This is a genomic window from Janibacter sp. FSL W8-0316, from assembly GCF_038004165.1.
Lineage (GTDB): Bacteria > Actinomycetota > Actinomycetes > Actinomycetales > Dermatophilaceae > Janibacter > Janibacter indicus.
In genome coordinates this window covers 2,872,678-2,982,788 of the sequence record NZ_JBBOQX010000001.1, presented here as the reverse complement: position 1 = coordinate 2,982,788, position 110,111 = coordinate 2,872,678, and the positions used below count along the sequence as shown (strand labels likewise).

109 protein-coding genes, 3 pseudogenes and 1 riboswitch (2 of these 113 only partly in view) are annotated in these 110,111 nt (G+C 71.9%); of the genes and pseudogenes, 44 read left to right on the top strand and 68 right to left on the bottom strand.

Going from position 1 to position 110,111, the window contains the following annotated elements; translation table 11 throughout:
- Together NYE39_RS14720 and NYE39_RS14715 are read right to left on the bottom strand one after the other, a co-directional pair.
- Positions 1-660, bottom strand: partial view of a branched-chain amino acid ABC transporter permease gene (locus NYE39_RS14720; protein ID WP_341013105.1) — the 5' portion only. 246 nt of this gene lie to the left of the window's left edge; only the first 660 of its 906 coding nucleotides appear in the window; its start codon is at positions 658-660; its stop codon lies off the left edge, out of view.
- Positions 661-691: 31 nt separating this feature from the next.
- Positions 692-1,873 (bottom strand): ABC transporter substrate-binding protein, encoded by a 1,182-nt coding sequence (locus tag NYE39_RS14715; protein WP_341013104.1) that lies wholly within the window; start codon positions 1,871-1,873, stop codon positions 692-694.
- A 270-nt stretch (positions 1,874-2,143) separates the two neighbouring features.
- Between NYE39_RS14715 and NYE39_RS14710 the strand changes: the two genes are divergently transcribed.
- Positions 2,144-3,010 (top strand): PaaX family transcriptional regulator, encoded by an 867-nt coding sequence (locus NYE39_RS14710; protein ID WP_341013103.1) that lies wholly within the window; start codon positions 2,144-2,146, stop codon positions 3,008-3,010.
- A 107-nt stretch (positions 3,011-3,117) separates the two neighbouring features.
- Here the strand turns inward: NYE39_RS14710 and NYE39_RS14705 are convergent.
- The 8 genes and pseudogenes from NYE39_RS14705 to NYE39_RS14670 all read right to left on the bottom strand — a co-directional run.
- Positions 3,118-4,011, bottom strand: a pseudogene (locus NYE39_RS14705) (IS30 family transposase); the annotation flags it as partial.
- Between the two features lie 45 nt (positions 4,012-4,056).
- The gene (locus tag NYE39_RS14700; protein WP_445667061.1) at positions 4,057-5,412 is read right to left on the bottom strand and encodes an IS256 family transposase; all 1,356 of its coding nucleotides are present in this window, start codon (positions 5,410-5,412) and stop codon (positions 4,057-4,059) included.
- 36 nt (positions 5,413-5,448) lie between these two features.
- Positions 5,449-5,589 carry a helix-turn-helix domain-containing protein gene (locus NYE39_RS14695; protein ID WP_341013102.1) on the bottom strand — a complete coding sequence of 47 codons (141 nt, stop codon included), beginning with the start codon at positions 5,587-5,589 and terminating at the stop codon, positions 5,449-5,451.
- A gap of 479 nt (positions 5,590-6,068) precedes the next feature.
- Complete coding sequence (gene boxB / locus NYE39_RS14690; protein WP_341013101.1) at positions 6,069-9,209, bottom strand: benzoyl-CoA 2,3-epoxidase subunit BoxB; 3,141 nt, start codon at positions 9,207-9,209, stop codon at positions 6,069-6,071.
- A pseudogene (locus tag NYE39_RS14685) lies at positions 9,206-9,400 on the bottom strand (3-hydroxyacyl-CoA dehydrogenase family protein); the annotation flags it as partial. The pseudogene NYE39_RS14685 and the gene boxB, both read right to left, overlap by 4 nt.
- 54 nt (positions 9,401-9,454) lie before the next feature.
- Positions 9,455-10,552: an IS30 family transposase gene (locus tag NYE39_RS14680; protein ID WP_445667088.1), complete on the bottom strand. Its 1,098-nt coding sequence runs from the start codon at positions 10,550-10,552 to the stop codon at positions 9,455-9,457.
- A gap of 259 nt (positions 10,553-10,811) precedes the next feature.
- Positions 10,812-11,576, bottom strand: a complete 765-nt coding sequence (locus NYE39_RS14675; RefSeq protein WP_341013100.1) for a 3-hydroxyacyl-CoA dehydrogenase family protein — start codon at positions 11,574-11,576, stop codon at positions 10,812-10,814.
- Positions 11,573-12,283, bottom strand: coding sequence for an SDR family NAD(P)-dependent oxidoreductase (locus NYE39_RS14670; RefSeq protein ID WP_341013099.1), 711 nt, complete (start codon positions 12,281-12,283; stop codon positions 11,573-11,575). Before NYE39_RS14670 ends, NYE39_RS14675 begins: the two co-directional genes overlap by 4 nt.
- A 264-nt stretch (positions 12,284-12,547) precedes the next feature.
- Between NYE39_RS14670 and NYE39_RS14665 the strand changes: the two genes are divergently transcribed.
- From NYE39_RS14665 to NYE39_RS14635, 7 genes are all read left to right on the top strand, one after another.
- Complete coding sequence (locus tag NYE39_RS14665; protein WP_341013098.1) at positions 12,548-12,850, top strand: YciI family protein; 303 nt, start codon at positions 12,548-12,550, stop codon at positions 12,848-12,850.
- Positions 12,825-13,226, top strand: coding sequence for a hypothetical protein (locus tag NYE39_RS14660; RefSeq protein ID WP_341013097.1), 402 nt, complete (start codon positions 12,825-12,827; stop codon positions 13,224-13,226). The genes NYE39_RS14665 and NYE39_RS14660 overlap by 26 nt, the downstream gene beginning before the upstream one ends.
- Positions 13,227-13,341: 115 nt before the next feature.
- Positions 13,342-13,689 (top strand): hypothetical protein, encoded by a 348-nt coding sequence (locus NYE39_RS14655; RefSeq protein WP_341013096.1) that lies wholly within the window; start codon positions 13,342-13,344, stop codon positions 13,687-13,689.
- Between the two features lie 56 nt (positions 13,690-13,745).
- Positions 13,746-15,248, top strand: a complete 1,503-nt coding sequence (locus NYE39_RS14650; protein ID WP_341013095.1) for an aminopeptidase P family protein — start codon at positions 13,746-13,748, stop codon at positions 15,246-15,248.
- Positions 15,249-15,476: 228 nt separating this feature from the next.
- Positions 15,477-16,529 carry a MaoC family dehydratase gene (locus NYE39_RS14645; RefSeq protein WP_341013094.1) on the top strand — a complete coding sequence of 351 codons (1,053 nt, stop codon included), beginning with the start codon at positions 15,477-15,479 and terminating at the stop codon, positions 16,527-16,529.
- A gap of 15 nt (positions 16,530-16,544) precedes the next feature.
- The gene (locus NYE39_RS14640; protein ID WP_341013093.1) at positions 16,545-17,924 is read left to right on the top strand and encodes a DUF2079 domain-containing protein; all 1,380 of its coding nucleotides are present in this window, start codon (positions 16,545-16,547) and stop codon (positions 17,922-17,924) included.
- A gap of 82 nt (positions 17,925-18,006) precedes the next feature.
- Positions 18,007-18,879 carry a crotonase/enoyl-CoA hydratase family protein gene (locus tag NYE39_RS14635; protein WP_341013092.1) on the top strand — a complete coding sequence of 291 codons (873 nt, stop codon included), beginning with the start codon at positions 18,007-18,009 and terminating at the stop codon, positions 18,877-18,879.
- Between the two features lie 19 nt (positions 18,880-18,898).
- Here the strand turns inward: NYE39_RS14635 and NYE39_RS14630 are convergent, their stop codons facing one another.
- From NYE39_RS14630 to NYE39_RS14600, 7 genes are all read right to left on the bottom strand, one after another.
- Positions 18,899-19,099 (bottom strand): hypothetical protein, encoded by a 201-nt coding sequence (locus NYE39_RS14630; RefSeq protein ID WP_341013091.1) that lies wholly within the window; start codon positions 19,097-19,099, stop codon positions 18,899-18,901.
- 449 nt (positions 19,100-19,548) lie between these two features.
- Positions 19,549-20,304, bottom strand: coding sequence for a PIG-L deacetylase family protein (locus NYE39_RS14625; RefSeq protein WP_341013089.1), 756 nt, complete (start codon positions 20,302-20,304; stop codon positions 19,549-19,551).
- A 45-nt stretch (positions 20,305-20,349) separates the two neighbouring features.
- On the bottom strand, positions 20,350-20,937 hold the full coding sequence (locus tag NYE39_RS14620; protein WP_341013088.1) for a general stress protein: 588 nt from the start codon (positions 20,935-20,937) through the stop codon (positions 20,350-20,352).
- Between the two features lie 140 nt (positions 20,938-21,077).
- Positions 21,078-22,280, bottom strand: coding sequence for an acyl-CoA dehydrogenase family protein (locus NYE39_RS14615; protein WP_341013087.1), 1,203 nt, complete (start codon positions 22,278-22,280; stop codon positions 21,078-21,080).
- A 232-nt stretch (positions 22,281-22,512) separates the two neighbouring features.
- Positions 22,513-23,217, bottom strand: a complete 705-nt coding sequence (locus NYE39_RS14610) for a L,D-transpeptidase family protein (RefSeq protein ID WP_084450099.1) — start codon at positions 23,215-23,217, stop codon at positions 22,513-22,515.
- A 181-nt stretch (positions 23,218-23,398) separates the two neighbouring features.
- A complete protein-coding gene (locus NYE39_RS14605) occupies positions 23,399-24,268 on the bottom strand; it encodes an HpcH/HpaI aldolase/citrate lyase family protein (RefSeq protein ID WP_341013085.1) in 870 nt (289 codons plus the stop codon).
- Between the two features lie 3 nt (positions 24,269-24,271).
- Positions 24,272-25,342: an HpcH/HpaI aldolase/citrate lyase family protein gene (locus NYE39_RS14600; RefSeq protein ID WP_341013084.1), complete on the bottom strand. Its 1,071-nt coding sequence runs from the start codon at positions 25,340-25,342 to the stop codon at positions 24,272-24,274.
- Positions 25,343-25,456: 114 nt separating this feature from the next.
- Between NYE39_RS14600 and NYE39_RS14595 the strand changes: the two genes are divergently transcribed.
- The 4 genes from NYE39_RS14595 (at position 25,457) to NYE39_RS14580 (ending at position 29,086) form a co-directional block, all read left to right on the top strand.
- Entirely contained in the window at positions 25,457-25,969 is a 513-nt protein-coding gene (locus NYE39_RS14595; RefSeq protein WP_341013083.1) for a hypothetical protein, read from the top strand.
- Positions 25,970-26,005: 36 nt separating this feature from the next.
- Complete coding sequence (locus tag NYE39_RS14590) at positions 26,006-27,280, top strand: magnesium transporter MgtE N-terminal domain-containing protein (RefSeq protein ID WP_192911527.1); 1,275 nt, start codon at positions 26,006-26,008, stop codon at positions 27,278-27,280.
- The gene (locus tag NYE39_RS14585; protein WP_192911526.1) at positions 27,273-27,830 is read left to right on the top strand and encodes a DUF1003 domain-containing protein; all 558 of its coding nucleotides are present in this window, start codon (positions 27,273-27,275) and stop codon (positions 27,828-27,830) included. The genes NYE39_RS14590 and NYE39_RS14585 overlap by 8 nt, the downstream gene beginning before the upstream one ends.
- 110 nt (positions 27,831-27,940) lie before the next feature.
- On the top strand, positions 27,941-29,086 hold the full coding sequence (locus tag NYE39_RS14580; protein WP_072623879.1) for an Mrp/NBP35 family ATP-binding protein: 1,146 nt from the start codon (positions 27,941-27,943) through the stop codon (positions 29,084-29,086).
- 114 nt (positions 29,087-29,200) lie between these two features.
- On the opposite strand, the gene NYE39_RS14575 is transcribed toward NYE39_RS14580, so the two are convergent.
- Genes NYE39_RS14575 through sigE form a run of 3 tightly spaced genes read right to left on the bottom strand, consistent with a single transcriptional unit; the run spans position 29,201 to position 31,602 of the window.
- Complete coding sequence (locus tag NYE39_RS14575; RefSeq protein WP_341013082.1) at positions 29,201-29,584, bottom strand: hypothetical protein; 384 nt, start codon at positions 29,582-29,584, stop codon at positions 29,201-29,203.
- A gap of 2 nt (positions 29,585-29,586) precedes the next feature.
- A complete protein-coding gene (locus NYE39_RS14570; protein WP_341013081.1) occupies positions 29,587-30,939 on the bottom strand; it encodes a S1C family serine protease in 1,353 nt (450 codons plus the stop codon).
- 36 nt (positions 30,940-30,975) lie between these two features.
- Positions 30,976-31,602, bottom strand: a complete 627-nt coding sequence (gene sigE / locus NYE39_RS14565; RefSeq protein WP_192911523.1) for an RNA polymerase sigma factor SigE — start codon at positions 31,600-31,602, stop codon at positions 30,976-30,978.
- A gap of 68 nt (positions 31,603-31,670) precedes the next feature.
- Between sigE and NYE39_RS14560 the strand changes: the two genes are divergently transcribed.
- Entirely contained in the window at positions 31,671-32,303 is a 633-nt protein-coding gene (locus NYE39_RS14560; protein WP_072623875.1) for an O-methyltransferase, read from the top strand.
- 21 nt (positions 32,304-32,324) lie between these two features.
- Here NYE39_RS14560 and NYE39_RS14555 read toward each other — a convergent pair whose 3' ends face one another.
- The 6 genes from NYE39_RS14555 to dapE form a co-directional block, all read right to left on the bottom strand.
- Entirely contained in the window at positions 32,325-32,717 is a 393-nt protein-coding gene (locus tag NYE39_RS14555; RefSeq protein ID WP_226282982.1) for a hypothetical protein, read from the bottom strand.
- Positions 32,718-32,832: 115 nt separating this feature from the next.
- Positions 32,833-33,009, bottom strand: coding sequence for a DUF3117 domain-containing protein (locus NYE39_RS14550; RefSeq protein ID WP_007923758.1), 177 nt, complete (start codon positions 33,007-33,009; stop codon positions 32,833-32,835).
- Between the two features lie 114 nt (positions 33,010-33,123).
- Positions 33,124-34,362, bottom strand: a complete 1,239-nt coding sequence (locus NYE39_RS14545) for a hypothetical protein (RefSeq protein ID WP_341013080.1) — start codon at positions 34,360-34,362, stop codon at positions 33,124-33,126.
- Positions 34,340-34,639 (bottom strand): DivIVA domain-containing protein, encoded by a 300-nt coding sequence (locus tag NYE39_RS14540; RefSeq protein WP_223277767.1) that lies wholly within the window; start codon positions 34,637-34,639, stop codon positions 34,340-34,342. Before NYE39_RS14540 ends, NYE39_RS14545 begins: the two co-directional genes overlap by 23 nt.
- A 2-nt stretch (positions 34,640-34,641) precedes the next feature.
- A complete protein-coding gene (locus NYE39_RS14535; RefSeq protein ID WP_072623871.1) occupies positions 34,642-35,424 on the bottom strand; it encodes an LOG family protein in 783 nt (260 codons plus the stop codon).
- A 10-nt stretch (positions 35,425-35,434) separates the two neighbouring features.
- On the bottom strand, positions 35,435-36,511 hold the full coding sequence (gene dapE, locus NYE39_RS14530; protein WP_192911522.1) for a succinyl-diaminopimelate desuccinylase: 1,077 nt from the start codon (positions 36,509-36,511) through the stop codon (positions 35,435-35,437).
- A 116-nt stretch (positions 36,512-36,627) separates the two neighbouring features.
- Between dapE and dapD the strand changes: the two genes are divergently transcribed.
- Both dapD and NYE39_RS14520 read left to right on the top strand, forming a co-directional pair.
- Positions 36,628-37,560, top strand: a complete 933-nt coding sequence (dapD, locus tag NYE39_RS14525) for a 2,3,4,5-tetrahydropyridine-2,6-dicarboxylate N-succinyltransferase (protein WP_341013079.1) — start codon at positions 36,628-36,630, stop codon at positions 37,558-37,560.
- Between the two features lies 1 nt (position 37,561).
- A complete protein-coding gene (locus tag NYE39_RS14520; RefSeq protein ID WP_341013078.1) occupies positions 37,562-38,437 on the top strand; it encodes a hypothetical protein in 876 nt (291 codons plus the stop codon).
- Between the two features lie 99 nt (positions 38,438-38,536).
- On the opposite strand, the gene NYE39_RS14515 is transcribed toward NYE39_RS14520, so the two are convergent.
- The 3 genes from NYE39_RS14515 to fdxA all read right to left on the bottom strand — a co-directional run bounded on the left by NYE39_RS14515 (position 38,537) and on the right by fdxA (position 41,410).
- Positions 38,537-39,820: a citrate synthase gene (locus NYE39_RS14515; RefSeq protein ID WP_072626108.1), complete on the bottom strand. Its 1,284-nt coding sequence runs from the start codon at positions 39,818-39,820 to the stop codon at positions 38,537-38,539.
- A 94-nt stretch (positions 39,821-39,914) separates the two neighbouring features.
- The gene (dapC, locus tag NYE39_RS14510; RefSeq protein ID WP_341013077.1) at positions 39,915-41,087 is read right to left on the bottom strand and encodes a succinyldiaminopimelate transaminase; all 1,173 of its coding nucleotides are present in this window, start codon (positions 41,085-41,087) and stop codon (positions 39,915-39,917) included.
- Positions 41,084-41,410, bottom strand: coding sequence for a ferredoxin (gene fdxA, locus NYE39_RS14505; protein ID WP_072626107.1), 327 nt, complete (start codon positions 41,408-41,410; stop codon positions 41,084-41,086). The genes dapC and fdxA overlap by 4 nt, the downstream gene beginning before the upstream one ends.
- A 22-nt stretch (positions 41,411-41,432) precedes the next feature.
- On the opposite strand from fdxA, the gene NYE39_RS14500 reads away from it, so the two are divergent.
- Positions 41,433-42,440, top strand: a complete 1,008-nt coding sequence (locus NYE39_RS14500) for a GNAT family N-acetyltransferase (RefSeq protein ID WP_341013076.1) — start codon at positions 41,433-41,435, stop codon at positions 42,438-42,440.
- Here NYE39_RS14500 and NYE39_RS14495 read toward each other — a convergent pair.
- Complete coding sequence (locus NYE39_RS14495; protein ID WP_341013075.1) at positions 42,416-42,970, bottom strand: 4'-phosphopantetheinyl transferase family protein; 555 nt, start codon at positions 42,968-42,970, stop codon at positions 42,416-42,418. The two genes, NYE39_RS14500 and NYE39_RS14495, sit on opposite strands and share 25 nt — an antisense overlap.
- A gap of 61 nt (positions 42,971-43,031) precedes the next feature.
- Between NYE39_RS14495 and NYE39_RS14490 the strand changes: the two genes are divergently transcribed.
- From NYE39_RS14490 to NYE39_RS14475, 4 genes are read left to right on the top strand one after another with little or no spacing between them, the layout of a single operon-like run.
- Positions 43,032-45,608 (top strand): AMP-binding protein, encoded by a 2,577-nt coding sequence (locus NYE39_RS14490; RefSeq protein ID WP_341013074.1) that lies wholly within the window; start codon positions 43,032-43,034, stop codon positions 45,606-45,608.
- 21 nt (positions 45,609-45,629) lie between these two features.
- Positions 45,630-46,649: an iron ABC transporter substrate-binding protein gene (locus tag NYE39_RS14485; RefSeq protein WP_341013073.1), complete on the top strand. Its 1,020-nt coding sequence runs from the start codon at positions 45,630-45,632 to the stop codon at positions 46,647-46,649.
- A 10-nt stretch (positions 46,650-46,659) separates the two neighbouring features.
- Positions 46,660-48,162, top strand: a complete 1,503-nt coding sequence (locus NYE39_RS14480) for an ABC transporter permease (RefSeq protein ID WP_341013072.1) — start codon at positions 46,660-46,662, stop codon at positions 48,160-48,162.
- Positions 48,159-49,205 carry an ABC transporter ATP-binding protein gene (locus NYE39_RS14475; protein WP_185221630.1) on the top strand — a complete coding sequence of 349 codons (1,047 nt, stop codon included), beginning with the start codon at positions 48,159-48,161 and terminating at the stop codon, positions 49,203-49,205. Before NYE39_RS14480 ends, NYE39_RS14475 begins: the two co-directional genes overlap by 4 nt.
- A 6-nt stretch (positions 49,206-49,211) precedes the next feature.
- On the opposite strand, the gene NYE39_RS14470 is transcribed toward NYE39_RS14475, so the two are convergent.
- From NYE39_RS14470 to typA, 6 genes are read right to left on the bottom strand one after another with little or no spacing between them, the layout of a single operon-like run.
- Entirely contained in the window at positions 49,212-50,960 is a 1,749-nt protein-coding gene (locus tag NYE39_RS14470; RefSeq protein WP_341013071.1) for a VanW family protein, read from the bottom strand.
- 4 nt (positions 50,961-50,964) lie between these two features.
- Positions 50,965-51,453 (bottom strand): flavin reductase family protein, encoded by a 489-nt coding sequence (locus NYE39_RS14465; protein ID WP_223277764.1) that lies wholly within the window; start codon positions 51,451-51,453, stop codon positions 50,965-50,967.
- Positions 51,450-52,361: an N-acetyl-1-D-myo-inositol-2-amino-2-deoxy-alpha-D-glucopyranoside deacetylase gene (mshB, locus tag NYE39_RS14460; protein WP_185221628.1), complete on the bottom strand. Its 912-nt coding sequence runs from the start codon at positions 52,359-52,361 to the stop codon at positions 51,450-51,452. The genes NYE39_RS14465 and mshB overlap by 4 nt, the downstream gene beginning before the upstream one ends.
- On the bottom strand, positions 52,358-53,986 hold the full coding sequence (locus NYE39_RS14455) for an ABC transporter substrate-binding protein (RefSeq protein WP_341013070.1): 1,629 nt from the start codon (positions 53,984-53,986) through the stop codon (positions 52,358-52,360). Before NYE39_RS14455 ends, mshB begins: the two co-directional genes overlap by 4 nt.
- Entirely contained in the window at positions 53,983-54,117 is a 135-nt protein-coding gene (locus NYE39_RS14450) for a hypothetical protein (protein ID WP_341013069.1), read from the bottom strand. Before NYE39_RS14450 ends, NYE39_RS14455 begins: the two co-directional genes overlap by 4 nt.
- A gap of 13 nt (positions 54,118-54,130) precedes the next feature.
- On the bottom strand, positions 54,131-56,026 hold the full coding sequence (gene typA, locus NYE39_RS14445) for a translational GTPase TypA (RefSeq protein WP_341013068.1): 1,896 nt from the start codon (positions 56,024-56,026) through the stop codon (positions 54,131-54,133).
- 270 nt (positions 56,027-56,296) lie between these two features.
- On the opposite strand from typA, the gene NYE39_RS14440 reads away from it, so the two are divergent.
- From NYE39_RS14440 to NYE39_RS14420, 5 genes are all read left to right on the top strand, one after another.
- Positions 56,297-57,952 carry an ABC transporter substrate-binding protein gene (locus tag NYE39_RS14440; protein ID WP_192911513.1) on the top strand — a complete coding sequence of 552 codons (1,656 nt, stop codon included), beginning with the start codon at positions 56,297-56,299 and terminating at the stop codon, positions 57,950-57,952.
- Between the two features lie 89 nt (positions 57,953-58,041).
- Entirely contained in the window at positions 58,042-59,046 is a 1,005-nt protein-coding gene (locus tag NYE39_RS14435) for an ABC transporter permease (protein ID WP_072623853.1), read from the top strand.
- Entirely contained in the window at positions 59,043-60,032 is a 990-nt protein-coding gene (locus NYE39_RS14430; protein WP_192911512.1) for an ABC transporter permease, read from the top strand. The genes NYE39_RS14435 and NYE39_RS14430 overlap by 4 nt, the downstream gene beginning before the upstream one ends.
- Before the next feature lie 5 nt (positions 60,033-60,037).
- Positions 60,038-61,093, top strand: coding sequence for an ABC transporter ATP-binding protein (locus NYE39_RS14425; protein ID WP_192911511.1), 1,056 nt, complete (start codon positions 60,038-60,040; stop codon positions 61,091-61,093).
- Positions 61,090-62,244 (top strand): ABC transporter ATP-binding protein, encoded by a 1,155-nt coding sequence (locus NYE39_RS14420; RefSeq protein ID WP_341013067.1) that lies wholly within the window; start codon positions 61,090-61,092, stop codon positions 62,242-62,244. Before NYE39_RS14425 ends, NYE39_RS14420 begins: the two co-directional genes overlap by 4 nt.
- 74 nt (positions 62,245-62,318) lie before the next feature.
- Here the strand turns inward: NYE39_RS14420 and NYE39_RS14415 are convergent, their stop codons facing one another.
- The 6 genes from NYE39_RS14415 to malQ form a co-directional block, all read right to left on the bottom strand.
- Positions 62,319-63,458 carry an ABC transporter ATP-binding protein gene (locus NYE39_RS14415; protein WP_341013066.1) on the bottom strand — a complete coding sequence of 380 codons (1,140 nt, stop codon included), beginning with the start codon at positions 63,456-63,458 and terminating at the stop codon, positions 62,319-62,321.
- On the bottom strand, positions 63,451-64,458 hold the full coding sequence (locus NYE39_RS14410; protein ID WP_341013065.1) for an ABC transporter ATP-binding protein: 1,008 nt from the start codon (positions 64,456-64,458) through the stop codon (positions 63,451-63,453). The genes NYE39_RS14415 and NYE39_RS14410 overlap by 8 nt, the downstream gene beginning before the upstream one ends.
- Before the next feature lie 19 nt (positions 64,459-64,477).
- Positions 64,478-65,482 carry an ABC transporter permease gene (locus NYE39_RS14405; protein WP_341013064.1) on the bottom strand — a complete coding sequence of 335 codons (1,005 nt, stop codon included), beginning with the start codon at positions 65,480-65,482 and terminating at the stop codon, positions 64,478-64,480.
- Positions 65,475-66,404 carry an ABC transporter permease gene (locus NYE39_RS14400; protein WP_341013063.1) on the bottom strand — a complete coding sequence of 310 codons (930 nt, stop codon included), beginning with the start codon at positions 66,402-66,404 and terminating at the stop codon, positions 65,475-65,477. The genes NYE39_RS14405 and NYE39_RS14400 overlap by 8 nt, the downstream gene beginning before the upstream one ends.
- Positions 66,405-66,581: 177 nt before the next feature.
- The gene (locus NYE39_RS14395) at positions 66,582-68,213 is read right to left on the bottom strand and encodes a peptide ABC transporter substrate-binding protein (RefSeq protein WP_341013062.1); all 1,632 of its coding nucleotides are present in this window, start codon (positions 68,211-68,213) and stop codon (positions 66,582-66,584) included.
- A 310-nt stretch (positions 68,214-68,523) separates the two neighbouring features.
- The gene (gene malQ / locus NYE39_RS14390; RefSeq protein WP_341013061.1) at positions 68,524-70,638 is read right to left on the bottom strand and encodes a 4-alpha-glucanotransferase; all 2,115 of its coding nucleotides are present in this window, start codon (positions 70,636-70,638) and stop codon (positions 68,524-68,526) included.
- A gap of 64 nt (positions 70,639-70,702) precedes the next feature.
- On the opposite strand from malQ, the gene NYE39_RS14385 reads away from it, so the two are divergent.
- Together NYE39_RS14385 and NYE39_RS14380 are read left to right on the top strand one after the other, a co-directional pair.
- Complete coding sequence (locus NYE39_RS14385) at positions 70,703-71,623, top strand: pirin family protein (RefSeq protein WP_341013060.1); 921 nt, start codon at positions 70,703-70,705, stop codon at positions 71,621-71,623.
- Positions 71,624-71,625: 2 nt separating this feature from the next.
- On the top strand, positions 71,626-72,321 hold the full coding sequence (locus tag NYE39_RS14380) for an alpha/beta fold hydrolase (RefSeq protein WP_341013059.1): 696 nt from the start codon (positions 71,626-71,628) through the stop codon (positions 72,319-72,321).
- A 30-nt stretch (positions 72,322-72,351) separates the two neighbouring features.
- On the opposite strand, the gene NYE39_RS14375 is transcribed toward NYE39_RS14380, so the two are convergent.
- Positions 72,352-73,266 (bottom strand): universal stress protein, encoded by a 915-nt coding sequence (locus NYE39_RS14375; RefSeq protein ID WP_341013058.1) that lies wholly within the window; start codon positions 73,264-73,266, stop codon positions 72,352-72,354.
- Between the two features lie 42 nt (positions 73,267-73,308).
- Complete coding sequence (locus tag NYE39_RS14370) at positions 73,309-73,761, bottom strand: deoxycytidylate deaminase (RefSeq protein WP_072623842.1); 453 nt, start codon at positions 73,759-73,761, stop codon at positions 73,309-73,311.
- 44 nt (positions 73,762-73,805) lie between these two features.
- Between NYE39_RS14370 and NYE39_RS14365 the strand changes: the two genes are divergently transcribed.
- A complete protein-coding gene (locus tag NYE39_RS14365) occupies positions 73,806-75,029 on the top strand; it encodes an MFS transporter (RefSeq protein ID WP_341013057.1) in 1,224 nt (407 codons plus the stop codon).
- Here the strand turns inward: NYE39_RS14365 and NYE39_RS14360 are convergent.
- From NYE39_RS14360 to thiC, 4 genes are all read right to left on the bottom strand, one after another.
- On the bottom strand, positions 75,010-75,660 hold the full coding sequence (locus NYE39_RS14360) for a thiamine phosphate synthase (protein WP_341013056.1): 651 nt from the start codon (positions 75,658-75,660) through the stop codon (positions 75,010-75,012). The genes NYE39_RS14365 and NYE39_RS14360 overlap by 20 nt on opposite strands.
- Entirely contained in the window at positions 75,651-76,463 is an 813-nt protein-coding gene (locus tag NYE39_RS14355; RefSeq protein WP_341013055.1) for a hydroxyethylthiazole kinase, read from the bottom strand. Before NYE39_RS14355 ends, NYE39_RS14360 begins: the two co-directional genes overlap by 10 nt.
- Positions 76,460-77,836 carry an MFS transporter gene (locus NYE39_RS14350; protein WP_341013054.1) on the bottom strand — a complete coding sequence of 459 codons (1,377 nt, stop codon included), beginning with the start codon at positions 77,834-77,836 and terminating at the stop codon, positions 76,460-76,462. The genes NYE39_RS14355 and NYE39_RS14350 overlap by 4 nt, the downstream gene beginning before the upstream one ends.
- A complete protein-coding gene (gene thiC, locus NYE39_RS14345; protein ID WP_192911502.1) occupies positions 77,833-79,584 on the bottom strand; it encodes a phosphomethylpyrimidine synthase ThiC in 1,752 nt (583 codons plus the stop codon). The genes NYE39_RS14350 and thiC overlap by 4 nt, the downstream gene beginning before the upstream one ends.
- Positions 79,582-79,689: riboswitch (TPP riboswitch) on the bottom strand. It overlaps the preceding gene by 3 nt.
- A 29-nt stretch (positions 79,690-79,718) precedes the next feature.
- Here thiC and thiD point away from each other — a divergent pair.
- The 3 genes from thiD (at position 79,719) to NYE39_RS14330 (ending at position 81,904) form a co-directional block, all read left to right on the top strand.
- Positions 79,719-80,558, top strand: a complete 840-nt coding sequence (gene thiD, locus NYE39_RS14340; RefSeq protein ID WP_341013053.1) for a bifunctional hydroxymethylpyrimidine kinase/phosphomethylpyrimidine kinase — start codon at positions 79,719-79,721, stop codon at positions 80,556-80,558.
- A 34-nt stretch (positions 80,559-80,592) separates the two neighbouring features.
- Positions 80,593-81,357 carry a helix-turn-helix transcriptional regulator gene (locus NYE39_RS14335; RefSeq protein WP_341013052.1) on the top strand — a complete coding sequence of 255 codons (765 nt, stop codon included), beginning with the start codon at positions 80,593-80,595 and terminating at the stop codon, positions 81,355-81,357.
- 106 nt (positions 81,358-81,463) lie between these two features.
- Positions 81,464-81,904, top strand: coding sequence for a hypothetical protein (locus NYE39_RS14330; RefSeq protein ID WP_341013051.1), 441 nt, complete (start codon positions 81,464-81,466; stop codon positions 81,902-81,904).
- Between the two features lie 17 nt (positions 81,905-81,921).
- Here NYE39_RS14330 and NYE39_RS14325 read toward each other — a convergent pair whose 3' ends face one another.
- On the bottom strand, positions 81,922-82,449 hold the full coding sequence (locus tag NYE39_RS14325) for a DinB family protein (RefSeq protein ID WP_192911500.1): 528 nt from the start codon (positions 82,447-82,449) through the stop codon (positions 81,922-81,924).
- Positions 82,450-82,471: 22 nt separating this feature from the next.
- On the opposite strand from NYE39_RS14325, the gene NYE39_RS14320 reads away from it, so the two are divergent.
- Positions 82,472-82,810: a DMT family transporter gene (locus NYE39_RS14320; RefSeq protein WP_192911499.1), complete on the top strand. Its 339-nt coding sequence runs from the start codon at positions 82,472-82,474 to the stop codon at positions 82,808-82,810.
- Positions 82,807-83,130 carry a DMT family transporter gene (locus tag NYE39_RS14315; RefSeq protein WP_192911498.1) on the top strand — a complete coding sequence of 108 codons (324 nt, stop codon included), beginning with the start codon at positions 82,807-82,809 and terminating at the stop codon, positions 83,128-83,130. The genes NYE39_RS14320 and NYE39_RS14315 overlap by 4 nt, the downstream gene beginning before the upstream one ends.
- Positions 83,131-83,158: 28 nt before the next feature.
- On the opposite strand, the gene NYE39_RS14310 is transcribed toward NYE39_RS14315, so the two are convergent.
- From NYE39_RS14310 to NYE39_RS14295, 4 genes are read right to left on the bottom strand one after another with little or no spacing between them, the layout of a single operon-like run.
- Positions 83,159-83,599: an SRPBCC family protein gene (locus tag NYE39_RS14310; RefSeq protein ID WP_192911497.1), complete on the bottom strand. Its 441-nt coding sequence runs from the start codon at positions 83,597-83,599 to the stop codon at positions 83,159-83,161.
- Positions 83,600-83,649: 50 nt separating this feature from the next.
- A complete protein-coding gene (locus NYE39_RS14305; RefSeq protein ID WP_192911496.1) occupies positions 83,650-84,024 on the bottom strand; it encodes a hypothetical protein in 375 nt (124 codons plus the stop codon).
- 9 nt (positions 84,025-84,033) lie between these two features.
- A complete protein-coding gene (locus NYE39_RS14300) occupies positions 84,034-84,957 on the bottom strand; it encodes an NADP-dependent oxidoreductase (protein WP_341013050.1) in 924 nt (307 codons plus the stop codon).
- Positions 84,958-84,999: 42 nt separating this feature from the next.
- The gene (locus NYE39_RS14295; RefSeq protein WP_341013049.1) at positions 85,000-86,766 is read right to left on the bottom strand and encodes a GNAT family N-acetyltransferase; all 1,767 of its coding nucleotides are present in this window, start codon (positions 86,764-86,766) and stop codon (positions 85,000-85,002) included.
- Positions 86,767-86,819: 53 nt separating this feature from the next.
- Here NYE39_RS14295 and NYE39_RS14290 point away from each other — a divergent pair, with 53 nt between their 5' ends.
- Entirely contained in the window at positions 86,820-87,602 is a 783-nt protein-coding gene (locus NYE39_RS14290; protein ID WP_341013048.1) for an alpha/beta fold hydrolase, read from the top strand.
- A complete protein-coding gene (locus NYE39_RS14285; protein WP_341013047.1) occupies positions 87,599-88,213 on the top strand; it encodes a hypothetical protein in 615 nt (204 codons plus the stop codon). Before NYE39_RS14290 ends, NYE39_RS14285 begins: the two co-directional genes overlap by 4 nt.
- Here NYE39_RS14285 and NYE39_RS14280 read toward each other — a convergent pair.
- Positions 88,200-89,288, bottom strand: coding sequence for a PQQ-dependent sugar dehydrogenase (locus NYE39_RS14280; protein WP_341013046.1), 1,089 nt, complete (start codon positions 89,286-89,288; stop codon positions 88,200-88,202). The two genes, NYE39_RS14285 and NYE39_RS14280, sit on opposite strands and share 14 nt — an antisense overlap.
- A gap of 34 nt (positions 89,289-89,322) precedes the next feature.
- Between NYE39_RS14280 and NYE39_RS14275 the strand changes: the two genes are divergently transcribed.
- Genes NYE39_RS14275 through NYE39_RS14265 form a run of 3 tightly spaced genes read left to right on the top strand, consistent with a single transcriptional unit; the run spans position 89,323 to position 91,105 of the window.
- On the top strand, positions 89,323-89,448 hold the full coding sequence (locus tag NYE39_RS14275; protein WP_341013045.1) for a hypothetical protein: 126 nt from the start codon (positions 89,323-89,325) through the stop codon (positions 89,446-89,448).
- Positions 89,448-90,635 (top strand): hypothetical protein, encoded by a 1,188-nt coding sequence (locus tag NYE39_RS14270; RefSeq protein WP_341013044.1) that lies wholly within the window; start codon positions 89,448-89,450, stop codon positions 90,633-90,635. Before NYE39_RS14275 ends, NYE39_RS14270 begins: the two co-directional genes overlap by 1 nt.
- Before the next feature lie 32 nt (positions 90,636-90,667).
- Positions 90,668-91,105 (top strand): VOC family protein, encoded by a 438-nt coding sequence (locus NYE39_RS14265; RefSeq protein ID WP_341013043.1) that lies wholly within the window; start codon positions 90,668-90,670, stop codon positions 91,103-91,105.
- Between the two features lie 14 nt (positions 91,106-91,119).
- Here the strand turns inward: NYE39_RS14265 and NYE39_RS14260 are convergent, their stop codons facing one another.
- The 5 genes from NYE39_RS14260 to NYE39_RS14240 all read right to left on the bottom strand — a co-directional run bounded on the left by NYE39_RS14260 (position 91,120) and on the right by NYE39_RS14240 (position 94,872).
- Entirely contained in the window at positions 91,120-91,476 is a 357-nt protein-coding gene (locus NYE39_RS14260) for a DUF488 domain-containing protein (protein WP_341013042.1), read from the bottom strand.
- The gene (locus NYE39_RS14255) at positions 91,473-92,504 is read right to left on the bottom strand and encodes a tellurite resistance/C4-dicarboxylate transporter family protein (RefSeq protein WP_341013041.1); all 1,032 of its coding nucleotides are present in this window, start codon (positions 92,502-92,504) and stop codon (positions 91,473-91,475) included. The genes NYE39_RS14260 and NYE39_RS14255 overlap by 4 nt, the downstream gene beginning before the upstream one ends.
- Before the next feature lie 162 nt (positions 92,505-92,666).
- Positions 92,667-93,335, bottom strand: coding sequence for a hypothetical protein (locus NYE39_RS14250; protein WP_341013040.1), 669 nt, complete (start codon positions 93,333-93,335; stop codon positions 92,667-92,669).
- Positions 93,332-94,036 (bottom strand): hypothetical protein, encoded by a 705-nt coding sequence (locus tag NYE39_RS14245; protein WP_341013039.1) that lies wholly within the window; start codon positions 94,034-94,036, stop codon positions 93,332-93,334. Before NYE39_RS14245 ends, NYE39_RS14250 begins: the two co-directional genes overlap by 4 nt.
- On the bottom strand, positions 94,033-94,872 hold the full coding sequence (locus tag NYE39_RS14240) for a hypothetical protein (RefSeq protein WP_341013038.1): 840 nt from the start codon (positions 94,870-94,872) through the stop codon (positions 94,033-94,035). The genes NYE39_RS14245 and NYE39_RS14240 overlap by 4 nt, the downstream gene beginning before the upstream one ends.
- An 89-nt stretch (positions 94,873-94,961) precedes the next feature.
- On the opposite strand from NYE39_RS14240, the gene NYE39_RS14235 reads away from it, so the two are divergent.
- Positions 94,962-95,564, top strand: a complete 603-nt coding sequence (locus NYE39_RS14235) for a histone deacetylase (protein WP_341013037.1) — start codon at positions 94,962-94,964, stop codon at positions 95,562-95,564.
- Between the two features lie 35 nt (positions 95,565-95,599).
- On the opposite strand, the gene ychF is transcribed toward NYE39_RS14235, so the two are convergent.
- The 4 genes from ychF to NYE39_RS14215 all read right to left on the bottom strand — a co-directional run bounded on the left by ychF (position 95,600) and on the right by NYE39_RS14215 (position 98,168).
- Positions 95,600-96,685, bottom strand: coding sequence for a redox-regulated ATPase YchF (gene ychF / locus NYE39_RS14230; protein WP_341013036.1), 1,086 nt, complete (start codon positions 96,683-96,685; stop codon positions 95,600-95,602).
- A 12-nt stretch (positions 96,686-96,697) separates the two neighbouring features.
- The gene (locus NYE39_RS14225; protein WP_341013035.1) at positions 96,698-97,009 is read right to left on the bottom strand and encodes a hypothetical protein; all 312 of its coding nucleotides are present in this window, start codon (positions 97,007-97,009) and stop codon (positions 96,698-96,700) included.
- Positions 97,006-97,560 carry an NUDIX hydrolase gene (locus NYE39_RS14220; protein ID WP_341013034.1) on the bottom strand — a complete coding sequence of 185 codons (555 nt, stop codon included), beginning with the start codon at positions 97,558-97,560 and terminating at the stop codon, positions 97,006-97,008. The genes NYE39_RS14225 and NYE39_RS14220 overlap by 4 nt, the downstream gene beginning before the upstream one ends.
- Positions 97,561-97,628: 68 nt before the next feature.
- Positions 97,629-98,168, bottom strand: a complete 540-nt coding sequence (locus tag NYE39_RS14215; RefSeq protein ID WP_341013033.1) for a DinB family protein — start codon at positions 98,166-98,168, stop codon at positions 97,629-97,631.
- A gap of 116 nt (positions 98,169-98,284) precedes the next feature.
- On the opposite strand from NYE39_RS14215, the gene NYE39_RS14210 reads away from it, so the two are divergent.
- Genes NYE39_RS14210 through NYE39_RS14200 form a run of 3 tightly spaced genes read left to right on the top strand, consistent with a single transcriptional unit; the run spans position 98,285 to position 102,044 of the window.
- Positions 98,285-100,114, top strand: a complete 1,830-nt coding sequence (locus NYE39_RS14210; protein ID WP_341013435.1) for an HNH endonuclease signature motif containing protein — start codon at positions 98,285-98,287, stop codon at positions 100,112-100,114.
- Between the two features lie 53 nt (positions 100,115-100,167).
- Positions 100,168-101,478 (top strand): DNA recombination protein RmuC, encoded by a 1,311-nt coding sequence (locus tag NYE39_RS14205; protein ID WP_341013032.1) that lies wholly within the window; start codon positions 100,168-100,170, stop codon positions 101,476-101,478.
- Positions 101,475-102,044 (top strand): mycothiol transferase, encoded by a 570-nt coding sequence (locus NYE39_RS14200; protein ID WP_341013031.1) that lies wholly within the window; start codon positions 101,475-101,477, stop codon positions 102,042-102,044. The genes NYE39_RS14205 and NYE39_RS14200 overlap by 4 nt, the downstream gene beginning before the upstream one ends.
- A 45-nt stretch (positions 102,045-102,089) precedes the next feature.
- Here NYE39_RS14200 and hutI read toward each other — a convergent pair whose 3' ends face one another.
- From hutI to hutH, 4 genes and pseudogenes are all read right to left on the bottom strand, one after another.
- A complete protein-coding gene (gene hutI, locus NYE39_RS14195; RefSeq protein WP_341013030.1) occupies positions 102,090-103,250 on the bottom strand; it encodes an imidazolonepropionase in 1,161 nt (386 codons plus the stop codon).
- A 2-nt stretch (positions 103,251-103,252) separates the two neighbouring features.
- A complete protein-coding gene (gene hutG, locus NYE39_RS14190; protein ID WP_341013433.1) occupies positions 103,253-104,182 on the bottom strand; it encodes a formimidoylglutamase in 930 nt (309 codons plus the stop codon).
- Positions 104,183-104,184: 2 nt separating this feature from the next.
- Positions 104,185-105,879, bottom strand: a pseudogene (gene hutU / locus NYE39_RS14185) (urocanate hydratase).
- Between the two features lie 71 nt (positions 105,880-105,950).
- Complete coding sequence (gene hutH / locus NYE39_RS14180) at positions 105,951-107,504, bottom strand: histidine ammonia-lyase (protein ID WP_341013029.1); 1,554 nt, start codon at positions 107,502-107,504, stop codon at positions 105,951-105,953.
- 145 nt (positions 107,505-107,649) lie between these two features.
- Between hutH and NYE39_RS14175 the strand changes: the two genes are divergently transcribed.
- On the top strand, positions 107,650-108,390 hold the full coding sequence (locus NYE39_RS14175) for an IclR family transcriptional regulator (protein ID WP_341013028.1): 741 nt from the start codon (positions 107,650-107,652) through the stop codon (positions 108,388-108,390).
- A 52-nt stretch (positions 108,391-108,442) separates the two neighbouring features.
- On the opposite strand, the gene NYE39_RS14170 is transcribed toward NYE39_RS14175, so the two are convergent.
- Positions 108,443-109,495, bottom strand: a complete 1,053-nt coding sequence (locus NYE39_RS14170) for a 4-hydroxy-3-methylbut-2-enyl diphosphate reductase (protein ID WP_341013027.1) — start codon at positions 109,493-109,495, stop codon at positions 108,443-108,445.
- Positions 109,496-109,574: 79 nt separating this feature from the next.
- Here NYE39_RS14170 and xseA point away from each other — a divergent pair, with 79 nt between their 5' ends.
- On the top strand, positions 109,575-110,111 hold the 5' end (the start) of the coding sequence (gene xseA / locus NYE39_RS14165) for an exodeoxyribonuclease VII large subunit (protein ID WP_341013026.1). Its footprint extends 696 nt past the window's final position; 537 of the gene's 1,233 nt are visible here — the first part of the coding sequence; it begins with the start codon at positions 109,575-109,577; the stop codon falls past the right edge of the window.

Below are 110,111 nucleotides of genomic sequence, written 5' to 3'. Positions count from 1 at the left end.
CCCGCCGATGACGCCGCCGGCCGCGGCGAGCGCGGCGCCGGCGGCGAAGACCCCGGTGACGAGGCGCTTGGTGTCGACCCCGAGGGCGGAGACCATCTGCGGATCGACGACCGAGGCGCGCACGAGCGAGCCCACGCGGGTGCGCTCGATGACGTAGAGCGCCCCGACCGCCAGGAGACCGCCGACGACGATGACGACCAGTCGGTACAGGGGGTAGGACTGGCCGAGGATCGTCACGCTGCCGTTGAGCCCGGTCGGTGCCGGGATCGAGCGCACGTCGTTGCCGAAGCGCATCGAGATCAGGTCGCTCACGACGAGGGCGATGCCCAGCGTGAGGAGCGCCTGGTCGAGGTGCCCCCGGCGGGCCACCGGTCGGACCATCGCCGACAACCCCCATCCCCCGAGCCCCCCGACGAGGGCGGCCAGGACGACCGCCCCCGCGAAGGCGAGCAGCGTCAGCGTCGACCCACCCCCGAGCAGGGCGACGGCGATGTAGGCGCCGACGAGGTAGATCGCTCCGTGGGCGAGGTTGAGCACGTCCATGACGCCGAAGACGAGCGAGAGGCCGAGGGCGATGACGAAGAGCAGGACGCCGGTGGCGAGCCCGTCGATCATCGTCACGCCGTTGTCGGTGATGAAGCTGGCCGGCAGTGCGTTCACGAGGTTCTCCTGGCAGTCGGGGTGGGCCGGGTCAGCTCGTCGGCTTCGTCAGGTCGCCCTCGACGACGTTGCTCCACGCGCCGTCCTTCTGCTCGACCTTGCGCAGGTAGTACGTCTGGTCGGGGCCCTGCTCGTCGGAGAAGGACCACGGCCCGCGCGGGCTGTCGATCTCGCCGGCGGCCTTCAGGCCCTCGACGATCTGGTCGCCCCCGGTGCCCTCCTCCAGCGCCTTGTCGAGGACGGCGCCGGCGTCGTAGGCCTGCACCGAGTAGACGGTCGGCTTGCCGTCGTTCTTCGCCGAGTAGTCCTTGACGAAGGCGGCGTTGGTCTCGTTGTCGAGCTCGGAGGAGTAGTGCAGGGAGGTGAAGATCCCGTCGGCGGACTTGCCCTGGGCCGTGAGGGCGCCGCCCTCGGTGAGGAACCCGGTGCCGTAGAAGGGGATGTCCTTGTGCAGGCCGAGCTGGTCGTACTGCTTGACGAAGGTGACGGCCTCGGACCCGGCGTAGAAGGCGAAGACCGCCTTGGGCTTGGCGTTGCGCACCTTCTGCAGGTAGGGCTGGAAGTTCGTCGTCTTGCCGAAGGGGGTCATCTGCGTCCCGGCGATCTTGCCGCCGGCCTTCTCGAAGGAGCTCTTGAACCCGGCGAGGAACTCCTTGCCGGCGGCGTAGTCGGGGCCGACGAGGTAGACCTTGCCGTCGCCGACCTCCTCGGCGACCTTCTCGCCGATGGCCGCGCCGACCTCGCCGTTGGCGAAGCTCGTGCGCCACACGTAGGGCGAGGACTCCTTGCCGGTGATGTCGTCGGCGCCGGCATTGCCGATGATGAGCGGCTTCTTGGCCTCGGCGAAGGTGTCGACCAGGCCGAGGGCGGTGGCCGAGTTGACGACGCCGACGACCGCGTCGACGGACTCGTCCTGGGCGAGCTTGGTGCCGGCCGGGACTCCGTCCTCGGGGCCGCCGCCCTCGTCGACGACGGTGAGCTCGACCTTCTTGCCGCCGAGCTGGTTGTCGTGCTGGTCGAGGTAGAGGCGGAACCCGGCCTCCATGTCCTTGCCGAGCGGGGCGTAGACGCCGGACTGGGGGACGAGCAGGGCGATCTTCACCGAGTCGTCGTCACCGCCGCCACCTCCCCCGTCGGAGAGTGCCGAGCCGCCGCAGGCGGTGAGGGCGAGGGTGAGAGTGAGGGCCAGGGGAAGGGAGCGGGTGGCGCGCATCGGGTCTCCAGGGGTGGTCTCGTCGTTGAGGTCACGACGGGATCGCTGGGCACCGACCCCGTCGTCGGTTACCTGAGGATGACGGTCAATCCTTCTACAGTCAATAGCCGTGTCGAAACTGATTCGTCGTATATTTGCCCCATGGCCACCGGGCCCCTCCACGGGTGCGTCACGGCACACGCGCGGCCCCGTCACCGCGTCCTTGCGCGACAGCCGCGCACATCGGTGCCACCCTGACGTGCAGACGACACATGAGGAGCAGAGCCAGCGATGACGACGAAGGCCGACACCCCCCGCGCGACACCGGCCGCCGCCGAGCGCCCCACCGCCGCGAGCGCACGGGCGCTGCTGCTCACCGTGCTCGGCGAGTTCGCCCACCCCCGCGACGGGTCGGCGTGGACCGGCACCCTCGTCTCCGCGCTCGGCGCCCTCGGGGTCGAGGAGAAGTCGGCGCGCCAGACGATCGCCCGCACCGCGAGCCAGGGCCTCATCGAGTCCGAGCGGCACGGCCGGCGGGTGCGGTGGCAGACGACCCCCGAGGGGCGCGCCCTCCTCGCCGAGGGCACCGAACGCATCTACTCCTTCCTGCGCAGCCCGCACACGTGGGACGGCGAGTGGCTCGTCGTCGCGGCGGCCGTCCCGGAGTCGCAGCGCGCCGTCCGGCACAAGCTGCGCACCCGCCTCACCTGGCTCGGCCTGGGCTGCCCGACCCCGGGCATGTGGATCATCCCGGACGCCCACAAGGAGGCCGAGGTGCAGGCGACCCTGGCCGACCTCGACCTCGCCGACCGCGCCTTCGCCTGGGTCGGCCGCCGCGCGGCCGGCACCGACCCAGCCTCGCTCATCGACGCCGCCTGGGACCTCGCCGACGTACGCGCGGGCTACCGGGACTTCACGACCGAGTTCGCGCAGCGCTCCGTGGACATTGACGCGCAGGCCTTCGTCGCCCAGGTCGAGCTCATCCAGGCCTGGCGGCGCTTCCCCTTCGTCGACCCCGACCTGCCCGCCGAGCTGCTGCCGCCGGACTGGCCCGGGCCGCAGGCGGCGACGCTCTTCCACACCCTCCGCGACCGCTGGCACCGCCGTGCGCAGCGCGAGTGGGAGCGCCTGGAGCAGGCGGCCGGCGAGCGCACCTGACCCGCCCCCCGGAGCGCACGACCCGGGCCACGACGAAGGGGGGTGACCCGGACCGCGGGCGGATTCATGGGGTGTTCGCAACACCGTGTGGATTTCGGCCTGGGTGGTTAGGCCTCCTGGAGTAGATCACGAAGACGCTCGGCTGGGGTTGCCCAGTCGAGCGTCTTTCGTGGTCTGGCGTTGAGTTCTTGGGCGACGTACTCCAGCTCTGCGTGGCCGTGGACGCTCAGGTCGGTGCCTTTGGGGAAGTACTGGCGCAGCAGCCCGTTGGTGTTCTCGTTCGAGCCGCGCTGCCAGGGCGATGCCGGGTCGCAGAAGTAGACCGGCATGTCGGTCGCGGTGGTGAACGAGGCGTGCGCGGCCATCTCGGATCCTTGGTCCCAGGTCAGCGACCCGCGCAGGTGCTGCGGCAGGCGATGCATCGCGGCGACGAGCCGGTCACGCACGGTGATCGCGTCGTGGGTATCGGGCAGGTGCAGCAGCATCACGTACCGGGTCGAGCGCTCCACGAGCGTCCCGATCGCTGAGCCGTTGTTCTTGCCGGTGATCAGATCGCCTTCCCAGTGGCCCGGGACGGCGCGGTCCTCGACCGCGGCGGGCCGGTCGCTGATCATGATCATCTCGTCGACGAACCGCGGCCGCCGCACCCCGTGGGCTTGGGGTTTGCGGCGGGTGCGGCCGGTGCGCAGAGCGGTCTGGACCTCGCGTTTGAGGCCGCCGCGGGCCTGGAAGTACAGGGCCTGGTAGATCGTTTCGTGGCTCACGCGCATGCTCTCGTCGTCGGGGTGGTCGACCTTGAGCCTGTTGCTGATCTGCTCCGGTGACAACTTCCGTGACAACCCGTCCACGACGTACTCGCGTAGCGCTCCCGGCCGCGCCAGCTTTGATGCCTTCGGCCGGGCCCGGGTATCCGCGGCGTCACGATGCGCCCGGTGGGGCGCGTACCGGCCCTGCTCATCGCGGTGGGCGGCGACCTCACGTGTGACCGTCGAGGTCGGCCGGCGAGCTTGTCAAGTTGTCTGTGTAAGTGACTGGGTCTCGGTGGGTTACAGGTAGGTGTTGATGCGGTCGGGATAGATCAGGGCGAGTTCGCCGAGGGCTGCTTTCCAGCCTTGGATGACGGAGCCTTCGACGAGCTTGCCGGGTGCCTTGCGGGGAGTGCCTCTGGGGGTGCCGGCTTCTTTGGCGCGCTCACGGGCTCGCTTGTCCTCGATGGTGCGGATGGCCAGCCACAGCAGCTTGATCGCGGCGGTGTCGCTGGGGAAGTGGCCGCGGTTCTTGATGATCTTGCGTAGCTGGTAGTTCAGCGACTCGATCGAGTTGGTCGTGTAGATGACCTTCCTCAAGGCGGGACCGAAGGCCAGGAATGGCGTGAACCGCTCCCACGCGTTCTCCCAGGAGGCCACGGCGGCGGGGTACTTCTTACCCAGGTTCGAGTCGGCGAACGTGGTCAGCGCCATCAACGCCGCGTCCTCGTTCGCGGCGGTATAGATCGGGCGCAGCATCGCCGCGACGGCCTTACGGTCGGTGTAGGACACGAACCGCATCGAGGCGCGGATCAGGTGGACCACGCACGTTTGGACCATCGCCTGGGTCCAGGTCGCCTCGATGGCCTCGGGGAAGCCGGTCAGCCCGTCGCAGCAGACGATCAGCACGTCCTTGACGCCGCGGTTGGCCAGTTCCGCGCACACCGACGCCCAGAACTTCGCGCCCTCGGCGGCTTGGACCCAGATGCCCAGGACGTGCTTGACGCCATCCATGTCCACGCCGACAGCGATGTGCGCGGCGCGGTTGCTCACGTGAGCGCCGTCGCGGATCTTCACCACCAGAGCGTCGAGGTAGATCACCGGGTAGAACGCCTCCAGCGGGCGGGTCTGCCAGGCGGTGACCTCCTCGGCGACGGCGTCGGTGACATTGCTGATCGTCTCGTGGGACAGCTCGGTGCCCAACGTCGCGGCCAGGTGGTGCTGGATGTCGCGGATCGTCATCCCGCCCGCGTACAGCGAGATGATCATGTCTTCCAGCCCACCCAAACGCCGAGCGCCCTTGGGCACCAACGCCGACGCGAACGTGGAGTTGCGATCCCGCGGCTGGTCCAGACCGATGTCACCGACCTCGGTGCCCAAATTCTTGGGGGTGCTGCCGTTGCGTGAGTTCCCCGAGCCGTGCCCTCCCGGGTCGCCCTTCTCGTAGCCCAGGTGGTCGGTCAGCTCAGCCTGCATCCCACGCTCGAGGACAGCCTTGATCATCTCGGGCAAGAAACCGCCCTCACCCGTCAGCGACAGGCCACGCTCATCCGTCGCGGCCATCAACTTGTCGAGCATCTCGTCATCGAACAGCTCACGACGCAACCGACGAGCCTCCGGCTCCTCACGCTGCGCGTCATCCTTCGGCTTGGTCATAGCCATAGTCAATCTCCTTCAGATAGGAGACCCCACTTACACAGACCATCTGACACGCCCCGGCCGGCCCAGCCGGGCAGCGATCGAACGCATCGACTCCCGGTTGATCAGCCCGTCGGCGATCACCAGACGATCCTGCAATGACAGCAACCTGCCCGTACCCACGACCTCGATCATGGGCCTGTTCCTAGCCGCTCGCTTGGCCGGCGGGCCCGTGACGCGCCCATCGGGATAGATCGTGCGGCCATGACTCTTACGCACGCCCCGCATCCAATACCGGCCCGTGTCGAGCGTGACCCCAACCCGACGAGCGGCCACGGCGTTGTGGACCCCGGAAGCGATCAGCTCGTCAAACTCGGCCCGCTGACGCGGCTTGCCCAACGGCATCGGCTCGGCCTGCACCAACCCCGCCCGAACCAGATGCCGACGAGCTGTGGAGTGAGCACATCCAGCCGCCCTGGCTGCGGCACCAATCGATCTTTCCCGTTCGAAGGCAGCCACCATCACAGCAACTACCTCCGCAGAGACCTCAACACGACGCCGCTTTTCGCTCGAAATGACCATGGTCCTCGCAACTCCTCAGATCGAGGTGTTGCGAGGACCATGTGAACCGAAGGCGGTCCGGGTCACCCCCCTTCGTCCTGCCGGGTGGCGGGTCAGGCCATGCCCTCCTCGCGCAGCCCCTCCTCGTAGAGGTGGACGTAGTCGTACTCGACGGGCTGGCCGTTGATGCCCGTCGGGGGCTCGGCGATCCAGCCGGCGAACTTGCCGTACTCGTACTCGGGGACCATGAGCTCGGCGACGCGGGCCCGGTCCTGCTCGCTCGGCAGCCACTCGTCCTTGCGGGCCTCCCACGTCGCGTCGTCGAGGACCTCGCCCTGGGGGCTCACGTGGTGCCCGGAGTAGACGCCGACCTGGCGGTGGAATCCCTCGTGCGGCAGGTAGAGACGCTCCTCCACGCCGGCGTCCTCGAGCGCCTGGTTCCACCGGTTGACGCCGTTGGCGCAGTCGGCGACGTACTCGTCGCGCAGGTCGAGGTTGAGCGCGGAGATCATCGGGACCTTCTTGGTCCGGATCTGCCCGTCCTCGACGTAGCTCATCTCGCGCTCGTCGTCGAGGAGCGTGTGGTCGTCCTTGCGCCGGGTCTCCTGCCAGCGGCCCTTGAGCCCGGAGGAGTAGTAGTTGCCGGCATTGGTCGACTGCTCCGAGCCGAAGAGGTCCATCGAGACGGAGAACTGGAAGTTCAGGTACTTCTGGATGACGTCGAGCGGGATGACGCCGTCCTCGAAGGTCGCGTCGGCCCCCTTCTCCTGCATGACCTGCGCGGTGCGCTCGACGGCGCGCTGCACGCCGGTCGTGCCGACGAACATGTGGTGCGCCTCCTCCTTGAGCATGAACTCGCAGGTGCGGGCCAGCGGGTCGAAGCCGCTCTCCTTGAGGGTGCCGAGCTGGTACTTGCCGTCGCGGTCGGTGAAGTACGTGAACATGAAGAACTGCAGCCAGTCGGTCGTCTCCTCGTTGAAGGCGCCGAGGATGCGGGGGTTGTCGTAGTCGCCGGAGTTGCGCTTGAGCAGCTGCTCGGCCTCCTCGCGCCCCTCACGACCGAAGTAGGCGTGGAGCAGGTAGACCATCGCCCAGAGGTGACGGCCCTCCTCGACGTTGACCTGGAAGAGGTTGCGCATGTCGTAGATCGACGGCGCCGTGTTGGCGAGGATCCGCTGCTGCTCGACCGAGGCCGGCTCGGTGTCGCCCTGGACGACGATGAGCCGCATGAGGTCGGCCCGGTACTCGCCGGGGACCTCCTGCCAGGCCGGCTCGCCCTGGTGCTTGCCGAAGTTGATCTTGCGGTCGGGGTCGCCCTCGGCGAGGAAGATGCCCCAGCGGTACTCCTCCATCGGCACGTGGTCGAAGTGCGCCCAGCCGTCGCGGCCCACGGCGACGGCCGTGCGGAGGTAGACGTCCTGGGTGGGCAGCTGCGGGCCGAGGTTCTTCCACCAGTCGAGGAACTTCGGCTGCCAGCCCTCGAGCGCGCGCTGCAGGCGGCGGTCGTCGCTGAGGTTGACGTTGTTGGGGATGCGCTGGCTGTAGTCGATCGGGCTCGTCGGGCCGTCGGGGTCCGGGGCGGAACCGATGCGGTCGTCGGTGGTCGTCATGGTTTCTCCTTGGGTCGCGTCCGTGCGAGGTCCTGTCATATGTTCTACACCCTGCACGGCGTCACGACAAGACTTTGTGGAATATAAGTCGGCGAGGGAGGCGAGTCGATCGAGGACTGCGGGACCGCCCTGCACCGCGGTGCGCTGCAGGTGGGCGTGGACGGCGCGCAGGCCGCCCTCCTCCTGGCCGCCACCGGCGCGGCCGGGACCGCCGTGGACGAGCTGCGGCATCGGCGTGCCGTGCCCGGTCGACTCGGGGGCGCTGTCGCGGTCGAGCACGAGCACCCGGCCGTGGAAGGGCGCCGCCCCGGCGACGACCCGGTCGACGAAGTCGCCGTCGGCCGAGACGACGGAGCCGGCGAGGCTCCCCTCACCCCGGGCGAGCAGCTCGACCGCGTGGTCGGGGTCGCGGTAGCCCATGAGCGCGCTCACCGGGCCGAAGGCCTCGACCTCGTGCGGCTCGGCGCGGTCGGCGTCGTCGACCCGCACGAGGAGCGGCGAGAGAAAGGCGCCGCGCTCGGCGTCGGCACCGACGACGTCGACGTGGTCGAGGTCGCCGTGGACGACCCGGCCCGCGGCGGCGATGCGTCGAGCGGCGTCGCGCACGTCGTCGCGCTGCTCGGTGCCGACGAGCGCGCCCATGCGCACCCCCTCGGCGCCGGGGGCGCCGATGGTCACGCCGGCGAGACGCTCGGAGACGGCCTCGGCCACCGCGTCGACACGGTCCGCGGGCACGAGGGCGCGGCGGATCGCCGTGCACTTCTGCCCCGCCTTGACGGTCATCTCTGTGACGAGCGCCCCCACGAAGAGGTCGAACTCCGGCTCCCCCGGCGCCGCGTCGGGCCCGAGGACGGAGGCGTTGAGGCTGTCGGCCTCGGCGTTGAAGTGCACCGAGCGGCGGGTGACCGCCGGGTCGCCGCGCAGCGCGGCGGCGGTGTCGGCCGACCCGGTGAAGCCGATGTGGTCCTGGCCGCCGAGCTCGTCGAGCAGCCCGGGGATCGAGCCGGCGACGACCTGGAGTGCGCCATCGGGCAGGGCCCCCGAGTCGATCATCATGCGCACCGCCTCGACGGCGATGTAGGCCGTCGGGGTCGCGGGCTTGACGATCGTCGGCAGGCCGGCGAGGAGCGCGGGCGCGAGCTTCTCGAGCATGCCCCAGACGGGGAAGTTGAAGGCGTTGATCTGCAGCGAGACGCCGTGCGGGCTGCTCAGCACGTGCCGCCCGCCGAAGACACCCTCCTTGCCGAGCTGGATGAACTCGTCCTCGACGACCACCCGGGCGTCGGGCAGGCCCTTGCGCCCGAGCGAGGCGTAGACGAAGGCGGTGCCGGTCCCGCCGTCGACGTCGACGGCTGCGTCACGAGCGGTGCACCCGGCCCGGGCGGACAGCTCGTAGAGCCGGTCCTTGCCCTCGTGGACGGCGGTCGCGGCGGCCTTGAGCGCGGCGGCCCGCTCGTGGAAGGTCATGGCGCGAAGGGCGGGACCTCCCTTCGTCCGGGCGTGCACCACGGCGGCGCCGAGGTCGAGACCGTCGCTCGACACCCGGGTCACGACCTCGCCGGTCACGGCGTCGCGGACCTCGCGGCCCTCCCCGGTGCCGGCGCTCCAGCGGCCGGCGACATAGCTCTGCAGGATCTCGCTCATGCGGCGCTCTCCTTGGTCCAGTCGTAGAAGCCGCGTCCGGTCTTGCGGCCGTGGTGGCCCTGCTCGACGAGGTCGACGAGCAGCTGTGGTGGGGCGAATCGGGGGCCGAGCTCGCGCTCGAGGTAGCGGGCGATACCCAGGCGCACGTCGAGCCCGACGAGGTCGGTGAGGCGAAGGGGGCCCATGGGGTGCCCAGGCGGATTCATGGGGTGTTCGCAACACCGTGTGGATTTCGGCCTGGGTGGTTAGGCCTCTTGGAGTAGATCACGAAGACGCTCGGCTGGGGTTGCCCAGTCGAGCGTCTTTCGTGGTCTGGCGTTGAGTTCTTGGGCGACGTACTCCAGCTCTTCGTGGCCGTGGACGCTCAGGTCGGTGCCTTTGGGGAAGTACTGGCGCAGCAGCCCGTTGGTGTTCTCGTTCGTGCCGCGCTGCCAGGGCGATGCCGGGTCGCAGAAGTAGACCGGCATGTCGGTCGCGGTGGTGAACGAGGCGTGGGCAGCCATCTCGGATCCTTGGTCCCAGGTCAGCGACCCGCGCAGGTGCTGCGGCAGGCGATGCATCGCGGCGACGAGCTGGTCACGCACGGTGATCGCGTCGTGGGTATCGGGCAGGTGCAGCAGCATCACGTACCGGGTCGAGCGTTCCACGAGCGTCCCGATCGCTGAGCCGTTGTTCTTGCCGGTGATCAGATCGCCTTCCCAGTGGCCCGGGACGGCGCGGTCCTCGACCGCGGCGGGCCGGTCGCTGATCATGATCATCTCGTCGACGAACCGCGGCCGCCGCACCCCGTGGGCTTGGGGTTTGCGGCGGGTGCGGCCGGTGCGCAGAGCGGTCTGGACCTCGCGTTTGAGGCCGCCGCGGGCCTGGAAGTACAGGGCCTGGTAGATCGTTTCGTGGCTCACGCGCATGCTCTCGTCGTCGGGGTGGTCGACCTTGAGCCTGTTGCTGATCTGCTCCGGTGACAACTTCCGTGACAACCCGTCCACGACGTACTCGCGTAGCGCTCCCGGCCGCGCCAGCTTTGATGCCTTCGGCCGGGCCCGGGTATCCGCGGCGTCACGATGCGCCCGGTGGGGCGCGTACCGGCCCTGCTCATCGCGGTGCGCGGCGACCTCACGTGTGACCGTCGAGGTCGGCCGGCCCAGCCGGGCAGCGATCGAACGCATCGACTCCCGGTTGATCAGCCCGTCGGCGATCACCAGACGATCCTGCAATGACAGCAACCTGCCCGTACCCACGACCTCGATCATGGGCCTGTTCCTAGCCGCTCGCTTGGCCGGCGGGCCCGTGACGCGCCCATCCGGGTAGATCGTGCGGCCATGACTCTTACGCACGCCCCGCATCCAATACCGGCCCGTGTCGAGCGTGACCCCAACCCGACGAGCGGCCACGGCGTTGTGGACCCCGGACGCGATCAGCTCGTCAAACTCGGCCCGCTGACGCGGCTTGCCCAACGGCATCGGCTCGGCCTGCACCAACCCCGCCCGAACCAGATGCCGACGAGCTGTGGAGTGAGCACATCCAGCCGCCCTGGCTGCGGCACCAATCGATCCTTCCCGTTCGAAGGCAGCCACCATCACAGCAACTACCTCCGCAGAGACCTCAACACGACGCCGCTTTTCGCTCGAAATGACCATGGTCCTCGCAACTCCTCAGATCGAGGTGTTGCGAGGACCATGTGAACCGAAGCCCATAGCCGAGCGACATCGCGGCGTCGATGTCCTCCGCCGACGCGACACCGGCCTCGAGCATCCGGATCGCCTCGAGGCCGAGCGCGACGCCGAGCCGGCTGCTCGCGAACCCCGGTGAGTCGGCGACGACGACCGGCGTCTTGCCCAGCCCGTCGCGCACCCAGGTGACGGCCCGCTCGCGCCACGCCTCGTCGGTGGCCGAGGCGATGACGATCTCGACGAGCTTGCTCGCCGGCACGGGGTTGAAGAAGTGCAGGCCGAGCAGCCGCTCCGGCCGGCGCAGCGAGGTGGCGAGCGCGTCGAGCGAGATGCTCGAGGTGTTGGTCGCCAGGGCGGCGTCGTCGCCGATGACCGCCTCGACCCGGGCGAGGGTGTCGCGCTTGAGCTGCTCGTCCTCTGGGACCGCCTCGACGGCGAGGCCGCAGCCGGCGAGGTCGGCGGCGTCGGTCGTCGTCGTGAGGCGTGCCATCGGCTCGGCGGCGTCGGCGACCTTGCCCCGCTCGACGCTCTTGTCGCACGAGCGGCGCACCCGCTCGGCCGCCGCCTGCGCGGCCGCGGTGTCCCGCTCGAGGAGGACGACCTCGCTGCCGGCGAGGAGCAGGGCGTGGACGATGCCCGCACCCATCTGCCCGCCGCCGACGACTCCGGTGCGGCCGGGGATCTGTCCGTCGGTCATGCCAGGCCTCCCGTGGCGTCGACGACGTCGCCGGTGACCCAGGCGGCGTCGGGTGAGACGAGCAGCGCGACGACGCCGGCGATGTCCTCGGGGGTGCCGAGGCGGCGCATCGCATTGCTCGCGGCCATCGCGTCGATGGCCTTGTCGCTCGTGATCGAGCGCATGTACTTCGTGTCGGTGGCGCCGGGGCGCACGACGTTGACCGTGACGCCGCGCCGGGCGACCTCCTTGGCCGCGACCCGGCTGGCCGCCTCGAGCCCGGCCTTGGCCGCGGCGTACGTGCTCTGCCGGGCCGGGGCGACGCGGGCGGCGGCGCTGGAGACCATGACGACGCGGCCGCCGTCGGCCACGCGCCTGGTCGCCTCGCGCAGGACGAGCAGCGCGGAGACGAGGTTGAGCGAGAGCGAGTCGTGGATCTGCTCGCTCGTCAGCTCGGTGATGCGGGGGTAGTCCCAGCCGCCGACGCAGTCGACGACCACGGCCAGCTCGCCGCGCTCCAGCGCCGCGTCGAAGGCCGCCACCACCCCCTCCTCGGTCGTCGCGTCGGCCGCGACGGCGCGCACCCGGTCACCGAGCTCGGCGACGAGCGCCTCGGCGCGATCGGGGTGTCCGTGGTGGGTGATCGTCACGTCGTGGTCGGCCGCGAGGCGGCGGGTCACGGCGGCGCCGATCCCTCCGGCGCCACCCAGCACCAGGGCAGTGGTCATCGTCGACTCCCTTCGTCGAGACCAACATGCCACAGTTCTGTGTCGTAACGCTAGTTCTTGTGTAGAACATGACGAAAGGGTGGCCTCCCTCTTCGTCGTCGGGAGGAGAAAGTTTCCGCCGGGCTGCCGATCCGGCCGGGCCACGATCGTCACCAGGGTGCAGCGTTCGACACGCGACCGCGTCGAAGGAGAGGATCGACCATGCGCTACACACTCGTTATCATCGCCCCCGAGCCCGCGTAAGGGCAGGTCTCCCAGGAGGCCATGGCCGAGATGCAGGGCCTCATGGGCGACTACGCCGCAGCGCTGCACTCGGCCGGCGTGCTCGTCGCCGCCGAGATGCTGCGTCCCGCCGACACGACCACGACGGTGACCCGGCGGCACGGCTCGGTCGAGATCCAGGACGGGCCCTTCGCCGACACCAAGGAGGCGCTCGCCGGCGTCGTCGTCCTCGACGTGCCCGACCTGGCCTGGGCGGAGCGCCACCCCGTTACCTCGTACGGCACGGTCGAGGTCCGGCCGAGCGCCGTCTCCTTCGTCGATGGCACCTGGGTCCCCGCGGGCTGACGTGGCGGAGCGGGCGGCCGAGGACGCCCTCGGCGACGCCCTGGAACACGCGCTGCGCCGCTGGCCGCAGGACGGCATCCCCGACCGGCAGGAGGCCTTGCTCCTCACGGTCGCCCGCAACCGGCAGCGGGACCGGTGGCGCTCCGCCTCCCACCGGACCTCCGTCGAGCTCGAGCCCGACCGCCACTCACCCGCCCTACTCGAGGACGTCGACCCCGACGCCCTGCCCGACCACCGTCTCGCCCTGATGGCCGCCTGCGCGCACCCCGCGATCGACCCGGGAGTGCGCACCCCGCTCATGCTCGGCGTCGTGGCCCTCTCCGCCTCGCGGCTGCCCGCCCGGGGAGGCCGGGACGGCTTCGTCCCTCCTCGCTGAGCAGGACCCCCGGCTGTGGGACCCGGACCTCATCGCGCGCGGCGAGGAGCACCTGCGGGCCGGTCACGCGCTCGGCGAGGTCGGCCGCTCCCAGGTCGAGGCCGCGATCCAGGCCGTGCTCTGCGCACGCCGGCGCACCGGCCGCGCGGACTGGTCCGCGCTGCGTCGGCTCCACGAGGTGCTCCTGGCCGTCGCGCCCACGCGAGGCGCACGGGTCTCGCACGCGGTCGTCACGGCCGAGGACGCGGGCCCGCAGGCCGGTCTCGACCTGCTCGACGCCCTCGAGCCGGTGCGGCCGGCCTTCCAGCCGGAGTGGGCCGCCCGAGGGCACCTCCTCGCGCTGCTGGGACGCGCGGACGAGGCGCGCACGGCGTGGCAGCGGGCGATCAGCCTCACGACGGCACCCGCCCAGCGCCGCCACCTCGAGGAGCAGGTGGCGGCGCTGGCTGACCCGTGCAGGTGAAGGGCCCTCCCTTCGCCCGCCTGAGACGCCGATCCACGAAATGAGACGATGGGCCGATGAGTGAGGAGCAGCAGCAGGCAGACAACCGCAAGCGACCGACGACCGACGAGTTCCGGGCCTTCGTCGCCGAGGACTGGGCCCCGCGGTCGGGCGAGCGCCCGACGCTCACTGAGGCGGCCGAGCGGGCCGCCGAGCGCCGCGCCGCTGTCTCCGCCGCCCACGAGGGCGAGCGCCTCGTCATCCCCGCCGGCGGGCTCAAGGTCCGCAGCAACGACTGCGACTACGTCTTCCGCCCGCACTCCGCCTTCGCCCACCTCACCGGTCTCGGCGCCGACCGCGAGCCCGACGCGGTCCTCGTCATGGAGCCCCTCGGCGGCCCCGACGAGCAGGCCGGCCACGAGGCGAGCCTCTACTTCCGCCCCCTCGCACCGCGCGACTCCGAGGAGTTCTTCGGCGACGCCCGATACGGCGAGTTCTGGGTCGGCGCCCGCCCGTCGATCGAGGACGTCGAGGCCGAGCTCGGCCTCACCGGGCGCCACGTCGACCAGCTCGAGGACGCCGTCGGCAAGGACGCCGGGCAGGTCACCGTCCGTCTGGTCCGTGACGCCGACCGCGACCTCACCGCGCGCCTCGACACCGTCCGCGCGCAGGCCGGCGCCGACGCCGAGTCGCTCGCCGAGACCGATGCCGCGCTCGCCCACGACCTGTCGTACCTGCGGATGGTCAAGGACGACTGGGAGCTCGACCAGATGCAGCAGGCCGTCGACGCGACACGCGTCGGATTCGAAGCCGTCATCCGCGAGCTGCCCGGCCTGCCAGAGCGGGGCCGCGGCGAGCGCTGGGTCGAGGGCACCTTCGGCCTGCACGCCCGCCACCAGGGCAATGGCGTCGGCTACGACTCGATCTGCGCCTCCGGCGACCACGCCAACACGCTGCATTGGATCAAGAACGACGGCGAGGTCAAGGACGGCGACCTCATCCTCCTCGACGCCGGGGTCGAGCTCGACTCGCTCTTCACCGCCGACATCACGCGCACGCTGCCGGTGAGCGGCACCTTCTCCCCCACCCAGCGCGAGGTCCACGAGGCCGTCGCTGCTGCCCAGGCCGCCGGCATCGCCGCGGTCAAGCCGGGCAACAAGTTCTCCGACGTCCACGCCGCCGCGATCCGCGTCGTCGCCGAGCACCTGCACGCGTGGGGCCTGCTGCCCGAGGGCGTCTCGGTCGAGGACACCCTCGACACCGAGCACGGCCAGTACCACCGCCGCTGGATGGTGCACGGCACGAGCCACCACCTCGGCATCGACGTGCACGACTGCGCCCTCGCCACCCGCGAGGAGTACATGGACGCCGAGCTGCAGCCGGGCATGGTCCTCACCGTCGAGCCGGGCATCTACTTCAAGGCCGACGACCTCAAGGTGCCCGAGCGATTCCGCGGCATCGGCGTGCGCCTCGAGGACGACGTCGTCGTCACCGAGGACGGCTGCCGCAACCTCTCCGGCGACTGGCCGCACACCGCCGACGAGGTCGAGGCCTGGATCGCCGACGTCCAGGGGCGCTGACCTCCCTTCGTCTCCCACGCGGGCGGTGGCCGAGAAGTCCTGAGATGGCCGGGAAACCCGGAGTTGACCGAGCAATTGCGCGGCCAGGTCCGGCGATCTCGGCCAGTCGCGCGCTTCCCGGCCAGGTGGCCGGGTGTGGCCGGGTCAACAGCCGGACGGCCTGACCACCACGGGGGCGAAGGGGGAAGATGGCCGCGTCCCCCTTCGCCCACCGAAAGGCACGTGCGCATGTCGACCAAGACGGTCCCCGGCAACTACTTCGAGGACTTCGCGATCGGGCAGGAGATCCGGCACGCGACGCCGCGCACGGTGACCGAGGGCGACATCGCGCTCTACACCGGGCTCTACGGCTCGCGCTTCGCGGCGACGAGCGCGGCGACCTTCGCCGAGTCGATGGGCTTCGAGCGGATGCCGGTCGACTCCCTGCTCGCCTTCCACCTCGTCTTCGGCAAGTCGGTGCCCGACATCAGCCTCAACGCCGTGGCCAACCTCGGCTACGCGGGCGGTCGCTTCGGTGCGCCGCTGCACGTCGGTGACACGGTGACGACGACCTCGACGGTCATCGGGCTGAAGGAGAACTCCAACGGCCGCACCGGCGTCGTCTACGTCAACTCGGTCGGCGTCAACCAGCGCGGCGAGATGGTCGTCGACTACGTCCGCTGGGTCATGGTCAACAAGCAGGACGCCTCCTCCCCCGCCCCCGAGACGGTCATCCCCGACCTGCCGGGCGCCGTTGCGGCAGAGGACCTCCTGGTCCCCTTCGTCCTCACCGGTCGCGACTACGACGTCGAGCTCGCGGGCTCGCCCTTCCTCTGGGGTGACTACGAGGTCGGCGAGCGCATCGACCACGTCGACGGCATGACGATCGAGGAGTCGGACCACATGCTGGCCACGCGCCTCTACCAGAACACCGCGAAGGTCCACTTCAACCAGCACGCCCAGTCGCAGGCCAAGATCGGGCGCCGGCTCATCTACGGCGGCCACATCATCAGCCTCGCGCGCGCCCTGTCCTTCAACGGCCTGGCCAATGGCCAGCTCATCGCGGCGATCAACGCCGGCGCGCACGCCAACCCGACCTTCGCCGGCGACACGATCTACGCCTGGTCGGAGGTCCTCGAGCGCATCGAGCTTCCCGGCCGCACCGACGTCGGCGCGCTGCGTCTGCGCACGGTCGCGACCAAGGACACCCCGTGCGCCGACTTCCCCTACAAGGGCGAGGACGGCAAGTACCTGCCCGAGGTCGTCCTCGACCTCGACTACACGGTGCTCATCCCCCGCTGACGGGCAGCGTCCGTCATGGCCGGGGGGCAGCAGGGAAAGGGCACGGCACCGGGTCGCGCCGGGCGGCTGGGCCCGTGGCTGGTCGCCGCGGTGGCGGGCGCTCTCTACGCGGTGTTCTCCTGCCTGCGGCACGAGCGCTACCTCAGCGGCATGGACCTGGCGATCTTCGGCCAGGTGGCCCGCCGGGTCGCCTCCGGTGAGGCCCCCTACAGCGAGATGAAGGGGGCCGACTACCTCATCTTCGGCGACCACCTCCACCCCGTGGTCCTCCTGCTCGGGGTCCCGTGGAGGTTGTGGGGCGACCCGCGCTCGCTGCTCGTCGCCCAGGCCGTGTGCGTGGCGATCGCCGTGGCGATCATGGGGCGGCTGGCCGTGGAGAGACTCGGCACGCGACTGGGTCTGCTGCTCACCGTCCTGCTCGCCCTGTCGGTCGGGGTCCAGGCGGCTGTCGTCTTCGACGTGCACGAGGTAGCCCTCGGCGCACCCCTCGTGGCCCTCGCCGGAGCCGACTTCGTGCGTCGCCGGTGGAACCGCACGGCCGTCTGGGTCGCGCTCTTCCCGCTGGTCAAGGAGGACATGGCCGTCCTCGTGCTCGGCTTCGCCCTCGCCCTGCTCGTCGCCGGCCGGCGTCGGCTGGCGGCCGCCCTCGCGGTGTGGGCAGGAGTCGCGCTCGTCCTCGCCCTGCGCGTCACCATCCCGGCCCTCAACCCCCGCGGGATCTACCCCTACTCGGGCACGACGAGCGTTGCGCCGCAGCACGTCTGGGACAGCCTCGTCGCCGACGGGCGAGGCAGCGTCACGGTTCTCGTCCTCGTCGCGAGCGCCGGGCTGCTCTCCCTTCGCTCCCCGCTCGTGCTCGCCGCGGCGGCACCCCTGGGGCTGCGCATGGCCTCGTCCAACGACTCCTACTGGGGGCTGGACTACCACTACTCGCTGCTGCCGGCCGTGGTCCTCGCCTGTGCGGCCGTCGACGGGCTCGCCCGGACCCGGTCACAGGCCCTCCTCCGGGCCACCGTGGGGGTGTCCGTCGCCGTCGCGGCGTGGGCGGTGTGGACCGGCCCGCTCGTCGACGAGGTCGAGCGACAGCTCACCCCGTGCGCCCGCTGCGCCGACGCGCGCGCGGCGCTCGACCAGGTCCCCGTCGGTGCCGAGGTCGCCGCCGACGACCACCTCGCGCCGCACCTCGTCGCCGACCGGACCGCCCTGCACGTGCACCCCAACTACACCGACGAGGAGACCCGTCGCCCGGAGTGGATGCTGCTCGACCGGCGCACCGACACCGGGCGCAATGCCCACGGCCGCGCCTGGTCCGAGGAGCTCGTCGAGCACTCGATCGAGGAGGACGGCTACCGATTGGTCTGGGAACGTCGGGGCTATGTCGTTCTGCGGCGCTGATGTCCTCGAGCACGTGCGAGACCATCGACCGGACGACCACCCGCGTGCGAGACCGCCCGCACGCCATCACGACGGAGGCACGATGCGGACCGACCACGAGACCCTCTCCCTGAGCATCACCCACGGGATCCTCCTCGTCACGCTCGATCGGCCGGAGGCGATGAACTCCTTCACGGTGACGATGGCCGACGAGCTCGAGGCGACCTTCCGCGAGGTCAACGACGACGACGAGGTCCGTGCGGTCGTCGTCACCGGCGCAGGACGCGCCTTCTGCGCCGGCATGGACCTCACCGCCCAGGGCAATGTCTTCGGCCTCGACGAGGGCCTCACGCCGGCCCTGGCCGACATGGAGGATCTCGACGACCCGGGTCTGGCCCGGGTGCGGGACACCGGCGGTCGGGTCGCGCTGGCGATCCACGCCTGCCGCAAGCCGGTCATCGCCGCGATCAACGGCGCCGCCGTCGGCATCGGCGCGACGATGACCCTGCCGATGGACGCTCGCCTCGTGTCGACGAAGGGGAGGATCGGCTTCGTCTTCGGCCGCATTGGCATCACGCCCGAGGCGACCTCGTCGTGGTTCCTGCCCCGCATCGTCGGCATGCCCGATGCCCTCGACCTCGTCTACTCGGCCGACATCATCGACGCCGAGCGGGCCCTCGAGGTCGGCCTGGTCCGCTCGGTCCACGAGCCCGACGAGCTGCTCGAGGCGGCCTTCGTCCTCGCCGACCGGTGGACCAGGGACCGCTCGCCCGTCGCCACGGCCCTCACGCGTCAGCTGATGTACCGCAATGCCAGCCTCGACCACCCCGTCGACGCCCACCGGGTCGACTCGCTCGCGATCTTCTACGCGAGCATCGGCGACGGCAAGGAGGGCGTGGCGGCCTTCCTCGACAAGCGCACCCCGGTCTACTCCGGCAAGGCCTCGCAGATGCCGCCCTTCTACGCCGCGTGGTAGTCCGGCGGACCTGTCGCCGTCAGGGGGTCACGCCCGCCCAGCGGCCGCTGCGCCAGGTCTCGAGCAGGTCGTTGCCGACGGGTGCGAAGTCCTCGAAACCGTTGGTGGTCCTGCCCCCCGTGTAGGCACACGTCGGGTCCGCGTCGGCCCGGACCAGATGGACCGCGTCGTTGGGCATCGCCAGCACGAGGACGAAGGGGGTCGGCTCCGGCACGATCATGCAGCGGGTCGCCTGGTCGGGGCGTGGCTCGAGCGCGCAGGTCGTCGACGAGGGCAGCCCGGTCCGACGACGAGGTCAGCTGACGATCCCCGTCCCACGTGAAGCCTCGGCCGTGCGCGCGGTAGCGGCACAGCAGCACCTGCCCGGGTGTGGTCGTCGAGACCACGTGGCCCCGTGACGCCGACGTCCGGTCCGCGCGTGGCAGCCCGACGGCGAGCATCGTCGTCGGGCACCGCGCACCCATCCCGATCGTGCCCGGCGACGACGAGTCCGGGACGAGGACGGTCCGCCCGCGCTCCCGTCCGTGGACGACGGAGTGGACGGCGAACCGGGTCCGGGGTCATCGCCGCCGCACCCGCTCATGCTCAGGGCCAGCGCGACACAGCCGACGACGACGGCCGGGTGCTTGGCCATGAGGCTCGGACGCAGCGAAGGGGGCGCTGGTTCCCCTACCGCTCGAAGACCTCGAGCAGCAGCGCATGCTCGATCGCGGGGTCGTCGACGCCCTGCTCGCCCACCCGCTCGGCGCCACTGCCGAGGATGCCGCCGAGCAGCTGCGCGGGCTTCGGGAAATCCTCGGGCAACGCGGCGTTGTAGAGGCGGTGCTCCTCGAGAGACTCGATCGCGTCGTCGAGGTGGCCGGTGACGTCGACGAAGTGCGTGGGCCGCTGACTGCCGCCGACCGCGAGCAGCTTGACGTGCCAGGGCTCGAGGCCGTCGTCGACGAGCTCGGGGAAGATCCACCGGTTGCCGGCGTCGGCGCAGGCGTCGACGGTCGCGAGGCCCACGGCCCGGTGGTCGGCCTGGTTGAGGATGCCGCCCGGGAAGGTCACGTCGAAGGTCGTGCCGATGACGAGGTCAGGGCGAGCCCGCCGGATCGCCGCGGCGATGTCACGCCGCAGGGGCAGCCCGTACTCGATGGTCCCGTCGGAGTGGTCGCCGAACTCGACCTCCTCGACACCGACGACCGCAGCACTCGCGCGCTCCTCGTCGGCGCGGGCGGGCGCGGCGTCGACCGGGTCCATCGTGTCGATGCCCGCCTCACCACGGGTCAGCAGGAAGTAGCGCACGCGCTTGCCCGCAGCGGTCCACTTGGCGATGGCGGCGGAGGTGCCGTACTCGATGTCGTCGGGGTGGGCGACGACGCACAGCACGGAGTCGAAGGTGGTCTCGTCGAGGGCGGCCAGAGCGGGCTCGGTACTCACACCGACGACGCTAGCCCCGCCCCGCCCCGAGCGAAAGGCTAGGCCTCAGCCCTGCTCGCCGTGCTCGGCCTCGCGGCGCATCCGCTCGCCCTCGGCCCGGGCCGCTGCCTGGTTGCGGGCCAGCTGCTCACGGGCCGCGCGCGTGGGGTCGAGCTCGTGGAGCAGCTCGCGCGCGCGGGCTGCGTGCTTGTGCTCGGTGAGCACCTCGTAGCGCGAGGCGACGACCTGGCTGACCGAGGTGAAGTCGCGCTGGCCGCCTGTGGAGCGGTAGCCGAGCCAGGCCCACACCGCACCGAAGAGCGCGCCCATCGCCATCGTCGAGGCCAGCCGCACGAGCAGGCCCTCGCTGCCCTCGAACATCGCGAAGATCAGGCCGACGAAGACACCGATCCAGATGCCGGAGAGCAGTCCGCCGAGGACGACCTTACCGCTCGTCAGACGCCCGCGGACCCGCTCGACCTGCTTGAGGTCGGTGCCGACGATCATGACGTCCTGGACCGGGAACTCCTTGTCGGCGAGGAAGTCCACCGTGCGCTGGGCCTCGGCATAGCTGTCGTAGGTCGCCAACGACATCGGGTACTCCAGACGCAGGAACTGCTGCATGTGGGCGGCCATACCGGGCTGGGTGCTCATGGGTCCAGTCTCCCACCCGGACCTGTGGGCCCGGTGCACGGGGCGGACAGGACGAAGGGGGCTGACCGTCACCTGCCTCGAGTGACGGCCAGCCCCCTTCGTCGGAGCGAGCGGGTGTCGGTGCCGGCACCGACCCGACATCACCCCTTGAGCTGGTAGTCCTTGAGGATGCTCTTGCCGATGATCATCTTCTGGATCTCGGCGGTGCCCTCACCGATGAGCAGCATCGGGGCCTCGCGGTAGATCCGCTCGATCTCGTACTCCTTGGAGTAGCCGAAGCCGCCGTGGATGCGGAAGGACTGGTTCACCACGTCGTCGCAGTACTCGGCCGCCATGTACTTCGCGATACCGGCCTCGAGGTCGTTGCGCTCGCCCTTGTCCTTCAGACGGGCGGCCTTGACCATCAGCTGGTGCGCGGCCTCGACCTTGCTCGCCATGTCGGCGATACGGAAGAGGATCGCCTGGTGGTCGACGATCTTCTTGCCGAAGGTCTCGCGCTGCTGCGCGTACTGGACACCGAGCTCGAAGGCGCGCATCGCGAGGCCGCAGGCGCGGGCGGCGACGTTGACGCGGCCGACCTCGACGCCGTCCATCATCTGGTAGAAGCCCTTGCCCGGCTCGCCGCCGAGGATCTGGCCGGTCGTCGTCTTGTGGCCCTCGAGGATGAGCTCGGTCGTGTCGACGCCCTTGTAGCCCATCTTCTCGATCTTGCCGGGGACGGTGACGCCCTGGGCGGTCTCGCCGAAGCCCTCGGTCTTGTCGATGAGGAAGGTCGTCATGTTCTTGTGCGGGCTGTCGTGACCGAGGTCGGTCTTGACGAGCACCGCGACGAGGTTGGCGGAGGCACCGTTGGTCAGCCACATCTTCTGGCCGGTGATCGTCCAGTCGTCGCTGTCGCCGTCGCGCACGGCCTTGGTCTTGATGCCGGCGACGTCGGAGCCGAGCCCCGGCTCGCTCATCGAGAAGGCGCCCCGGATCTCACCGGTGGCCATCTTCGGCAGGTAGTGCTGCTTCTGCTCCTCGGTGCCGTGCTTGAGGATCATGTAGGCCACGATGAAGTGGGTGTTGATGATGCCGGAGACCGGCATCCAGCCGCGGGCGATCTCCTCGACGCACAGCGCGTAGGTGAGCAGCGACTCGCCGAGTCCGCCGAACTCCTCGGGGATCATCAGGCCGAAGATCCCCATCTCCTTCATCTGGTCGACGATCTTCTGCGGGTACTCGTCCGCGTGCTCGAGCTCCTGCGCGACCGGGATGATCTGCTCGTCGACGAACTCCTTGACCAGGCCCAGCAGGTCGACCTGCTCCTCGGTCAGTCCGTCGGTCGTCTGCAGTCGGGACATGCGTCCACCTTTGCTCTCGTGGTTCAAGGATCCGAGTCAGTATCCCAGCGCACCCCATCGCCTGCCACGGGGTCTCAGGGTGTCCTCGGCCACGATGCGACCGGCGATCGGAGAGGGGCGAAGGGAGATGTCAGCGCACATCAAGCCGAAGTCAGGAACGACAACCTGCAGCAGCAGACCATCGCAGGACTTCGGCGGGCGCTGACGTCTCCCTTAGCCCGTCGGTGGAAGGTCAGTAGACCTTGACGACGCGCCCGATGGGCGCGAGGTTCTTCCACCAGATGTAGTTGATCGCGCGGTTGCTCAGACGGGCGCAGCCGTGCGACGCGGCGTAGCCCGGGATCGACGGCGAGCCGTGGATCGCGATGCCGCCGTTGAAGTAGCGCGGACGCCACAGCTCACCGAGGGGGGCATTGCGCATGCCGTTGATCGCGCGGTTGAAGCGGAAGGTGCCGCTCGGGGTCGTCGCGTAGAGGTAGCGACCCGAGGCCGACGACCAGTAGCGCTCGCCGTTGCCCGTGCTGGTGTTGAAGACCCACTGGGCCCAGCCCCAGCGCGCGACGATCTGCAGCTGACGGGTCTTGTCGATCTCGAAGGCCGAGGTGGTGCGCGGGCGCGGGGTCCTGGGCTTGTAGATCGCCGACCACGTCTGCGGCCCGACGATGCCGTCGCGGCTCAGGCCGTGCGCCTTCTGCAGGGCCATGACGGCCTGCTGGGTGGTGTCGTCGAAGGTGCCGTTGGCCTGGCGCAGCCAGAAGTGGGCGTCGAGCAGACGCCTCTGCACGTTTTTGACCCACCAGCCGGTGTCGCCCTGACGCAGCTTGTCGGGCCGTGCGGCGCGGGCGTCCTCACCCGCGGTGACGACGAGCCCGCCGGCGACGGCGGTCGCCGCGGCGCCGCGGAAGAGGTCGCGGCGGTCGAGAGAGATGGTGTCCATGGTGTCCCCCTGGTGTGGATGCGCTGTACCCGTGCAGACGCCGGGACCGTCCGTTGGGTTGCGCGCTGATGAGGAAAATATAGCGCGGCCCCCCTGCGTCCCGACATGAAGACATCCCGTGCGTCGCGACGCACGGGATGTCATCGAGGTCGACGGGCTGCGCCCGGGGACGAAGGGAGGGTCAGCCGCGGGCGGCGATCGCCTCGTGGGTCGCGAGCACGCGGCGCGCGATGTCGACGTGGAGGTTTTCGATCATCTTGCCGTTGTGGGTGACCACGCCCTTGCCGGCGCCGTCCTCCCAGGCCTGCAGGACTCCCTTCGCCTCCTCCACGGCCGCCTCGCTCGGGGCGAAGGTGGAGTTGCACACCTCGACCTGGCCGGGGTGGATGAGGGTCTTGCCGTCGAAGCCCATGTCGCGGCCCTGCTCGCACTCGGCCGTGAAGCCCTCGAGGTCCTTGACCGCGTTGTAGACGCCGTCGAGGACCGCGATGCCGGCCTCGCGCGCGGCGAGGAGCGCCCACGACAGCGAGGTGAGGAGCGGGGCGCGGCCGGGCACGTGGTCGGCCTGCAGCTCCTTGACCAGGTCGTTGGTGCCCATGACGAAGGCGACGAGCCGGTCGGACGCCTGCGCGATCTCGCGGATGTTGAAGATCGCGGCGGGCGTCTCGATCATCGCCCAGAGCTTGGTGTGCTCCGGCGCGCCGGCGGCCTCCATCGCCGCGACGAGCTGACGCACCTCGTCGGCGGTGTTGACCTTGGGCACGACGATGCCGTGCGGTCCCGCCTGCGAGGCGGCAGCGATGTCCTCGTCGTGCCACTGGGTGCCGATGCCGTTGACCCGGATCGTCAGCTCGCGCTCGCCGTACTCGCCAGAACGCACCGCGGCGCACGCGGCCTCGCGCGCGGCGGGCTTGTCGTCGGGACCGACGGCGTCCTCGAGGTCGAGGATCAGCGCGTCGACGGGCAGGGTCTTCGCCTTGTCCAGCGCACGGGCGTTGGAGCTCGGCATGTAGAGGACGGAGCGGCGGGGGGTGTAGGTGCTCTCGGTCATGGCTCAGGCCTCCGCGTAGAGCTTGGCGAGGTCGGGGTCGTTGGCGGACAGGCGCTCGGCAAGCTCGAGGATGACCATGCACTGCTTGTAGCTGGCGTCGTCCTCCATCTTGCCGTCGATCATCACGGCGCCACCGCCGCTCGGCATCGCGTCCCGCACCTCGCGGGCGTGGGCGACGTCCTCGGCGCTCGGGCTGAAGACCTTCTTGGCGATGTCGATCTGCACCGGGTGCAGGCTCCACGCCCCGACGCAGCCGAGGAGGAAGGCATTGCGGAACTGGTCCTCGCAGGCCACGACGTCCTTGATGTCGCCGAAGGGGCCGTAGAAGGGGAAGATCCCGTGCATCGCGCAGGCGTCGACCATGCGGGCGATCGTGTAGTGCCACAGGTCCTGCTGGAAGATCGTGCGCTGGCCCTGGTAGTCGGGGGCACCGTCGGCGCCCTTCGTCGGGTCCTGACGCACGAGGTAGCCGGGGTGGCCGCCACCGACGCGGGTCGTCTTCATCCGACGGTCGGCAGCCAGGTCGGCCGGGCCGAGCGAGATGCCCTGCATGCGCGGGCTCGCACCCGCGATGGCCTCGACGTTGGCCATGCCGCGGGCGGTCTCGAGGATCGCGTGGACCATGATCGGGCGCTGCACGCCCCCCTTGGCCTCGAGCTGCGCGAGGAGGCGGTCGACGTAGTGGATGTCCTCGGGGCCCTGCACCTTGGGCACCATGACGACGTCGAGCTTGTCGCCGATCTCGGTGACGAGGGTCGTCAGGTCGTCGAGGACCCACGGGCTGTCGAGGGCGTTGACCCGGGTCCACAGCTGGGTGTGCTCGCCGAAGTCGACGTCCTTGGCGATCTGCACCAGGCCCTCACGCGCGGCCTCCTTCTTGTCCGCAACGACGGCGTCCTCGAGGTTGCCCAGGAGCACGTCGGCGACGCCGACCATGTCGGGGACCTTGGCGGCCATCTTGGGGTTGCTCGGGTCGAAGAAGTGGATCATCCGGCTGGGACGCGCCGGCACCTCGCGGGCCGGGGCGGGCGCCCCGACGGCGAGTGGGGCGAAGAAGTCCTTGGCACTGCGCATGTGTGGCTCGAGTCCTCTCGGGGTGAGCGAAGGGGGGTTCTCGCGCAACCTAGCAAGGCGCCCGGGCGGGCCGATATGACGACCGACACCCGGGCACGCACCTAGGCTGCGGCCATGAGCGAGGTCAACCTCTCCGCCCTGACGACCGAGGCGCTGTCGAAGTCCGACGTGCTGTGGCTGCGCGCGGGCGGGCGCGAGCGGCTCACGTGGTTCGCCACGGGCGAGGACCAGCTCGCCGGTCAGGTACTCCTCGTCTCCGGCGGCCCCGAGGCCGATCTCGGGCCCCTCCCCGAGCAGGTCGAGCTCGTCCTGCGCAGCAAGGGCGACGGTGGCCGGCTGCTCACCCTGCGCGCCCGGGCGCAGTCGATCGCCGTCGGCAACCCGTGGTGGGAGCCCGCCGCCGCTGCGCTGCTCGCGGAGCGGCTCAACGCGCCCGGCGACCTCGTCGACCGCTGGCGCGAGAGCGCCACGCTCTGGCTCCTCTCCCCCTTCGGCACACCGGTGCAGGCCCCCGGCAGCCCCGGTCCCGAGGGCGGGGCGCGCGTCGCGGAGCGGACCACCGCCGGCGCCGCCGCCACCCGGGTGCGCCGCCCGTGGCACCTCGGCGGGCGCGGCACCCGAGGCTGACCGGGACGCTCGCCGCCCGCGGTTACGCTGTCAGGCGTGAGTGCTCCCACCCGGTTCTTCGTCGCCCGCCTGGCGAGCCTCAACGTCTTCGACCCGCTCGGCGACCAGGTCGGCCGGGTCCGCGACGTCGTGGTCACCTTCTCCCCCGCCCGCCGCCCGCGGGTCATCGGCCTGGTCGTCGAGGTCCCCGGCCGGCGACGCGTCTTCGTGCCGATGACGCGGGTGACCTCGGTCGAGGGCGGCCAGGTCATCACGACCGGTCTGGTCAACATGCGCCGCTTCGAGCAGCGGGCCACCGAGACGCTCGTCCTGGCCGACCTGCTCGAGCGGCCGGTCACCGTGCGCACCGACGACGGCGAGGTCGAGGCCACCGTCGAGGACATCGGCGTCGAGCAGTCCGCCAACCGCAGCTGGTTCGTCACCAAGGTCTTCGTCCGCGGTGGGCGCCAGTCCCGCCGTGGCCTCCTCGTGCGGCGAAGGGGGGAGACCTTCACCGTGCCGGTGGAGGACGTCACCGGCCTGTCGGCCTCGGTGAGCGCCGCCCAGCACTCCGCCGTCAAGTTGCTCGAGTCGGTCGAGGACCTCAAGGTCGCCGACCTCGCCGAGGTCGTCGCCGACCTGGCCCCCGAGCGTCGCGAGGCCGTCATCGCCGCCCTCGACAACGACCGTCTGGCCGACATCCTCCAGGAGCTCGGCGACGACGACCAGGCCGAGATCGTCGGGCTGCTCACCCAGGCGCGGGCCGCCGACGTCCTCGAGGCGATGGACCCCGACGACGCCGCCGACCTGCTCTCCGCGCTGCCGCCCGAGCGCGCCGAGACGCTGCTGCAGCTGATGAAACCGGACGACGCCGAGCCGCTGCGTCGACTGCTCAGCTACGACGAGAACACCGCGGGTGGTCTCATGACGACCGACCCCGTCGTGCTCGCGCCCGAGGACACCGTCGCCGAGGCGCTCGCCGTCGTGCGGCGCGAGGAGATCACCGCCGCCCTGGCCGCGACCGTCTACGTCTGCCGCCCGCCGCTCGAGACCCCGACGGGCAAGTACCTCGGCATGATCCACATCCAGCGACTGCTGCGCGAGCCACCCCACGAGAGCATCGGGCGCTACATCGACAAGGCGATCGACCCCCTTCGCCCGGAGGCACCGCTGGGGCAGGTGACGCGCACGCTCGCGACCTACAACCTCATCTCCGCGCCGGTCGTCGACGAGGACGAGCACCTGCTCGGCGTCGTCACGGTCGACGACGTGCTCGACCACATCCTCCCCGAGGACTGGCGCGAGGAGCGCCACGAGGTGACCGATGAGTGACCGCCGCACCACGACCCGCGTCGACACCCCCCAGGAGGTGCGGCGCCAGCTGATCCGCAAGCCGTCGAGCTTCTCGACGGAGGCCTTCGGCGTCATCTCGGAGAAGTTCGCGCGCTTCATGGGCACGCCGCGCTTCCTCATCTGGATGACGGTCTTCGTCGCCGTCTGGCTCGCGTGGAACACCTTCGCCCCCGAGTCGGCGCAGTTCGACCCGCGGGCACTCAACTACACCCTGCTCACGCTCATCCTCTCGCTGCAGGCCTCCTACGCCGCGCCGCTGATCCTGCTCGCGCAGAACCGGCAGGACGACCGCGACCGGGTCGCCCTGGAGCAGGACCGCGTCCAGGCAGAGCGGGCCCTCGCCGACACCGAGTACCTCACCCGCGAGGTCGCCGCACTGCGGCTGGCCCTGCGCGACGCCGCGACCCGCGACTTCATCCGCAGCGAGCTACGCGACCTGCTCGAGGAGCTGGAGACCAAGGGGCTCGAGGTGCGCCAGCGCGAGGAGTCCGGCGACGACGTCGCCGAGCCCAAGCCGCTCTCTCCCTGACCTGCTCCCGGAGACCCTGCCCCGTCTCCCGGCTCCGCTCCCTTCGCCGCCCGCTCCTCCTTGGCCGGGTGCGGCGCGGGCCACACTCCCGGGCGATCTACGATGGGGCAATGGCTTCTTCGCACCCCACGATCACCGATGAGCAGCTGCGCGAGGCGCTGAGCACGGTCATCGACCCCGAGATCCGTCGTCCGATCACCGAGCTCGGCATGGTCGAGACCGCCGCGGTCGACGCCGACGGCCTCGCCACGGCGACCATCCTGCTCACCGTCTCCGGGTGCCCGATGAAGGACACGCTGACGACCGACACGACCAAGGCGCTGGCGGCGATCGAGGGTGTCACCGACGTCAAGGTGACCCTCGGCGTGATGACGGACGAGCAGCGCGCCGAGCTCAAGACGCACCTGCGTGGTGGCCAGGCCGAGAAGGAGATCCCCTTCGCCAAGCCCGGCTCCCTGACTCGCGTCTACGCCATCGCCTCGGGCAAGGGCGGCGTCGGCAAGTCGTCGATCACCGCCAACCTCGCCGCGGCCCTGGCCGCCGAGGGCCTCAAGGTCGGTGTCGTCGACGCCGACATCTACGGCTTCTCCATCCCGCGCATGCTCGGCGTGACGCACCCGCCGACCCAGGTCGACGACATGATCCTGCCGCCGATCGCCTCGGACGTGAAGGTCATCTCGATCGGCATGTTCGTCCCCGGCAACCAGCCGGTCGTCTGGCGCGGCCCGATGCTCCACCGCGCGCTGCAGCAGTTCCTCGGTGACGTCTTCTGGGGCGACCTCGACGTGCTGCTGCTCGATCTGCCCCCGGGCACCGGTGACATCGCGATCTCCATCGCCCAGCTGATCCCCAACAGCGAGATCCTCGTCGTGACCACCCCGCAGCAGGCTGCGGCCGAGGTCGCCGAGCGGGCCGGGTCGATCGCCATGCAGACACACCAGCGGCTCGTCGGCGTCATCGAGAACATGTCGTGGCTCGAGCTTCCCGACGGCTCGCGCCAGGAGCTCTTCGGCTCCGGTGGCGGTCAGACCGTCGCCGACTCGCTGAGCCGCACCGTCGGCGCCGACGTCCCGCTGCTCGGGCAGATCCCGCTCGACGTCTCGCTGCGCGAGGGCTCCGACCACGGCGACCCGGCCGTCATCTCCAACCCCGACGGCCCCGCCGCCGTCGCCCTGCGCGGCATCGCCCGCGGCCTGGCGACCCGCTCGCGCGGCCTGGCCGGCCGCAGCCTCGGCCTCACGCCCACTGGTCGCTGACAGGGGTTGAGGTGGCACCGACCGGATAGGCGGTCACGGGTACCTCCCACCCGCACCATGACGAAGGGGGGCGAGGAGATCACTCTCCTCGCCCCCCTTCGTCATGGTCAGGGCTCAGGTGGCCTCGCGGTCCCAGGGGGTCCCGGCGGGCGCAGCCGACACGGAGGACTCGGGCTCGGCCGCAGCGGTGCTCGCTCGCGACGCCGCGCTGCCCGCCGGCGTGTCGTCGATGCTGAAGGCGTCGTCGAGCGGCTCGAGCAGCGCCTGCTTGACGATCCGCCGCGGGTCGTACTGCCGGGGGTCGTACTGACGCCAGTCGAGGTCGTCGTACTCCGGCCCCATCTGCTCCTTGAGCTGAACCTTGGCGTCGTTGGCCATCCGCCGCGCCCTGACGACGAAGCGCGCCAGCTTGGCGGCGTACTCGGGCAGCTGCTTGGGACCCAGGATGATGAAGGCGAGGACGATGAGGACGAGGAACTCGGTCCCGTGGACGGGCATCGTCAGCTCTCCTCGGCCGCTTCGAGCGTCATGGTCAGCTCCCGCTCCTTGCCGTCACGCCGGATCGTCAGGGTGACCTTGTCCCCCACCGCCTTGGCCCGGATGCGAGTGATCAGCTGGTCGAGGTCGGTGATGCGGCGTCCGTCGAGCTCGGTGATGACGTCGCCGGCCTCGATACCGGCCTTGTCGGCCGGCCCGTCGGGGACCACGGCACGGCCGCCCTGCGCGGCATCGTCCTCGAGGACCTTGGCGCCCTCGCCGTCCCAGCGCCGGTCGAGGCTGACGCCGATGATCGGGTGCTGCGCGCGGCCGGTGGCGATGAGCTGGTCGACGGTGCGCACGACGACGTCGGACGGGATCGCGAAGCCCACCCCGATCGAGCCGCTCGCCTGCTGCTGACCCGGCACCTGCGCGATCGCGGTGTTGACGCCGATGACGTCGCCGTCGCCGTTGAGCAGGGGGCCGCCGGAGTTGCCGGGGTTGATCGCCGCGTCGGTCTGGACAGCGGAGATGAAGGACTCGTCGCCCGCCTCGCCGGCCGTCACCGGCCGCTCGAGCGCCGAGACGATGCCTGCGGTGACCGTCGAGCCGAGCCCGAGCGGGGAGCCGACGGCCACGACCTCGTCGCCGACGGCGACGTCACCGGAGCGGCCGATGTCGAGCGGGTCCAGGTCGGTCGGGTCGACCTTGAGCACGGCCAGGTCGTAGGAGGAGTCCTTGCCGACGACCTTGGCGTCGCGGCGGCTGCCGTCGGTGAGCTCGATGCTCACGCGACCGTCGTCGCCGGCGGCATCGACGACGTGGTGGTTGGTGACGATGTGCCCGCGGTCGTCGTAGACCCAGCCCGAGCCGGTGCCGGCGCCACCGCCACCACTCACCCGGACGGTGACCACGCTGGGCACCGCGTCGGCGGCGATCGCGGCGACCGACCCGTCGGGCCGCTCGGCACTGCCACCGACGCGCTGGACGATCGTCGGGCCGCCCCCGTCGTCGTCCGCCATGCCACCGACGAGTCCGCCGACCCCGCCGGCGACGAGCGCGGCGACGAGGGCCAGCGCCAGCGCGCCGCCCCAGCCGGGACCGCGCCGAGGGCGCTCGGGCTGCGCCGGGGCGAGGTGCTGCCCGGCCTGCTGGTGAGCCGGGTAGGGCTGCGGGCTCGGGGCCTGCGGCTGGTCACCGCCCAGGCTGGCGAAGGGGAGGTAGGGACTCCGCGGCATCGGCTGCGTGTGCGATGCGCCGGGCTGCTCGTCGGCGCTCGCCGCCGCCCGCGGCTCGGGGGCGGCGGGCACCGGCTGAGTCGGCTCGGTGGGCGGGTCCTGCGGACGCGGCCCCTCACCGTGGTGCGGAGAGCTCATGTCTGTAGATCATGCCTTGTCGCCGGGGCTGCCGACTCACAGGGTGCCGGTCACCGGACGGGCGAGCGGGAAGCCGGAGCCGCCCCGCCGGCGGCTCTCGGTGCGGGTGGACGGGGACGGGGCGCGGTGGCTCAGGCTCTCGCGCAGCAGCGATCGCCCGCGGTGGATCCGCGAGCGGACGGTGCCGAGCTTGATGCCGAGGGCGTCCGCCACCTCCTCGTAGGTCAGCCCCTCGATGTCGCACAGGACGACGGCCGCGCGGAACTGCGGGGGCAGGGCGTCGAGGGCGCGTTGGATGTCGGCGTCGAGGTGGTGCTCGAGGACGACCTGCTCGGGCGTGGCGGTGCCGCTGTGCAGCAGCGCCGCGAACTCGTCGGTCAGCGCGTCGAAGCGGATGCGCTGCTTGCGCCGGGCCCTGTCGAGGAAGAGGTTGGTCGTGATGCGGTGCAGCCACCCCTCGAAGGTGCCGGGGGTGTAGCCGTCGAGCGAGCGGAAGACGCGCACGAAGACGTCATGTGTGAGGTCCTCGGCGTCGTGCACGTTGCCGGTGAGCCGGTAGGCCAGCCGGTAGACGCGGGCACTGTGCTCCTCGACGATCTCGGCCCAGGAGGGCGGGGCCCACTCCTGCTCCGGAAGCTCTCGGGCGTCGGTGCTGCTGGTCACCCGACCATGCTCACCCCCCAACCTGAAGGAAGTCTGTGACGGCCCACTCGCGACTAGGGTGGACTCCCATGACCGCCGCCCAGCTCAACAGCCATGCCTACGCCGAGCAGTTCGTCCCCGAGGACGAGAGCTTCGAGGCCGCACGTCGCACCGGGACCGAGCTCGGGGCGGTGCCGATCGGTACGGGCGGAGGCGCCGCCCTTCGCCTGCTCGCCGCGGCCAGCGGGGCCCGGCACGTCGTCGAGGTGGGCACCGGCGCCGGCACCTCCGGCCTGTGGCTGCTCGCCGGGATGCCCGCCGACGGGGTGCTCACCTCGATCGAGATCGAGCCGGAGCACGCGTTGCGGGCCAAGCGCTCCTTCGCCGCCGCCGGCATCGCCCCCCAGCGCACCCGGGTCATCACCGGTCGCGCCGTCGACGTGCTGCCGCGGATGAACGACGCGTCCTACGACCTGGTCCACATCGACGCCGACAAGGAGGGCTACCCGACCTATGTCGAGCACGCGATCCGGCTGCTGCGCCCCGGCGGCGTCCTCGCGATGGACAACATGCTCTGGCACGACAAGGTGGCCGACCCCGCCGCGCGGGACGCGACGACCGTGCTGCTGCGCAACCTGGGCAAACAGCTGCGCGACGACGAGCGGCTCGTCCCGAGCCTGCTGCCGGTGGGCGACGGCATGTTCGCCGCCGTCAAGCGCTGATCCGGCCGGGGGCCGGGCGCGTCAGAGGCTGCCGGGCCCGGGGCCGCGGCGGAACTGCGCCGGCCCCTCGGCGATGGCGACGACCTCGAAGGGCGTGATCTCGATCGGCGCCGAGCCGATGATCCGCGAGCCAGCCGACTCGGTCGCGCTCGCGGTGAACTCCTCGCAGAAGTCGTCCCGGTCCTTGGCGGCGTCGAAGACATAGGTGCCCTCGAACCACTCGCCCTCGCGCATCCGCCATGTCTTGAAGGCCAACCCGTCGAGGAACATGAAGTTGGCCATCGAGGTGCCGACGACGTACTCCCTCAACTGCTCGGCGACGTCACCCGGCGCATCGGTCAGCGACCAGCGGACGGCGAGTCCGTATCCGGCGTTCATGTGGGTCCCCTCGTGGGCTCGGAGCCAAGTCGACATGGTCCGGGCACCGTAGCCAGTGAGTCCGGCGGCCGACAGGTGCGTGTCATCATCCGGGCGTCCACGCACGACGGAGCCCCCGGACGCAGTGCGTCCGGGGGCTCACGTACCGGCGTTACTTCTGCAGACCCTCGCAGTTGTCGATGGCCTCACCCAGGGCGAGGACCTCGTCGGGCTTCATCTCGACGACGAGACGCCCACCGCCCTCCAGGGGCATGCGCAGGACGATGCCGCGACCCTCCTTGACGACCTCGAGAGGACCATCCCCCGTGCGTGGCTTCATTGCCGCCATGTGCGTTCCCTTCGATCAACACCGACCGGTGCCTCACCGGTCGAGCGGCGCAGTCGCGCCGACGCTGGCCCCCATTATCCACCTGTGGAGCGCGCTCGGCCTAATCGCCGTGGGTCACGGCGGCGTGACGTGCCAGGGCACGTAGGGCAGCAGCGCGCACGACCACGTGAGCACCCCGATGACGAGGACACCGAGCACGACGACGGCGCGGCGGCGCCAGTGCGGGACGACCCGACCGCCCGTCGAGGTGCGCATGACGACCGACGCCAGGAGGGCCGCGATCGGGAAGTCGAGCAGGAGGAAGCGCCACATGCTCGTGATCGGCCGCACCACCGCGAAGAGGTACAGCGGGTAGGCCAGCGCCCACATGCGCACCTCGAGCGGGATCCAGCGTCCGTGCCGGCCGAGGACGAGCGCGATGTAGGTCCCGACGAGCGAGACCATGACGACGACGGCGAGCAGGCCGCGCTGCTCCCAGGCCCAGCTGAACCACAGGACGAAGGGCCCCTCGTCGGGGCGCTGCCCCCACGCCGCCTGCACCCGGAAGAAGGCGTCGGGCAGCCCGGAGAGCCAGCCGACGGTGAGCGGCCAGGCGATGCCCGACAGTCCGGTGGCAAGGAGCATGGTCGCGATCCGCAGCCGGTCGTGGCCGAAGGGGGTGACCCCCGCCTCGCGATCATCGCGCCAGCGCAGCCACAGGTGGGCGAGCACGGCCACGCCCAGCGGCGCCGCGACCCCGCGGGTGAAGCCGAGGAGCAGCGCGATGCCGGCCACCACGAGGTAACGGCCGCGCATGAGCATGAGCAGCGCGGCGGCGATGAGGACGGCGGCCAGGGCTTCGGTGTAGGGCAGCACCATGACGCCGGTCGCCGGGTAGAAGCACCACAGGGCGGCGGCGACGAAGGCGAGCCGCTCCCGGGCGGGCTGGCTGTCGGCATGACCGGGGAAGCTCAGGACCTTCCACACGAGGAGGGTCGCGGCGCCGCCGAGGACGAGGTTGAGGGCCACCGCCGACGCGGTGAAGCCGATGCCGGAGTACATGACCAGCCGGACGAGCGCCGGGAAGAGCGGGAAAAAGGCCCAGGCGCTGTAGGTGATCTCGCCGGTCTCGGGGTCGGCGGTCAGCGGGACCGGGTAGCCCTCGGTGACGATCCGGTGGTACCACTGCGTGTCCCACAGGCGGAACATGTCGGCCAGCCCCGGCTCGAGGTGCCCGACCCCCGCCGGCGTCTGGTACCAGCGGGCCGCGACCCACAGCCCCAGGACGGCGACGAGACGCGAGAGTGCGTAGATCGCCAGGAGCGAGCGGACCGGGTGGGCCAGCGCGGCCTCAGTCGTGGTGCGCGCCGTCATCGGTGCGGGCTGCCTCGCGCGCCGACTCGAGCTCGGCGATGCGCTGCTGCAGCCGGTCGAGGACGTCGTCGACCTGGTCCATGCGGTAGCCGCGCAGCGCAGTGTCGAAGCGGACGGCGTCGACGTCCTCGGCCCGGAAGTCACCCGACGGCAGGCCCGGGTCGGGCGCGGACGAGACCGCCTCGGCCATCGGGTCCGGGGTGATCCGCCCGGTGACCGCCGCGGCGATGGCGACGACGACGAGCAGTGCGACGAGGACGAAGAAGATCCAGACCACGGCTACTCCGGCTGCTTGGCGGTCTCGGGCCGCACCCGCTCGGACTCCGCCTTGAGGTACTCGACGGCGTCGACGAGGTCGTCGGTGACGTAGAGACGGTCGATGTCGTCGGGGCTGATCATGCCGCCCTCGAGCACCGAGTCACGCAGCCAGTCGATCAGGCCCTGCCAGTAGTCGGTGCCGATGAGCACGATCGGGAAGCTCGTCACCTTGCCCGTCTGGGCGAGGGTGACCGCCTCGAAGACCTCGTCGAGCGTGCCGAAGCCTCCAGGCAGGACGACGAAGCCCTCGCTGTACTTGACGAACATCGTCTTGCGGGCGAAGAAGTAGCGGAAGTTGATGCCGAGGTCGCAGTAGGGGTTCAGGCCCGCCTCGAAGGGCAGCTCGATCCCCAGACCGACGCTCGTGCCGCCGGCCTCCCTGGCCCCGCGGTTGGCCGCCTCCATCGCGCCCGGACCGCCGCCGGTGATGACGGCGTAGCCGGCCTCGGCGACGAGGCGGCCGAGCTCGATGCCCTGGGCGTAGCGCGGCGAGTCGACCGGGGTGCGGGCGCTGCCGAAGATGCTCACGGCCGGTCCGAGCTCGGCGAGCGCACCGAAGCCCTCGACGAACTCGGCCTGGATGCGCAGCACCCGCCACGGGTCGGTGTGCAGCCAGTCGGCGTGGCCGCGGTCGTCGAGCAGTCGCTGGTCGGTCGTGGACTTGGGCACCTGGCGGCCGCGCATGAGGACCGGGCCCTTGTGGTACCAGCGGTCGGACGCCGGCTGCTTCCCCTGATCAGTCACGTCAGCGACCCTACGCGAGCCACCGCAGGACGGCCGCCTCCGCGGTCTCGATCTGCTCGACCGGGCAGCGCTCCTCGTCGTGGTGGGCGAGGTTGGGGTCGCCGGGACCGAAGTTGACCGCCGGGATGCCCAGCGCGGAGAAGCGGGCCACGTCGGTCCAGCCCTCCTTGGGGCCCACGGGCACGTCGAGGGCCGCGACGAAGGCCTGTGCCGCCGGCAGGTCGAGCCCCGGCCTGGCCCCCTCGGCGACGTCACGCAGGTGCAGCTCGCGGCCGGGCAGCACGGTCTGGACGTAGGCGAGCGCCGCCTCGGTGTCCTTGTCCGGGCTGAAGCGGTAGTTGATCAGGACGCTGCAGCTGTCGGGGATGACGTTGCCGGCGATGCCGCCGCTGATGCCGACCGCCTGCAGCGCCTCGTGGTAGTCGAGCCCGTCGACCGTCACCGTCTGCTCCTCGTGGGCGGCCAGGGCGGCGAGGACCTCGTGGGCGTCGTGGATGGCGTTGTGGCCGTTCCACGGGCGGGCGGAGTGGGCGGCGATGCCCTTGGTGACCACCTCGACGCGCATCGTGCCCTTGCACCCGCCCTCGACGGCCGCGTTGGTCGGCTCGAGCAGGACCGCGAAGTCGGCCGCCAGCAGGTCGGGGTCGGACTCGGCGAGCAGCTGCAGGCCGTTGTAGACCGCGTCGACCTCCTCGGCCTCGTAGAAGAGGAAGGTGATGTCGCGGCTCGGCTCCTCGACCAGCGCCGCCTTGAGCTGGACGGCGACCCCACCCTTCATGTCGACGGTGCCGCGCCCCCAGAGCACGTCGACGCCCCCGACCTGCTCGCGCCGGGTCGGCAGGTTGGCCGGGTCGCTCGTGAGCGGCACCGTGTCGATGTGCCCCGCGAGGACCACCCGCTCGTCCCGTCCGAAGTCGGTGCGCGCGATGACGGTGTTGCCCCGCCGGACCACCTCGAGATGACGAAGGGGGCGTAGCGCCGCCTCGATCGCGTCGGCGATGGCCGCCTCGTCGTGGCTCACGGACTCGATGTCGCACAGCTGCTGGGTGAGGGTCACGACGTCGGCGGTCAGGTCCAGGGTCGGCATGCCGCCACCCTACGACCGCCCGCGCCCGCTCCCCCGCTGGGTCGATGTACGGGGGGAGCCCCAACGCACCCGGACACATCGACCCAACCCCCACGCCGTTTCGTAGGATTCGGCCCATGACGACGACGCGCGCAGCCTGGGGCCACGGAGTGGCCACCGTGACGACCGAGGGCACGGTCCTCGACACCTGGTACCCGCAGCCCGCCCTCGGCGAGGCCCCCGAGGCGACCCAGGTCCCCGAGGAGCTGCTCGCGCTGGCGGGCGAGGACGAGGCCCGCGGCGTGCGCACCGAGGTCGTCACCGTCGCCATCGACCTCGACGCCGCCCCAGAGGGCGCCTCCGACGCCTACCTGCGCCTGCACCTGCTCTCGCACCGGCTCGTCCAGCCCAACTCGATCAACCTCGACGGCCTCTTCGGCCAGCTGAGCAATGTCGTGTGGACCAACCACGGCCCGTGCGCGGTCGAGGGCTTCGAGACCACCCGCGCCCGGCTGCGCGCCCGCGGCCCGGTCCAGGTGACGAGCATCGACAAGTTCCCCCGCCTCACCGACTACGTGACCCCCTCCGGCGTGCGCATCGGCGACGCCGACCGGGTCCGCCTCGGCGCCCACCTCGCCTCCGGCACGACCGTCATGCACGAGGGCTTCGTCAACTTCAACGCCGGCACCCTCGGCACCTCGATGGTCGAGGGCCGCATCAGCCAGGGCGTCGTCGTCGGCGACGGCTCCGACATCGGCGGCGGCGCGTCGACCATGGGCACCCTCTCCGGCGGCGGCACCGAGCGGGTCTCCATCGGCGAGCGCTGCCTCGTCGGCGCCGAGGCCGGCGTGGGCATCGCCCTGGGCGACGACTGCGTCGTCGAGGCCGGCCTCTACGTGACCGCGGGGACCAAGGTCACGCTGCCCGACGGCGCCGTCGTCAAGGCGGCCGAGCTCTCCGGCCGCAGCGGCCTGCTCTTCGTGCGCAACTCCGTGACCGGCACCGTCGAGGCCCGCGACCGCACGGGTGACGGCATCGCGCTCAACGACGCGCTCCACGCCAACGACTGACGTGCCCAGGGCCGAGCACCCACCGCTGCCCGACGACTCCGGACCGCGCTGGTCCGGGGTCGTCGCGCTCGTGTGCGTGCTCGCGCTCGTCGTCGGGGTCGGCGCCTGGTACGCCCGCGACCGGATCGGCCTCTTCCTCGGCGAGCAGTGCAGCGCGACCGCCCTCGGCGAGACGGTGACCTTCGCGCCCGACCAGATGCACCACGCGAGCACGATCGTGCTCCTGGGGGTCAAGCGTGGCCTGCCCGCCCGCGCCGGCACCATCGGCATCGCCACGGCGATCCAGGAGTCGAAGCTGCGCAACCTCTCCTACGGCGACCGCGACTCCGTCGGCCTCTTCCAGCAGCGGCCGAGCCAGGGCTGGGGCACCGCCGAGCAGCTGCAGGAGCCGGTCTACGCGACCAATGCCTTCTACGACGCCCTGATCAAGGTCGACGGGTGGCAGCAGATGGTCATCACCGAGATCGCCCAGGAGGTCCAGCGCAGCGGCTACCCCGAGGCCTACGCCGACCACGAGCACGAGGGCCGGGCGATCGCCTCCGCCCTGAGCGGCCACTCCCCCGAAGGCTTCGTCTGCCGCCTCGACGGACCCACGGCCGCCGGCCGACCCGACCGCTTCGTCGCGGCGCTCGATGAGGAGACCGGGCACTCCGGCACCGCCGACGGCCAGACGATCAGCATCACCGCCGCGGACTCCCGCCACGCGTGGGCGGTCGGCTCGTGGTCCGTCGGCCAGGCCAAGGCCCGCAACGTCGTGCGGGTGCAGGTCGGCAACCGCGAGTGGGTCCGTGGCTCCGGGGACGACGCGATGCAGTGGCGCGACGCCGACGAGCCGATCGAGGACACCCGCGTCGTCGTCACCCTCCACGACGGCTGAGCGGACCTTCCCCTTCGCCCGCCGTTGCGGGCCCGGCACGCAGCGACCCCCTCCGCCCGGATGGACGAAGGGGGTCGAACTCACGTGCTGCGGGTGGGGTCAGCGGCCCTCGATGCCCACGTAGTCACGCTCGGTCGGGCCGGTGTAGATCTGGCGCGGACGGCCGATCTTGGTGTCCTTGTCCTCGATCATCTCGCGCCACTGGGCGATCCAGCCCGGGAGGCGACCGATGGCGAAGAGGACGGTGAACATCTTCGGCTGGAAGCCCATGGCCGTGTAGATCAGGCCGGTGTAGAAGTCCACGTTGGGGTAGAGCTTGCGCTCGACGAAGTAGTCGTCGGCCAGCGCGATCTCCTCGAGCTTCATGGCGATCTCGAGCTGCTCGTCGCCGCCCATCTTCTCGAGGATGGTGTGCGCGGTGTCCTTGACGATCGCCGCGCGCGGGTCGTAGCTCTTGTAGACGCGGTGGCCGAAGCCCATGAGGCGGACGCCGTCCTCCTTGTTCTTGACCTTCTTCATGAAGGTCTCGGCGCCGTCGTCGGAGGCCTGGATCTGCTGGAGCATCTCCAGGACCGCCTGGTTGGCGCCGCCGTGCAGCGGGCCGGAGAGGGCGTGGATGCCCGCGGAGACGGAGTTGAAGAGGTTGGCGTGGGCCGACCCGACGAGGCGCACCGTCGACGTCGAGCAGTTCTGCTCGTGGTCGGCGTGCAGGATGAAGAGCTGGTCGAGCGCGCGCACGATCTCGGGGTCGAGGTCGTAGGGCTCGGCCGGGAAGCCGAAGGTCATCCGGAGGAAGTTCTCCGTCAGGCTCAGCGAGTTGTCCGGGTAGAGGAAGGGCTGCCCGACGCTCTTCTTGTGCGCGTAGGCGGCGATCGTCGGCAACTTCGCCAGGAGGCGGATCGTCGAGATCTCGACGTGCTCCGGGTCGAAGGGGTCGAGGCTGTCCTGGTAGAAGGTGCCCAGCGCGGAGACGGCCGAGGACAGGACCGGCATCGGGTGCGCGTCGCGCGGGAAGCCGTTGAAGAAGGCCTTGAGGTCCTCGTGGAGCATCGTGTGGCGCGAGATGCGCTCCTCGAAGTCGCCGAGCTGGTCGGCCGTCGGCAGCTCGCCGTAGATCAGCAGGTAGGCGACCTCGGTGAAGGTCGACTTGCTCGCCAGCTGGTCGATCGGGTAGCCGCGGTAGCGCAGGATCCCGGCGTCACCGTCGATGTAGGTGATGTCGCTCTTGCAGGAGGCGGTGTTGACGAAGCCCACGTCGAGCGTGGTGTTGCCCGTCTCCTTCATCAGCGTGGAGATGTTGTAGCCGTCATTGCCCTCGGAGGCCTTGACGAGGGGGAACGTCAGGTCCTTGCCCGCGGCGGAGAAGGTGGCGTCATCGGTCATGGAGGTCATCAGCCCTTCGGTCGTGCCGTGCCGCAGGGGCGGTGGCCCCGGGCATGCGATGTCATCACTGAAACTACCCCAGCGGTGTGCTGGGTCACGATGCGGGTCCGGCGGCCAGCCGGGCCGCCGCCATCGCGATGCGTTGGTCGGTCGCCGTGAGGGCGACCCGCACGTGCTGCTCGCCGGCCGCGCCGTAGAAGTCGCCCGGCGCGACGAGGATGCCGCGCTGCGCGAGCCGGTCGACGGTCACCCGGCTCGGCTCCCCCGCGCTCGCCCAGAGGTACAGGCCCGCCTCGGAGTCGTCGATGCGCAGGCCGAAGCCCTCGAGCGCCGGGCGCAGCACCTCGCGGCGGGCCCGGTAGATCTCCCGCTGGGCCGCGACGTGCGCGTCGTCGCCGACGGCCGCGAGCAGCGCCCGCTGGACCGGCCACGGCACGATCATGCCCGCGTGCTTGCGCACCTCGAGCAGCCGCCCCACGAGGGTGGGGTCACCGGCGACGAAGGCCGCGCGGTAGCCCGCGAGGTTGGACTGCTTGGAGGTCGAGTAGACGGCGAGCAGGCCCTCGTGGGAGCCACCGGTGACGCGCGGGTCGAGGATCGACGGCGTCGTCGGCAGGCTGTCGTAGCCCTCGCCACGCGCCTCCTCGGTGCGCCAGTCCAGCTCGGCATAGCACTCGTCGGAGGCGACGACGACGCCGCGCTCACGCGCCCAGGCGACGACCTTGGCCAGGTGCTCGACGCCCAGGACCTTGCCCGTCGGGTTGCTCGGGGTGTTGAGCCACAGCAGCTTCGGCGCGCTGGCCGGGGTCGTCGGACCGAAGGCGGTCGTGGCATCGGCGGCGAAGGGGGTGGCCCCCGCGATCCGGGCGCCGACGTCGTAGGTCGGGTAGGCGACCCGGGGGAAGGCGACGGTGTCGCCGGCGGTCAGGCCGAGGAGGGTCGGCAGCCACGCGACGAGCTCCTTGGAGCCCACGGTCGGCAGCACGCCGGCGGGGTCGACGCCCGGTGCACCGCGACGGCGGGCGAACCACTGCGCGATGCCCTCGCGCAGGTCGGGTGTGCCCCAGGTCTGCGGGTAGCCGGGCGCGTCGGAGGCATCGCGCAGCGCCTGCTGGACGACCTCGGGCGTGGAGTCGACGGGGGTGCCGACCGACAGGTCGACGATGCCCTCGCCCTGCGCGGGGTCGGGCGAGACAAAGGAGCTCGCCCGCTCCTTGGCAGGAGCGAGCGAGTCCCAGGGGAAGTCAGGCAGCGAGCCGACAGTCACTCGTCGTGCTCCTGCGGGGGAAGCGCGGCGATGATCGGGTGGTCCTTGTCGATCATGCCCATCTTCGCGGCGCCGCCCGGGCTGCCGAGGTCGTCGAAGAACTCGACGTTGGCCTTGTAGTAGTCGGCCCACTCCTCGGGGGTGTCGTCCTCGTAGTAGATGGCCTCGACGGGGCACACCGGCTCGCAGGCACCGCAGTCGACGCACTCGTCCGGGTGGATGTACAGACTGCGCTTGCCCTCGTAGATGCAGTCGACGGGGCATTCCTCGATGCAGGCCTTGTCCTTGAGGTCGACACAAGGCTGCGCGATCACGTACGTCATGCGCCCCATACTATGTCGCCCCATGAGTGGTCTGCCGCCGGGTCTCACCGTGGGCTCTCGCGTGGCGGTCCGTTCCCGGATCGCCCCTCCCCCGCCGTCCGGCCCGACGCTGACCGACACCGTCGGCGAGCTCGTCGGCATCGACGCCACGCACCTGCGCATCGCCACCCGCACCGGGGAGGTCACCGTGGCCCGCGACCGCGTCGTCGCCGCCCGGGTCATCCCCCCGAAGCCGGTGCGGCGCGGCGCCCCGCACCGGGCCATCGGCGTCGAGGACCTGCACCTGATCATGACCCGGGGACAGCCGGCGATCGAGGAGTCCTGGCTCGGCGAGGACGGCCGGGGATGGCTCCTCCGCGCCGGCCGCGGGTGGACCGGACGCTCCAACTCCGCTCTGCCCGTGGGCGATCCCGGCAGGCCGCTCCCCCAGGCCGTCGACGCCGTCGAGGCCTGGTACGCCGAGCGCGACCTCCCTCCGCTCGTCATGCTCCCCCGGCCGGCCGGTGCCGGCACCGCGGACGACGCCCTCGGCCGGCTGCTCCTCGACCGCGGCTACCGCGAGCGCACCGTCGCCGAGGTGCTCACGGGGTGGACGGACACCCTGCTCGACGCGCCCGTCCCCGCGCCCGCGGGCATCACCGCGGAGTGCCGCGACCACGTCGACGATGCGTGGCTCGCCGGCAGCTCGCCGCGGGTCCTCGAGCACCGCGACGCGGCCCGGGAGATCCTCGCTCTGCCCCGCCACCAGGTCTTCCTCACCGCCCACGACGACGAAGGGAGCACCGCCGGCGTCGTGCGCGTGGCACTGAGCGACGGGTGGGCCGGCGTCTTCGGCCTGCACGTCTCCCCCGCGCACCGCGGGCGCGGCATCGGCCGGTGGCTGACCGTCGAGGCGCTCCGGATCGCGGCCGCCGCCGGCGCGAGCCTGACCTACCTGCAGGTCGAGCCGGACAACGCGCCCGCCCAGCACCTCTACCGCGGGCTGGGCATGACGACCCACCACGACTACGTCCACCTCGCGCTGCGCTGAGCGGCGGCCGACTCCGACGGCCCGTGCGTGACGAGGGTGACGTCGGCGCCGGCCACGGCGAGCGCCGCCCGGTAGCCCGGCACCGGGACCTCGAGATCGACGACCCGGACGCCGGCTGACGAGCGCGCCCCCGTGGCCTTGAAGGTCGCCTCCTCGACGACCCACCCGGCGACGTCCCCTCCGCGCCGGAGCGACTCGACGTCGACACCGACCGGCACCGCAGCGGTGGCGACGAGGACGAGCGGCCCGGCGTGCGCGACGCTCACGTGCGTGCCGTGCACGAGCGGCCGCCCGTGCGGCCCGCCGCAGTCGGTGCAGGTCCGCTCGACGGCGACCGAGCGGGGGTCGGTCCCCGTCGCGGCCCCCACTGCGACCCGCAGCAGCCACGCCCCGACGACGAAGCGCCCGAGGTCGGCCGAGCCGGCGATGCCCGCGGCCCGTGCCGCCTCGACCGGGTCGAGCAGCGGCAGGAGCGCCAGGTCCATCGCCCGCAGGTCCGACCACCAGACGTCCACGACGTGGTTGTCCATGTGAGGTCCTGACGTCAACGGTTGTACTCTCGCCCTAGCTACTAAGGATAGGCACACCAACATGACTCCCACGGCGACGCTCACGGAGGTGGCCCGCCCGGCTCCCGAGCGCGTCCCGGGCCGGGGGACCGCCCCCTTCGTCCACCCCGGGTCGACCCGTCCCGCGCTCCTCGACGGCGACCGGGTGCTGACGCACGCCGACCTGGCGGCACGGGTCGGGGCGCTCGCGGAGCGCCTGCCCGACGCGGCGACCGGTCGTCGCCTGGTCCACCTCCACCCGACGCGCGACGTCCCGGGTGTCGTGGCCCACCTGGCGGTGCTCGCCGCCGGTCACGTCGGGCTCGTCACCGGACCGGGCGCGGAGTCGGTCACCGAGCGCTTCGCCCCGGACGTGCGGCTCGTCGGCGAGCGCATCGAGGCCCTCTCGACCGATCCCCAGCACCTGCTGCACCCCGACCTCGCGCTGCTGCTGTCGACCTCCGGCAGCACCGGCAGCCCCAAGCTCGTGCGCCTCTCGCACGACAACCTCACGAGCAACGCCGCCGCCATCGCCGAGGGCCTGGGCCTGCGCGCGGACGACCGCGCGATCACCTCGCTCCCCCTCCACTACTGCTACGGCCTGTCCGTCCTGCACAGCGCGCTCCTCGCCGGCGGCGGCATCGTCGTCACCGAGCGCTCGGTGACCGACGACGAGTTCTGGCGGCTGCACGCCGAGCACCGCGTCACCGTCCTCGCGGGGGTGCCGCACACCTTCGACCTCGTCGACGCGCGCCTGCGCGCCGGGACGCCCGGGCTGCGCCTCGTGACCCAGGCCGGCGGCGCGCTCGGCGCCGAGCGGGTGCGCGAGCTCGCGGTGCTCGGCCGGCGCCAGGGCTGGGAGCTCGCGGTGATGTACGGCCAGACCGAGGCGACCGCCCGGATGGCGATCCAGCGCGGCGCCGAGGTCCTCGAGCACCCGGACGCGGTCGGGCGGGCCGTCGCCGCCTCGGCCTTCCGCCTGGACCACGACGTCCCGGGCGGGAGCGACGAGGTCGGCGAGCTCGTCTTCACCGGCCCCGGCGTCATGCTCGGCTACGCCGAGCACCCCGACGAGCTCGCCCTCGGCCGCATGGTCGCCGAGCTGCGCACCGGCGACCTCGGGCGGCTGGACGACGGCCGCGTGCGCATCGTCGGCCGCCGCGACGACATCGCCAAGGTCCTCGGCCTGCGCATCGACCTCGGCCGCGTCGCCGACGCGCTCGCGGATGCCGGTCACGAGGTGGTCGTCACCGCCGACGCCCGCCACCTCCTCGTCACCCTCGTCACCGACGAAGGGGGCAACCCCCACCTCGTCCGCTCGGTCCGCGAGCGGGCGGTCCGGGCCGCCGGCCTCGCCCCCGGGGCCGTCATCGTCGACACCGTCGCCGAGCTGCCCCGGCTGCCCAACGGCAAGACCGACCGGGCCGCGTGCCGCGAGCGCGCGCTCGCGGCGACGACCGGCGACCCCCTGCCCTCCGGCGACCAGCTCGCCGCCACCGTCGCCGTCGTCGCCGCCGCCCTGCGGCGCGAGGACGTCGACCCGGACCGCTCCTTCGCCGAGCTGGGCGGGGACTCCTACAGCCTCGTGCAGACCTCGGTCGCCCTCGAGCGGGCCCTCGGGCCCCTCCCCGACGGCTGGCACCGGGTCCCCCTTCGTCGTCTCGCGGCGCAGGCCGGCACCCCCGGACGCGTCGTGCGCTGGGCCGAGACACCCGTCGTCGTGCGCGCTCTCGCCGCCCTGGCGATCTGCGCCAGCCACCTCGGGATCATCTCCGTCCCCGGCGGCGCGCACACCCTCCTCGCCCTCGCCGGCTGGTCGCTCACCAAATTCACCCTCGACGACCCGCGGCCCGCGGAGCGGCGCCGACGCGGCCTGCGCTCGATCGCGACCTTCGCGGTGCCGTCGATGGCGGTCGCCCTCTTCGGGCTGGTCACCGCCTCGGGCTACGGCTGGGAGAACGTGCTGCTCGTCAACTGGCTCGTGGGCGAGGTCGAGTGGGGCGCCCGGATCAACCTGTGGTTCATCGAGGCCCTGCTCGCCTGCAGCGTGCTCGCCCTCGCGCTCGTCTCCGTGCCCGCGCTCGGGCGGCTCCACGTGCGCCACCCGTGGGCGTGGAGCATGGCCCTGGCCGCGGTCGCCCTGGTGCCCCGGTGGATCCTCGTCCCGGAGTCGACCGGCGCGACGCGTGGCCTGCCCGGGTCCGTCCTGTGGCTCTTCGCCCTGGGCATGGCCCTCGGCGCCGCCCGCACCCACCGCCAGCGCGCGGCGACCCTGGCGCTCACCGCCGTCGGCATGTGGGGCTTCTTCGTCGAGCCCAGCCGCGGCCTGACGGTGCTCGTCGCGATCGCCGTCCTCGGCCTCGTCCCGCGCGTGCCGCTCCCGCGCCCCCTCGCCCTGCCGCTCGGGCTCGTCGCGGCCGCGTCGCTGCACATCTACCTCGTCCAGTGGCAGGTCTTCCGGGTCGTGGACGACCCGTGGCTCGCCCTGGCCGGGTCCCTCGTCCTCGGGGTCGTGCTGTGGTGGCTGCTGCAGCGCCCGACGCACGCCCTGGCCGACCTGGCCACCCGGGACCGCCGTCCCGCCCCCGCACCGACCGGCCCCCGGGCCGAGACCGCCTGAACGATCGGAGACCCCGCGATGATGACCCGACGCACCCTCATGGTGAGCGCCCTCGGCGCCTCCGTCCTCGCCCTCGCCGCCTGCGGCGGCTCGGACGGCCCGGCGACCGACCCGGACGCGCTGCAGATCTACTCCAGCCAGCACGACAACCTCACCAAGGCGTGGGCGCAGGGCTTCACGGACAAGACCGGCATCAAGACCCAGATCCGTCCGGGCAAGGACTCGTCGATGGGCCACCAGATCGTCGAGGAGGGTGACGCCTCCCCCGCCGACGTCTTCCTCACCGAGAACAGCCCCGCGATGACCCTCGTCGAGGACGCCGGGCTGCTCGCGCCCGTCGACGCCGCGACCCTCGCCCGCGTGCCCGAGAACCGTCGCCCGTCGAGCGGCGACTGGACGAGCGTGGCCGCCCGCTCGACCGTCCTCGTCTACAACCCCGACGAGGTCGCCGAGGACGAGCTGCCCGCCTCGCTCATGGACCTGCAGCAGCCGGAGTACAAGGACAAGTGGGGTGCGGGTGCCACCGGCGCCGACTTCCAGGCGATCGTCGCCGGCATGCTCGCCGACCAGGGCGAGGCCAAGACGACGCAGTGGCTCGAGGGCATGAAGACCAACGCCCGCATCTACGAGAACAACATCGCGACGATGAAGGCCGTCAACGCCGGCGAGGTCCCGATGGGCGTGATCTACCACTACTACTGGTACCGCGACCAGGCCGAGACCAAGGAGGGCACGGCCAACACCAAGCTGCACTACTTCAAGGGCGAGGACCCGGGCGCCTTCGTCAGCCTCTCCGCCGCCGGCGTGCTGAAGAACGCCAAGCACCCCGACGAGGCGCAGCAGTTCGTCGACTACATCCTCTCCGAGGAGGGGCAGGCCGTCCTCGAGTCGAGCGGGTCCAAGGAGTACGCCGTGGCGAAGGGGGTCGACTCCGACCCCGACCTGCCGACGCTGGAGTCCCTGCAGGCGCCCGCCGTCGACCCCTTCTCCCTCGACTCCGAAAAGGTCACCCAGCTGATGACCGATGCCGGCATTCTCTAGGCACCTGGTGATGACCGCGGCGGTCCTCGTCGCGGTCATCACGGTGCTGCCGCTCGTGGTCGTGGCCGCGGACGGCTTCGGCAGCTCGCCCGCGGGCGCCGTCGACTACCTGCTCCGCCCGCGCACGGCGGAGCTGCTGACCAACACCCTCCTGCTGCTGCTCGTCACGGTGCCCGCGACGGTCGTCCTCGGGGTCGGGGCGGCCTGGCTCGTCGAGCGCACGGACCTGCCCCTCGCCGGGGTGTGGCGGGTGCTGCTCGGTGCCCCCCTGGCCGTCCCCGCCTTCGTCGCCGCGTACGCCTGGGTCTCCTTCCGACCGGGACTCGACGGTCTCGGCGGGGCCGCACTGGTGACGACGGCCGCGTACTACCCCTTCGTCTACCTGCCCGTGGCCGCGATCCTGCGCGACCTCGACGCCGCCCCCGAGGAGGACGCCCGCGCCCTCGGCGCCAGTCCGCTGCAGGCCTGGCGCCGCACGGTCCTGCCCCGGCTGCGGCCGGCGGTCAGCGGTGGCGGCCTGCTCGTCGGGCTGCACCTCCTCGCCGAGTTCGGCGTGCTCGAGATGATGCGCTACCCGACCTTCACCACCGCGATCCTCGTCCAGTACGAGGTGAGCTTCTCGAGCAACCAGGGCAGCGTGCTCGCGCTCGTCCTCGCCCTGATGTGCGTCACCGTCCTCACCCTCGAGCACCTGCTGCGCGGCACGGCCCGCACCTCCCGCGTCGGCCGCGGAGTCCACCGCCGGGCCGCCCGCGTGCGTCTGGGACGGTGGTCCCCGGCGGCGCTCCTCGCGCTGACCGTCGTCGTCACCGTCTCCCTCGTCCTGCCGGTCACCCTCGTCTGCCGGTGGCTGCTCGCGCACCTGGCCGCGCCCGTCGACGAGCTCGGCCTGCGCCCTTCGCTGCTCGTCACGACCGGCTCGACGATCTCGCTGGCGCTGGCCGCCGCGGCCGTCACGACCGTCCTGGCCCTGCCGGGCGCATGGCTGCTCAGCCGGCGGCGCACCGCGTGGACACTGGTGCTGGAGCGGGTCACTTACATCGCGAGCTCGCTGCCCGGGGTCGTCATCGCCCTGGCCCTGATCACCGTCTCCGTCCGGTACGTCCCGGGGATCTACCAGTCGCCGCTGCTGCTCGTGCTCTGCTACTCGATCCTCTTCATCCCCCGCGCCATGGTCTCCCTGCGCTCCGGCCTGGCCGCCGCGCCCCCCGAGCTCAGCGATGCCGCGCGGTCGCTCGGGTGCAGTCCGCTCGGGGCCTTCCGCCGGGTCGTGCTGCCGCTCATCCTCCCCTCGGCGCTCACCGGAGCGGCCCTCGTGGCCATCGCGGCCGCCACGGAGCTCACCGCGACGCTGCTGCTGTCGCCGACCGGGACCTCCACCCTGGCCACCGCCTTCTGGGCCGCGAGCGACGAGTTCGACTACGCGGGCGCGGCTCCCTTCGCCGCCATGATGATCCTCTTGTCCGCGCCCTTGACCGTCCTGATGCTCCGACAGAGTGGGATCGAAGAATGAGCACCGTCGACATCCGTGGCGTCACCGTCGGGTACGGCGCCGAGCCGGTCCTGCGCGACGTCGACCTCACCGTGCCCACGGGCACGACGACCGCCGTCCTCGGTGCCTCCGGTGGCGGCAAGACGACGCTGCTGCGCGTCATCGCCGGGTTCCTCGCCCCCGATGCCGGCACGGTGACCATCGGTGACCGGGTCGTGTGCGGCGCCGGTCGGGCCGTCCCGCCCGAGCGGCGGGGCATCGGGTACGTGCGGCAGGACGGGGGGCTCTTCCCCCACCTCGACGTCGCGCACAACATCACCTTCGGCATGCCGCGGGCCGCCCGCCGGCGCGGCGACCGCGTCGAGGAGCTGCTCGAGCTCGTCGGCCTGCCCGCCGCGACCGCCACCCGACGCCCCGACCAGCTCTCGGGCGGCCAGCAGCAGCGCGTGGCCCTGGCCCGGGCGCTGGCCCTCTCCCCGTCCGTCGTCCTGCTCGACGAGCCCTTCTCCTCGCTCGACACGGCCCTGCGCGCGAGCACTCGCGATGCCGTGGCCACCGCCCTCGCGGAGACCTCGGCCACGGCGATCCTCGTGACCCACGACCAGCAGGAGGCGCTCTCCTTCGCCGACCAGGTCGCCATCATGCGCGGTGGGCGGTTCAGCCAAGTGGGTGCCCCCCGCGAGATCTACGACGAACCGGTCGACGCCCGCGAGGCCGCCTTCCTCGGCGACGTCGTGCACCTCACCGGACACCGCACCACCGACGGCATCACCTGCCCGCTCGGGATCGTCACGGCACGAGGCGACGTCCCGCGCGGCGACGGAGAGGTCGTGGTCGTCGTGCGGCCCGAGGACCTCAGCCTCAGCGACTCGCCGGGCTGCCCCCACGGCACGGTCCAGGACGTCGACTACCACGGCGCGCACGCCATGGTGCACGTGGCGCTGGCCGACGGCACCGTCGTCACCGTCCGCGTCCCCGGCCGGCACTCCCCAGAGGTCGGCGAGCAGGTCCCGGTGAGCGTCGACGGCCCGGTGCTGGCCTACCCGGGCTCCGCGCTCGTGTGACCCCCGTCAGGGGTTGGTGCAGGTGACGTCGTCCTGGGGGATGTAGGTCGTGGTGAAGGTCGAGGACTTCACCGTCGAGCCACCCTTGATGAAGGTGCGGGTGATGTCGACCGAGAAGCCCGGCGCGGGCGACTGCGGCACGCAGCCCTTCTTGTCGTCGGTGATCTTCTTGGGCGGCACGATGTTGCGGCGGGCGCTCTTGGAGGCCTCGACCTTGTCGTAGGCCTTGCGGCCGTCGAAGCTCACCGTCACCTCGTCGCCGTTGACCGAGGCGTTGATGAGGATGCCGGCGCCGGTGTCGTTGGTGAAGCGGTTGTCGACGCCCGGCCAGGAGATCGTCGCCTCACGCCCCTCGGGGTAGCGCGAGATGTAGAAGGAGTGCGGGTGGAACTCCTCGATCTTGGCTCCCGAGAAGAAGACGGCGTTGAAGAGCGTCGTCGACAGCTGCGAGATGCCGCCGCCGTAGTCCTCGGTGAGTCGTCCAGCGTTGATGACGCCGGCCTTCTGGTAGCCCTTGCCGGGCGTGCGCGGGCCGAGCAGCTGGTTGAGCGAGAAGGTCTCACCCGGCGCGACGTAGGCGCCGTTGAGCTGGCGCGCGGCGATCTTGATGTTGTTGGTGCGCACGCCCCCGGTGTCGGGCAGGTAGGTCGTGAAGGTCGAGATCTGCTCCTTGGGCAGGGTGCGCTTCGCCTCGGCGGTGGTGAACTCCGGCTTGGCCTCCTGGGCCCGCGCCGTGACGGTGCGCTCGGAGCCCGACTTCTTCATCGCGGCGGCGATGTCGGCACCGATGCCCTCGGCCTTGAGCTCGAGACCGCTGCTTGACGGCGTGACGGAGAAGTTGCGGCCGTTGCGCTGGACCGTGGCGTCCTGGGCGGGCCGGAAGCGGCCGGAGGCCTTGCCCGCGGCGACGGCCGTCTGCTGGATCTTGTCCTCGTCGACGGTGGCGGTCAGCTTGCCCTGCGAGTTCTTGATCGACACGACCGCGGCGAGCTGCTCCGCGGTCAGCTCGAAGGAGATGGTCTTGTCGGCGCCGGAGGCCTTGGGGTCGGTGGTCTTGATCGTCACCGGCCCGGAGACGAGCGGCGCGAGGTCGTCCTTGGCGAAGCGGTCGATCTCGGCCTGGCTGAGCTTCGGCTTCGGCTGGGTGGTCGCGGCGTCGATGGCGCGGTTGGACGGCCACCCCTCGACGATCGCCTCGACGACCTTGTCCCGCTCGACGGTCAGCCCGGGCTTGGACGCGGTCTTGGTGATCTTGGCCCCGTCGAGCGCGACCTTGCCCTCGGTCGGCTTGACGTCCATGCCGTCGGTCGCCTCGTCGACGGCCGCGGCGAGCGCGTCCTCGTCGACGGCGACCTCGACCTCGCGCTCGACGCCGCCACGCACGTGGTTGACGAGGTCGACGGGGTTGAGGCTGAAGCCGGTGAGCCCGCTCACCGACTCCTCGTAGTCGTAGCCGAGGCCGGAGTCGGCGGGCTCGAGCTCGACGCTCTTGCCCGCGACGTCGACGACGACCGGCTCGGCCTCCTCGTCGGCGAGCTGCTTCTCCAGCTTGGACTGCGCCTCGTCGGGGGTCAGCCCGCCGATGGCCACCCCACCGACCCGGGTGTCGGAGGGCACCCGGTCGCCGAAGTACATCGCCGCGGCGACGTAGAGCCCGGCGATGACGACGAGCACGAAGGCACCGGCGAGCACGCCACGGCCGCGGCGGGGCCGGTCGACGAGCCCGTCGTCGGTCCAGCTGTCGTCGTGGGTCATGCGGTCACCTCGTGCTCGTGTACTGGCTGCGGTAGTAGATCAGCGGGTCGCCCCGGTGCGCGTCGGCGCGGCTGGACACGACCTCGCCGACGACGATCGTGTGGTCGCCGGCATCGTGCTGGGCGCTCGTGCGGCACTCGAGGGTGCCCAACGCGTCGTCCAGCAGGGCGACGCCGAGCTCTCCCCGATGGTGCGCCACCCGCGAGAGCTGGCCGTGCAGCGGGCGCCCGCCGGTGCTCAGCCAGCTGGCCGCGGGGCGGCCTGCTGCCGGGAGGATCGAGATCCCCCAGACACCCGATTGTGTCACGGCCTCGTGCCAGCCCGTGTCCTTGGCGACGCAGACGAGCACCAGCGGCGGGTCGAGCGAGACCGACGTGATCGAGTTGGCGGTCATCGCGTGGTCGTGGCCGTCCTCGAGCGTCGTCACCACGGTCACCCCGGTCGCGAAGTGCGCCATGGTGTGCCGCAGGCTCGTCGGGGCCAGCCCGGTCATTGGCGGGCCACCAGTGGCGGACGCTCCCCCGCGGGCTCCCCGGCCACAGGGAGGCCGGTCGCCACGTCGAGGCGGGCGAATCCCTCACGCCCCGGGAGCAGCGCGGCGATGTCGTTGGACAGGGCGTAGGTGTGCGACGGGCCGAGCGTGACCTGCGTGCGGTGGTGCCGCAGCGCGGCCTCCTGGTGGGCGATCGCGGACTCGTCGACGACCGCGTGGGTCACGACGGCGTCGTCCACGACCGAAGGGGGGAACTCCCCGGTCGGCTGCGTCCAGCCGACCTGCGCCGGCGCGTGGAGCGTCGCGAGGACCTCGCGGTCCTCCTGGGCCCACGAGCGCGGGGTGAAGACGCCGAAGAGGGCGGGGCGCCCCCCTTCGTCCATCGCGGCGACGGCCGCCCGGGTCACCTCGTGGGTGCGGATGTGGTCGGGGTGGGCGTAGCCGCCGTCGGCGTCGTAGGTGACGACGAGGTCGGGCGCGACCTCGTCGACGACCGCGCGCACGGCGGCGACCGCCTCGGCGTCGTCGGAGCGCACCCAGCAGCGCGGGTCCGCCGCGGCCGGGGTGCCCGCCATGCCGGAGTCGCGCCAGCGCGAGAGCCGGCCCACCGCGGGGTCCTCGCCGAGGACCTGGCTGCGGGCGCCGATGGCGGTCATCGCGCCGCGCAGCTCGTCGCGGCGGAACTCGCCGAGCGTGTCCTCGTGGTCGGCGTCGAGGTGCGCCAGCTCGGGCGGGATGACCTCGCCCTGCTCGCCGAGGGTGCAGGTGAGCACGTGGACCTCGTCACCGGCGGCGACGTGGTGGGCGATGGCGACGCCGGTCGCGAGCGACTCGTCGTCGGGGTGGGCGTGGACGAAGAGCAGCCGCGCGGGCCGCCCGCGGACCAGGACCGGCTCGGCGCGGGTCATCGCGACACCCCGACGACCCCGAGCTCGGGGACCCCGCCGTAGGCGGGGTTGCCGATGAAGGAGGTGACCTCCGACCCGGCCGCATGGGTCAGCCGGCTCTGGCGAAGGGGGATGTACGCCCCGTCGCGCAGCAGGTCGGTGTCGATCGCGGACCAGGCCGTGGCCCGGTCGGCCCGCGTGGTCTCCGCGCCGGCCTTGTCCATGGCCTTGGTGACCTGCTTGTCGGCCCAGAGTCCGTAGTTGCGGCCGACGGAGGTCTTCGACAGGTTGATCCGGTCGTCGAAGAGGGGCGGCAGCACGGTGCTCGCCGAGGGGAAGTCGGGGCCCCAGTTGGCCCAGACGAGGTCGTGCTTCTCGGCCACCTTGCGGGTGCCGACCTGCGAGAAGTAGTCCTCCTCGTCGATCGGCTCGAGGGTGACGTCGAAGCCGGCGTCCTCCCAGGTGCCCTCGAGCGCCTTGAGCGCCTTGGGCATCTCGCCGCCGTCGCGGTAGGCGACGGAGATCTTGACCGGCGTACGCACCTTGGCCTGGCGCAGCTGGGCGCGGGCCGCGGCGGCGTCGCCCGTCGGTCCGTGGTCGAGGACGGTCTCGTGCGTCGACGGCAGGGCCGTCCCGAGCAGCGACCACGACGGGGTGCCGGTGGCGGTGCCGAGTGCCTCGGTGTATCCCTCGCGGTTGGTCGCCGTGGCCAGCGCGGTGCGCACGGCGGACTTCTTCAGCGCGCTGCTCTTGCTGCTCACGGCGAGGTAGTCGACGAGCTGGCCGTCGACGGTGACGGACTGGGCGGCGTCGCCGGCCTCGTCGAGCGCCGGGGTGAGCGCGGCCGGCACCGGGTCGAGGGCCAGGGTGCGCCCGCCGTCCTCGCCGTCGACGATCGTCTCGACGGCGTCCTTGGGCTCGACGCCCTCCTTGTGCTCGATCGTCGCCGGCCCGACCCGACGCAGCGGGTCGCTCTTCGCCGACCACTCGGGGTTGCGCACCCAGGTGCCGCCCTTGCTCGGGGTCCAGCCCTCCTCGAGCTTGTAGGGCCCGGAGCTGAAGGCGTCGTGCGTGACGTCGTCGACCTTGTCGCGCGAGGCCTTGAAGGGCGCGAACTCGGGCAGCGAGACGACCTCGTCGAAGTTGCCGACCGGCTCGGCGAGGTGGAAGGTGATCGTCCGCTCGTCGCGGCACTCCACCGCCCGCTCCAGGAGCTTGCGGTTGGCGGCGGAGGTCCCCCCCTTCGCCAGGGGGCCGGGGTAGCGCGAGGTGCCGTCGGGCCGCTTGGGGATGTCGAGGTAGGTCAGGGCGTAGCCGCTGGAGGTGATGTCCTCGTCGAAGGAGCGGGCGACGCCGTGCTGGACGTCCTCGCAGGTGATCGCCGAGCCGTCCTGCCAGGTCACGCCCTGGCGCAGGCGGAAGGTCCACGTCCTGGCGTCCTTGCTCGCCCGCCCGGTGCCATCGGCGAGGTCACCGCGCAGCGCCCGCTGGCCCGCGAGGTTGGTCGCCGGGGCGTAGGCGGTGAGGGTGCGCATCCACGTGCGCGAGGCGAGCCCGGCGACCTGCCGGCTGGTGATCCGCTGCGGGTCCCAGGCCGCGATCGGGCCCTCCGACAGCAGGGTCAGGCGGTCCTCGGGGCCGCTCACGTCACCGGTGCTCGCCGACGGGCCGGGGCCGGGGCCGCCGTCCCCGTCGGCATCTTGGCCGCGAGCGCCTTGCGCAGCACGAAGGCGAGCGCGACCGCACCGGCGATCAGTCCTCGGGTGCTGCGCCTCATCGGCGCTCTCCTCTCAGGAGTTGCGAGCCCGTGAAGCCGCCCGGGCACGCAGGTTGGCGTCGAGCTCGACCTTGCGGATGCGGATGGCGTCCGGGGTGACCTCGACGCACTCGTCCTCGCGGCAGAACTCGAGCGACTGCTCGAGGCTCAGCTTGCGCGGCGGGACCACCTTCTCGAAGTTGTCCGCGGAGGAGGCCCGCACGTTGGTGAGCTTCTTCTCCTTGGTGATGTTGACGTCCATGTCGTCGGCGCGCGAATTTTCGCCGACGATCATGCCCTCGTAGACCTCGGTGCCCGGCTCGGTGAAGAGCGAGCCACGCTCCTGGAGGTTGACCATCGCGTAGGACGTGACCGGCCCGGAGCGGTCGGCGACGAGCGAGCCGGAGACGCGCGTGGTGATCGCGCCGAACCACGGCTCGTAGCCCTCGAAGACGTGGTGGGCGATGCCGGCGCCACGGGTCTCGGTGAGGAACTCGGTGCGAAAGCCGATGAGGCCGCGCGAGGGCACGAGGAACTCCATGCGGATCCACCCGGTGCCGTGGTTGGTCATCTGCTCCATGCGGCCCTTGCGGGCGGCGAGGACCTGGGTGATGGCGCCGAGGTACTCCTCGGGGGTGTCGATCGTCAGGCGCTCGACCGGCTCGTGGACCTTGCCGTCGACCTCCTTGGTGACCACCTGCGGCTTGCCGACGGTCATCTCGAAGCCCTCGCGGCGCATCTGCTCGACGAGGATCGCGAGCGCGAGCTCGCCTCGGCCCTGGACCTCCCAGGCGTCGGGGCGCTCGGTCGGCAGCACGCGCAGCGAGACGTTGCCGATGAGCTCCTTGTCGAGGCGGTCCTTGACCATGCGGGCGGTGACCTTGGTGCCCTTGGTCGGGCCGCGGCCGACGAGGGGCGAGGTGTTGGTGCCCAGGGTCAGCGAGATGGCCGGCTCGTCGACGGTGATGACCGGCAGCGGGATGGGGTTGTCGGCGTCGGCGATCGTGTCGCCGATCATGATGTCGGGGATGCCGGCGATGGCGATGATGTCGCCGGGGCGGGCGGCGCCGGTGTCGAGCGGCTTGCGCTCGAGGCCCTCGGTGATGAGCAGCTCGGTGATCTTGACCCGCTCGGTCGACCCGTCGTGGCGGCACCACGTGACCTGCTGGCCCTTGCGCAGCTCGCCGTTGAAGACGCGCAGCAGCGCGAGGCGACCGAGGAAGTTGCTCGAGTCGAGGTTGGTGACGTGCGCCTGGAGCGGGGCGTCCTCCTCGTAGGAGGGGGCCGGGATCGTCTCCATGATCGTCTTGAAGAGCGGCTCGAGGTCGTCGTTGTCCGGCAGGGTGCCGTCCTCGGGCCGGGTGAGGCTCGCGGCGCCGGCCTTGCCGGAGGCGTAGACGATGGGGAACTCGATCTGGTCCTCGTCGGCGTCGAGGTCCATGAAGAGCTCGTAGGCCTCGTCGACGACCTCGGCGATCCGGCTGTCGGGCCGGTCGACCTTGTTGATGCACAGGATGACCGGCATCTTGGCCGCGAGCGCCTTGCGCAGCACGAAGCGGGTCTGCGGCAGCGGGCCCTCGGAGGCGTCGACGAGCAGGACGACACCGTCGACCATCGACAGACCGCGCTCGACCTCGCCACCGAAGTCGGCGTGGCCGGGGGTGTCGATGATGTTGATCGTCACGCCGTCGGGGGCGTCGTGGGCGGCCGCGGAGGGGCCGTTGTAGTGGATCGCCGTGTTCTTGGCGAGGATGGTGATGCCCTTCTCCCGCTCGAGGTCGCCGGAGTCCATGGCCCGCTCGTCGACGTGGTCGTGCTCGCCGAAGGCACCCCCCTGCCAGAGCATCTTGTCGACGAGGGTGGTCTTGCCGTGGTCGACGTGGGCGACGATGGCGACATTGCGGATGTCGCTGCGAGAGATCAGGGGCATGGTCGCGATCATCTCAGCCCGTGGGCCCCCGGCCCAAATGGACGAAGGGGGGACCCGCCCCCTGCCGCAGGATCGGGTGAGGGTTTTCCCCCTTCGCCACACATCCTGCGGTCGCGGCGGTCTCACTCCGGTAAAGGTCACGGCACCAGCCCCTGACGGCCGCAGGATCGGACTAGATTGCCGCCCCAACCGTGTGCGGTGGATCACCATCGCCCGCGGACACGGACCCGGGCGACCGCTCCGGGCCTGGCTGAGACGAGCGAGGAACACATGTCGATGAGGAAAGCTGCCCCGCTGGCCGCGCTGGCCGCGACTGCGCTGACGCTGAGCGCGTGCGCGCAGAGCGAGCGCGACGACTCGGGCTCCGGTGGTGACGCCGAGGGCACCTTCACCTTCGGCGCCGCCGGCGCCCCCGAGGTCTTCGACCCCTTCTACGCCAGTGACGGCGAGACCTTCCGCGTCACCCGTCAGATCTTCGAGGGTCTGGTCGAGGTCGAGGAGGGCAGCTCCGAGATCGGGCCCGGCCTGGCCGAGAAGTGGGAGCCGTCCGAGGACGGCAAGACGTGGACCTTCACCCTGCGTGAGGGCGTGAAGTTCAGCGACGGCGAGACCCTCGACGCCCAAGCCGTCTGCGACAACTTCGAGCGCATGGCCGACCAGAACGAGACCGCCCAGGCCGGCCCCGCCGAGTACTGGGCCTACTCGATGGAGGGCTTCGGCGATGACTCGCTCTACCGCAGCTGCGAGGCGAGCGACGAGCAGACCGTCGTGCTCAAGATCGCCCGCGCGACCTCGAAGTTCCCGGCGATGCTCTCGCTGTCGGCCTTCGGCATCCAGTCCCCCAAGGCGCTGGAGGAGGGCAAGGCCAACGACGTCAAGAAGCAGGGCGAGGGCTTCGCGTACCCCAAGAACTCCGAGAACCCCGTCGGCACCGGCCCGTACACCTTCGACGCCTACGACGAGGCCAACAAGACGGTCACGCTCAAGCGCAACGACGACTACTGGGGCGACAAGGCGAAGAACGCCGAGATCGTCTTCAACATCATCCCCAACGAGTCGACCCGCCGCCAGGAGCTCGAGGCCGACAGCATCAACGGCTACGACCTGCCCAACCCCGTGGACTGGAAGGCCCTCGAGGACGACGGCAACCAGGTCGAGATCCGCGACCCCTTCAACGTCCTCTACGTCGCCTTCAACCCCGAGAGCAACCCGGCCCTGAAGGACCTCAAGGTCCGTCAGGCGCTCGACATGGCGGTCAACCGCGAGCAGCTGGTGAAGTCCCAGCTGCCGGAGGGCGCCACCGCGGCCTCGCAGTTCTACCCCGACACCGTCGAGGGCTACAACAAGGACATCGCGGTCACCAAGTACGACCCCGAGGGCGCCAAGAAGCTGCTCAAGGAGGCGGGCCAGGAAAACCTCAAGCTGACCTTCGCCTACCCGAGCGAGGTCACCCGGCCCTACATGCCCAACCCGCAGAAGATCCACGAGGCCATCCGCAAGGACTTCGAGAAGGCCGGCGTGGAGGTCGAGGTCGTCACCAAGCCGTGGAACGGCGGCTACCTCGACGGCGTCGACAACGGCCAGTTCGACGCCTGGCTGCTCGGCTGGACCGGTGACTACAACTCCGCCGACAACTTCATCGGCACCTTCTTCGGCAACCTCAAGTCCAACGACTTCCACACCTCGGCCACGGACTTCGGTGCCGACCTGAGCAAGGCGCTCAAGGACGCCGACCAGACGGTCGACGAGGCCGAGCGGACGAAGAAGTACGAGGAGCTGAACCAGAAGATCCACGACGAGTACGTGCCCGGCCTGCCGATCTCGCACTCGCCGCCCGCGATCGTCGTCAACGAGGACGTCGAGGGGCTCGTCGCCAGCCCGCTGACCGCCGAGCGCTTCTCGTCGGTCACCGTCGGCGGCAAGTGACCCACACCAGCAGGTGACCTCGTGACGGGGCCGCCTCGACCACCGGGTCGAGGCGGCCCCGGTCCGCGGTCGACACCAGGAGCGCACTCGTGCTGAGATTCATCATCCGCCGGCTCATGCAGCTGGTGCTCGTCATCTTCGTCCTGTCGCTGCTGCTCTTCCTGTGGCTGCGCGCCCTGCCCGGCGGCATCGTCTCCGCGATGCTCGGCGAGCGCGCGACCCCGGAGAGCCGCGCCCGGCTGACCCACGAGCTCGGGCTCGACGAGCCGATCTGGGTGCAGTACTGGACCTTCCTCAAGCGAGCCGTCACCGGCGACTTCGGCGTCTCCAACGGCGTCCAGCCCGGCAAGCCGGCGATGGACCTCCTCCTCGACCGCTTCCCGGCGACGATCGAGCTCAGCCTCGTCGCGCTCGTCATCGCCATCGGCCTCGCGCTCCCCCTGGGCTACCTCGCTGCCAAGCGGCACGGCAGCCTCCTCGACAACCTCAGTGTCATCGGCTCGCTCGTCGGCGTCGCCGTCCCGGTCTTCTTCCTCGCCTTCCTCCTGCGCTACGTCTTCGCCCAGGAGCTGCACTGGCTGCCGGTCTCCGGGCGTCAGGAGGTCGACGCCACCCGGGTCACCGGCTTCTTCATCCTCGACGGGTTGCTCACCCGTGAGTGGGACGCGGCCTGGGACGCCCTCAAGCACCTGCTGCTGCCGGGGCTGGCCCTGGCGTCCATCCCCTTCGCGATGATCTTCCGGATCACCCGCGCCTCGGTGCTCGAGGTGCTCGACGAGGACTACGTGCGCACCGCCGAGTCCAAGGGTCTGACCCAGCGGGTCGTCCGTGGCCGGCACGTCATGCGCAACGCGCTGCTGCCGGTCATCACCGCGATCGGTCTGCAGATGGGCGGGCTGCTCGCCGGAGCCGTGCTCACCGAGTCGGTCTTCAACATCGCCGGCATCGGTGACGCCCTGCGCCAGGCCTTCAGCCTGCGCGACTATCCCGTGCTGCAGGTGCTCATCCTCGCGGCCGCGGGCACCTACGTCGTCGTCAACCTGATCGTCGACATCCTCTACGCCGTCGTCGACCCCCGAGTGAGGACCCGATGAGCTCCGACCAGTCCCCCCGCCGCGGGTTCGGCGCCCGCCGCAAGCAGCGCATCGACGACCTCGCCGCCTCGAGCGGCACGACGGTCGCCGAGGCCGGTGCGATCGACGACTCCGAGGGCGTCGGCCTCATCGCCTCGGCCTGGCGTCGGCTGCGTCGCAACCCGATCTTCCTGCTCGGCCTGGCGATCACCATCGCCTTCGTCGTCCTCGCGATCGTCGCACCCTGGATCGCTCCCCACGACCCCGCCGACAACCCCCTCATCGACAAGGTGAGCCCGCAGTCCAACCCGATCCCCGGCCCGGAGGCGGGTTACCCGCTCGGTGCCGACAGCTCGGGCCGCGACTTCCTCTCCCGGCTCATCGTCGGCAGCCGGCAGACGCTCATCGTCGGAGTCGCGGCGACCCTCGGCGGCCTGTCCGGCGGTCTCGTCCTCGGCACCCTCGCCGGCGCCTTCGGCGGGGTCGTCGACGCGGTCATCATGCGCATCGTCGACGTCATGCTGTCGATCCCGAGCCTGCTGCTCGCCTTCTCCATCGCGGCGATCGCCGCCCGCCCCAGCCAGTGGACGGTCATCATCGCCATCGCCACCGTGCAGGTGCCGATCTTCGCCCGGCTGCTGCGCGGCTCGATGCTCGCCCAGCGGAGCAAGGACCACGTCCTCGCCGCCCGCGCGCTCGGCGTCAAGCGCTCGGCGATCGTCCTGCGGCACATGCTGCCCAACTCGCTCGGGCCGGTCATCGTCCAGGCGACGCTCGTCCTCGCGACGGCGATCATCGACGCCGCCGCGCTGTCCTACCTCGGCCTCGGCCTGCCCGACGACCGGGTCCCCGAGTGGGGCCAGATGCTCGGCACCTCCGAGACCTACTTCCAGGACCACCCGCACCTGGCCTTCTACCCGGCCCTGTGCATCATCGTCGTCGCGCTGGGCTTCACCCTCATGGGTGAGTCGCTGCGCGAGGCCCTCGACCCCAAGAGCCGGAGGTGAGCGGCATGTCGTCCGCCCCCACGCCGAGCAGCCCCCGCGCGGGCGCCGGCACTCCCCTGCTGTCCGTGCGCGACCTGTCGGTGACCTTCCGCCGGCAGGGGCAGACCCCCTTCACCGCCGTCGACGGGGTGAGCTTCGACGTCCAGCCCGGGCAGACCGTCGGCCTGGTCGGCGAGTCCGGCTGCGGCAAGTCGGTGACCTCGCTCGCGATCATGGGCCTGCTGCCCACCCGCGGCAACGAGGTGACCGGCTCGGTCCACCTCGACGGCACCGACCTGCTCACCCTCTCCGACAAGCAGATGCGCGAGCGTCGCGGCCGTGACGTCGGCATGATCTTCCAGGACCCGCTCTCCTCCCTCAACCCCGTCGTCCCCATCGGCCGACAGGTCACCGAGGTGCTCGAGCGGCACAAGGGCATGTCCCGCAAGGAGGCCACGCCCCACGCGCGCGACATGCTCAAGAAGGTGGGCATCCCCGACCCCGACCGTCGACTCAAGGACTACCCGCACCAGCTCTCCGGCGGCATGCGTCAGCGCGCGCTCATCGCCATGGCCCTGGCCTGCGAGCCCCGGCTGCTCATCGCCGACGAGCCGACCACGGCGCTCGACGTGACGATCCAGGCCCAGATCCTCGCCCTGCTGCGCGAGCTCGTCGAGGAGACCGGCACGGCCCTGATCATGATCACCCACGACCTCGGCGTCGTCGCCGGGCTGTGCGACGAGATCAACGTCCTCTACGGCGGCCGACTCGTCGAGCGGGCGGAGCGGCACGACCTCTTCGCGCAGCCCCGCCACCCCTACACCGGTGGCCTGCTCGCGAGCGTGCCGAGCCTCGACGGGGAGCGCGGCGCGCGTCTCAACCCCGTGCCGGGGTCGGTGGCCGACAACCTCCCGTGGACCAGCTCGTGCGCCTTCGCGCCACGCTGCGCCAGCGCCACCGACCACTGCCGCGAGGCCACCCCCGACCTGGCCCTCGGGGGCTCGCGTGCCCTGCGCTGCTTCAACCCCCTCGCGGGCGACCCCTCGCCCGCCGAGGCCGCGACGACCGAGGAGGTCCGATGACCACCACGAGCCCCGAGCCGACCGCCACGGAGAGCGACGCCGACGTCCTCGTCGACGTCCGCGGCCTCAAGGTCCACTACCCGATCACCAAGGGCGTCATCTTCGACAAGGTCGTCGGGCACGTCTACGCCGTCGACGGCGTCGACCTGCAGATCCGACGCGGCGAGACCTACGGCCTCGTCGGCGAGTCCGGCTGCGGCAAGTCCACGCTCGGCCGCGCGATCCTCCACCTCGAGCCGGCGACCGACGGCACGGTCACCTTCGGCGGCGAGCCGATCTCCACGCTGACGGGCGAGGACCTGCGCCGGCGGCGCAAGGACCTGCAGATGGTCTTCCAGGACCCCATGGGCAGCCTCGACCCCCGCCAGAGCGTCGAGGCCCTGCTCGTCGAGGGGATGAAGGCCCACGGGATCGTCAAGAACGCCAAGGAGGCCGAGCCCCGCCTGCGCCAGCTGCTCGCCGACGTCGGGCTCCCGCCGGCCGCGCTGAAGAAGTACCCCCACGAGTTCTCCGGCGGTCAGCGCCAGCGCATCGGCATCGCCCGGGCGTTGAGCGTCAACCCGGAGCTCATCGTCGCCGACGAGCCGGTCTCCGCACTCGACGTCTCGGTGCAGGCGCAGGTCATCAACCTCATGTCGGACCTGCAGGCCGAGTACGGCCTGACCTATCTCGTCATCGCCCACGACCTCGCGGTCGTGCGGCACATCTCCGACCGCGTCGGCGTGATGTACCTCGGCGGCATCGTCGAGGAGGCGCCCGCCGACGACCTCTACGCCGCTCCCCTGCACCCCTACACCCGGGCCCTGCTCTCGGCGGTGCCCGTGCCGGACCCGGTCGTCGAGGACACCCGCGAGCAGATCCTGCTGACCGGCGACCTGCCCTCGCCGGCCGCGCCTCCCGCGGGGTGCCGATTCCACACCCGCTGCCCGTGGCGCCAGGAGACCCGCTGCGACACCGAGCGTCCGCAGCTGAGGCTGGTCGAGATCGACGGCGCCGGCGCGGAGCACAAGGTCGCCTGCCACTGGGCCGAGCAGATCGCCTCGGGCGAGCTCCAGCCGCACGCGGTGGCCGCTCAGGTCGACGAGACCGGCGCGCAGCTGGCCGCCGATGACGAGGCCGAGCGGATCGTCGGCGAGATCCCCTTCGCCTGACCTCCGGCAGACGCACGAAGGGGGGAGCCACCGACTGGTGGCTCCCCCCTTCGGCGTCTGACGCGTGGCGTGCGTCAGGCGCCTGCGGTCGAGGTGTCGGCCGAGGCACCGCCGGCGGCGGCGCCACCGGCCTGACCCGCGGCGGCCGCATCGGCCCGGTCCGTGAGGCCGTGCCCCTCGAAGAGACCGTGGTTGTCCGTGACGTCGGTGGTCTCGACCACGAGCCGCGGCTCCGCGAAGTGGCAGCGGGAGGGGTGCGTCCCCGCGCCGTCCGCGCGCAGCTCGAGCTGCGGGGTCTCGGTCCGGCAGATGTCCTGCGCCTTCCAGCAGCGGGTGTGGAAGTGGCAGCCCGACGGCGGGTTGGCCGGCGACGGGACGTCACCGGAGAGGACGATCTGGTCGCGCTTGCCGCGCAAGGTCGGGTCCGGCACCGGCACGGCCGACAGCAGCGCCTGGGTGTAGGGGTGCGTCGGACGCGAGTAGATGTCGTCCTCGTTGCCGATCTCGACCATGCGGCCGAGGTACATCACGCCGACGCGGTCCGAGATGTGGCGGACCACGGACAGGTCGTGGGCGATGAAGATGTAGGACAGGCCGAGCTCGTTCTGGAGCTTTTCCATGAGGTTGATGACCTGCGCCTGCACCGACACGTCGAGCGCGGAGACCGGCTCGTCGCAGATGAGCACCTTGGGGTTGAGCGCGATGCCGCGGGCGATGCCGATGCGCTGACGCTGACCGCCGGAGAACTGGTGCGGGTAGCGGTTGATGTGCTCGGGGTTGAGACCGACGAGCTCGAGCAGCTCCTGCACCCGGCGCTTGCGCCCGCCCTTGGGCACGACGTCGGTGTGGATCTCCAGGGGCTCGGCGATGATCTCGCCGACCGTGCGCCGCGGGTTGAGCGAGGTGTAGGGGTCCTGGAAGACGATCTGGATGTCACGCCGCAGCTTGCGCATCGCGCCGCCGGACTGGGCGTACATGTCGACCCCGTCGAAGTCGACGGTGCCCTCGGTCGGCTCCTCGAGCCGCATGAGCAGTCGGCCGAGCGTGGACTTGCCGCAACCGGACTCACCGACGATGCCGAGGGTCTCGCCCTTGTGCAGCTCGAAGTCGACACCGTCGACGGCCTTGACGTGGCCGACGGTCGTACGGAGCACGCCACCCTTGATCGGGTAGTGCTTCTTCAGGCCCTGGGCCTTGAGGATCACCTCAGGCATCGAGCACCTCCTGGCTGAAGTGGCACGCCGACTGACGGCGCGGACCGATGTCGAGCAGCTCGGGGCGCTCGGTACGGCAGATGTCCTGGGCCATGACGCAGCGCGGGTTGAAGGCGCAGCCCTGCGGGATCCGGGTGAGGTTGGGCGGCAGGCCACCGATGGCCGACAGCGTCTGACCCTTCTGGTCCAGTCGCGGGATCGACTCGAGCAGCCCCTTGGTGTAGGGGTGGCCCGGCTGCGCGTAGATCTCGTCGACGTCCGCCCGCTCGACGATCCGGCCGGCGTACATCACGGCGATCCGGTCGGCGACGTCGGCGACGACACCCAGGTCGTGGGTGATGAGGATCAGGCCCATCTTGTACTCCTCCTGCAGCTCCTGCAGGAGGGCCATGATCTGGGCCTGGACCGTCACGTCGAGGGCCGTCGTCGGCTCGTCGGCGATGAGGACCTTGGGGTTGAGGGCGATCGCCATCGCGATCATGATGCGCTGGCGCATACCGCCCGAGAACTGGTGCGGGTAGGCCTTGACGCGCTCCTTGGCCGCGGGGATGTTGACCCGCTCCATCAGGCGCACGGCCTCCGCGTAGGCCTTGGACCGGCTCATGCCCTGGTGGACCCGGAACATCTCGGCGATCTGCCAGCCGACCGGGAAGACCGGGTTGAGCGAGCTCAGCGCGTCCTGGAAGACCATCGAGATCTGCGGGCCGCGCATGGCACGCCGCTGCTCCTCGGGCATGGTGAGGATGTCGTTGCCCTTGTAGAGGATCCGGCCGCCGGGGATGACGGCAGGGGGCATGTCGAGGATGCCCATGATCGCCTGGGCGGTCACCGACTTGCCGGAGCCGGACTCACCGAGGATCGCCAGCGTCTCGCCCTCGTCGAGGGTGAAGTTGACGCCGTTGATCGCCTTGGCCACGCCCTCGCGGGTGTGGAACTCGACGTAGAGGTCGTCGACCTCGAGCAGGTGCTCGGAGCCCGACGGAGTCGTCGTGGTGCTCATGTACTCACTCACCTGTCTCTCAGCGGCTCTTGGGGTCGAAGGCGTCACGCACGGCGTCGCCGAGCATGATGAAGGCCAGGACCGCGATGCTGAGGAAGAGGGCGGGGAAGAAGAGGATGTGGGGCGAGGCCCGGACCGTGTCGAGGGAGTCGCTGATCATGACACCCCACGAGACAGTCGGCGGGCGCAGGCCGATGCCGAGGAAGGACAGCGTTGCCTCCGCGGCGATGTAGGCGCCGAGGTTGATCGTCGAGACGACGATCGCGGGTGCCATGGCATTGGGCAGCACGTGCCGGCGGATGATCCGCATCGGCGAGGCGCCGAGCGCCCGGGCGGCCTGGACGTAGTCGTTGGGCTTGACCTGGATGACCGACGAGCGCATGAGACGCATCAGGCTCGGCCAGCCGAAGATCACGAAGACGAGAACGACCTGGAAGACGACGCCGAAGTAGCCCTGGATCGGGATGCCCAGCAGCGTGTCAGTGTCCTGCAGCGAGGACAGGAAGATGATGCCCGAGAGCAGCAGCGGGATGGCGAAGAAGATGTCGCCGATACGGCTGATCAGGGTGTCGACGATGCCGCCGACGTAGCCGGCGATCAGCCCGAGCAAGGATCCCAGGAGCAGCACACCGGCCGTCGCGAGCACGCCGACGAGGATCGAGGCGCGGGCACCGTAGATCGTGCGGGTGTAGATGTCGGCGCCCTGGATGTCGGTGCCGAACCAGTGCTTGCTGCTCGGCCCCTCGCGGGCGATGCTCAGGTCGTTGAACTTCAGGTCGTAGGGCGTGAAGAGCGAGGGCCACACCGCCATGAGCAGGAGCACGAAGATGAGCACGCTCGAGATCCAGAAGAGCGGGTTGCGCCGCAGGGAGGCGAAGGCGTCGGAGGTCAGCGACCTCGCCTGACCACTCTCCTGGGTCGCGTCGGCGGCGAGCGCCGCCTCGCGGGTCGTGGTCGCGCCCGTCTCGTCGTTGCCGGGACCGGTCTCGGTGGCGACGTCGCGCGTCGCGTTGTCGTCAGTCATTGCTGATCCTCGGGTCGAGGGCGCCGTAGAGCAGGTCCACGAGCAGGTTCACGAGCAGGTAGACGATGACCAGGGCCGTGACCGCGCCGACCACGGCGACGCCATCGCGGTGGCGGATGCCTTCGAAGATGTAGCCGCCGACACCCTGGATGCTGAAGATGCCCTCGGTGACGATCGCGCCGCCGAGCAGGGCGCCGAAGTCGTAGCCCATGAAGGTGACGACGGGGATCATCGAGTTGCGCAGGGTGTGGATGCCGATGATCCGCCCCGGCTTGAGCCCCTTGGCCCGGGCCGTGCGCACGTAGTCGGACTTGAGGTTCTCGGCGATGTTGGTCCGCATCAGGCGGGCGATGTAGGCCAGCGAGGTCGAGCCGAGCACGATCGCGGGCAGGATCAGTGCCTTGAACTCGGGGTTGGTCCCCCGCGCGAGCGGCGGCAGCCACTCGAGGTTGAGACCGATCGTGTACTGCAGGACGGTACCGATGACGAAGACCGGCACCGAGATGACGAAGAGGGTGCTGACCAGCACGAGGTTGTCGATGAAGCCGCCCTTGCGCAGACCGGCGAGAACACCGGCAGCGATGCCGAGGACTCCCTCGAAGACCAGGGCCATGAGGCCGAGCCTGGCGGTGACCTGGAAGCGCTCGCCCAGCTCTTCGGCGACCGGCCGACCGAACTGGTTCTCGCCGAGGTCGCCCTGGAGGACGTTGGCCGCGTAGTAGCCGTACTGCACCGGCAGCGGCTCGTTCAGGTGGTACTTCTCGTTGAATGCCGCGACGTAGGCCGGCGGACAGGGCCGCTCACCACACTTGCCTGCCGTGGGGTCACCCGGCATGGCGAAGACCATGGCGTAGATCAGGAACGTGGAGAAGATGATCACCGGGATCATCTGGAGCAATCGTCGGACGATGTACTTGCCCACGTTGCACCTCCTCAGGGAAGTCGGACGCACCTCTGCCCGGGGTGCCGGGAGAGACTAACTCAAACGTTGGGGCCCCAGGCGGCGGTCGACGCCGCGGGCTCGGCACGACGCCGGCCGGCCATCACGGGAAGCGGATGGCCGGCCGGCGTCGTGCGGAAAGTCAACCCTCGACGAGGATCAGTTCTTGACCTTCATCGCGGCCAGGTCCGGGTTGCCGAAGGGCGTCGCCTGGACGTCGGTGACGTTCTCCGACCAGCCGATGATGGTCTTGCCGTACCAGGTCGGGATCGTCGTGAACTCCTCGGCGATCAGGCCCTCGGCCTCCTGGTAGAGCTTGTTGGCCTCCTCCGGGGTCTCCGCGGCGCCCGCCTCACGCATCGTCTTCTGGAAGTCGTCGTTGGCGTAGTTGTAGTAGTTCGAGGACGCACCCTTGCCGTAGATCGGCGCGAGGTAGTTCTCGATCGACGGGTAGTCCATGACCCAGCCCATGCGGAACATGCCCTTGAGCTCGTTCTCGCCCAGCTTGGTCAGCATGGTCGCGAAGTCGACCGTGGGGGTCGCGACGCAGTCGATGCCGAGGGTCTTGTTGATGGAGTTGCAGACCGCCTCGGTCCAGCCCTTGTGGCTGGCGTCACCGTTGTAGGTGAGGGTCAGCTTGCCGTCGTAGCCGCCGCCCTCCTTGAGCAGCTGCTTGGCCTTCTCGGGGTTGAACTCGCAGTACTCACCGCACGCGCCCTCCTTGTAGCCGTCGACGACCGGGGAGACCCAGCCGGTGGCGGGAGTGTAGGCGTCGTTGAAGATCTGCTTGACGATCGTCTTGCGGTCGATGGCCATCGAGATGGCCTGGCGGACCTTGACGTTCTCGAGCTTCTTGTCGACGTGGTGGTTCATGCCGATGAACTGGAGGGTGGAGTTCTCCTTCTCCAGGAACTGGCCCTCACCGAGGTCGTCCTTGAACTTGTTGTCGACCAGCGCGCTCGCGGGGATCTCACGGACGACGTCGAGGTCGCCGGACTGGAGCGCCACGTAGGCGGCGTCGGAGTCCTCGTAGTTCTGGAAGATGATCTCGTCGGCGTTGCCGCCGTACTCACCCGAGTAGTCCTCGAACTTGCTCAGGGTGATGGCCTGGTTCTTCTCCCAGGAGTCCAGCTTGTACGGGCCGGCCGCGATCGGCTTGTCGCCGAAGGCCTCCGGGTCGTCGAAGAAGGCGTCGGGCTGCGGGGCGAAGGCCGTGTAGCCCAGACGCAGCGGGAGGTTGGAGACCTTTTCGCTGGTCTTGATGGTGAAGGTCAGGTCGTCGACGACCTTGAGGCCGGTCAGCTCCTCGGCCTTGGGCTTGCCCTTGCCCTCGCAGGGCTTGTCCTCGTCCTCACCGGTGCACTGCAGGTCCTCGAAGCCCTCGATCGGCTCGAAGAAGTAGCTGCCCTGCTGGCCGTTGACGCCGTAGGCGGTGTAGTTCCACGCGTCGACGAAGTTCTTGGCGAGGACATCGTCGCCGTTGTGGAACTTGTAGCCCTTCTTGAGCTTGACCGTGAAGTTCTGGTTGTCGTCGGTCTCGATGGACTCGGCGATGTCGTTCTCGGGCTCGGCGGTCTCGGGGTTGTAGTGGACCAGCTTGGCGGTCAGCACGTCGAGGACGTCGCCGCCACAGGTCTCAGCGGTGTTACCTGCGACGAGCGGGTTCTCCGGGTTGCAGCCGGAAGCGGTGATGGTGCCGCCCTCGCCGCCCGAGCCGCCGTCGCTGTCGTCGCTGCCACCGCCGCACGCGGTCGCGAAAAGCGCGGCCGCGGAGATGCTGGCGATTGCCATCGCGCGAGACTTCACTCGCATGGATGTCCTCCTACGTCATGCCGCCGGGAACGGCGGGTCTATCGGCGTTCCCGATCGTCCGGGTCCACCCCTGGGCGCAGCGCGGTCCGCGACTGCTCGTGACATCAAAAACCACGGGGCCCGATCGCACCATGAACCCGTGTGCCCTGAGACACAACTGTGACTCTTCGGTGACCGACCCGGCACCCCTCAAAGGAGATGCAGGGTTAACCCTCACGATCGGGAAACCTTGCGGTGACGGCCCCGTGACACCGCCGATATCGCGGCGGGCGGACGCGGCGGAGAGGTCTCAGTCGCGACGGGCTCCGATGGCCCCCGCGACGATGTCGTCGAGGCTGACCGGACGACGGTCGGGGCCGGCGAGCGGCAGCCGCCAGTTGGGGTACTCCTCGTCGGTGCCGGGCTGGTTGATCGCCCGCACGTCGCCGACGAGATCGGTGAGGGCGATGCCCCGCAGGCGCGAAGGGGTGAGCCCCAGCCACGCGTGCAGCGCCGCCACCACGTCGGCCGGCTCCGCATCGACGCGCGCCAGCAGCCCCCGCTCGTGCAGCGTCTCGCGCACCGCCCGCACGCTCGCCTCCTCGGCGGCGCGCTCCTCCTCCACCGGGCGGGTGAGCAGGCCGAGGCGCTCGCGGATCGCGACGTGCTCGAGGTCGAGGTAGCCGGCGCTCGGCGGCAGGTCGTGGGTCGTGACGGTCGCCAGGCACAGCTCGCGGTAGGCCTCGGGCGGCAGCGGGCGTCCGTCGTCGCCCCACTCGAACCACGCGACGCTCGTGCCGAGCACCCCGCGCTCGAGGAGGTGCTCGCGCACCCACGGCTCGACGACGCCGAGGTCCTCGCCGATGACGACGGCCCCGGCGCGGTGCGCCTCGAGGGCGAGGATCCCGACGAGGGCCTCGTGGTCGTAACGCACATAGGCCCCCTCCACCGGGGCGTGCCCCTCGGGGACCCACCACAGGCGGAAGAGCCCGATGACGTGGTCGACCCGCAGCCCCCCGGCGCCGGAGAGGACGGCCCGCAGCATCTCGCGGAAGGGCGCGTAGCCGAGCTCGGCGAGCCGGTCGGGCCGCCAGGGCGGCTGCGACCAGTTCTGCCCGAGCTGGTTGAACTGGTCGGGCGGTGCGCCGACGTCGACGCCCCGGGCGAGCGCGTCACCGAGGGCCCACGCGTCGGCGCCCTCGGGGTGGATGCCCACGGCGAGGTCCGTCACCACGCCGATGCCCATGCCCGCGGCCCGCAGCCGCGACTGCGCCCGCGACAGCTGGGTGCGGGCGACCCACTGGAGCCACACGTGGAAGGAGACCTCCTCGCGGTGCGCCTCGCGGTGGGCGAGCACCTCGGGCGAGGTGGGGTCGTGCAGCTGCGGCGGCCAGGTGCTCTCCCAGAGGCTGCCGTGCTCGGCCGCCAGCGAGCACCAGGTCGCATAGTCGACGAGCGCCTGCCCCTCCCCGGCGTGCAACGCGGCCACCTCGTCGGCCTGCCCGGCGCCGAGGTGGCGGAAGGCGGTGCGCAGGGCCTGCTGCTTGAGCGCCCACACGGCGTCCCGGTCGATCCGATCGAGCCGGTTGAGCTCGCGAGCGCGGTCGGCGAGGGCGTCGATCTCGGCGCGCGCCGGCTCGGGGAGGCGGTCGGCGCCGGGCAGGTCGCGCAGGTCGACGTAGACGGGGTTGAGAAAGCGACGCGAGGTCGGCAGGTAGGGCGAGGGCTCCATCGGCGCGACGGGCTCGGCGGCGTGCAGCGGGTTGACGAGGACGAAGTGCGCGTCGTGCTCGCGGGCGGCCCACTCGCCGAGGGTGCCGAGGTCGCCGAGGTCGCCGATGCCCTGGCTGCCGGATCCCCGAACCTGGTACAGCTGCGTCAGCAGCCCGGCCCGCGGCTGCTCCTGCACGACGGCGGGCAGCTCCAGTCGCTGGGGCACGGTGACGAGCACGGCCCGCTCGCTTCCTTCGGTCAGCGGTCCGGCCTCGACCTCCGCGACGACCTCGTGCCAGCCCAGGGGCAGGTCGCCCGGGACCTCGAAGGCGGCCTCGCCCACCACCGTGCCGTCGACGTCGTGCGGCTCGACGACGTGCTCGAGCTGCTGCAGGTCACGGCGGTGCCCCCCTTCGAGCTCGACGTGGACGGCCACCGCACTGCCGTGCGGCACGTGCACGAGGAGGCGAAGGGGGTCACCCTCACGCTGGACGACGGTCGGGGGCAGCGTGCGGCGCCACGGCGCGGTCCGGACCCGCTCGAGGGCGGCCTGCACGGCTGCCTCGTCGGCGACGTCCTCGCCCATCGCGGTGAGCACGGAGCGCAGCGCGGCCTCCGGCACCTGACGGTGCTCGCCGCGCCAGTCCCACCAGTCGGTGTCGACGCCCTTGGCGGCGGCGAGGGAACGCAGCAGGTCCGTCGTCGAGGTCACGGGGCCACCCTTGCCGAGGTCCACGGCTGCTGTCCACCGGGATCTCGGGGGTAGCGTGGGAGTGGTGGACGACGTGCAGATCCTGCAGCCCCGCGAGGTACCGCTCGGCGGTCCCCGGGCCATGACGGTGCGACGCACCCTCCCCTCCCGCGCCCGCTCGCTGGTGGGCGGGTGGTGCTTCCTCGACCACTACGGACCGGACGACGTCGCGGCGACCGGTGGCATGGAGGTGCCGCGCCACCCGCACACCGCGCTGGCCACGGTCTCGTGGCTCTTCACCGGCGAGATCGAGCACCGCGACTCCACGGGCGCGCACGCGATGGTGCGGCCCGGCGAGCTCAACCTCATGACCGCCGGGCGCGGCGTGAGCCACTCCGAGTTCTCCACCCCGCCGACGACGACGCTCCACGGGGTGCAGCTGTGGTTCGCCCTGCCTGGCCACGCCGTCGACTCCGACCCGGCCTTCGACCACCACGTCCCCGAGCCGACCTACGTCCCCGGCGGCATCGCCCGGGTCTTCCTCGGCGAGCTCTTCGACGTGCGCTCGCCGGTCGTCACCCACGGCGCGCTCACCGGGGCCGAGATCCTCCTCGACGCCGACGCCGAGACGGTCGTCGAGGTGCCGGTCGGTCACGAGCACGCGGTGCTGCTCGACGACGGCGACGTGAGCATCGACGGCACCGCCCTCGAGCAGGGCGAGCTCGGCTACGTCGGCACCGGGCGCGAGCGCTTCACGCTGACCTCGCGCGCCGGGGCCCGCCTCGTGCTCATCGGCGGCGAGCCGCTCGGCGAGCAGATCGTCATGTGGTGGAACTTCGTCGGCCGCAGCCACGACGACGTCGTCGCCGCGCGCGAGCGCTGGATGCGCGAGATCGGCGAGGGCGTGCCCGAGGGCGAGGAGCTCTTCGGGCCCTTCCCCGAGGGGCAGCCGGCCGCGCTGCCCGCGCCGGCCCTGCCCGGCGGACGACTGCGCGCGCGAGGCTGACCATGGGCTGGCACACCCCGACCGTCCGCACGGTCTTCATCCACGGCCGCGGCCGCAGCGGCGAGCGCGCCTGGCCGCTGCAGGCGGCCGCGGCCGACCCCGACCACGTCTTCCTCGAGCGCACCTGTGCCGCAGACCAGCCCGAGCGCGACGCCGACCGGGTCGTCGAGGCGCTCGGCGGGCGCGGCCACGTCGTCGGCCACTCCTACGGAGCGGTGACCGCCATGCTCGCCGCCCAGCGTCGCCCCGACCTGCTCCGCAGCCTCGTGCTCGTCGAGCCCTCGTGCTTCGACGTCGCGCGCGGTGGCCGGCACGTCGAGGCGCACATCAGCGCGATGGCCCCGGTCTTCGCCGTCGCCGACGACCCCGAGGTCGACGGCCGCGAGTTCCTCGACCGCTTCGCCGCGGGCATGCAGCACGGCCCGCTCGACCTCGACACCGAGACCTGCTCGGCGCTCGCCGAGCGGATGCGCGCCACTCCTGCCCCGTGGGAGGTCGCGCTGCGCACCGACACCCCGCGCCTGGTGCCGACCCTCGTCCTCACCGGCGACGACCGACCGATGTACACCGAGGTCGCGCAGGCACTGGCGGCGAAGGGGGCAACCCACCTCGTCCTGCCCGGGGCCGACCACCGACCCCAGGACCACGACGAGGGCTGGGCCGCGATCCGCGACTTCCAGGTGCAGCACCAGCGCTGACCCGGCCCTCCGGGCCCGGCGGGCCGGATCTCAGCTCTGCTGGTGGAGCACCGCGACCGGGCAGGTGGCCAGGGCGAGCACCCGCTGGGTCACCGACCCGAGCAGCAGCCCGCGGAACCCGCCGCGACCGCGCGAGCCGACGAGCAGCAGGTCGGCCCCCTCGGCGATCTTGACGAGGGAGTCGGCGGCGCGACCGTGCAGCACCTCGACGGTGACGTCGATGTCAGGGTGCGCTGCCCGGTCCTCGGCGATGGTCCGCTCCGCCATGTCGCGGTAGCGCTGGTCGACCGTCTGCCACTCGGGGCTGCCCGGCTCGGTGACGACGACGCCGTTCTCGACCTCGACGTTCCACGAGGTCACGGTCGTGACCTTGCGGTCCCGGACCTCGGCCGCCTCGAGGGCGTGACGGAAGGCCAGCCGGCTGTTGTTGCTGCCGTCGATGCCGACGACGACGCGACCGTCCCCCGTGGTCCCGACGTCCTCGGGCACGAGGACCACCGGGCACGGGGTGTGCGCGACGACGCTGAGCGAGGTGGTGCCGAGGACGATGCGCTCGGCCTTGTTCTTGCGGGCGGAGCCGACGACGAGCACGCGCGCCCCCTCGGCGGCGTGCAGCAGCGCGCCCGACGGCGACCCGGTCGGCAGCGCCGTCGTCACGGCCAGGTCGGGGTGGGCCGCGGTGACCCGATCGCGCGCCTCCGTGACGACCTTGGTCGACTCCTGCTCGACCCGCTCGACGATCTCGGGGCTGGTGAGCAGCTCGCCGTAGGCGGACAAGGGGGTGCCGAGGTCGACGGCGTGCACGAGGTGCAGCGGCGCCGCGAGGGCGGTGGCCTCGGCAGCCGCCCAGTCGATGACGGCGTCGTCACGGTGGCTGCCGTCGAGGGCAGCCACCACGGCGTCCGAGGGCGTCGGGGTGTCGTGGGTGCTCGCGTCGCTGCTCATGCCCCCATTGTCCCCATGGAAGGGGCCGTGCGGTAGGAGAGATCAGCCCCAGTTCGTCAGGCCGGCCCGATCGTGGCTTCCGTCGGGCCACACCGCCCGGACGATGCCGGCCGCGGCGAGCGCCTTGCGGCAGCCGGGGCACGGCGGGTCCGTGATGTAGGCGGTCGCGCCCTTGGTGTCGCGCGTGGCGAAGAGCAGCGCGTTGACCTCGGCGTGGATCGCGATGCAGAAGCCCTCGGTGCCCGGGCGGTCGTAGTCGCCCAGGCCCGGGACGGCGTCGTAGTCGAGGCGGCCCCGCGGGCAGGCACCCTCGAGGCAGTCCGGCTCCCCCGGCGCCGCGCCGTTGTAGCCCGTCGCGATGATCCGGTGCTCGATCGTCAGCACGGCGCCGACCCGTCGGCGCGTGCACTTGGCGCGGGCGGCGACGGCGCTCGCGATTCCGAGGAAGTAGTCGTCCCAGGTCGGCACGCTCGGGGTGGTGGTCTCGTCGGGCACGGACCGATCCTAGGCACTGCGGCCCATCGTGATAGACCGCTGGGGTGACCAGCCACGAGACGACGCGACGGACTCCCCCGTTCGGCCCGGTCCTCGCGGTCCTGGCGGTGGCGCTCATCTCGATCAACCTGCGCCCCGGGGCCTCCTCGGTCGGACCGCTGCTCGAGGAGGTGCGCACGGCACTGGCCATCGGGCCGACCCTCGCGGGCGTGGTCACCGCGCTGCCGGGGTTCGCCTTCGCCGTCGCGGGCGGCGGGGCCGTCGCACTCGCCCGCCGCGTCGGTGTCTCCGCGGGCATCACGCTCGGCGTCGCCGCGGTCGTCGTCACCCTGCTGGCCCGGGTGCTCACCGACTCCGCCGGGGTCTTCCTCGGGCTCACCGCGCTCGGCCTGGCCGGCATGGGGCTGGGCAATGTCCTCGTCCCGGCGTGGATCAAGGCGCACTCGAGCGACGGCGGGGTGCGCCTGATGACCATCTACTCGATGGGGCTGACCGTCGGCGGCACCCTCGGCCCGCTCCTCGCCGCACCGGTCGCAGCGGTGGCGCCGGGTGCCTGGCGCGGCGCGCTCGGCATGTGGGGCGTGGCCGCCCTGCTCGCCCTCGTGCCGTGGACGATCATCGCGCTGCGCGACCGGGTGCACCGACGTGCCGCCGGCGAAAATCCCACCTCGCGCATCTGGCACTCCCCCACGGCGATCGCCCTCACGGTGCTCTTCGGCGTGCAGTCGACCAATGCCTACGTGCAGTTCGGCTGGCTGCCCCAGATCTATCGCGACGCCGGGCTGTCCGCCGGCACCGCCGGCGTCTACACCTCGGTCCTCGCGGCCCTGGGCATCGGGGGCGGCCTGCTCATGCCGACCGTCATCGCCCGCAGCAGCGACCTGTCCGCGTGGATGATCGGCTTCGGGGCGCTCGCCATCGCCGGCTACCTCGGGCTGCTGCTCGCCCCGACGACCCTGCCCTTGCTGTGGGCGATCCTGCTCGGGCTGTCCGGCTTCGCCTTCCCCACGGCGATCTCGCTCATCACCGCCCGCAGCCGCGACCCGCACGTCACCGCCCAGCTGTCGGGCTTCGTCCAGCCGGTCGGCTACCTGCTCGCCGGCATCGGCCCCTTCCTCGTCGGCGTGCTCCACGAGCTGACCGGCGGGTGGACCCTCGTGCTGTGCCTGCTCATGGCGACCGGCGTCGGCATCGCCCTGGCCGGTCTGCGCGTGGCCCGACCGGTCTTCGTCGACGACGAGATCGGCCTCAGCGCCCCCACGCGCTGAGGCAGGCGGCGGCCGCGGCACCCGGGTCGGCCGCGCCCATGACCTCGCGGACGACCGCGACGCCGGCGACACCCGTGCGCGAGAGCGGCGCGACGTCGGCGAGCGTGACGTCCCCGATGGCGACGATCGGCAGCCGCGTCGCCGCGACCCGAAGGGGGTACCCCTCCAGCCCCACGGGTGGCCGGCCGACGTCCTTGGTCGGGGTGGGTCGGAAGGGCCCGCTGCCGAGGTAGTCCGGCCGGGGCGCGCCGGTGCGGGCGTCGGCCTCGCGGACGTGCTCGAGGGTGCCGGCGGTCAGCCCGACCAGCGCGTCGCCCCCGAGCAGGGCCCGCGCCTCGGCGACCGGCAGGTCGGCCTGACCGAGGTGCACCCCGTGGACCGGGGCGCCCCGTCGACGGGCGGCGTGGGCGACGTCGGCACGGTCGTTGACGAGCACGCGCGTGCTCGGCGCGGAGTCGGCCACGGCGGACGCGACGTCGAGGACGAGCTCGAGCAGGTCGCCGGCGAGCAGGTGCTTGGCCCGCACCTGGACGACGCCGGCCCCGGCGGCGGCCGCCGCAGCGGCGGCCCGCACGGTCGTCGGGCCGTCGCCGGAGGTGACGAGGTAGAGGCGCCAGTCGATCAGGTCCACGACAGGTCCACCTCCGCGGCGACCTCATCGCCCGTCACCGCGTCGAGGGCGTCGACGAGCGCCACCTTGAAGCTGCCCGGCCCCATCGGGCCCACCCGGTCGGAGGCGACCGTGAGCAGCGCGGTGGCCGCGACCGCCGCGGCGAAGGGGGTCGCCGCCGGCAGGTGGGCGGCCGTCAGGGCCCCGAGGAGGCAGCCGGTGCCAGCGACCTGCGTCAGGCGGGGCGAGCCGGAGGCGATGCGTGCCACCTGCCGGCCGTCGGTGACGAGGTCGACCGGGCCCGAGACAGCGACGACGCAGCCGCCGCTGCGCGCGAGCGCTCCCGCTGCCTCGGCAGCGGCGTCCGGCCCGAGCGTGCTGTCGGCGCCGCGACCGCGGCCGAGACCGCCGGCGAGGGTGAGGACCTCGGAGGCGTTGCCGCGCAGGACCGTCGGGCCGAGGGCGAGCAGCTCGTGGGCCAGCGGGGTGCGCACGGGGGCCAGGCCGACTGCCGTCGGGTCGAGCACCCACGGCACCGCGTGCTCGACGGCGACGCGGGCCGTCGGGAGCAGGCCGGCCATGCCGTCGCCGCTCAGCGAGCCCAGGTTGACGAGCAGCGCGTCGGCGACGGTGACGAGCGTCGGGGCCTCCTGCTCGCTCTCGGTGAGCATCGGGCGGGCGCCTGCGGCCAGGAGCCCGTCGGCGACGAGCGCGCGGGTCACCGAGCCGGTCGCCCCGTGGACGAGCGGTGCGGCGGCGCGCATCGCGTCGACCGCTGCGGCGATCTCGGCGCGGTGGCCGCGGGTGCGGGAAGCGCCGATCACGAGCCCGCCCGCGTCGGCACGGTCGCGATCGGCGCCACCTGCGCGACCGGGGCATCGGGCTGGGCCGCGACGCTCTCGACGTCACGGTCGAGGTCCGCGCTGGACAGCCGCGGGCCGAGCGCCCCGCACCCGGCGACGAGCAGCCCGCCGGCGAGGAGCACCGCGGCAACCGACCCGTCGTGGCCGAGCACCGGCTCGAGCGTCGGCAGCCACCACGGCCACAGGGCTGGCAGGACGATCGACAGCGAGTAGGCCGTGCCGTAGCCGGTGGAGCGCACCGGCGCGGGGAAGCGCTCGCACAGGTAGGCCCCGACGGGTCCGTAGCCGCACACGGTGACCACCTGGAGCAGGGCGACCCCGACGACGACCGGCACGACCTGCGTCGCCATCGTGCCCGCCCACAGCAGGGGTGCGACGACGGCAGCGGACAGCCCCCACCCCACGAGGAACCGTCGCCGCCCGAGGAGGGTCGACCAGTGACCGGTGAGCGACATGACGATCGCCTGGGCGACCGCGGCCAGACCCATGACGAGCGCGACGTCACCGCCGCCCAGCCCGAGGTCCGTCGACAGCCGACCGGTCGCGAGGATGACGACCATGTTGGTCATGAGCCACAGGCCGCTCATCAGGCCGAACATCTGCCAGAAGGCACCCGCGTGGGCACCGCCGAGGACGGCGCGCAGACCGACGGCGGCGGGGGCCCTCCCTTCGTCGGCCTGCTCGCGCTGGCGCACCACCTGCGGCGCATCGGCCACGCGGGCGGAGTAGTAGGCGAGGAGAGCCAGGCTGGCGAGGCCACCGCAGACGAAGGACACCCGCCAGCCCCACGCGGCGTAGTCGCCCGGACCGAGGAGGGCGAGCAGGCCCGCCGTGACGAAGGCGATCGTCGACTGCGCCCAGGGCGCCATCGACATGATCAGCCCGGACACCAGGCCGCGCCGTCGCGGGACCGACCACTCCATGGCGAGCGGGATCGCCGAGGTGTACTCGCCGGCGAGGAAGGCGCCACCGACGAAGCGCAGGACGACGACGGCGGTGATGGCCGCGACGCCGATGCTCTCGTGCGTCGGGACCGCCGCGATCGCCAGGCTGCACGCGGCGGTGCCGCCGATCGCCAGCTGGGTGGTGCGGGTACGGCCGACGCGGTCGGCGATGCGCCCGAAGAGCATCGCGCCGATGGGTCGACCGAGGAGGGTCGCGACGATGACGACGGCGCCCGCGGTGACGCCCGCGTGCGGCCCGGCGAGGGTCGCCAGCGCAGGGGCGAGGGCGACGACGGGCAGGAAGATGTTGATCTGGTCGACGTAGTTGCCGACGATCCCGGCGCGCACGGCCGCGCGACCGGTCGGGGGCAGACCGGGCACGAGACTCATCGGGTGGGCTCCTCGCGCACGTAGACGCTCGAGCCGAGCTCGACGAACTGGCGCGACTTCGCTGCCATGCCGGCCTCGACGATGGCCTGCTGGGCCGCACCCGACCCGTAGGCATCGCGGATGTCCTGGCTGATCCGCATGGAGCAGAACTTCGGCCCGCACATCGAGCAGAAGTGCGCGGTCTTGGCCGGCTCCGCCGGCAGGGTCTCGTCGTGGAAGGCCATGGCCCGCGGCGGGTCGAGGGAGAGCGCGAACTGGTCGTGCCAGCGGAACTCGAAGCGGGCGCGGCTCAGGGCGTCGTCGCGCTCACGGGCTCGGGGGTGCCCCTTGGCCAGGTCGGCGGCGTGCGCCGCGATCTTGTAGGTGACCACACCGGTGCGCACGTCGTCACGGTCCGGCAGACCGAGGTGCTCCTTGGGCGTGACGTAACAGAGCATCGCCGTGCCGTGGCGGGCGATCTCGGTGGCCCCGATCGCGGAGGTGATGTGGTCGTAGCCGGGCGCGATGTCGGTGACGAGAGGCCCCAGCGTGTAGAAGGGCGCACCGTGGCACCACTCCTGCTCGAGATCGACGTTGTCCTTGACGAGGTGGAGCGGCACGTGACCCGGGCCTTCGACCATGACCTGCACGTCGTGCTCCCACGCCCGCCGGGTCAGCTCGCCGAGCACCCGCAGCTCGGCGAGCTGCGCCTCGTCGTTGGCGTCGGCGACCGACCCCGGTCGCAGCCCGTCACCGAGCGAGAAGGCGACGTCGTAGCGCGCGAAGATCTCGCACAGCTCGTCGAAGTGCGTCCAGAGGAAGGACTCCTCGTGGTGGGCCAGGCACCAGCCGGCCATGATCGACCCGCCGCGGGAGACGATGCCCGTCACCCGCTCGGCCGTCAGCGGGACGAAGGCGAGCCGCACCCCGGCGTGGATCGTCATGTAGTCGACGCCCTGCTCGCACTGCTCGATGACCGTGTCGCGGAAGATCTCCCACGTGAGGTCCTCCGCTCTCCCGTCCACCTTTTCGAGGGCCTGGTAGATCGGCACGGTGCCGATCGGCACGGGGCTGTTGCGCAGGATCCACTCGCGCGTGGTGTGGATGTCGTCGCCGGTCGACAGGTCCATGACCGTGTCGGCGCCCCACCGCGTGGCCCAGGTGAGCTTGTCGACCTCTTCGGCGATCGAGGAGGTGACGGCCGAGTTGCCGATGTTGGCGTTGATCTTCGTGAGGAAGGCCCGCCCGATGACCATCGGCTCGGACTCCGGGTGGTTGACGTTGGCCGGGATGATCGCCCGGCCGGCGGCCACCTCGTCGCGCACGAGCTCGGGCGAGCAGCCTTCTCGCAGTGCGGCATAGCGCATCTCGGCGGTGATCTCACCGCGTCTGGCGTAGTGCATCTGGGTCACCGTGCGGCCGGCCACGGCACGAAGGGGGCGACGTGCCGGCCCGCGCCACGCCTCCGTGGCGCCGCCGCGGCGCTGGGCCGCGCGGCCGTCGTCGGCGAGGTGACGGGACCTCCCTTCGTAGGGCTCGACGTCGCCGCGGCCGGTGATCCACGCACCGCGGTGGTCGGGCAGACCGACCGCGGGGTCGGCACCGGGTCCGCTCGTGCGGTAGACGACGACGTCGTCGTTGGCGGTGCCGTCGGGGCTGTCGGCCAGCGAGATCGCGGTGACCGCGACCCGGACCGACGGGTCGCGGGGGTCGACGACCTCCTCGCGACGGTGCTGCGGGTGGAGCTCGGACTCTTCGGGTGTGCGCACGCGGGCGCCTCCTCTTCCTTCGCCGGCATGATCCGGACAGGTTCAGACGGTCCGGACGGCAGCAGTCCGATCTCAGCCCGTGCCCGGGCTCCCGCGGGGGTGCCTCGATACAACCACATGGCTACGGTGACGGCATGGCTGCCCCTCTCCCCCGCCCTCCGGTCGCCCTCTCGATCGCCGGGTCGGACCCCTCGGGCGGCGCCGGGATCCAGGCGGACCTCAAGACCTTCAGCGCACTGGGCGCCTACGGCACGTGCGTCATCACCGCCCTCACGGCGCAGTCGACCCGTGGCGTGACGCACGTGCACGAGGTGCCCGTCGACGTCGTGCGCGCCCAGGTCGAGACACTCGTCGCCGACGTGCGCATCGACGTCGTCAAGGTCGGGATGCTCTCTTCCGCCGCGCTCGTCGAGACCGTCCACGAGCTGCTGGCGAGCGGCCCGCTGGCCGCGACACCGGTCGTCCTCGACCCGGTGATGGTCTCGACCTCCGGCTCGCGGCTGCTCTCGCCCGACGCGGTCGACGCCGTGCGGGCCCTGCTCCCCCGCGCGGATGTCATCACGCCCAATGTGCCCGAGGCCGGAGTGCTCCTCGACCAGCCGCCGGCCGGGTCCGCCGCCGAGCTGCCCGAGCAGGCCACCGCGCTCCGGGCACTGGGCGCACGTCGCGTCCTGCTCAAGGGCGGCCACCTCGACGGCACCGAGTCGGTCGACGTGTGGCACGACGAGCGCGGCACGAGCGAGCTGCGCGGACCGCGGATCGCGACGACCGCCACCCACGGCACGGGGTGCACGCTCAGCTCGGCGATCGCCGCCCTTCGCCCGCGCCACGACGGGTGGCTGCCGGCGGTCCGCGAGGCACGCGGCTGGCTCACCGAGGCACTGCGCCACGGCGAGTCGCTCGACGTCGGGTCGGGGGCCGGGCCGGTGCACCACTTCCACGAGCTCGCCCGATGGAGCCAGACCATCCCCTGACCAGACCTTTACCCTTCGGCGGGACCGGAGGATCATGGCGATCGTGTCGGGGCAGGACATCGATCACTACGCCGCCGTCGTCGATCTGGTCACCGGGGTCGCCGAGGCCTCCGAGCACGTCGACGCGCGACTGGGGCGGATGAGCGACCTGCTCATCGAGCTGCTCCACTCGGACACCGGGCTGATGGTCCACGGTGCGCCCGACGGCTACGAGATCCGGGCGATCGGGCGCGGCGCCCACGAGGCCGCGCGGTCACGGATGACCGACGAGCTGAGCATCGCCGCCGGTCCCGACCCCCTGCTCGACCCCGTGCGTGCCGGTGACCTGCGGCCGACGACGGCCGGCCGCGCGCACGGCGGTCAGGCCGTCTGGCAGGCCACGCCCAAGTGCCGCGGCAGCCTCGAGATCTGGGGTATCGACCAGGTCGTCGCGCTGCCGGTGCGTGGCGGGATCGAGTTCGTCGCCTTCCTCATCGGGCGTCGGGGCGAGGACTACGGCGACGCCGACCTCGACCTGCTCACGGCGGTCCAGCCCGTCGCCGTCGGGCTCGTCGCCCTGCTCGAGCCGGAGCACCTGCCCCCGCCGGCTCTGCGCGTGGCGCAGCTGACCGACCGCGAGCGCGAGGTGCTCGCCCTGCTCGCCGCCGGCCACAAGGCCGCGACGATCGCCCGGCTCGCCGGATGCTCCGAGCGCACCGTGCACCGACACCTGGCCAACATCTACGCCAAGCTCTCGGTCACCGACCGGCTGAGCGCCGTCGTCACGGCGCAGCGGATCGGGCTGCTACCGCAGACGTGACGGGGCCGCCATGGGTAGATCTACCAATGGTCGGCCGGGCCGCGCAGGAGTGTGCTGGTCGGCACCCCGCCGGACGAGCCGGCGGCCTCGCAGATGGAGCACGACGATGAAGCACACGATCCTCGGGCGAGTACTGGGCACGCTCGCCGGCGCATCGGCCCTGGCCCTGGGAGTGGCGAGCACGGCGTCGGCCCACCACTGCTACAAGCTCGACTGGAACGACAAGGCCGCCGAGCAGCAGGCGGGCAACGGCTCGCCGTGGACGCCGCTCTCGACGCTCGGCGCGATGGTCATCGCGCAGGACGTCGGCATGCCGGAGTGCGCGGGCTACAGCTCGGTCGCGATCGACCACTGGATGGAGGAGACCGGCACGACCTCGGAGCCGCTCATCCACCTGCGGGCCACGGTCGGCGGCGGGGCGCTGCACCACAACCCGCAGGGCCGGACGGCCCGGTCCATCGGCTACCTCACCGAGGCCGACTTCACGATCCTCGAGGAGGGCCTCGGTCTGGCCATCGCGCAGTGCCAGGCCGACCAGCCGAGCTGAGCACCCGGCACCCTCGGTCAGGCCGCGACGTCGTGCAGGTGGTGCTCCACGTCGTGGAGCAGGTAGCGGCACAGGCCGGCGATCGTGAAGGGCGCGCCGTCGCCCCGGGTACCGGCGCGCCCCCACGCCTCACCTCGCACCCTGTCGAGGACGGCGACGGTGCGCTCGGTCTCCTCGGCGACCTGTCGGGCCACGACGCGCGGGTCACTGGCCCAGAACTCCCGGCGCACGGCCTCGGCCTCCCCGTCGTAGTCCGCGAAGGGGGCGCCCTCCCGGGCGAGCACGGCGCTCACCCGATCGCCGAGGACCCGGACCAGGTCACGCGCGTGGCAGGCGTACTCGAGGGGCGACCACACCCCCGGGGCCGGCCGCTCGCTCGCCCCCGGGCGTTGCAGTGCCGCGGCCCAGCGGGGCACCGCGGCGAGGAGCCGGTCACTCGTCGCGGCCGGGTCGTGCGGGGTGTAGCCGCACTCGTCGCACCCGTCGTCGACGACGAACGTCCAGTCCCGGGAGTCGTGGTCGGCGGGCGGCGGCGGGGTGCTCATGCATCCAGCCTAGGCTCGGGGCATGACGACCTGGCTGCCGCTCGCCGCCGCCATCGTCTGCGAGGTCGCGGCCACGCTGAGCCTCAAGGCGGCCCTCGACCGGCCCGTGCTCTACGCCGTCGTCGTGGCCGGCTACGTCGCGTCCTTCGGCCTGCTCGCCGTCGTGCTCCGACGGGGCATGCCCTTGGGCATCGCCTACGGGATCTGGTCGGCCTGCGGTGTCGCCCTGACGACGCTCCTGTCGACCGTGCTGCTCGACGAGACCTTCACCCCGCTCATGGGACTGGGTGTCGTCCTCGTCATCGGGGGCGTCCTGCTCGTGGAGACGGGCGCCCCGCACGAGCCGGAGGCGTCGCCGTGACGGCATGGGCGTGGCTCGTCGTCGCCGTGGCGGCCGAGGTGGCGGGGACGCTCTCGCTGCGCATGGCGGTCGACCGCGGCCCCCGGTGGTACGCCGCCGTCACGCTGGGCTACGTCACGGCCTTCGTCGGGCTGTCGACGAGCCTCGCGCACGGCATGCCGCTCGGCGTGGCCTACGGGACGTGGGCCGCCGCCGGGGTCGCACTCACGGCCATCGGCTCGCGGGTGCTCTTCGGGGAGGCACTGACCCGGCGGATGGCCGTCGGGATCGCCCTCATCATGGTCGGCGTCCTGCTCCTCGAGCTCGGCGGCAGTCACTGATCCCGGTGCCCACCGTCGGCGCGACGACTCAGCCGAAGAGCGCGGCGAGCCGGTCGAGGGACGAGCGCAGGTTGGCCTCGGTCGTGTTGCGTGCCCGCTCGTAGCGCGACTCGTCGGTCAGCTCGCGCCAGTCGTAGGTGTGGGTCACCTCGGTGCCGCCGTCGGCGGTCGGGCTCAGCTCCCACCCCCACTGGTGGCCGAAGGGGGCCTGCCCCTGGGCCGCCGGACGCCAGGCGATGCGGCGCCCCTCCTCGAAGTCGACGACGTGGTTGTACCGGTCGTTGCCCGAGGTCGTCGTCGTCATGAAGACGTCGCCGACCGCGTGGACCCGCTGCCCGGGTGCGGACGCGCCGAGGTTGTCGTTGCCGTCCCAGGCGAGCTGACGCGCGGGATCGGCGATCTCCTCGAAGACCGCCTCGGGCGGCGCGGCGATGGTGGTGGAGGCGGTCACGACCTTGGTCTCGTCCATGGCACCCACCCTAGGACCGCGCGGCCAGGCGGGCTCGGGAGGAGACCTCGTCAGCCCTGCGGCACGACGGGCACGACCTGCCGCAGGGCCTCGACGTCGGGCTGGTGCACCCCGAAGCCGAGCGCCGCGACCCGCTTGCCGGTCGGGACGTGGAGCAGGTTCTTGCCGTCGAGGACGAGGTCACGGGGCTCGGTGAGGGGGAACCGCCGCAGGGTCATGCCGAGCGGGTTGCACACGCGCACCTCGTGCGCCTCGATCCGCAGCATGGGGTTGACGAGCTGGAGGACGCCGAGGGCGGTGAGCACGACGCCCGCCGCGACGGTCACCCAGGCCGAGGTGAGCAGGGACACGAGTGCGATGAGCACACCCAGGCCGACGAAGGTGATGGCCATGGGGCGGCTGTGGCGGATGGTCAGCGGCTGCATGGTCGCACCCTAGTCGGCGACCTCGATGACGAGCTTGCCGCGGGCGGCGCCGGACTGGCTGGCCGCGAAGGCCTGCGGCACGTCCTCGAGGGCGAAGGTCCGGTCGACGTCGACCCGTAGTCGGCCGGCGGCGACCTCGTCGAGCAGGTCGGCCAGGCGTGCCCCGTCAGGTCGCACCCACACCCAACGGCCGCCGTGCTCCTCGACGGTGGGGTCGGTGATCGACGCGAGGCGTCCGCCGTCGCGCAGCATCGCGCAGCTGACGTCGAGGACGCCACCGACGAAGTCGGCGACCGCGTCGAAGCCCTCGGGCGCCACCTCGCGCAGGCGCTCCTCGAGCCCGTCGCCGTACTCCACCGGCGTGACGCCGATGCCGCGCAGCTTGTCGTGGTTGGCCGTCGACGCGGTGCCGACGACCGTGGCCCCGGCGGCGATCGCCAGCTGGGCGGCGGCGAAGCCGACGCCACCGGAGGCGGCGTGGACCAGGAGGGTGTCCCCCTTCGTCACGGCCAGCGTCTCGAGGACACGAAGGGCGGTGAGCCCGGCGAGCGGGAGGGCCGCAGCGACGTCGTCGGTGACCTCGTCGGGGACGGCTGCCACGTCATCGACGCGGACCGTGACGTACTCGGCGAAGGTGCCGGCCGACAGGACCTGCTTGCGGGCGTAGGCGGCGACCCGGTCGCCGGGACTGAACTCGGGGCTGTCCGGGCCGACGGCGTCGATGACACCGGCGACGTCCCAGCCGGGGATGACCGGGAAGTCGGCGGAGAGCATCGGGTCGAGACCGCCGGACATGGCCTTCCAGTCGACGGGGTTGACCCCGGCCCGGGTGACCCGGATGCGGACCTCGCTCGGGCCCACCTTGGGGACCGGCAGGTCGCTCAGGTGCAGCTCGTCGGTGGTGCCGTACTGGTCGTAGGTGATGGCGCGCATGATCGGGTCAACCTCGGGAGGTGGCAGGGCATTCCACAGGGGTCAGAGTGGTCGCTTGAACCCCACGTGGCTGGCCTCGTAGCCGAGACGGTCGTAGAAGGCGTGTGCCCGCCTGCGCACCCGGTCGGTCGTCAGCTGAGAGAGGGTCGCGCCCCGGGCACGTCCGTGGTCGTGGGCCCACGAGAGCATCGCGGCACCGAGTCCCATGGACCGCTCGCTCCCGGCGACGCGCACTCCCTCGACCTGCAGCCTGATCGCGCCGTTGCGCGAGAGTCCCGGCACGATCGACAACTGCATCGTCGCGACGACGCGGTCCTGCTCGTCCTGCACGACGGCGAGGTACTGCGCGCGGTCACGGCTGATCGCGTCGAAGACCCGCTCGTAGTGGGCGAGGTCGGTGCCCTCGCGGGTGGCGCCGAGCTCGTCGTCGGCGAGCAGGGCGACGATCGACGCGACATCGGTGCGCACCGCTCGGCGGACGCGGTAGCGACGCTCCCCGAGCTCGAGGACCCCGCCTACGGACTCGGCTGCCCGAGCCCTCAGATCGAGCGCGAGGGCGTCGAGCCAGCCGCCGACGTGCCGTCGGGCCTCGTCGGTGTCGGGGTATCGGCAGCGCAGGTGAAGGCCGGCCTCGTCGAGGATGAACCACAGCATCACCCCGTCGGAGCGGATCGTCGCCCCGACGTACTGGGCGTCCAGACCCGCCGCGTCGACCCGTACCGGCAGCCGCCGCAGGTCGAGCCAGGAGACGGCGAACATGCCGGGTGCCTCCGGCATGCCGCCCCACGGACGCATGACGTCGTCGAGCGGCCACGAACCGAGGTGCACCGCTTCTCTGACGGCGGCGGCGCAGGCCTGCGGGTCAGGGTCGGACGACTCGAGGACCGAGTTGGCGATGAACCACCCGACCGAGTCGTGCCACCTCGCGTCGTATCGCGAGTGGACGGGGAAGACGGCGCGCAGCGGTGAGTCGGCGAGGTCGCGGGTGACGGCGGTCATCGCGGCGACGACGGTGGTCAGGATCGAGACACCGTCACCGCGGGCCTGTGCGGCGAGCGCGGCCGCGTCGTCGACGTCGAGCACGTCGCGCAGCTCGACGCGCTCGGCGTGCGGCACCGGCTCCCCGAGCGGCAGCGGGAAGCGGGGCATGACGTCACCGCTGGCGGCGAGCACCTCGGCCCACCGCCGGCGGACGTCGTCGGGAGCGGGGTCACGGTCGGCCAGGGCCGCGGTGTGGTCGGCGAAGGGAGGAACGAGCGTCAGCTCGGGGATGCTCTCGCCGTCGGTGAGGTCGAGCGCCGCGAGGAGGTCGCGGATGACGACGAGCATCGACCACATGTCGACGTGGGCGTGGTCGGCGCCGATGACCACCGTGGGACGTTGCGCGGTCTCGAGGACGAGGAGTCGGTGCGAGGGCGTGGCGAAGGGGGTGCACGTCGCGTCGAGCACGTCCCGGACGCAGTCGTTGACCGCCTGCCCCGAGGCGACGGGGTGCTCGACCCACTGCCCCGGCGTGACCTCGAGCTCCTCGAGCACGGGCACCCCGTCGGGACCGGGCGCGAAGCCCGACCGCAACGTGCCGTGTCGCGCGATGACGGCGAGCCAGGCGGCCGAGAGCCGCTGGCGCGCAACGGGGACGGGCAGGGTGAAGCAGATCGCCATCCACGAGCCGGGCCGGTCGCCACCACCGACGTGGCGACGCTGGTCGAAGGAGAGCGGCAGGGCGCGTCCTGTGCCGTGGGCGGTGACGTCGTAGCCCAGGAGCCTCCCGAAGGGCAGCCGCAGGTGGGCGACGTTGGACAGCCTCATGGCGGTTACCGTAGCCGCACGGTGCCGCCCGCGCGCCGGGCGAGGAGGTACCCGTGACCAGCTTCGACGTCCCCGGTGCGCGGCTGAGGCTGGAGTACAGCGACGAAGGGGGCCACCCCGTCGTCCAGCTCCACGGCCTGACCTCCAGCCTGGCGCGCGACCGGGTCCTCGACCTCGACCTCGGTCGCGGCCTGAGCGGTACCCGGCTGCTGCGCTACGACGCCCGCGGGCACGGTCGGTCAACGGGCCGGCCGGTGGCCGACGACTACCGGTGGCCCCGGCTGGCCCAGGATCTGCTCGCCCTGCTCGACGTGTGGTTCCCGGGCGAGCGCGTGCACGGGGTCGGGCCGTCGATGGGCTGCGCGACCTTGCTGCACGCGGCGCTGCTCGACCCCGGGCGCTTCAGCGGGCTGACTCTCATGGTTCCGCCGACGGCCTGGGAGACCCGCGCGGCCAAGGCGCACGACTACGAGCGCTCCGCCGAGGCTGTCGAGGCCCATGGTCTCGAGCTGCTGCTGCGAGCCCAGGCAGCGGCGCCGGCGCCGCCGGCGACCGCCGGGGCACCCGACACCGTGCCCGACGTGCGGACCGACCTGCTGCCGTGGGTCTTCCGCGGAGCCGCCCGCAGCGACCTGCCCGACCGCGAGTCGCTGCGCTCGATCGACCTGCCGACGACGATCCTCGCCTGGACGGACGACCCGGCGCACCCGCTGTCGACGGCCGGGGCCCTGCTCGACCTGCTCCCCCGCGCGACCCTGCAGGTGGCGAGCACCCGGGCCGAGGTCGACCGCTGGCCCGCGGTGCTCATGGCCGACGTCGAGAGGACCGTGCGATGAGCGGCCCGCCACCCCTGCACCAGGCGATCGCCGTGCTCGACGCGGGCGGGCAGGTGCGTGTCGCGCGCTCGCGCGGCTACGTGATCGGCCTCCTCGTGCTGGGTCTGCTCGTCGGAGCGGGGCTGCTCGCCTGGCTCGTCTTCGCCGTCGCCGACGGACTGCGCCGCGACCGGATGGGCGTGGTGCTCGCGCATCCGGTGACCTGGGCCAGCACCATCGCCGTCGTGGCCTGCGCCCTCCTGCCGGTGGTCATCGCGGTGCGGCTCCACCGCCGTGAGGCCCTCGTCGTCACCCACGGGGGGCTGGCCACGGAGTCGGGTGGCGTCATCCGCTCACACGTGCCGTGGACCGGCATCGAGCGCGTCGGCTTCGAGAGGGTGACCGGCCCCTACTACCACTTCGCCCCCCGCTCGGTGACCTACGTGCTGACTCCGGCGGCGATCGAGGCCAGGGACCGCGCCCTGGTGGCCGCGGGCCGGCGCCCGCCCCGCTATGGGCTCCTCGGGCCCGGTGGGTACGTCCTCGAAGCCGGGTACGTCGGTGGGCGGCGGCGCCTCTACGAGCTCCTCGCCGCGGCGCACCACCGCTACGGCGGCGTCAGGCCTTCCTGACGACGTCCACGCGCAGGATGCGGTCGTCGCCATCGCCGGGATCGCCGCGACCGTCGGTGTTGTTGGTGAGCACCCACAGCGAGCCGTCGGTCGCGACGGCCACGTCGCGCAGCCGCCCGTGCTCGCCGACGAGGTGCTCGGTGGACGTCGTCACGTCGTCGAGGGGCACCTCGCGCAGCCGCTCGCCGCGCAGGTTGGCGATCCAAATGCTGCCGTCGTCGATCGCGATGCCGCTCGGGCTCGCCTCGTCGGGCGACCACTGCTGCACGGGGTCGGTGAACCGGTCGTCGTCGGCGGTGCCCTCGACGGTCGGCCAGCCGTAGTTGTCGCCGGCCTCGATGACGTTGAGCTCGTCCCACGTGTCCTGGCCGAACTCGCTGGCATACATCGTCCCGTCGTCGTCCCAGGCGATGCCCTGCGGGTTGCGGTGGCCGAGGGTCCAGACGAGCGAGTCGTCGAAGGGATTGTCCTCGGGCACCTCGCCCTCGGGCGTCAGCCGCAGGATCTTGCCCGCGAGGCTCTCGGGGTCCTGGGCGCGGTCGGTCTCGCCGGCGTCACCGGTCGTCACGTAGAGCATGTCGTCGGGCCCGAAGGCGATCCGGCCACCGTCGTGGAAGCTCGCCGACGGAATGCCCTCGAGGATCGTCTCGGCGTCGCCGAGCCCGAGCGCGCCGGGCTCTCCGGTCAGCTCGTGGCGCACGACGCGGTTGTCCTCGTCGGTCGTCAGGTAGGTGTAGAGGTGGTCCTCGTGGAGGGCCAGGCCGAGTAGCCCACCTTCGCCTCCCGCGGAGACGCCCTCGACCGTGCCGACCTCCCGGGTGCCGTCGTCCGTCAGCTCGAGGACGCGGCCGGAGTCGCGCTCGCTGACGAGCGTCACGTCGTCGTCGATCGCGATGGACCACGGGGCGTCGAGGCCGGTGACGACGTCGGTGGGTGCGCTGCCCGACGAGGACGAAGGGGGCGCACCTCGCGTCGCCGTCCCGGAGCCGCGGTCCGTCGCCTCCCCCGAGCACCCGACGAGCAGGGCCACCGCTGCGACGAGCGTGGCGGCGCGGGGGGCTGTCCGGCGGTCCATGACCTGACGCTACCGGCGGGCCTAGCCTGAGGCCATGGACGAGACGACCCCACTTCGCGTCGTGGCGGTGGTCGACGACTGCACCCGCCTCACGCCGGAGGCGAGGCAGGTCTGGCGCGAGCGCCTCGGGACGCTGCGGCAGGGCGAGATCCTCAACTGATGCGCCGCCTCCAGCTGCTCCTCGACGTCCTCGGCGCGGGTGAGGACCACCCGACCGTGCGGGAGCTCGTGGACCTGCTCGGCGGCACCCCCGTCACCACCGACGAGCGACTCGTCGACGAGCCTGCCCACGTCTCGCGGCGGCTGAGCTTCGCCTCGGGCGGGGAGGTCGTGCTTCACGACGGCGCGGTCGTGGCGGTGCTGCTCCACGTGCGGCCGACTCCCTTCGCCCGCACGGGGATCGACCTGCGTCACTGGATCGGCCTAGCCGGCCGACGAGCGACGCTGGACGGCCTCGCGAAGGCCGTGGACGCCAGGCCGAGGTTCGGCGGGCGGTACGCGTACTTCGAGCGCGACGGCGGCTTCGTGCGCTGCATCTTCGACGGCCGCTGGAGGGAGCCCGGCAACCTCGTCGAGCTCGCCGTCACCCTCGACCAGCCGGGACGCGCCTGCCAGCCGGACGACGACACCTGCTCGGTCTGCGGTGACCTGCCGGTGCGGGGAGCTGCCAGTGACGGGCTCGTCGTCGACGCGACCATCGCTGCGCTGCAACGCAGGCGCGACGACGGCCTGCTCACCGAGACCTACTCCCCCGCACCGCTCGCCGACCTGCGGCTGCTGCACCGCTCCGGGCTCATGGAGCGCGTCGAGAGCCAGCTCGAGTGCTCGGCGTGCCGGCGGATCAGCGCGCTCACCCTCCACCGGGAGGGGCCGGCCACCTTCGTCCACGTCATGTACGACGAGGCCAGGCGACGACCGATGGAGGCGATCCCGCCCGTGGAGCAGTGGGGCGATGCCTCCCGCATCGCCGCGGCGGAGGAGGCGATGCGCTACCTCGACCACCGACCTGGGTCGTGGTTCCTCGCGCGCGACCCGGACGGCGACCTGTACCTCGAGTCGCGCTACGTGCGCAGCAGCATGGTCGACGGCTCGTGCCTCGTCCGGCTCGACGCCGCGGAGGTCGAGGGGTACGAGACCGGCGGAGCCGAGTACCTCGACGACCTGGCGCGGCGGATCGACGGGAGCCGCCCGTGGTCGCAGGACTCCCCCTTCGGTCGACGCAACCTCCACCTCGACCGCGGGGCAGCCGACCTGGTGGCGGAGTTCACGACCGCCGTCCGGGACCACCGGTGGGTCGCCGAGCAGCGGCAGGCGGCGCACCGGCGGGTGCGGTCTGCCGAGGACTGACCCCTGACCGCCGCGGGCCCTACGCTGGGGTGATGGGCCTGAGGATGGACAACGTCGGCATCGTCGTGGAGGACCTCGCCGCGGCGGTGGACTTCTTCCGCACGCTCGGTCTCGAGCTCGAGGGCGAAGGGGAGGTCTCCGGCGAGTGGGCCGGTCGCGTCACCGGTCTGGGCGACCAGCGCGTCGAGATCGCGATGATGCGCACCCCGGACGGTCACGGGCGGCTCGAGCTGTCGCGCTTCGTCGAGCCGGCGGTCGTCGCCGACCACCGCACGGCGCCGGTCAACGCCCTCGGCTACCTGCGGGTGATGTTTGCCGTCGATGACCTCGACGAGACCCTGGATCGCTTGCGGGACAAGGGAGTCGAGATGGTGAGCACCGAGGTGGTGCGCTACGAGGACGCCTACCGGCTCTGCTACGTCCGCGGACCCGAGGGGCTCCTGCTGGGGCTGGCGGAGGAGCTGCGCTGAGCAGCTGACGCGAGTCAGCGCGTCAGCAGGTCCTGCAGGACGATCGCCTGGTTGTGCTCGTGGTCGGCAGCTCCGAAGAGCAGGGTGACCCGGCCGTGGTCGGCGACGATGTCCTGCAGCTGCTGCCAGGCCTGCGAGCCGTCGAGCTCACGCTCGTAGCGCCGCGCGAACTCCTCGAAACGCTCCGGGTCGTGGCCGAACCACCTGCGCAGCTCGGTGGAGGGCCCGACCTCCTTGAGCCACTCGTCGAGGGCGGCGGCCTCCTTGCTCACCCCGCGCGGCCACAGCCGGTCGACGAGGACCCGGTAGCCGTCTCCAGGCGCCGCCTCGTCCCGGACCGAGCGGACGTGGACCTGCGCTGTGGTGCTCACGCCCCGACCGTACTCCCGCGTGGGCGTACCCAGCTCAGAGCCATCGCGCCTGCCGTGTAGAGCCACGCGACGACGGCGACCCACAGCCAGCTGGCACCGATCTGCTCGACGAGCGGCAGCTCGTCGGCGCGACCGAGGTACATGCCCGCGACCGCGTACATGCCGAGGGGAAAGACGATGCTCCACCACGTCGACTCGTAGCGCAGCGGGATGCGGTGGATGACGTGGCGCCATACGCCGACGGCGAAGAGCACGGGGATCAGCCAGGTCGCCCATGCCCAGCAGAGCACGACGAGGCCGGCGATGAGCCCGCCCGTCGCGTCGACGATCGGCGTCGAGTCCATCTCGACGATCTTGGCCCCGGCGACGATCGAGATCGCCACGGCACCCATCGAGACCCAGTAGGGCGGGCTGAGCTCGTGCACGTCGAGGGGGTAGAGCGTCAGGCGCAGGGCGACGAGGACCGCGCACGCGGCGTACAGGACGATCCCGACCGACCACGCGCAGACGGCGAGGACGGCGAGCTCGGACTGCCCGCGGCCGACGAGCGGCTCGAGTCCGGCCGCGGTCGTCGCGACCGACTGGCTGGCGACGACCCAGATGAACCACGTGCCGTTGGCCTCGGCGAGCGCCGGCCGCTCTCTGCGGGAGAGCACGGCGGCCCACGGGACGGCATAGCTGAGCAGCAGCCCGACCGGGGCCGCGACCGCCAGCAGCACGGCGCTCACGGTGTGGTCGAGGTCGAGCAGGCGCACCGCGACGACCCCTGTGCCGGCGATGATCGTGTAGAAGCCGAAGGCCTTGCGTGGGTCGCGCAGGTCAGTGATCACCCGGCCGCGGTAGGCGACCAGTCGCGCAGCGAGCGCGACCAGCAGCACGATCCACGCGCCGCCGGCGATGACGAGCAGGACGAGCGAAGGGAGGTGCAGCCCCTGCTGGTCGAGCCCGATCGACACGATGCCCGTCGCCATGACGAAGGCGAAGGCTCCCGGTGGCAGGTCCGCGACCGCGGATCGGATCCTCTGCACGGGTCAGCCGACGACGTCGTGGGGATGGAGCTGGACGTCATGGAGCAGGCAGCGGCACCCGGCAAGGTCGTGCCCGGTGGGTGGCGGTGCGGCGTCCATGTCGCCATGGCGCCACCGGGTCCAGGGTCAGCGGGTGGAGAGGGCGGAGCGCCCGCCCATGCCTCACCCGAAGTCGTCGCCCCGCAACCACACCTCGACGCCGTGGGCCTCGGCGATCGCCCCGATCTGCGGCGCGGCTTCGGCGAAGGTCTCGGGCGACAGCGGGAGCGTGAGGTCACGCTGGCCGCGCCTGCCGTCGACGAGCACGAGTTCGACGGACCGACGACCGTCACGCATCCCCAGACCGGTGCCCGCCGTGCGGTCGAGGCCGGCCGTGACCGACTGCCGCAGACGGAACTCGGGATCGAGCCGGGCGACGGCACCGGCGCGCCGCGCACCCGGCCCTCGGGCGGTGAGGTCGATCCTCGAGATCTCGTCCCAGCCGATGTGCCGCTGGTCTGCACCCACCCAGCCGTCGACGACGGTGGCGCCGTCGACGCCGGTCTCGTCGACGAGGAGCAGCGGCTCCTCCTGGCGGGAGTCCCGCCGGATCGTCATGAACACCTCGACCGCGCTCACGAGCGTCGCGAGGGAGAGCAGGAGGAAGAGGATGCCGAAGCCGCAGCCGACGATCCGGCCACCGACACCCAGCTGTTGGAAGGAGGCGATGATCATCCAGACGCCGAAGACACCCAGAGCGGCCATGAGCACGGAGGCGATGCCGAAGCCGAGGACCTGCCGGCCGGCCCGGCCGGGGTCGTAGCGCAACGCCAGGGCTGGTGGATGGGTCACGACCGGCCCCACGGCACGAGGTCCGACCTGCCCTGCCACGAACCGTGCTCGGAGAGCGGCCGGAAGCGGTACGTCGCGAACTCGTGGTGGAAGTCGCGCCGCTCCCGCCCGCGCATCGCGGCCGCGTGCCGGTCCGGCTGGGGAACCTCGGAGCGGCCGTGGACCATCTCGACCATCTCGCGCACGCTGCGCCAGATGGAGAAGGTCGAGATCGTCCGCGGTGGGCGCAGCGCCGCGGTGGCCAGCGTCACCCCCGGGTGGTCACGGACGAGGCGCTCCACCGGGCGGCCGTGGTGCAGGAACCGCGGGAGCTCGGGGATCTTCATGCGGGCCAGGGTGACGGCGACGACCGGCTCGTCCTGCTCCAGGGCGCCGGTGCGGGTGGGCAGCCCCTCGAAGGCCGCGATGGTCGACCAGCGCCGGACGAACTCCAGCCGCACGTGCCAGCCGGCGTCGAGCCGCTGGCCCAGCGGGTCGCGCTCGAGGAAGCGGACGAGGTCCTCCTCGTCGCGCCACTGGGCGAAGACCGCCAACCGGGTCAGCTGGAGCCGCTCGGGCGAGACGACCGGGGCCCCGAGCCGCATGAGGGAGAGGCACTCGAGGTGGTCGAGACCGGGGACGCTCGTCGGGGTGAGCGGCCGCAGGAGCGCCGCTGCACCGGATCGGGCGGGAACCCGGGCCAGGTGGAAGCTGTGGATCATGCCGCGGGCTCCAGCTTGTAGTGCAGGCGAAGGGCGGGACGGTGCCACATGCGTAGGACGTGGTCGGTGCGCAGCGTCCCGTGCGGGTCGCGGTACATGTGGAAGGTCTCCCGCAGCGGCACCTTGGCCGCGTGGCTGCGTCGTCCCCGGACGACGACGTAGGCGCCGTCCTCGCCGAAGCGCCCTCCAGGGGACTCGAGGAGGAAGCCACCGTCGTCGAGAACCGAGGGGCGCAGGAAGACCTGGAGGTTGCCCGACTCGAGCGGGAAGGTCACGTGCACGCTCGGGCGGTCGGCCCCCGGGAGCGTCCGCGTCGAGTAGGCCCCGCTGAAGACCGTGCGACCGGTGGCGCGCAGGGCGCGGGTCCACGCGGCCGCGACCTGGTCGCCCCTCCCGTCGAGGATCGGGGTGACGACGCTGTCCATGCCGTGGGCGACGTCGAGCGGGCGCATCGGCAGAGCCAGCTGCTCGACCCGTCTCCCCCACAGCCGGGCGACCAGCTCCCCACCGGGCCAGAAGAGCGGGGACCAGGACGTCCAGACCTCCATCCGCCACGAGGCCGTGTGCTCGTAGAAGTCACGCACCGCCGGGTGCAGCCGGGCCGCGTCGAAGCCGGGGCCGTCGAGGAGGTCCATCGACGGAAGGAGACCGGCGCGCGGGTCTGCGTCGGCCACGGAGCCGCCGTGCCGCGCGGCCTCGGCCGCCAGCCAGTCAGAGGCCACCCGCGGGGAGCCGCTCACGGGGCCGTCCAGCCAGCGCTCCTCGCCGTCGAGGTCGACGGGTCTCCCGGTGAGCGTCCAGAACTTCCGGGATCCGATGTCGAGCAGGTGCGGCACGCGCTCGATTGTGCCGCAGCGCGCTTGGCGGGCGGACCCGTTCGGGGGGCCGTGCGACCACCCGGAGGACGCACACGACAATGGGAGGGATGCTCCCTTCGCACCTCTGGTACGTCAGCTACGGCTCCAACATGTCCCGCCGCCGTCTCGGCTGCTACATCGCCGGTGGCCGGCCTCCCGGCTCGGCGATGAGCTACGACGGCGCGCGCGATCGGACGCTGCCGACCCGCGATCACGCGGTGACGCTGCCGGGGAGCCTGTACTTCGCCGGCGAGTCGCGGACCTGGGGTGGCGGAGTCGCCTTCTACGACCACGACTCCCCCGGCGAGACCGCCGGCCGCGCCTACCTGCTGACGATCGGGCAGTTCGTCGACGTCGCCAACCAGGAGATGCACCGGCCGGCCACCCCGCACGACCCGCTCGAGGAAGTGCTGCGCGCAGGGCTGCCCGGCGAGCGCCACCGGGCCGGGCCCGGGGCGTACGAGACGCTCGTGCGGGTGGGCGAGCACGAGGGGCTGCCCATGCTGACCTTCACCGCGCCCTACGGCATGGACGCGGTCCCGCACACCGCTCCCCGCCCGACCTACCTCGCGATGCTCGCCGAGGGACTGCGCGAGGCCCACGAGTGGGACGAGGAGCGGATCGAGGGGTACTTCGCGGCGCGTGCGCTGCGCGATCAGCCGATCGTGTAGACCATGCCGCGGCCGCTCGTCGCGAGGGCGTGGCGCTAGACGTTAAACCGGAACTCCACCACGTCACCATCGGCCATGACGTAGTCCTTGCCCTCCATGCGCACCTTGCCGGCGGCCTTCGCCTCGGCCATCGAGCCGAGCCTGTCGAGGTCCTCGAAGGAGACGACCTCGGCCTTGATGAAGCCGCGCTCGAAGTCGGTGTGGATGACGCCGGCGGCCTTGGGCGCGGTGTCGCCCTTGTGGATCGTCCACGCGCGCGACTCCTTGGGGCCGGCAGTGAGGTAGGTCTGCAGGCCGAGGGTGTTGAAGCCCTTGCGCGCCAGCTGGTCCAGGCCGGGCTCGTCGATGCCGACGCCCTCGAGCAGCTCGCGGGCGTCCTCGTCGTCGAGCTCGGCGACCTCGGACTCGAGCTTGGCGTTGAGGAAGATCGCCTCGGCTGGCTCGACGAGCGCCTGCCACTGGGCCTGCAGCTCGGTGTCGGTCAACTGGTCCTCGTCGACGTTGAAGACGTAGAGGAAGGGCTTGGTCGTGAGCAGGCCGAGCTGCGCGGCGATGGTCATGTCGACCCCGGCCGCGGCCCCCTTCGCGAAGAGGGTGTCGCCGGCCTCGAGGACCCCGCGGGCGGCGAGCGCCGTGTCGAGGACGTCCTTGTCGGTCTTCTTGCCCTTGACCTCCTTCTCGATCCGCGGGATCGCGGACTCGAGGGTCTGCAGGTCGGCGAGCACGAGCTCGGTGTTGATCGTCTCCATGTCGGAGGCGGGGTCGATCTTGCCGTCGACGTGCGTCACGTCGTCGTCGACGAAGGCGCGCACCACCTGGCAGATCGCGTCGGACTCACGGATGTTGGCGAGGAACTTGTTGCCCAGCCCCTCCCCTTCGCTCGCACCACGGACGATGCCGGCGATGTCGACGAAGGAGACGGTCGCGGGCAGGATCTTCTCGCTGCCGAAGATCTCGGCGAGCCGGCCCAGCCGCGCGTCCGGCAGCGGGACGACGCCGACATTGGGCTCGATGGTCGCGAAGGGGTAGTTCGCGGCGAGGACGTTGTTCTTGGTCAGTGCGTTGAACATCGTCGACTTGCCGACGTTGGGGAGACCGACGATTCCGATGGAGAGTGCCACGGGGACAGGAGTCTAACCGCGCGAAGGGGGAACCCCGGCCTCGTCGGCCCTGCCGCGGGCGTCGCCGGCGGCGACCCAGCGCCGCAGCAGCACCCGCACGAGCCACCAGAGCGCGACGAAGAGCACGAGCAGACCGAGCAGGCGCGGCCACGAGCCACCCGAGGTGGCGACGACAGGGACGAGGAGGAGGGTGCAGGCAGCGGGCAGCGCGGCCAGCAGCAGCACGAGGTCCTTGACCGTCTCGCGACCCCACAGCGACCACAGGAGGGTCCGGCTCGTCGGCTGGCGGCGGGGCAGCTCGAGGTCGTCGAGGGGGTCGCTCACGGGTCGACCCGATCGGTGGAGTTCTCGAGGTAGAGCGTGGCGTCGGCCGCGACCGCCTCGGCGATCATCGCAGCGGTGTAGGGCGCGACCCGCTCGCCGACTGTGGCGACGTCGACCCAGTGGACCGCCTTGATCTCGCGGGCCTGCAGGACCGCGTCGTCGAGGAAGGACCCCGGCACCGTCCCGAGGTCGAAGAGGCACAGCAGCGCGTCGTCCCACCCGCGATAGGGCGGCAGCCAGTTGACCGCGAGCATGCCGCGGACGGTGACCTCGAGGCCCAGCTCCTCGCGGACCTCACGGACGACGCAGTCGGCCGGGGACTCCCCCGGGTCGACGATGCCGCCGGGCAGGTCCTGGTCGCGCTTGTAGACCAGCTCGCACAGGGCGACCCGGCCGGCCTCGTCGCGCAGCAGGCCCTGGGCGATGAGGCGCTTCTTGGGCAGTCGGGCGTTGAGCACCTTGATGAAGGCGAGCCGACCGGCCTCGGTCGCGAGGTCGGGCCGGGTCGTCGCGGCCTTGACCTCTTCCTCGGTGGGCTCCTGGCTCGTCATGGTCCCGAGGCTACCCACCAGCGATGGTCGAGGTGCGAGGCCGCCCCGCGGCCGAGCCTCGAGACCTCCTACTCCCCGCGCCGGCCGTCGATCCGCTCGCGCAGCAGGTCGGCGTGCCCGATGTGGCGGGCGTACTCCTCGATCATGTGCAGCACGAGCCCGCGCACGCTCCACGTCCACCCGCCGTGGTCCTCGAAGGTCTCCTCCAGCGCGTGCCGCGCGATGATCTCGTCCGAGGCACGGCACTCGGCCCGCCACGTGGCGAAGGCGTCGTCGACGCACTCCTGCGTGCCCTCTGCGTCGTCCCACTCGCCGTCCAAGTTGCCCGGACCGCGGTAGAGGGTGGCGACGTCCTCCCCTTCGACGCACTGGCGGAACCAGCCCTGCTCGACACGTGCCATGTGCCGCACGAGGCCCAGCAGCGACATCGTCGACGGCTCGACCGACGGGGTGGCCAGCTGCTCGGGAGTGAGGTCGGCGCACTTGGCCGCGAGCGTCTCCCGCTGCCACCGCAGGTACTCGGAGAGGAGGTGGCGTTCGTCGCCGACGGGGTCGACGGGCGTCCGCGGGTCGTCGGTCAGCATCTGCGCCCCCGGGGTCTCGCTCATGCACCCACGATCGTGCGGACGCTGGTCTGCGTCAACGGCCCGCAGCGTTGTCGGTGGTCGACGAGAGCATGGGTCATGGGTCGTCGACGATGACGAAGGGGGATGACGTGACGGTCATGCAGGTGGAGACGGTGGGGGCCGAGGCGATCGGCGGGGTGGGGTCCCGGACGGGCCCGGACACGGACGTGGGTGCAGACGCGGACCGGTGGCTGGAGGGGGCGTTGCGAGCGGTGACCAGCGCCCGTGACCGGGCGGTGCGCGGCGTCGCCGGGCTCGACGACGGGCAGCTGGAGCGGGCGCTCGTCGCGACCGAAGCCGTGCGGCGAGCCGTCGACGGACTCGAGCTCGTACTGGTCGCCGAGGTCGGGCGCCGAGGCGAGGAGCGCGGGCCGGACGGGCGCTACCGCGAGGTGCGGTTGCCGGAGGGCGCGGTCGCCGACATGGCTCCCGACGCGGTGGCGGTCGCGACCGGCATCGGTCCCACCGAGGCGGGTCGACGATGCGCCGTCGCCTCCCGCGCCGCGACCGACCTGGCCGCGCTGGCGGGGCTCGTCGCCGAGGGCCGGCTCGGACGCCGCGCTCTCGAGCAGGTGCACAAGCACACGAGCGACACCGCGCCCGAGACGACCGCAGCCATCGTCGAGCACCTGCTCGGCGAGCGTCGCGGGGCGCCGGGCTCGATCCGGATCATCGACATGGAGCCGCACGAGGTCGCCAAGACCTGCCGTCGCCTCATCTCGCGCCTCGAGCCCGACCTCATGCAGGCCCGGGCCGACGCCAACCGCGCCACCAAGCTCGACGTGCGCACCGAGGCCGGTGCCGTCGGCACGACGTGGCTCACGGCCGTGCTGCCGAGCGAGGTGGGCGCAGCGATCAAGGCGGCCGTCGACGCCGCCGGTCAGCGGTGGCGCGCCGACGACCCCAACATGCCGATCGGCACCGCCCGGGCGATGGGGTTGGCCGACCTCGTGCTGTGCGGCAGCGAGGTCACCGCCGAGGTGCGGCTCGGGGTGCCGGTCATCGCATCTGCGGTCTCCCGGCTGACCTTCGCTCCCTTCGTCGACCCGAGCTGCCCGGTGTGCCGGGGTGAGCGCGACGTGCTCTTCGAGGACATGCTCGAGGAGGGCCTGACCTGCGACGAACCCCAGCACGCTCACCTGCGGATCGTCACCGGCGAGGGCCCCGACCAGGTCGACGTCCTCGGCGAGGAGTGGATGAGCGACGACGTGACCACCCAGGTGCGGGTCGGTGGTGGCGACCGGTGGGTGTCGGGCACGACCATCCCGGGCGTCGGCTTCGTCCCGCCCGACGTCGTCGCGGCGATCGTCGCGCGTCTGGACACCCGGGTCGGGCGCGCGATGCTCGACGCGCGCACGGGCACCCTGCTCGAGACGTCGACGTCGAGCTATGCGATCCCGCGGGCGCAGCGCGAGTTCGTCGCCACGCGTGACGGCACCTGTCGCATGTGGGGCTGCGAGCGCCCCGTCGAGTCGCGGCGGCTCGGCTGGGCCGCCGACGTCGACCACGCGACGCCGTGGCCCCAGGGCCAGACGAGCCCGGCCAACCTCTCGGACCTGTGCCGGCACCACCACCGGGTCAAGCACTCCGCGCGGTGGAGCCACCGGCTGCGCGAGGACGGCTCGACCGAGTGGGTCACGCCCGGCGGGGTGGTCGCCTTCACCTTCCCGGTGCACTCGGTGGACGAGGGTGAGGAGTCGTCGTCCCCGCTTGCGGTGACCAGTGAGCAGGTTTCGTCCCCGCTTGCGGGGACCAACGAGGAGGCTTCGTCCCCACTGGCGGGGACCAGCGGAGAAGTCTCGTCCCCGCCCACGGGGACCAGCGGAGAAGTCTCGTCCCCGCCCACGGGGACCAGCGGAGAAGTCTCGTCCCCGCCGACGGGGACCAACGAGCCCGAGGAGCCGGCCGTGGAGCCTCCGCCCTTCTGATCCGAGGTCCCGGTGACAGCCCGGCTGTCGGAGGTCACTGGTTGGCTGGGGCCATGGAGATCACGAGCCTCATCACGGGAGTGCTGGTGGGCCTGGTCGTCGGCGGCCTGCTCACCTGGCTGGCGGTTCGCGCGGAGGTCACCGGCCTGCGCGTCGAGCGTGACGGGCTGCGCGAGCAGCTCGAGGCACTGCGCGAGCGCCTCGACGAGCAGGCCCTTGCTGCCGACGAGGACGACCGCACCGCGGCCGCGCTGGCGCCCCTCGGCGAGACCCTGCGCCGGGTTTCGGCCAAGGTCGAGCAGCTCGAGCGCGACCGGGTCTCGCAGTTCACCTCGGTGCGCGAGGCCCTCGGGCGGGTCGAGCACACCACGACCCGGGTGGGCCGCGAAGCCTCGTCGCTCGCCTCGTCCCTCCGGGTGTCGTCCGTGCGTGGCGCGTGGGGCGAGGTCCAGCTGCGTCGGGTCCTCGAGGTGTCCGGCATGCTCGCGCGGTGCGACTTCGACGAGCAGGCGCGCGGGGCGACCGCCACCGAGCGCGAGGTGCGCCCTGACGTCGTCGTCCACCTGCCGGGCGGCAAGCACCTCGTCGTCGACGCCAAGGCACCGATGAGCCACTGGCTGCAGGCCCAGGCCGAGGAGATCGACCCGGCCGAGCACGACCGCCTGCTCGAGGCGCACGCTGCCTCCCTTCGCTCGCACGTGGCGACCCTGTCGGGCAAGGCCTACTGGACCGCCTTCGAGCCGTCACCGGAGATGGTCGTGTGCTTCGTCCCCTCCGACGCGACCCTCGCGGCCGCCCTCTCCCGAGCACCGGGCCTGCACGAGGAGGCGATGGCCGAGCGGGTCGTGCTGGCCTCCCCCGGCACGCTGCTCGCGCTCCTGCGCACCGTCGCCTACGCCTGGCAGCAGGACGCCGTGACCCGCGACGCGCAGGAGCTGCTCACCGTCGGGCGAGAGCTCTACGCGCGGCTCGGCACCCTCGGCGACCACGCGACCCGCATGGGCCGCTCTCTGCAGCGCTCCGTCGAGGACTACAACCGGCTCATCGGCTCGCTCGAGTCCCGCGTGCTCGTCAGCGCCCGCCGCATGGGCGAGATCGGGCTGAGCACCGACGAGATCGACGAGGTCTCCGCGGTGACGACCACCCCGCGCCCGCTGACCGCCCCCGAGCTCCTCGACGTCGTCGCCGACCGCCGCCCCGAGCTCGACCTCGACCTGGGCCTTGACGTCGGCTCCGGCCTCGATCGCAGCCGCGACGTGGGCGTCGACGAGGTGGCGGCCCGCCCCACCACGCGAGACGATGTGGACCGAGGTCGCGCGCAGCGCGAGGGCGGTGCGTCCGGCCGACGCGAGGAGGCGTCATGAGCGACGACAGCACCACGACCCCGGCCTGGGACCCACCCCTCACGGGCACCGATGCGCAGCAGATCGTCGCTGCGCTCGACCGACAGCGGGCGACCTTCCGGTGGAAGGCCGACGGCCTCGACGCCGACGGACTCGCGCAGCGGATCGGCGCCTCCGAGCTGACCCTGGGCGGCCTGCTCAACCACCTCACCTTCGTCGAGGACCTCTACTCGACGCTCCGGCTCGACGACTCCGCCCTCGACGAGCGGTGGGCCACGATGCGCAGCCAGGAGGCGTGGGAGGCGCACTTCCACCCCGACGACTCTCCCGCCGACCTCTACGACCGCTACGACACGACCGTTGCCCGGGCGAGAGAGCGCGTCGCCGACGCGATCGCCGCAGACGGCATCGAGCAGCAGGTCACGACGGGCCACGATGAGATCGGCTGGGCCAACCTGCGCCGACTGCTGCTCGACCTGCTCGAGGAGTACGGCCGGCACACCGGCCAGGCGGACCTGCTGCGTGAGGCGGTCGACGGCCGCACCGGCGAGGACCCGCCCGACGACTGGCGCCCAGCCTGGCTCTGAGCAGCCGCGCCGCGAGCCGGCGGCACGCGCCTGCGCCAGCAGCCCTCAGACCTCCAGCGCCCGCGCGATCGGCACGCCCGCCCGGTAGCTCAGGTGCAGGTGGTTGGGCGCCTCCAGGACCGCGAGATCGGCCCGCGCGCCCACCTCGATCCGGCCGATGTCCTCGCGGTGCAGCGCCCGGGCACCACCGCGGGTCGCGGCGACGACGGCTTCGCTCGGGGTCAGCCCCATCTCGCGCACGGCGAGCGCGATGACGAAGGGCATCGAGCTCGAGTAGCAGGTGCCGGGGTTGCAGTCGCTCGCGAGCGCGATGGACACCCCCGCGTCGAGCAGCGCCCGCGCGTCCGGCCACGGCGAGCGGGTGGAGAACTCCACCCCCGGCAGCAGGGTCGCCGTCGTCGTCCCGGCGCACTGCACGAGGGCATCGACGTCGGCGTCCGAGAGGTAGGTGCAGTGGTCGACGCTCGCCGCGCCGAGCTCGCACGCGAGCTGCACACCCGGCCCGTGGCCGAGCTGGTTGCCGTGGACCCGCAGCCCCAGCCCGGCGTCTCGACCCGCGACCAGCACCTCGCGGGCCTCCTCCCCGGTGAACGCGTGCGGCGAGTGCGGCTCGCAGAAGACGTCGACCCACCGAGCGTGCGGCGCGCACGCCTCGAGCATCTCCCCCGTGACGAGCGAGACGTAGCCGGCGCGGTCGTCGCGGGCCTCGGCCGGCACGACGTGCGCCCCGAGATAGGTCACCTCGTCGGTCACCTCAGCGGCCAGCCGCAGCGCCCGCTCCTCGTCGGCGACGGTGAGCCCGTAGCCCGACTTCACCTCGACGGTCGTCGTGCCCTGGGCGCGCATCTCGGCGACGCGTGCGGCGAGGGCGGCGCGCAGCCACTCGTCGCTCGCCTCCCGGGTCGCGGCGACCGACACCCCGATGCCACCGCCGTCGTAGGCCTGCCCGGCCATCCGCGCGGCGAACTCCGCGGACCGGTCGCCCGCGAAGACGAGGTGCGCGTGGCTGTCGACGAAACCCGGTGTGACACAACGCCCTTCGACGTCGATAACAGCGTCTGCGGCGGGCGCCGACGAGGCCGGCCCCACCCAGGCGATGTGGCCGGCGTCGACGACGAGCGCGTGGTCGGTGCGGGCGCCGACACCCCCTTCGCCCGTCCCGTCGCAGGTGACGAGCTCACCGATGTTGGTCACGAGGGTCGACATGCTCAGGCCTCCTGCTGGTGTGGGGTGCTCGCGTGGCGGGTGATGATCCGGTGGATCAGCCGGGCCGCGACCCGCGCGGTCCGCTGGTCGACGTCGAGACGCGGGTTGAGCTCGGCGACGTCGAGGTGGACGAGCTTGCCGGAGGCGACGACCGCGTCGCACACCGCCTGGACGACGAAGGGAGGAACCCCCAGTGCCGCAGGCGCGCTCACCCCTGGCGCGACGGCAGCCGGCAGCACGTCGAGGTCGATCGTCAGGTAGACCGCGTCGACCCCGGCGAGGAAGTCTTCGACGAAGCGCACCGGCGCCCCGGTCTCCTGGCAGTCGTCGTCGAGCAGCCACCGCACGCCGAGCTCGTCGGCGGTGTCGAAGAGCGTGCTCGTGTTGCTCGTGCGCGAGATGCCGACGACGGCGTAGTCGAAGTCGACGCCCGCCTCGTGGCGGTCGGCCGCGATCTGCCGGAAGGGCGTGCCCGACGTCGGCCGCTCAGCCTCCCGCAGGTCGAAGTGCGCATCGAGGTTGAGCACGCCGAGACGCGGACGCGGCCCGAGCCCGAGGTGGCTGCCGTAGGCGGTCTCGTGCCCACCCCCGAGGACGACGGTCAGGTCGGCGCTCTCGCGGGCGGCGGCGACCACCTCGCCGAGGCGACGCTGGCCCCCTTCGAGATCGCCGTCGGTGACCGCGACGTCCCCGTGGTCGACGACCGCGAGGTCCTCGTGCACGGCGAGCGAGGCGAGCGCCGCACGCAGGGCGCCGGGCCCCTCGGCGGCGCCGACCCGACCGTGGTTGCGGCGCACCCCCTCGTCGCTCGCGAAGCCGACGAGCGCGGCGTCCGCACGCCCGTGGGACCCCGGCTCACCCACGACATTCCAGAAGCGCCGGTGCGCCAGCCCGTCGCCATCACTCCGTCCGCTCCAGACGAAGGGGGTCACGCTCACCCCTCCTGCCCGTCCCGGACGACCGGCTCCATCGGCACACGGACCCCGCGCTCGGCGGCGACCTCGGCGGCTCGCGAGTAGCCGGCGTCGACGTGCCGCAGCACGCCCATGCCGGGGTCGTTGGTGAGCAGTCGGTCGAGCTTCTGCGCGGCGAGGTCGGTGCCGTCGGCGACGCCGACCTGGCCGGCGTGGATCGAGCGGCCGATGCCGACGCCACCACCGTGGTGGATCGACACCCAGGTCGCGCCGGAGCTTGTCGCGGTGAGGGCGTTGAGCAGCGGCCAGTCGGCGATGGCGTCGGAGCCGTCGAGCATCGACTCGGTCTCGCGGTAGGGCGAGGCGACCGAGCCGGAGTCGAGGTGGTCTCGGCCGATGACGATCGGCGCCTTGACCTTGCCCTCGCGCACGAGCTCGTTGAAGAGCAGACCCGCCTTGTGCCGCTCGCCGTAGCCGAGCCAGCAGATCCGCGCCGGCAGGCCCTCGAACTCGACGAGCTCCCCGGCCGCGTTGAGCCAGCGGTGCAGGTGCTCGTTGTCCGGGAAGAGCTCCTTGAGCGCGGCATCGGTGACGGCGATGTCCTCGGGGTCACCCGACAGCGCCACCCAGCGGAAGGGCCCGAGACCCTCGCAGAAGAGCGGCCGGATGTACGCCGGGACGAAGCCGGGGAACTCGAAGGCCCGCGTGTAGCCGGCGTGCCGGGCCTCGTCGCGGATGCTGTTGCCGTAGTCGAAGACCTCGGCGCCCTCGTCCTGGAACTCGACCATCGCCTGGACCTGCGCGGCCATCGACTCGCGCGACTTCTTGGTGAAGCCCTCCGGGTCGGCCTCGGACTCGCGCTGCCACTCGTCGAGCGCGACCTCCGCGGGCAGCTAGCTCAGCGGGTCGTGCGCGCTCGTCTGGTCGGTGACGACGTCGACCTCGACCTCGCCGGCACGGTGACGCCGCAGGATCTCGGGGAAGACCTCGGCGGCGTTGCCGACGAGACCGACGGACAGGGCGCGTCGCTCCCCCTTCGCCTCGATGACCTTGGCCAGGGCGGTGTCGAGATCGGTCTCGACCTCGTCGAGGTAGCGCTTGGACTGGCGCCGGCGCAGCCGCGACTCGTCGACGTCGACGATGAGGCAGGCGCCGCCGTTGAGCGTGACGGCGAGCGGCTGCGCGCCACCCATGCCGCCGCAACCACCGGTGAGCGTCAGGGTGCCGGCGAGCGTGCCGTCGAACCGCTTGCGGGCCACCGCGGCGAAGGTCTCGTGGGTGCCCTGGAGGATCCCCTGGGTCGCGATGTAGATCCACGACCCGGCGGTCATCTGGCCGTACATCATCAGGCCCTCGGCCTCGAGCTTGCGGAACTCCGGCCACGTGGCCCAGTCACCGACGAGGTTGGAGTTGGCGAGGAGCACGCGCGGCGCCCACGGGTTGGTCCGCAGGACGCCGACCGGCTTGCCCGACTGCACGAGCAGGGTCTCGTCATCGGCCAGGTCGGTGAGGGTCGCGACGATCGCGTCGAAGGCCTCCCACGACCGCGCGGCGCGGCCGGTGCCGCCGTAGACGACGAGGTCGTCGGGGCGCTCGGCGACCTCGGGGTCGAGGTTGTTCATGAGCATGCGCAGCGGCGCCTCGGTCTGCCAGCTGCGGGCGGTCAGGTCGGTGCCTCGGGGGGCACGCACGGGACGGGCTCCATCCATGGTGATCACTCTCTTCCTTCGTTGGTCGAGGTGCGAGGAGCTCTGCGACGAGCCTCGAGACCCCGTGACGATGTCGTTCAGCTGAGCGGGCCAGTCACGGACTGGGCGGCCGCGAGGACCGACCCGTCGACGACGGCGAGGTGGGCGGCGGCCAGGTCGGGCGCAGCGAAGCGGTCGGGGCCGGGCTCGGTCCGCCCGTGCGTGGCAAGGGCGTCGATGACGGCGGCCGTCGCCGGCGCAGGACGAAGGGGGGCACGCAGCGCGATCCCCCGCGCGGCGGTGTGCAGCTCGACGGCCACGACCCGCGCGAGCGCGTCGACGCTGCGGCGCAGCTTGCGCGCACCGGCCCAGCCCATCGACACGTGGTCCTCCTGCATCGCGCTGCTCGGGATCGAGTCGACGCTCGCGGGTGCGGCGAGGCGCTTCATCTCCGAGACCATGCCGGCGGCGGTGTACTGGGCGATCATCAGGCCGGAGTCGGTGCCGGGATCGTCTGCGAGGAAGGGAGGCAGGCCGTTGGACCGCTTGACGTCGAGGAAGCGGTCGGTGCGCCGCTCGCTCATGCTCGCGACGTCGGCGGCGACGATCGCGAGGAAGTCGAGGACGTAGGCGACGGGCGCCCCGTGGAAGTTGCCGTTGGACTCCACGCGCCCGTCGGGGGTGACGACGGGGTTGTCGATGGCCGACGCCAGCTCGTGGCCGGCGATCGTCGCGGCGTGCTCGACGGTGTCGCGCGCGCCGCCGTGGACCTGCGGCGCGCATCGCAGGGAGTAGGCGTCCTGGACCCGGGTGCAGGCGGCGGGGTCGCGGTGGCTGTCACGGATCGGGCTGTCGGAGAGGACCGCTCGCATGTTGGCGGCCGAGCGCGCCTGCCCCGGCTGGGGGCGCAGCGCCTGCAGGTCCGCGGCGAAGACGTCGTCCGTGCCGAGCAGCCCCTCGACGCTCATCGCGGTGGCGATGTCGGCCGTCGTGAGCAGCCGTCGCAGGTCGTGGATCGCGAGGCAGAGCATGCCGAGCATGCCGTCGGTGCCGTTGATGAGGGCCAGGCCCTCCTTCTCGTGCAGCTCGACGGGCACCAGGTCGGCGGCGGCCAGGGCATCGGCGGCGGGCTGCCGGGTGCCGTCGACGACGACGTCACCCTCACCCATGAGGACGAGCGCGCAGTGGCTGAGCGGGGCCAGGTCGCCGGAGCACCCGAGCGATCCGAACTCGTGGACGACCGGCGTGATCCCGCGCTGGAGCAGCGCGAGGTAGAGACGCAGAGTCTCCTCACGGACGCCGGTCCGGCCGGTCGCCAGGGTCTGCACGCGCAGGAGCATCAGGGCGCGCACGACCTCCTCCTCGACCGGCTCACCCATGCCGGCGGCGTGGCTGCGCACGAGGGAACGCTGCAGCCGCGTGCGCTTCTCGTGCGGGATGTGGGTCGTGGCGAGCGCGCCGAACCCGGTCGAGACGCCGTAGTGGGCGACGGTGTCCTCCGCCAACCCCTCGATGACGGTGCGCGACTCCCGGACGCGCTCCCACGCGGCGTCACTGATCGTGACGGGGGCGTGGTGACGGGCGACGGCGACGACCTCGTCGATGGTGAGGGGCCGGTCGCCGAGGACGACGGTGGTGGTGTCGGTGCTCATGGGTCCATGCAACTCCCCGGCGCCGCCCCACGCAGGACCTCCTCAGGCAATACTGTCTCGGATACAAGACACCTCCTCCGCTGGTCGAGGTGCGAGGCCGCCCGCGGCCGAGCCTCGAGACCCCGGCACGACGAAGGGAGACCCCGTGCCCAACGCCACCGCCGCCGGCCACGCGCTGCGCGCCTTGACCCACCTCGCCGGCCGCGCCGAACCCATCCCCGCGGCCCACCTGGCGCGGGCGCTCGAACTGCCCCGCAGCAGCACCTACCACCTGCTCAGGGTCCTCGTGGAGCACGGCTTCGTCGTGCACTACGAGGAGGAGCGCACCTACGGCATCGGGGCGGCCGTGCACGAGCTCGGTGCCGGCTACCAGCGACAGGACCCCCTGGTCCGGCTCTCCCGACCGCTCGTCGAGCGGCTCGTCGACGCCACGACGCACAACGCCCACCTCGCCGTGCTCACGGGCCGCGACGTCCTCTACGTCATCGAAGAACGTGCGGCGGGCCGCCCTTCGCTCGTCACCGACGTCGGGGTGCGGCTGCCGGCGACGCTCACCGCGAGCGGCCTGGCCCTGCTCGCGGCGCTCCCCCGCCGGCAGGTCACCGCGCTCTACCCGTCGGCGTCGGTCATGGTCGGCGGCGGCCCGACGACGCCGTCGGCGCTGCGGCGCCTGCTCGTCGACGTGCGGGCCCGTGGGCACGCGGTCGAGGTCGGCAGCGTGTCACGGGACCTGTCGTCGGTCGCCGCCGCGGTCCTCGACCGCGACGATCACCCCGTCGCCGCGGTGGCGGTCACCTATCGCACCGACGACGTCGACGAAGGGGGCGCTGCCCACCTCGCGCAGGCGGCCGCCGAGACGGCGACGAGGATCAGCCAGCGGTTGTAGTCCCCGCTGGTCGAGGTGCGACGAAGGAGCCTCGAGACCGAGGCCGAGCTCACTAGTGCAGCTGACTCGCGTCGCCGAGGGCGCCGGCGTCGTGCTTCATCTGGTCGCTCATGCCGGCGGCCTTGAGGTCGCGGCGCAGCTCCTTGGGCAGGGCGAAGAGAAGCGACTCCTCGGCGGCCGTGACCGGCTGCGGCTCGCCGTAGCCGCGCTCGGCGAGGAAGTCGAGGACCCCGCGCACGAGGATCTCGGGGACGGAGGCGCCGGAGGTGACACCGACGGTGCGCACGCCGTCGAGCCAGGCCTCGTCGATCTCGTCGGCGTAGTCGACGAGGTGCCCGTCACGCGAGCCGTGCTCGATGGCGACCTCGACGAGGCGCACGGAGTTGGAGGAGTTGCGCGATCCGACGACGATCATCAGGTCGCAGTCCTTGGCCATCTGCTTGACGGCCAGCTGGCGGTTCTGCGTCGCGTAGCAGATGTCGTCGGAGGGCGGGTCCTGCAGATTGGGGAACTTGTCCCGCAGCCGGCGCACCGTCTCCATCGTCTCGTCGACCGACAGGGTGGTCTGCGAGAGCCACACGACCTTGTCGGGGTCACGGACCTCGACGTTGGCGACGTCGTCGGGGCCCTCGACGAGGGTGATGTGCTCGGGCGCCTCGCCGGAGGTGCCGACGACCTCCTCGTGCCCCTCGTGGCCGATGAGCAGGATGTCGAAGTCGTCGTCGGCGAAGCGCACGGCCTCGCGGTGCACCTTGGTGACGAGGGGGCAGGTCGCGTCGATCGTCTTGAGGCTGAGCGCCTTGGCCTCCTCGTGGACGATCGGGGCGACGCCGTGGGCGGAGAAGACGACGGTCGCGCCCTCAGGCACCTCGTCGGTCTCCTCGACGAAGATCGCGCCCCTCTTCTCCAAGGTCGTCACGACGTGCTTGTTGTGGACGATCTCCTTGCGCACGTAGACCGGCGGGCCGTAGAGCTCCAGGGCCTTCTCCACCGTGACGACGGCACGGTCGACGCCGGCGCAGTAGCCGCGGGGCGCGGCGAGCAGGACGCGCTTGGCGTCCTGCGGGGCGTCGGTGGCGGCGGTCGGGGTCGCACTCGTGGTCATGCCCTCCATGGTAGGTGAGGGGGCTGAACACGCCCTGACCGCCGCCGGACCGTCCGGGGTGGCTGCTTGACTGTGGGCCGTGAGCATCCCCCTTCCCGACAAGGCAGCCGACACCACGGCCGAGCAGCCGTGGCCGGTGCGCCTGCTGAGCATGAAGATCGCCGAGTACGTCGACCGCATGTCGGTGACCTGGGTCGAGGGGCAGGTCGTCCAGCTGACCCGCCGCCCGGGCGCGCGCACCGCGTGGCTGACCCTGCGCGACCCCGACGTCGACATGTCGCTGTCGTGCATGGTCCGGGTCACGGCCCTGGATGCCATGCCGACCCCGCTCGGCGAGGGCGCCCGGGTCGTCGTGCAGGCCAAGCCGAGCTACTGGACGCAGCGTGGGTCGCTGTCGATGGACGTGCGCCAGATCCGGCCAGTCGGCGTGGGCGAGCTGCTCGCCCGCATCGAGTACCTCAAGCAGCACCTGCGCTCCGAGGGGCTCTTCGAGGCCTCGCGCAAGCGGCCGCTGCCCTTCCTCCCGCGGCGGGTCGGGCTCGTCTGCGGGCGCGCGAGCGCGGCCGAGCGCGATGTCGTCGAAAATGCTCACCGCCGGTGGCCCGGGCTGCCCTTC

Excerpts from the sequence above, each read along its gene's own strand:
- NYE39_RS14715 (WP_341013104.1), bottom strand. The coding sequence starts at position 1,873 with ATGCGCGCCACCCGCTCCCTTCCCCTGGCCCTCACTCTCACCCTCGCC.
- NYE39_RS14710 (WP_341013103.1), top strand. The coding sequence starts at position 2,144 with ATGACGACGAAGGCCGACACCCCCCGCGCGACACCGGCCGCCGCCGAG.
- NYE39_RS14700 (WP_445667061.1), bottom strand. The coding sequence starts at position 5,412 with ATGACCAAGCCGAAGGATGACGCGCAGCGTGAGGAGCCGGAGGCTCGT.
- NYE39_RS14695 (WP_341013102.1), bottom strand. The coding sequence starts at position 5,589 with ATGATCGAGGTCGTGGGTACGGGCAGGTTGCTGTCATTGCAGGATCGT.
- boxB (WP_341013101.1), bottom strand. The coding sequence starts at position 9,209 with ATGAGCGAGATCCTGCAGAGCTATGTCGCCGGCCGCTGGAGCGCCGGC.
- NYE39_RS14680 (WP_445667088.1), bottom strand. The coding sequence starts at position 10,552 with ATGCGGGGCGTGCGTAAGAGTCATGGCCGCACGATCTACCCGGATGGG.
- NYE39_RS14675 (WP_341013100.1), bottom strand. The coding sequence starts at position 11,576 with ATGACCGACGGACAGATCCCCGGCCGCACCGGAGTCGTCGGCGGCGGG.
- NYE39_RS14670 (WP_341013099.1), bottom strand. The coding sequence starts at position 12,283 with ATGACCACTGCCCTGGTGCTGGGTGGCGCCGGAGGGATCGGCGCCGCC.
- NYE39_RS14665 (WP_341013098.1), top strand. The coding sequence starts at position 12,548 with ATGGCCGAGATGCAGGGCCTCATGGGCGACTACGCCGCAGCGCTGCAC.
- NYE39_RS14660 (WP_341013097.1), top strand. The coding sequence starts at position 12,825 with ATGGCACCTGGGTCCCCGCGGGCTGACGTGGCGGAGCGGGCGGCCGAG.
- NYE39_RS14650 (WP_341013095.1), top strand. The coding sequence starts at position 13,746 with ATGAGTGAGGAGCAGCAGCAGGCAGACAACCGCAAGCGACCGACGACC.
- NYE39_RS14645 (WP_341013094.1), top strand. The coding sequence starts at position 15,477 with ATGTCGACCAAGACGGTCCCCGGCAACTACTTCGAGGACTTCGCGATC.
- NYE39_RS14640 (WP_341013093.1), top strand. The coding sequence starts at position 16,545 with ATGGCCGGGGGGCAGCAGGGAAAGGGCACGGCACCGGGTCGCGCCGGG.
- NYE39_RS14635 (WP_341013092.1), top strand. The coding sequence starts at position 18,007 with ATGCGGACCGACCACGAGACCCTCTCCCTGAGCATCACCCACGGGATC.
- NYE39_RS14630 (WP_341013091.1), bottom strand. The coding sequence starts at position 19,099 with ATGATCGTGCCGGAGCCGACCCCCTTCGTCCTCGTGCTGGCGATGCCC.
- NYE39_RS14620 (WP_341013088.1), bottom strand. The coding sequence starts at position 20,937 with ATGAGCACCCAGCCCGGTATGGCCGCCCACATGCAGCAGTTCCTGCGT.
- NYE39_RS14615 (WP_341013087.1), bottom strand. The coding sequence starts at position 22,280 with ATGTCCCGACTGCAGACGACCGACGGACTGACCGAGGAGCAGGTCGAC.
- NYE39_RS14610 (WP_084450099.1), bottom strand. The coding sequence starts at position 23,217 with ATGGACACCATCTCTCTCGACCGCCGCGACCTCTTCCGCGGCGCCGCG.
- NYE39_RS14605 (WP_341013085.1), bottom strand. The coding sequence starts at position 24,268 with ATGACCGAGAGCACCTACACCCCCCGCCGCTCCGTCCTCTACATGCCG.
- NYE39_RS14600 (WP_341013084.1), bottom strand. The coding sequence starts at position 25,342 with ATGCGCAGTGCCAAGGACTTCTTCGCCCCACTCGCCGTCGGGGCGCCC.
- NYE39_RS14595 (WP_341013083.1), top strand. The coding sequence starts at position 25,457 with ATGAGCGAGGTCAACCTCTCCGCCCTGACGACCGAGGCGCTGTCGAAG.
- NYE39_RS14585 (WP_192911526.1), top strand. The coding sequence starts at position 27,273 with ATGAGTGACCGCCGCACCACGACCCGCGTCGACACCCCCCAGGAGGTG.
- NYE39_RS14580 (WP_072623879.1), top strand. The coding sequence starts at position 27,941 with ATGGCTTCTTCGCACCCCACGATCACCGATGAGCAGCTGCGCGAGGCG.
- NYE39_RS14575 (WP_341013082.1), bottom strand. The coding sequence starts at position 29,584 with ATGCCCGTCCACGGGACCGAGTTCCTCGTCCTCATCGTCCTCGCCTTC.
- NYE39_RS14570 (WP_341013081.1), bottom strand. The coding sequence starts at position 30,939 with ATGAGCTCTCCGCACCACGGTGAGGGGCCGCGTCCGCAGGACCCGCCC.
- NYE39_RS14560 (WP_072623875.1), top strand. The coding sequence starts at position 31,671 with ATGACCGCCGCCCAGCTCAACAGCCATGCCTACGCCGAGCAGTTCGTC.
- NYE39_RS14555 (WP_226282982.1), bottom strand. The coding sequence starts at position 32,717 with ATGTCGACTTGGCTCCGAGCCCACGAGGGGACCCACATGAACGCCGGA.
- NYE39_RS14550 (WP_007923758.1), bottom strand. The coding sequence starts at position 33,009 with ATGGCGGCAATGAAGCCACGCACGGGGGATGGTCCTCTCGAGGTCGTC.
- NYE39_RS14545 (WP_341013080.1), bottom strand. The coding sequence starts at position 34,362 with ATGACGGCGCGCACCACGACTGAGGCCGCGCTGGCCCACCCGGTCCGC.
- dapE (WP_192911522.1), bottom strand. The coding sequence starts at position 36,511 with ATGCCGACCCTGGACCTGACCGCCGACGTCGTGACCCTCACCCAGCAG.
- dapD (WP_341013079.1), top strand. The coding sequence starts at position 36,628 with ATGACGACGACGCGCGCAGCCTGGGGCCACGGAGTGGCCACCGTGACG.
- NYE39_RS14515 (WP_072626108.1), bottom strand. The coding sequence starts at position 39,820 with ATGACCGATGACGCCACCTTCTCCGCCGCGGGCAAGGACCTGACGTTC.
- fdxA (WP_072626107.1), bottom strand. The coding sequence starts at position 41,410 with ATGACGTACGTGATCGCGCAGCCTTGTGTCGACCTCAAGGACAAGGCC.
- NYE39_RS14500 (WP_341013076.1), top strand. The coding sequence starts at position 41,433 with ATGAGTGGTCTGCCGCCGGGTCTCACCGTGGGCTCTCGCGTGGCGGTC.
- NYE39_RS14495 (WP_341013075.1), bottom strand. The coding sequence starts at position 42,970 with ATGGACAACCACGTCGTGGACGTCTGGTGGTCGGACCTGCGGGCGATG.
- NYE39_RS14490 (WP_341013074.1), top strand. The coding sequence starts at position 43,032 with ATGACTCCCACGGCGACGCTCACGGAGGTGGCCCGCCCGGCTCCCGAG.
- NYE39_RS14485 (WP_341013073.1), top strand. The coding sequence starts at position 45,630 with ATGACCCGACGCACCCTCATGGTGAGCGCCCTCGGCGCCTCCGTCCTC.
- NYE39_RS14480 (WP_341013072.1), top strand. The coding sequence starts at position 46,660 with ATGACCGCGGCGGTCCTCGTCGCGGTCATCACGGTGCTGCCGCTCGTG.
- NYE39_RS14475 (WP_185221630.1), top strand. The coding sequence starts at position 48,159 with ATGAGCACCGTCGACATCCGTGGCGTCACCGTCGGGTACGGCGCCGAG.
- NYE39_RS14470 (WP_341013071.1), bottom strand. The coding sequence starts at position 50,960 with ATGACCCACGACGACAGCTGGACCGACGACGGGCTCGTCGACCGGCCC.
- NYE39_RS14465 (WP_223277764.1), bottom strand. The coding sequence starts at position 51,453 with ATGACCGGGCTGGCCCCGACGAGCCTGCGGCACACCATGGCGCACTTC.
- mshB (WP_185221628.1), bottom strand. The coding sequence starts at position 52,361 with ATGACCCGCGCCGAGCCGGTCCTGGTCCGCGGGCGGCCCGCGCGGCTG.
- NYE39_RS14450 (WP_341013069.1), bottom strand. The coding sequence starts at position 54,117 with ATGAGGCGCAGCACCCGAGGACTGATCGCCGGTGCGGTCGCGCTCGCC.
- typA (WP_341013068.1), bottom strand. The coding sequence starts at position 56,026 with ATGCCCCTGATCTCTCGCAGCGACATCCGCAATGTCGCCATCGTCGCC.
- NYE39_RS14440 (WP_192911513.1), top strand. The coding sequence starts at position 56,297 with ATGTCGATGAGGAAAGCTGCCCCGCTGGCCGCGCTGGCCGCGACTGCG.
- NYE39_RS14430 (WP_192911512.1), top strand. The coding sequence starts at position 59,043 with ATGAGCTCCGACCAGTCCCCCCGCCGCGGGTTCGGCGCCCGCCGCAAG.
- NYE39_RS14425 (WP_192911511.1), top strand. The coding sequence starts at position 60,038 with ATGTCGTCCGCCCCCACGCCGAGCAGCCCCCGCGCGGGCGCCGGCACT.
- NYE39_RS14420 (WP_341013067.1), top strand. The coding sequence starts at position 61,090 with ATGACCACCACGAGCCCCGAGCCGACCGCCACGGAGAGCGACGCCGAC.
- NYE39_RS14415 (WP_341013066.1), bottom strand. The coding sequence starts at position 63,458 with ATGCCTGAGGTGATCCTCAAGGCCCAGGGCCTGAAGAAGCACTACCCG.
- NYE39_RS14410 (WP_341013065.1), bottom strand. The coding sequence starts at position 64,458 with ATGAGCACCACGACGACTCCGTCGGGCTCCGAGCACCTGCTCGAGGTC.
- NYE39_RS14405 (WP_341013064.1), bottom strand. The coding sequence starts at position 65,482 with ATGACTGACGACAACGCGACGCGCGACGTCGCCACCGAGACCGGTCCC.
- NYE39_RS14395 (WP_341013062.1), bottom strand. The coding sequence starts at position 68,213 with ATGGCAATCGCCAGCATCTCCGCGGCCGCGCTTTTCGCGACCGCGTGC.
- NYE39_RS14380 (WP_341013059.1), top strand. The coding sequence starts at position 71,626 with ATGGGCTGGCACACCCCGACCGTCCGCACGGTCTTCATCCACGGCCGC.
- NYE39_RS14375 (WP_341013058.1), bottom strand. The coding sequence starts at position 73,266 with ATGAGCAGCGACGCGAGCACCCACGACACCCCGACGCCCTCGGACGCC.
- NYE39_RS14350 (WP_341013054.1), bottom strand. The coding sequence starts at position 77,836 with ATGAGTCTCGTGCCCGGTCTGCCCCCGACCGGTCGCGCGGCCGTGCGC.
- thiD (WP_341013053.1), top strand. The coding sequence starts at position 79,719 with ATGGCTGCCCCTCTCCCCCGCCCTCCGGTCGCCCTCTCGATCGCCGGG.
- NYE39_RS14335 (WP_341013052.1), top strand. The coding sequence starts at position 80,593 with ATGGCGATCGTGTCGGGGCAGGACATCGATCACTACGCCGCCGTCGTC.
- NYE39_RS14330 (WP_341013051.1), top strand. The coding sequence starts at position 81,464 with ATGAAGCACACGATCCTCGGGCGAGTACTGGGCACGCTCGCCGGCGCA.
- NYE39_RS14325 (WP_192911500.1), bottom strand. The coding sequence starts at position 82,449 with ATGAGCACCCCGCCGCCGCCCGCCGACCACGACTCCCGGGACTGGACG.
- NYE39_RS14320 (WP_192911499.1), top strand. The coding sequence starts at position 82,472 with ATGACGACCTGGCTGCCGCTCGCCGCCGCCATCGTCTGCGAGGTCGCG.
- NYE39_RS14310 (WP_192911497.1), bottom strand. The coding sequence starts at position 83,599 with ATGGACGAGACCAAGGTCGTGACCGCCTCCACCACCATCGCCGCGCCG.
- NYE39_RS14305 (WP_192911496.1), bottom strand. The coding sequence starts at position 84,024 with ATGCAGCCGCTGACCATCCGCCACAGCCGCCCCATGGCCATCACCTTC.
- NYE39_RS14300 (WP_341013050.1), bottom strand. The coding sequence starts at position 84,957 with ATGCGCGCCATCACCTACGACCAGTACGGCACCACCGACGAGCTGCAC.
- NYE39_RS14295 (WP_341013049.1), bottom strand. The coding sequence starts at position 86,766 with ATGAGGCTGTCCAACGTCGCCCACCTGCGGCTGCCCTTCGGGAGGCTC.
- NYE39_RS14285 (WP_341013047.1), top strand. The coding sequence starts at position 87,599 with ATGAGCGGCCCGCCACCCCTGCACCAGGCGATCGCCGTGCTCGACGCG.
- NYE39_RS14280 (WP_341013046.1), bottom strand. The coding sequence starts at position 89,288 with ATGGACCGCCGGACAGCCCCCCGCGCCGCCACGCTCGTCGCAGCGGTG.
- NYE39_RS14275 (WP_341013045.1), top strand. The coding sequence starts at position 89,323 with ATGGACGAGACGACCCCACTTCGCGTCGTGGCGGTGGTCGACGACTGC.
- NYE39_RS14270 (WP_341013044.1), top strand. The coding sequence starts at position 89,448 with ATGCGCCGCCTCCAGCTGCTCCTCGACGTCCTCGGCGCGGGTGAGGAC.
- NYE39_RS14265 (WP_341013043.1), top strand. The coding sequence starts at position 90,668 with ATGGGCCTGAGGATGGACAACGTCGGCATCGTCGTGGAGGACCTCGCC.
- NYE39_RS14245 (WP_341013039.1), bottom strand. The coding sequence starts at position 94,036 with ATGATCCACAGCTTCCACCTGGCCCGGGTTCCCGCCCGATCCGGTGCA.
- NYE39_RS14235 (WP_341013037.1), top strand. The coding sequence starts at position 94,962 with ATGCTCCCTTCGCACCTCTGGTACGTCAGCTACGGCTCCAACATGTCC.
- NYE39_RS14220 (WP_341013034.1), bottom strand. The coding sequence starts at position 97,560 with ATGACGAGCCAGGAGCCCACCGAGGAAGAGGTCAAGGCCGCGACGACC.
- NYE39_RS14215 (WP_341013033.1), bottom strand. The coding sequence starts at position 98,168 with ATGAGCGAGACCCCGGGGGCGCAGATGCTGACCGACGACCCGCGGACG.
- NYE39_RS14210 (WP_341013435.1), top strand. The coding sequence starts at position 98,285 with ATGCAGGTGGAGACGGTGGGGGCCGAGGCGATCGGCGGGGTGGGGTCC.
- NYE39_RS14205 (WP_341013032.1), top strand. The coding sequence starts at position 100,168 with ATGGAGATCACGAGCCTCATCACGGGAGTGCTGGTGGGCCTGGTCGTC.
- NYE39_RS14200 (WP_341013031.1), top strand. The coding sequence starts at position 101,475 with ATGAGCGACGACAGCACCACGACCCCGGCCTGGGACCCACCCCTCACG.
- hutI (WP_341013030.1), bottom strand. The coding sequence starts at position 103,250 with ATGTCGACCCTCGTGACCAACATCGGTGAGCTCGTCACCTGCGACGGG.
- hutH (WP_341013029.1), bottom strand. The coding sequence starts at position 107,504 with ATGAGCACCGACACCACCACCGTCGTCCTCGGCGACCGGCCCCTCACC.
- NYE39_RS14170 (WP_341013027.1), bottom strand. The coding sequence starts at position 109,495 with ATGACCACGAGTGCGACCCCGACCGCCGCCACCGACGCCCCGCAGGAC.